This window comes from Polaromonas sp. P1_F8, from assembly GCF_056405635.1.
In genome coordinates this window covers 112,652-223,799 of the sequence record NZ_JBFUBS010000001.1, presented here as the reverse complement: position 1 = coordinate 223,799, position 111,148 = coordinate 112,652, and the positions used below count along the sequence as shown (strand labels likewise).

The window sequence follows — 111,148 nt, the reverse complement described above, 5'->3', positions numbered from 1 at the left end:
CTGGTGGCGTTCCTGATATGGCGCCGCGAAGATCCCGTTCTTTTAAAAGTTGCAGTGACGATAGTTGCCTTCATTCCCGTAGTGGGACCTGTTTTTGCACTCTGGGTTTGCAGCTTTCCTGATCGTATGCACCCGGCACTTCGGGCAAAGTACAAGAACAGAGTCAATGTCTACTCGGTGCCGCAGGTTAAGCCCGTTCTTCATGATGTGCCCAAAAAAACCGGGCGGGCGCCGTCTGATCCTCCGGTCAGTGCCGATCTTCCGACGTGAGGAACGGCAGCAGCGCATGAAATTTTTTCTCGAATCCTCAAGCTGCGTACCTTTGTCGGCGTAACCCAATTCGATACTTTCGTCTTAAGGAGCTGCCATGTGCCGCAACATCAAGACCCTGTTCAACTTCGAGCCGCCGGCCACGGAACTGGAAATCCGTGACGCCTCGCTGCAGTTTGTCAGAAAGCTCAGCGGCTTCAACGTCCCCTCCAAGGCCAATGAAGCCGCGTTCGATCGTGCTGTGGAAGAGGTGGCGGCCTCGGCACGGGTTCTGATCCGCTCACTGGTAACCAACGCCGAGCCACGCAACCGGGAGGTGGAAGCCGAACGGGCACGGGCCAGGTCGGCATTGAGGTTTGGCACGAGTCAGTAACGTCCGCTCGTTCAGACTCTCAACCCTCTACAAACGCCCTCGCCTTGCGCGGCGTTACCATCTGCCATGCCGATTTCGCGCAAACCATCCTGGAGTCAAGTTGTCGACATCCTTTGCTGAGATCCCTTGGGCTGTAGCGGAAGGTCATACTGACGCCTATCCATATCTTGTTCGGTTTCGGCAATTCCCAGAAGACTTTCCTCGCTCAAACTATCCAAAGCGCTTGAATATTTTTTGGTCTATGCACGAGACAGACGATGTAGGTCTTGCCACCAGGCAAGAGCTGGTGCGCCTGCATGTATTTGAAGACCGACTTGTCGGAGCTGTGGAGCAGGACATGTCCTCGGTGCTTGCTGCTGTCGTCACCGGCAGAGGAGAGCGGGAGTTTGTCTTCTTCGTGAAGAGCCCTCAAGAGTTCGTGGGCCGCCTGTCGACCATGCCACAAGAGACCGAGCGCTATCCGATCGAAATTCGCCTCAACGAAGACTCTGATTGGTTGTACTTTCATGACCTCGCTCCCGGTCAGGCGTAGGCTTAACCCTTCTTATCGGCGTCTATCGGTGTGGGTCTACCCCTCCACAAACACCCTCGCCTTACGCGGTGTCACCACCAGCATGTCGCCTTCGCGCAAGCCCATCTCGGCAAATTGCTGCGAAGTCATCTGGGCTTCGATGATCGAATCGCCCGAGACATTGCCCTTTTGCTCGTAGCCTTCCGCAGGAATCAGTTCCAGCCGCGCAATGGGGCCGATCACGATGGCGCGCTCCAGGTGGGCGACGATGCCTTCGCGCCCGGCGCATAACGCTGCACATCCAGGTCGTGCGGGCCAGGTCGGCGCTAAGGTTTGGCACGAGCCAGTATCCGGCTCCCCTCCAAGTCGACCTCACCCAGCTGGAAGCGTCTGACAACATCAAAAGCCGAGCTTGACTTGCTCAGCCACGGCGGACAGCACCGTGGTTGAAATCCCGGCCATGCGCAGGAAGGCAGCCCAGCCCTTGCAGTGTTTCCTCCATAGCAATGTCCAGCGGCGTGTGCGGCTCCGCACCGAGCGCCGCCACCAGGGCGGCGTTGTCCATGCGTATAGGCGTGTTCCAGAGGTAGCGCATCCGGCGCAGCTCGCGCAGGGTCTCAACAAAGGGCGCGGCCAGGGTCACCGCCCACCAGGGAAAGGATTTGATAGACGGCTGAGGGCCACCGCGCCGTGCGACGACACGGCAGATCGCTTCAGCCAGCTGGCGGCCGTCGGCGTCCCACTGGCCGTTCATATGGAAGGTTGCAAATGCAGGCAGAACGTCACGCCGGGCCAGCAAGGCGACCATGGTACGCGCCACATCCGGCAAATAGGCCCATTGGTGACCGACGCCAGACTTGCCGGGGAGCTTCACACTGCGCACCGGAACGCCCGGCCGAACCAGGCCTTGCGAGAACCAGCTGTTCCCGGCACCCGGCCCGAAAAAATCCCCCGCGCGCACGATGATCACCCGGCAGCAGCCCTGGCCACTGTCGCTGGTCGCGTCCTTGAGCCGCTGCTCGAGCTGCACGCGAATCGCACCTTTGGCCGTTTGCGGGTGTTGCGGTGAATCCTCCCGGAGGCTGGGAAATGCGTCTGGCCCGTAGTTGTAGACCGTGCCGGGCAGCACGATGGTCGCGCCCTGCGCCCGGGCGGCCGCGATCGTGTTGTCCAGCATGGGCAGCACCAGCTCGCCCCAGCGACGATAGCCGGACGGATTGACAGCGTGCACTATCACGCCACAGCCTTGTGCTGCCGCCATGACATCACCGGGATTCATCGCATCGCCACGCAGCCAGGTGATGCCGCCACGTTGCTCGCCCGGCCGCGGCTCGCCACGCCTGAGCGCGCGAACCTGCCAGCCTGCCGCCTCCAGTTGTCGCGCGACTTCCCCGCCGATGCCACCGGTTGCGCCCAGCACCAGTGCTGTGTTTGATTTGTCTTGTTTGCTGCTCATGTCATTCCCCAAAAAAGTTGCTATGGGGAAATTCTGGGCCCCGGGGCATCAAAATGGAATTGACTAAAGCAGGGTAACGGCTATACATTTTTGTATGGAAGAAGATGCTGGCTGGGAGCTTTACCGTTCATTTTTAGGGGTGCTGCACGAGGGTTCGCTCTCGGGTGCGGCACGGTCTTTGGGGGTGGCACAGCCTACGGTCGGACGCCATGTTGCCTCACTCGAAAAGTCGCTCGGCCTGGCGCTGTTCACGCGCTCACAAACCGGTTTTGCGCCGACCGAAGCCGCGCTGGGACTGCGGCCCTTCGCCGAAGAAATGGCCAGCGCCGCAGCCGCCCTGCGCCGCGCCGCCGAAAGCCAGGGTGACGGTGTGCGCGGCACGGTGCGGGTCACGGTGAGCGAAGTCATCGGTGTTGAAGTGCTGCCGCCCATCGTCGCGCAACTGCAACGCACGCACCCGGGCCTGACCATCGAACTGGTGCTGACCAACCGCGTGCAGGACCTGCTGCAACGCGAAGCCGACATTGCCGTGCGCATGACACAGCCCAAGCAGGACCTGTTGATCGCTCGCAGCGTGGGCGAAGTGGAACTGGGTCTCTACGCACGCCGCGATTACCTGGACGCGCGCGGCACGCCACAGTCGTCAACGGACCTGGCGCAGCATGCGCTGATCGGGTTTGACGAAGAGACACCCTTCCTGCGTTCGGCGCGCAAAGCCTTGCCCGCATGGAAGCGGGCGGCGTTTTCCACGCGTACCGACAGCGACCTCGCGCAACTGGCACTGATACGTGCCGGCGCCGGCATTGGCGTGTGCCAGTCAGCGCTGGCGGCGCGGGACCCCGCCCTGGTACGGGTTCTGCCTGGCGAGTTGTCCTTCAAACTCGAAACCTGGCTGACCATGCACGAAGACCTGCGCCACAGCCCGCGTTGCCGTGTCACCTTCGACGCATTGGTCCAAGGTTTGCAGCAGCATATTGGTTGAAGCCGGATAAATCAGCTCTACAAAAACAAGCATGAAGTACATATGACGACCAAAGACGATTTGCCCAGGGAGAAACGCTGGAAAGACCTGTATATCCGGTCAAAGAAAGTTGCGCGTGCAGAGCAACTGGGCCTCGATTACCCTCGCACGACTGCAAAGCAACTTGTGCAGAAGGAAGAAACCGCCCGCAGCACTGAACGCCTGAAGGTATTGTTCGTTTGCAGCCGTAACCAATGGCGAAGCCCAACGGCCGAACAACTCTGGCGCAAGCACCCGCAGCTGCTAACCCGTTCGGGTGGGACCAGCCCCAATGCGCGCCATACCGTGTCAGTCGATGACATCCGTTGGGCCGACGTGGTTCTCGTCATGGAAGAAAAACACAAGTCAAGGTTGAAGGCGGAGTTCACGAGGCTTCTTGATGACAAGGCCTTACACGTTCTTGATATTCCTGATGAGTACAAGTTCATGGACAAGGAACTGATAGAGATGCTTGAGCAAAGCGTTCCAAGCATCCTGGGCATCGAGTGACCCGCCATGGATCTACAGAAAATGCCGAACTACCATATCTTGCCTGGACTACCAGGGGTAGGGCCCTGGCCATTGCAGTTCAGTGCTACTGGCCAAGGAATGCATCGGGAAGGTTTGGTGGTCGAGTTCTTTCCAAAGAGCAACGAGTCCTGGATCGGTAATTTTCAGCCTGGCGTCACTACTCTGAATACAGTGGTTGTGGCACAAGATGAAAGAACGGCGTTTTTGATAGTCGGCGGCCAAGCCTACGTGGTTTGTATTGAAACCAGGCAATTGCTCGCCCACCACGACAACGACATTGAGTTTTTTCATCATTTTCCAGACGATGGACAAGTCATTACAGGTAGCAACTGCGACTTCACTGCATATCGCGGTGTGGATCGCCTTTGGCGAACACGTCGAATATCTTGGGATGGATTCCGCAGTATCGAAATTGAAAGCGCCTGCTTGCGAGGCGAGGCTTGGTGCTTTGATGACACATGGCATGTCTTCTCAGTGACCTTGGACTCAGGAAAGACAAGCGGTGGTTCGTACCATGAACTCGAGGATTAACCGATCACTCAAGTCGGATGCCGGTACCGCTCGGCTTGGATGCTACCCCTCCACAAACACCCTCGCCTTGCGCGGCGTCACCACCAGCATGTCGCCTTCGCGCAAGCCCATCTCGGCAAACTGCTGCGAGGTCATCTGGGCTTCGATGATTGAGTCGCCCGAGACATTGCCCTTTTGTTCATAGCCTTCGGCGGGAATCAGTTCCAGCCGCGCGATCGGGCCGATCACGATGGCGCGTTCCAGGTGGGCGACGATGCCTTCGGCGCCCGGTGCATAGCGCTGCACGTCCAGGTCGTGCGGGCGCACATAGGCAAAGGCTTTGGCGTCCTGCGCGCCGGCGTGTTCGGGTGAATTGAGGCGCAGGCCTTCGAGCTGCACTTCGCCTTCGTGGGCGCGGCCGTGGAACAGGTTCACGTCACCGAGGAAGCCGTACACAAACGGGCTGGCCGGGTGATCCCACACCTCTTGCGGTGAGCCAATCTGCTCGACCTTGCCCTGGTTCATCAGCACCACGCGGTCGGCAACCTCCAACGCTTCTTCCTGGTCGTGCGTCACAAAAATACTGGTGACGTGCAGATCGTCATGCAGGCGGCGAAGCCAGCGGCGCAGCTCCTTGCGCACTTTGGCGTCGAGCGCGCCGAAGGGTTCATCGAGCAGCAGCACCTTGGGCTCTACCGCCAGTGCGCGCGCCAGGGCGATGCGCTGGCGCTGCCCGCCAGAAAGCTGCGACGGAAAGCGCTCGGCCAGCCAGTCGAGCTGCACGAGGTTGAGCAGCGAATGCACTTTTTCCTTGATTTGCGCTTCGCTGGGCCGCTGGCCGCGGGGCTTGACGCGCAGGCCGAAGGCCACGTTTTCAAAGACGGTCATGTGGCGGAACAGGGCGTAGTGCTGAAAGACAAAACCGACTTGGCGCTCTCGCACATGCACGTCGGTGGTGTCTTCGCCGCTGAAGAGGATGCTGCCGCGGTCGGCGGTTTCCAGACCGGCAATGATGCGCAGCAGCGTGGTCTTGCCGCAGCCCGAGGGACCAAGCAAGGCGACCAGTTCGCCCGATTGAATGTCCAGGCTGACGTCGCCCAGTGCCTGGAAGTCGCCAAAATGTTTGCTGACGTTGCGGATTTCGATGCTCATGATGTTTTCCTTTAGCGAGCGGCTGCCACGGCGGCCCCGTCAACGGGAGTCCGTGGACGCTCCGGCGGCAAATCAGCCGCGGCTTTCATTTCTGCTTCGTGGCGCCATTCGGCCACCGACTTGATGACCAGCGTGACCAGCGCGAGGATGGCCAGCAGCGATGCCACGGCGAATGCAGCCACCGACTGGTATTCGTTGTACAGAATTTCCACATGCAGCGGCAGCGTGTTGGTCTGCCCACGGATGTGGCCCGACACCACCGACACCGCGCCAAACTCCCCCATGGCCCGTGCGTTGCACAAGATGACGCCATACACCAGGCCCCACTTGATGTTGGGCAAGGTTACATGCCAGAAAGTTTGCCAACCGGTGGCGCCCAGCACGATGGCGGCCTGCTCTTCGTCGTTGCCCTGCGCCTGCATCAGCGGAATCAGCTCCCGCGCGATGAACGGAAACGTCACAAACACGGTGGCCAGCACAATGCCGGGCACGGCAAAAATGATCTTGATGTCATGCGCCAGCAGCCACGGCCCGAACCAGCCCTGCGCGCCGAAGATCAGCACGTAGATCAGACCCGCCACCACGGGCGACACGGAAAACGGCAGGTCTACCAATGTCGTCAACACCGACTTGCCGCGGAATTCATACTTGGCAATCGCCCAGGCCGCAGCCACACCAAACACCAGGTTCAGCGGCACCGCAATCGCGGCGGCAATCAGTGTGAGCTTGATGGCCGACCAGGCGTCGGGTTCCTGCAGCGCGGCAATGTAGGCGCCAAAGCCCTTGCGCAGGCCTTCGGTGAACACGGCGGCCAGCGGCAGGATCAAAAACAGGAACACAAACAGCAACGCCACCGTAATCAACGTGTAGCGCACCCAGCGTGCTTCGGTGGTGCCGGCGGTGACACGGCGTTTTGAAGGCAGTGCACTCATGCTGGTGCTCCCGTATTACGGCGTTGCCAGGTCTGCAGGCCGTTAATGACCAGTAGCAACACAAATGACACCAGCAGCATGACCACCGCCACGGCGGTTGCGCCGGCATAGTCATACTGCTCCAGCTTGCCGATGATGATGAGGGGCGTGATTTCAGAAATCATGGGCATGTTGCCGGCGATGAAGATGACCGATCCGTATTCGCCAATCGCTCGCGCAAAGGCCATGGCAAAACCGGTGAGCAGCGCGGGCGTGATGTGCGGCAGGATGACCTTGGTAAAAATCTGCAGGCGCGTGGCGCCCAGCGAGGTGGCGGCTTCCTCGAGTTCTTTCTCGGCGTCTTCCAGCACCGGCTGCACCGTGCGCACCACAAACGGCAGGCCGATGAAAATCAACGCAATCACCACACCGGCCGGCGTGAAGGCCAGCTTGATACCCATGGGCTCAAGGTACTGGCCTATCCAGCCGTTGCCGGCCAGCAAAGCCGTGAGCGAAATGCCGGCCACGGCTGTGGGCAGCGCAAAAGGCAAGTCCACCAGCGCATCGACGATTTTTTTACCCGGAAATTTGTAGCGCACCAGCACCCAGGCCAGCAGCAGGCCAAACACCAGGTTGACGAGCGCAGCGATCAGCGAAGCCCCAAACGTGAGGCGGTAAGACGCCAGCACACGCGGCGACGTCACCGCCGTGATGAACTGGTCCCAGCTCAGCGTGAACGTTTTGAAAAATAGCGCCGAGATCGGGATCAGCACGATCAGGCTGAGGTACAGCACGGTGTAGCCCAATGTGAGACGGAAACCGGGCAAGACCCGCCTGGCGGCTCTTTTGTTACCCGCAGGGATGCCCGGCGCCACCGCGGAAGGCGGCGCCACAGAAGACAAGGCAGTCATGGTGGTGCGGTCTACTTGACGGTATACAGCTTGTCGAACTGGCCGCCGTCATTGAAGTGCACTTTTTGCGCTTCACCGAGGCTGCCAAAGACGTCTTGCACCGTGAAGAGTTGCAGCGGCTTGAAGGTGCTGGCGTACTTTTTCAGGATGGCCTGCGAGCGTGGGCGCAATGCATGGCGTGCAGCAATCTCCTGGCCTTCGTCTGAATAGAGGTAGTTCAGGTAGGCCTTGGCCAGCTCGGCCGTGCCCTTCTTGGCCACGGTGCGCTCCACCACCGCCACCGGGTTTTCCGCCAGGATGCTGATGGACGGGTAGACCGCGTCCACCTTGCCTTCGCCAAACTCTTTGTTCACCGACAGCACTTCGGACTCAAACGTAATCAGCACGTCGCCAATATTGCGTTGCAGGAACACGGTGGTCGCGTCGCGCCCGCCCTTGCCCAGCACCGGCACGTTTTTGTAGAGCTTGCCGACGAACTCGGCGGCCTGCGCATCGGTGGCGCCCTTCTTCTTCGCGTAACCCCAGGCGGCCAGATAGGCGTAGCGGCCATTGCCGCCGGTTTTCGGGTTCACCAGAATCACCTGGATGCCGGGCTTGACGAGGTCGTCCCAGTCCTTGATGCCCTTGGGGTTGCCGTTGCGCACCAGGAACAGCATGGTCGAGGTGGTGGGCGATGCATTGTCTGGAAACTTCTTCGCCCAGTCTTTGGCCACCACACCGGCGCCGGCCAGGAAGTCCACGTCGGTCGACGTGTTCATGGTGACCACATCGGCATCCAGGCCGTCGGCTACCGAGCGTGCAATGGCGCTGGAGCCACCGTGCGACTGGTCAATCTTGATGTCTTTGCCCGTGGTCTTTTTGTAGTGGGCAATGAAAGCGGCGTTGTATTCCTTGTAAAACTCGCGCGCCACGTCATACGAGCCATTGAGAAGCGTTTGTGCCGAGGCCGTGCCGGAGAATGAAGCGCCCGCGGCCAGTGCCAGCGTTGCAAGCGCGATTTTTATTTTTGAAGAAGTCATGCCGTTTCCAGGGATCCAAAAGAAGAAGACGAAGAATTTGCCGAAGAAGAAAAATCCAGATGCGGTGCCGTCAGCGACGCATCGCCTGCCAGCGACTGCAGCAACGCAATGCCCAGCGGCCATTCGCCGTGGCCCGACTCCACATTGATATGGCCGGCGTCCTGCATGCGCACAAATTCGCTGCCCCAGGCGCGGGCATAGGCACCGGCCAGGCGCACCGGGCAATACGGGTCGTTGCTGCTGGCCACCAGCACGCTGCGGTAAGGCAGCTTCTGGTAGGGCACGGGCGCAAAGTCGCTCAGCACGGCGCGGCGCTCCGGGTCCGCCGGCGCCACCAGCAAGGCGCCATGAATACGCTCTGCCGCCTCCGGCGGCAGATGCGTGGTGGCAATGCAGCCCAGGCTGTGCGCCACGATCACGACCGGCTCGTCCTGCAGCACGATGGTGTTGGCCAGCGACGCGACCCAGGCCTTGCGCGAAGGCGTGATCCAGTCGTCCTGGCGCACGCGCACCGCATTGCTCAGGCGTTCGGCCCACAGGCTTTGCCAGTGGCCGGGGCCCGAGTCACGCCAGCCAGGGACGATGATGAAACGCACTTCGCGTGAACCCGTCTGATTACTTGTTGGGTTGCGGCGTGACGCGCAGGTACGGCTTGATGGCCTTGAAGCCCTTGGGGAAACGCTGGGCAAGTTCAGCCGGGTCTTGCAGGCTGGGCACGATGATCACGTCGTCGCCGTCTTTCCAGTTCACCGGCGTGGCCACCTTGTAGCCGTCGGTCAGCTGCAGCGAGTCAATCACGCGCAGGATCTCGTCGAAATTGCGGCCCGTGCTGGCGGGGTAGGTGAACGTGGTGCGGATGGCCTTTTTCGGGTCGATGATGAACACGCTGCGCACGGTGGCCGTGGGGCCGGTGCTCAGGGCATTCGGGTGAATCATGTCGTACAGGTTGGCCACCTTGCGGTCGGCATCGGCCAGGATGGGGAAATTCACCGTGGTGTTTTGCGTCTCGTTGATGTCGTTGACCCACTTGCCGTGGGATTCCAGCGCATCCACGCTGATGGCGATGGGCTTGACGTTGCGCTTGGCAAATTCACCGCTCAGGGCTGCGGTCTTGCCGAGTTCGGTGGTGCAGACGGGTGTGAAGTCTGCGGGGTGCGAAAACAGCACCACCCATGAATCGCCAGCCCATTCGTGAAAAGAAATCTTGCCGGCGGTGGAGTCCTGGGTGAAATCGGGGGCGGTGTCGCCGAGTCTGAGAGTGGTCATGCTGTGCTCCTTGATTGCTGATCAAAGCATTGTGGGGAGCAAGCGTTAAAACTCAAAAGAATATATCGCTCTTAATTTATCTCAATAAACGAATAACGATTCAAGGAACTGGCATTTTCTGGTGCTACGGTTTTGATAGCTGCTTGCGCCCAGCGTTATTGGGTTACTGGCCATTTTTGTCTCTAATAGCTGCGCCGAAAGCACCCTGGCAGCGTCAAAATACGGCCCCAACACCCTGATTCAAGGAGCTTCAGGGGGCGTTTTCAAGCACAAGAATTGGCTCCAGCCCAATAACATCGGGCGCAAGCAGCTATCGTATTGATAGCAATCTGGCACAGGTCCCGCAGGGGCGCCCGCCCTGCAGCCGGCAGCTCAGGCCGGTGAGCCCGAGAGCTCCGTCTTCAGGTGCGCCAGAAAGGCCTGCGCCGCGCGCGAGAGCGTGCGGCCCGTCGCCGTCTGCACTTCCACATTGCGCAAATCCAGGCCACGGTCACGCAGGCGTATGCAGGCAAACTCGCCGCGCTGAACCTTGTAGCGCACCGATATTTCGCCCGCAATGGTGACGCTTTCCGGGTAATGGCGCAAAAAGTCGTTCAGGCTGGTGATGTAGTTGCTGGTGAGCACCGGCGAAACAGTCAGGCCCTGCAGGCTGCAGGCGATGTCAAACAGCTGGCGCACGGTGGTGTTTGTTTCCGGCAGCACGATCGGATAGGCCAGCAGCTGCTTCAGGTTGATCTGTTTGAACTGGGTCAGCGGATGGTCGTAGCGCATGGCCGCCATCACCGGCGACGGCTGCAGGTGCTCTACCTGAATGCCGCTTTCGGGCGTGCGGCTCATGGTGAGGCCGATGTCGGCATCCCCATGCAGGACGCGGCGCGAGCATTCCGCCGGGGGGTGCGCACCCAGGTGAAACTGGATGCCGGGATGGGTCTTCATGAAGTCGCCGATGGCCTTGGGCAGGAACTCCATCGCAAAACCTTCGGTGCAGGCCAGGCGCACCCGCCCGCGCTGCATGCCTTGCAGCGCCTGGATCTCATGCACCACCCGCTCCGAGTCGTGCGCCGATTTAAGCGCGTGCACGGCCAGCATCTCCCCGGCAGCGCTGGGCACCATGCCCCTGGGATGGCGGTCAAAAAGCGTTGCGCCCAGCAGGTCTTCCAGGTGCGCGATGTGGCGGCTGATGGCCGACCCCGCCACATTCAGGCGCTGGGAGGCTTCGCTGATGGAGCCGCAGCGCACGACCTCCAGGAAGTAGCGCAGCGCGGTGTCCTGCAATTGACGGGCAACCTGGGGAGAAAGGGTCATGGGCGTCGGGTGATGGCGGAGCTGTTGGGCATGGGGCAGCCAGAGCATTGCCGATTTGGCAACGCAATCATACATATTCTCTAATGCATGGAATGGTCTTTCGGTCTGGTTCTTGCGCAGAATGAGCCGTCTCCACTCCCCACGCCATGACGAAGGACTTTTATGAAGCAATTTTTCACCACGATGGTGCGTCAAAGTTTTGTGCTTGCGGCCTTCGGTGCAGGCCTGACTGCAGCCCATGCCGGCAAAGCCAACGACACCCTGGTTTACGCCTCGGACAGCGAGGTTGAGAACGTCAGCCCGTACCACAACAACATGCGTGAAGGCGTGATCCTGGCCAACCTGGCCTGGGACACGCTGGTCTACCGGGACCCCAAAACCGGTGAGTTCAAACCCCAGCTGGCCACCGCCTGGAAATGGGAATCCGCCACCGCGTTGCTGGTCACCTTGCGCCAGGGTGTCACCTTCCACAACGGTGACAAGTTCAGCGCCGACGATGTGGCCTACACCTTCAATGTGGTCACGGCGCCGGAAGCCAAGATCGCCACGCGCCAGAACACGGGCTGGATCAAAAACGTCGAAAAGCTCGGCGACTACCAGGTCCGCATCAATTTGAAGGCGCCGTTTCCGGCCGCGATGGACTACCTGGCCGGGCCCACGCCGATCTACCCCGCCGCTTACATGAAGAAGGTGGGCCTGGAGGGCTACAGCAAGGCGCCCATTGGCACCGGCGCCTACAAGATCACCGCGGTGGTGCCAGGCCAGGGCGTGACCATGGTGAAGAACACGGCCTACTTCAAGGAAAGCCCGGCCGGCCAGCCGAATATCGGCACGGTGAAGTTTGTGGTGATCCGCGACCCGGAAGCGCGCGTGGCCCAGCTGATGACGGGCGCGGTGGACTGGATCTGGCGCGTGCCGTCCGACCAGGCCGAGTCGCTCAAGTCCAGGCCCAACACCACCGTGTTGAGCGGTGAAACCATGCGCGTGGGTTTCATGTCGATCAACAGCAACGGCACCACGCCGGAAGCCCTGCCCTTCAAGGACATTCGCGTACGCCAGGCCGTCAACCACGCCATCAACCGCAAGGGCCTGGCCGACAGCCTGGTGCGCGGCGGCAGCCAGCCGGTGTATTCGCCGTGCTTTCGCACCCAGTTCGGCTGCGAAACCGAAAAAGAGGTGAAGTACACCTACGACCCGGCCAAGGCCAAGGCACTGCTGGCGGCCGCGGGTTACCCCAACGGCTTCGACACCGACCTGTGGGCTTACCGCGAGCGTGAATATGCCGAAGCCATGGTGGGCGACCTGCGCAAGGTGGGCATACGCGCGCGCCTGCATTTTGTGCAGTACCCGGTGCTGCGCACCGAAATCTACTCGGGCCGCGCGCCGCTGACCTTCCAGTCCTGGGGATCGTTCTCCATCAACGATGCGTCCGCGTTTGTCGGCAACTACTTTGAAGGCGGCCCGGACGACACGGCCAAAGACCCGCAGGTGATTGCACTGCTGAAAACTGCCGACAGCACAGTGGACAAAACCGAGCGAAAAAAGAAATATGCGCAGGCCCTGCAGCGCATCAGCGAGCAGGCCTATATGGCACCCATGTTCTCCTACTCCACCAACTACGCCTTCACGCCGGACCTCAAATTCACGGCGCATGCGGACGAGCTGCCGCGCTTCGGCCAGGCCAGCTGGAAGTAGCCACGACGGCCTGGCCGTGCGCCGCATGGCTGGGCTGACCCGCGCAGTCCGCTAACGCAACAACCGGGGCATTCCCATGCTGCAATACATATTCCGCCGCTTTCTGGTGGCCCTGAGCGTCATGCTCACGGTGGCCGTCGTCAGTTTCATGCTGCTGCACCTTTCCGGCGACCTGGCGGCCTCCATCGCCGGCGCCGAGGCCAACGCGGCGGCTGTCGAGGAAGTGCGCGTCCAGTACGGACTGAACCGCCCCATCACCACCCAGTTTTTTGACTGGCTGTGGGGCGCGCTGCACCTGGACTTCGGGCGTTCGTTCTTCTTCCAGAACACCGTGATGGAACTCATCGGCGAGCGCCTGCCCATCACGCTCAAGCTGGGCGCCGTGTCCCTGCTGCTGGCGGTGTCGGTGGCAATTCCGCTGGGCGTGCTGGCCGCCGTCTACCGCGACACCTGGATAGACCGGCTGGCCCTGATGGTGGCGGTGGTCGGCCAGGCCATGCCCAACTTCTGGTTTGCGCTGACGCTGATCCTGCTCTTCGCCGTCGGGCTGCACTGGCTGCCCGTTGCGGGCAACACCACCTGGCAGCATTTTGTGTTGCCGGCCATTGCGCTGGGCTACTACGCCATGCCCTCGCTGATGCGCCTGACGCGCGCGGGCATGCTCGACGTGCTGGGCGCAGACTACATCCGCACCGCGCGCGCCAAGGGCCTGAGCCCGGCGCGCGTGGTGTTCAAGCACGCCTTGCGCAACGCCATCATTCCGGTTGTCGCCCTGGCGGCCGTGGAGCTGGGTTTCATGCTGGGCGGCTCGGTCGTCATTGAGTCGGTCTATTCCATGCAGGGCCTGGGCCAGCTCGCCTGGGACTCCATTTCGCGCAACGACTACCCCGTGGTGCAGGCCGTGGTGCTGATCATCGCCGTGTTCTACATCGGGCTGACCTTCCTGGCCGATGTCTTCAACGCCGCGCTCGACCCCCGCATGCGCACACGCTAGGACATCACCATGAACGCTCCTTCCCCGACCGTTTCCGCCGCGCCGGCGCTGCCGCTGCCGCCCATTCCCGCGTGGCGCCGCAGCCTGCGGCGTGTGCTGGGCCACCGCGGAATGCTGCTGGGCAGCATCCTGCTGGGCCTGGCCGTGGTGGCCGCCCTGTTCGCGCCCTGGCTCAGCCCGCATGACCCGTATGCGCAGGACGTGACCCAGCGCCTGATCCCGCCGTTGTGGCACGACAAGGGCAGCTGGGAGCACATCTTCGGCACCGACAAGCTCGGCCGCGATTACCTGAGCCGCCTTTTGTACGGCGCCCGCGTTTCGCTGGGCATCGGGCTGGTCGCGGCGCTGGTGTCCGGGCTGATCGGCACCACCATGGGCGTGCTGGCGGGCTATTTCGGCGGCCGCGTCGACGCCGTGGTCAGCTACATCATCACCACCCGGCTGGCCATGCCGGTGGTGCTGGTGGCGCTGGCAACGGCTTCCCTCATCGGCGGCTCATTGCAGGTGGTCATCATCCTGCTGGGCCTGTTGCTGTGGGACCGCTTTGCCATCGTCACGCGCTCGGCCACGCAGCAGCTGCGCGATGCCGAATTCATCGCCGCCGCCAAGGCGCTCGGCGCGTCCACGCCCTACATCCTGGTGCGCGAACTGCTGCCCAACCTGATGGGCCCGTTGACCGTGGTGGCCACGCTGGAGATGGCGCACGCGATTTTGCTGGAGTCCACCCTCTCCTTCCTGGGCCTGGGCGTGCAGCCGCCCACGCCGTCATGGGGGCTGATGGTGGCCGAAGGCAAGGCCTACATGTTCTTCCAGCCCTGGGTGATCCTGGTGCCCGGGGTGGTGCTGGCCCTGCTGGTGCTGGCCATCAACCTGGTGGGCGACGGCCTGCGTGACCTGACCGCGCCCGACGGCCGCAACTGAAAGGGAACCCCATGGACATTTTGTTGGACGTGAAAAACCTGCGTGTGGACCTGCCGACACCGGGCGGCATGCTGCACGCCGTGCGCGGCATCGACTTCCAGGTGCGGCGCGGGGAAATGCTGTGCCTGGTCGGCGAATCCGGCTGCGGCAAGTCGATGACGTCGCTCGCGCTGATGGGCCTGCTGCCGCGCAAGGCGGTGCGCACCGCCGACCACATCCACTTTGACGGCGTGGACCTGCAGGGCCTGCCCGAGCGGGAAATGTCCCTGCTGCGCGGCTCGCGCATGGCGATGATTTTCCAGGAGCCGATGACGGCGCTGAACCCGTCGTACACGCTGGGCGACCAGCTGTGCGAGGCGCTGCGCGCGCACCGCAAGGTCAGCATGGCGCAGGCGCGTGAACGCGCGCTGTACCTGCTCGAACGCGCTGGCGTTCCGCAGGCCGCAGACCGTTTGCGGCAGTACCCGCACCAGCTCTCGGGCGGCCTGCGCCAGCGCGTGGTGATTGCCATGGCCCTGATGTGCGAGCCGGACCTGATCATTGCCGACGAGCCCACCACCGCGCTGGACGTCACCATCCAGGCGCAGATCCTGCGGCTGATCCGTGAGCTGCAAAAAGAATTCGGCACCGCGGTGGTCTTCATCACCCACGACCTCGGCGTGGTGGCGCGCATCGCCGACCGCGTGGCCGTGATGTATGCGGGCGAGGTGGTGGAAACCGCGCCGGTGGCCGAACTGTTCGCCCATCCCGCCCATCCCTACACCCGCGGGCTGCTCAACTGCATTCCGGTACGCGGCAAAACCCTGCCCGGCAGCCGCCTGCAGGCGATCCCCGGCGTGGTGCCCAGCCTGGTGGGCAAGGTAGAGGGCTGTGCCTTTGCCAACCGCTGCAGCCAGGTACAGGCGGGCTGCGCCGCCACCCCACCCTATGTGGCGCTGGACGCGGAGCATGCCGTGCGCTGCGTCGCGGCTTCACCCTTGCTGGCGGAGGCCGCATGAACCCCACCACCCCTTTGGCGACGCCCCCGGGCGGCAGTGAAGACATTGCGCTGGAGCTGTGCGCGCTCAGCCGCGTCTTCAAACTCAAGCGCGGGCTGTTCACGGCGCCCGGTGAAATCAGGGCGGTGAATAACGTCTCCCTGCGCATCCGCAAGGGCGAAACCCTGGGCCTGGTCGGGGAGTCCGGCTGCGGCAAAAGCACCCTGGCCAAAATGCTGCTCGGGTTGCTGCCGCCCACCTCCGGCAATGTGCTGGTCAACGGCAAGGAAGTCGACAGCAGCCAGCGCCGCGCCCTGGCACGCCACATCCAGCCCATCTTCCAGGACCCGTATTCGTCGCTGAACCCGCGCCGCACGGTGGGTGACATCGTGCGTGTGCCCCTGGCCCTGCACCGGGTGGGCACCGCCCAGGAGCAGCATCGCAAGGTGCGCGAAATGCTCGATCTGGTCGGCATGCCCGAGCGCACACACAGCCAGTACCCCAACCAGCTTTCGGGCGGGCAGCGCCAGCGCGTGGCGATTGCGCGGGCGCTGGTGCTGCGACCCGACATCCTGATCTGCGACGAACCGACATCGGCGCTTGATGTGTCGGTGCAGGCGCAGATCCTGAACCTGCTGATGGACCTGAAGGCCGAGTTCGGGCTGACCTACTTCTTCATCAGCCATGACCTGGGTGTGGTCGAACACCTGGTGGACCGCGTGGCCGTGATGCACCGCGGCGCCATCGTCGAGCTGGGCACGCGCGAACAGGTCTTTGCCCGGCCCGAGCACCCCTACACCCGCATGCTGCTGGCCTCTGCCCTCACGCCCGAGCCCGGGCTGGGCGTGCCCGACATCGCCGCCGAAGCCATCGCCTGACGTTTTACCCCTCCATTTCAACCGCGCAATTTCCCTTCAATTTCAAGGACCTCTCATGAGCCGTACCCAAGCCGTTGCCCAAACCCTGGCCTGTTTCGACGACGGGCGTTTCCAGCAAACGCTGGACCGCCGCGTTGCCTACAAAACCGAAAGCCAGGACGCTGCCAGCGGCCCCATCCTGCACGCCTATCTGCAGGACGAAATCACGCCCAAGCTCAAGGAGCTGGGCTTTGCCTGCCGCATCGTCGACAACCCAGTGCCGGGCAAAAGCCCTTTCCTGCTGGCCGAACGCATCGAGCCCGGCGCCGCTTTCACCGTGCTGACCTACGGCCACGGCGACGTGGTGCGCGGCTACGATGCCCAGTGGCGTGAAGGCCTGAGCCCCTGGAAGATCGTGGTGGACGGCAACCGCTGGTACGGCCGCGGCACCGCCGACAACAAGGGGCAGCACACCATCAACCTGACCGCGCTCGAGCAGGTGCTGGCCGTGCGCAGCGGGCGCCTGGGCTACAACGTGAAAATCATCCTGGAAATGGGCGAAGAAGACGGCTCACCGGGCCTGAACGAAGTGTGTGCCCTGCACCGCGATGCGCTGGCGGCCGACCTGTTCCTGGCCTCCGACGGCCCGCGTGTGTCGGCGTCCCGCGCCACGCTGTTTCTCGGCTCGCGCGGCGTCTTCAACTTCGACCTGCACCTCAAGCTGCGCGACGGCGGCCACCATTCGGGCAACTGGGGCGGCCTGTTGCGCAACCCCGGCATCCGCCTGGCCCATGCGATTGCCAGCCTGGTGGACGCCCATGGCCGCATCCTGGTGCCCGGCCTGCTGCCCACCGCCATTCCGGCCAGCGTGCGCACCGCGCTGCAGGACATCGAGGTCGGCGGCGGCCCGAACGATCCCGAGATCGATCCCGACTGGGGCGAGCCCGGCCTCTCGCCGGCCGAGCGCGTGATCGGCTGGAACAGCCTGGAGGTGCTGGCCTTTACCACCGGCAACCCGGCCATGCCGGTGCATGCCATTCCGGCCGAGGCGCGCGCGCACTGCCACATGCGTTATGTGGTGGGCAGCGACCCGGCGAATTTTCTGGCGCACATCCGCAAGCACCTGCTGGCCCACGGCTTTGACGATGTGGAAGTGCGCGGCACCGACATGACCATGGCCGCCACCCGCCTCGACCCCGACAATGCCTGGGTGCGCTGGGGCATGGCTTCCATCGAACGCAGCACCGGCCGCCGCCCGGCCCTGTTGCCCAACCTCGGCGGCTCGCTGCCGAACGACGTGTTTTCTGAAACGCTGGGCCTGCCCACGCTGTGGGTGCCGCATTCGTACCCTGCCTGTTCCCAGCACGCCCCGAATGAACACATCCTGGTGGACACCACCCGCGAGTCGCTGCAGATCATGGCCGGCATGTTCTGGGACCTGGCCGAAGAAGGCGCCGGCGTGATGCAGGAATGCGCATGAGCGCCGCAACTACCACCGCGATGACCGCCGTGACGAACGACGTACAAGCGCCAGGCTGCTCCGCCACCGAATGGCTGGCCGGCCAGCGCCCCGCCATGCAGGCGGCCCTGGCCACACTGGTCGACATCGACTCCAGCAGCCACGACAAGCCGGGCACCGACCGCGTGGCCCAGGCCATGGCGGGCTGGCTGCAAACCGCCGGCATCAGCGCCGAACACCGCGGTGATGTCGCCGAGGGCGACGTGCTGCTGGCCCGCCTGCCGGGCGCGCAACCTGCGGCAGCGCCGGTGGTGTTAATGGGCCACCGCGACACCGTGTTCCCCACCGGCACCGTGGCCCAGCGCCCCTGGCGCGTGGACGGCGAGCGCGGCTACGGCCCCGGCGTGTCCGACATGAAGTCCGGGCTGGTGCTGCAATGTTTTGTGATGATGGCGCTGCAGAAGCTGCCGCCGTTGCCCTTCCCGGTGCTGGGCCTCTTCACGGCCGACGAAGAAATCGGCTCGCAAAACGGCCGCATCGCCATCGAAACCCATGCGCGCGGCGCGCGGGCAGTCTTCAACTCAGAGCCCGGCCGCGTCAGCGGCAACCTGGTCACCGAGCGCAAGGGCGGCGCCACCTTTTTGATCGAAGTCACCGGTCGCGCCGCCCACTCGGGCATGAATCACGCCGACGGCGCCAGCGCCATCGGCGCCCTAGCGCAGCTGGTCACTGCCTTGCATGCCTTGACGGATTACAGCTGCGGCATCACCACCAATGTCGGCCTGATCAGTGGCGGCATGTCCACCAACACCGTAGCGCCCGCCGCGCAGGCCAAGCTCGACGTGCGCTTTCGCACCCTGCCCGAACGCCAGGCGGTGTTCGCCAGCATCCACGCCCTGGCCGCCGCGCCCGGCGTGCCGGGTACCACCATCCGCATCACACAAATGTCGGAGTCGCTGCCCCTGGAGCCCGAGGCCAGCAGCGACCTGATGCAGCGCTACAAGGCCAGCGCGGCCCTGGTCGGTTTCGACGTGGCCGGAGAAGCCACGGGCGGTTGCTCCGACGCCGGGTTTACCGCTTCGCTCGGTATTCCCACGCTGTGCGGTGTCGGCCCGGTGGGCGCCAAGGCGCATACCGATAACGAATACTGCTGCCTAGATACGCTGGTGCCGCGTGCGCAGGCACTGGTCAAGACGGTGTTGAGTTTGGCCTGAGCGTACTTCGCCGTAGGAGGCGAGAGGCAACCCACGACTGTCAAGTTTCGCGTCGATGTGACCCGCTTTTTTTTCGCAGTTGCTTGACCCATCAAAATCCTGGGATTGTCAGCCTTGCGCCAAGGCGTCACCAGTGGCTCAGCGCCCGATGAAAAAGTGGATCAAACAAGCACGAAACTCCACACTCACGTCCGTCATTTGGCTCGGGTTCATCTTGATTGCATACCGCGCGCGCAATGGTGCTTCCCGCCTTTCATTGCCGCTAACCACAAGAATAGCCCGTTAAGCACACAAAGCGTACCGGGTACGTATAGATGCAACTGCCGGAAGCATGCCCAGCCTACGATAAGGCAGAGCAGGATGAATATCCAGAAGACATCTCGGCGAAGCGCTGGAAACCGTGCTCGTGTTGCGAGGACAAGCAGATTCGCGACGGTGAATACAACGGACCATAGCAAAAGAGGCAAGGACCATATCTCGCTTTGTCGAAATAGCGTCTCAACCGCGTAAGCCATCGCCACCGAGCCCGGATGCTCCAGTCGTGGATGACGGTTTTCCAGCGGAAGCGTTTTCATGTCCAGTAGCCGCGAAGCCGAAGGCGAGATGATGACGATGCGCCCGCGCAAGTTGGGTCTCGCGCCCTCCAACAACCGATGGAAGCTAATGCGCGGAATGGTCGCAACCGCGAAAGGGTAGTCTATTCCCCAGCCTGCTTCCCCACCGCCGCGAAACGCGGGCTCGCGCGGGCTCAGCCTTGGAGAGGAGCGGCAGGGCTTTGCTACAGCTTCGCAATATGCCATGTAGATAGCTTCGGAGAAGCTTTGATATCCCTGCACCAAAGGTACTGCCGTGACTTGCCCGTTCGCGCTGACGGAGGCGAGTACGTGACCTTTTCGTCGTGCCATCTGCGCCAGTGCGAGATAGAGGCCGGGGGGCGAACTGCCATCGAGCGCCAGCACGAGGCGCGACTGCTCGCTAGCTACCATTTCAATCAAAGCGTCGTCGGGTCGCGCAGGGGGTTCGGTAAACATGACGTCGATCGCCACGACGGCGGCCCCTGCATCAAGCGCCGAAAGCGCTGCTCGCGCATAGTAGCTTCGCTGCAGCGGCCAACCGCCCAAGGCAACGAGGGTTGCATCATCGATATCGACAATTGTGACTGGGGCGACCGGACCCGTCTGCGATGATGGAAACCGCTCCGCATAGACGTCCGCCTCGATTGACTGAAGGCCTTCACAGGAGGCCAAACATGCCGCAGCCAAGCCCGCCGCTAAGACGCAACGGAATGCTTGCAAGGTCTTCTGGAACGATAGCATCTAAGTAAATCCTATCCTCGTATTCCACATGAGGCAGTATTAGTGGAAATTGGCAGGTGTATCTTGGGCGGATTGAAGCAGGCAATGCCACCGTTTCTCGTTAGACATGTGGCAATCTCGCTTGGGCGTTGAACCCAGTCCGGCGCCTTACTCATCGACCTGTTGAACAACTCCGTAGGCGATGGTATCGGGACAGGTGCTACCTCATCGTCGACGTCATTTTGGGAGGTTCCGCGAGGCTCCAGTCCCTGGGATCGCGGAACCGTACAGGATCCCCACATCCCAGCGCCAGGCAATTGCATCATCACTCTGCCGCATGATGATGCGTGGCGCACCGATCTGATCAGTTGGGACGTTGTACAGACTGATGGCAATGTCGCTGGCTGCTGCCGTGCCCGTCTGCTTGTTCACCCCGACCGGCAAGCCCATGTAAATGGTTTCGTAGAGCGGTGCTCCTTTGGCGTCGTACTCACCCAGCAGCTGGCCTGACTCGTCATAGACATAGTAAGCCGCTCCGGTTGGTGCGCAATTCAACAAGGTGATGAAAGATTTTGTGGCGACCTAACGACGGACACCATTTGCTTCTGCGTTCAATTCTCCCGAAAAAGGCGCTGCCTACTCTAAGCGGCCGCGGTGTCGCCTGCTCATGTTCAGTTGTTGTGACGTAGGTAAATTTTTCCCATCGCGTGTGGGTTACCTCTGCTCGGTCCGCGCCCAAAACGCTTGAGTAAAACGTTTGCTGGACTTCCTCTGCGTTAACTAATGAAAACGACTTGTGGCGGCCAGACGACGAGTGCGATTTGATTTGGTTTGCCGGAGCCATTCAACATAAACTGGCAATGGCTACCAATAAATAACGAACGGGCAGGGAGTGTATGACTCAGGCAGAAGCAGCTGTGGCGAAGGAGACGCCAGCGCACGCGCAAAGAACCAATAAGACAAGTTGTATTGCCGCCGTCTCTGTCGCCAATGTGTCTTCTCGTGCCGCACACTACGGTTTGCCTGCCCTACTCCCGTTTGCCCGTTTTCATCGGGGGACCATCTACCCGGCCAATCCGGCTTCCCGGCTTGGGTGATGGCTTTCACTCCCGTAGCCAAACTCGAACGCAAGATGCCCATCGCTACGGCGCGTGAGACAGACTTGAAAAAGCTGGTAGATCAGGGCTATAACTCCGGCCACGCCACGCAAGAAAAAACCCGCGAACGCGTTGAGCTCAAGCGCGACCTGGCCAGCCAGTGCGAAAACCTCTCTACCTTGAAGGCACCTGTTGCAGGTGTAGCGCAGCAACTCGCTATTCGCACTACAGGCGGCGGCGTCACCGAAGCACAGGCTCTGATGATCATCGTGACTGAGGGCACGCAGGTCACGGCCGACTCCGTGAATCACAAGAAGCGAGGTACCGTTTTTCCGGTGACGCTGGCCCTAAAGACTAAACAAATTGATGTGGACGGAAAGATGATTCAGTTGGTACCCGGCATGAACCTCGCCGCTGAGATTAGGACGGGGAGCGACGGGTGATTGAGTTTTACTGAGCCCGATTCAGCGGGCGGGTAGTGAGAGTTTGAGGGAGCGATAGAAATCATCCGAACCGCTTTGAAATTATTAATTTCCACCGAAATTAATAAAAGCCATGGATATTGACAGAATACCGGTGACACAAATACAGGTAAGAAAAGCGGACACACAAGAGTTATGCGCAGAATACTGAGCACAGCCAATTACCCTTTTTTTTGGGGGCCGGCAGAGCATTCTTTGCAGGCTTATTACCGGCGCCTTAATCATCTAGCTTTCATAGTAGCTCCGTTGATGTTTCTGATTAATGAGTTACTGGTGCGTCCCGATTTAATACTTTACAAAAAAGCCTCCAATGCACTGTGGTCGATCATTGCACTTGCATTTAATGCCCAACTTACGCTAGATCAAAACATGACAGTCTTTGTCGTATTCGTTATCTACGCTGCATGCTTGTGGGCTAGCGTGCTTTTGTTGCCAAAGTGGAGTATGAGACCCAGCGAAATTGGCATGAAATCTGGATTACCTCCTAGAGATACCAACTATGAAAATGTTTACTTCTGGATTTCCAATTCGATCGAGAAGTATGCATACATATTCTGGAACTCAGTTCTCATACCCTTTTCATTTTTCTTCGGTTCGTTTCTTATTGGTATGTTTATCAACCTAATTAGGATTTTGTAATGAGTGATTCTCCCGCTATCACGCTCGGTAGTTTACTGACGGCCACACTTGGCGTTGTTGATTCTGGTTCCACCCAAGGAGGTTCACCCAGTCCTACTAACTCCGCTGCGCTTAAGGCAAATATCATTGGCTTTGGCGCAACTATTGCCCCTTTTTTGCCCGGTGGATTCGGCGCAGTTGTGGGAGCTGTCGGTTCTGGAGCGAACGGCGTTGGGCTGGGACTAAATATTGGGGGTCTATTTACGGGAACTCCAGCAGAACGTTTAGGTGCAGGATTAGGAGCTATAGGAGCTGTTGCTGGAATTATTGCTTCAAACCCTTTTGTACCACCTCAAGTTCGCTTGGGTGCTATTTTGGCGCAAGCAGCTTTCACTGGATTGTCAGGTGCAGTTAGTCGAAATCAACAAGGTGTTAACAACGCTATCAACGACGCTATTGACGGGCTGGCAAAAGCAATAGATTGGCTAAGTGATGCTATTGACGATATTGACGATACTGACGATATTGACTCTGACGTTAATCGCGATTTTGAAGCTGCTCGGAGGTTCGTTGTACGCAGAGATCCTCTAATTGTTGATCTCGATGGCGACGGCCTGGAACTGGCAGGCGCCAACGGCGCTACCCTCTTTGACCACAACGCCGACGGCATTAAAACCGGCACCGGCTGGGCCAGACCCGATGACGGGTTTCTGGTGCGCGACCTCAACGGCAACGGCGCGATAGATACCGGCCGGGAGCTCTTTGGTGTAGACACTATCAAGAGCAACAACACACTGGCTACCGATGGCTTCGATGCCTTGCGTGACCTGGACGCCAACGGCGATGGCTTTATCACCAGTGCAGATGCTGCATTTGGCGAACTCAAGATTTGGCAGGACGCCAACCAGGACGGTATTACCCAAAGCGGCGAGCTCAAAACCCTGAGCGAGCTCAACATCACCAGCATTGGTGTCAACGGCAGCAACACGGGCCCACAAGCGGGGCAAGTGATCAACAACAACACAGTGGCCCTGAGTACCACCTTTACACAGAACGGTCAGACACATACTGTTGGTGCGATCGATTTGGAAGTCAACAACTTCTTTACCGAGTTCCCGCCGGAGGTGGTGGACGAGGCCGGTAACCCCGTTCCCATCACCGAGCAGGCCCGGGCATTGCCGCAGATGAATGGCTCTGGAATGGTGCGCAACATGCGAGCCGCAGCCAGCATTGACGGTGATTTTGCGACAGCGTTACAAACCTACGCAGAAACTACCACGCGTACTGGGCAGCGCGGGCAGCTTGATGAGTTGATCAAGAAGTGGTCTGAAACGTCGAGTTTCGCGCCGAGCATGTTGAGCACCGGTGGAGTCAACATCGTCTACACCATGCCTGAAGGCGTGTCGGTAGCGCATTTCGTCACCATGATCGAGGTGCTTGAAAAATTTAATGGTAGCCGTTTCTATGGTGACCAGAACGGCGGGCCAAGGCCCGCAGGCTACGCGATCCAAGCCGTGACGGAGCCCAGCACAGGCAACATCACCTATACCTATATCGTCAGCCCCCCAGCCCAGCAGGTCGCGTTGCTTCAGCAGGCCTACGACGCATTGAAAGAAAGTGTGTACTCCGCACTTGTTGTTCAGACCCGTTTGAAGCCCTACCTCCACAGCATTGAGCTGGCGATTGATGAGACCGGCGTTCATTTCGATACCACCGCTGCGCAGGCCATGGCCAACACCCGGGCTGCGAGTGACACGTACAACACAGCCATCGACCTGGTTGAGCTGCACAAGTACGCCTCCGCCACGGTTAAAGCAGTGGGCTGGGAACCCTATTTCACGCTCCAGAGCATCCTTGAAAACAACACCAACACGCCTGAAATTCAGGCCATGCTTGCGGCGGAGCATGTCGCTGTACTGGGAAGTGGCGATACCAACCACGCGGTGCAGGACAACGCAAACTGGGCGGTGGTTGGCAGTGCCGGCGCCAACGTGATTTCTGGCGGCGGAGGCAACGACGAGTTGTATGGCGGCGCCGGCAATGACACCATCAATAGCGGTGCGGGCGTTAACCTGCTGGATGGGGGCGACGGTGACGACGTGCTGTACGCCGACCAAACCTCTACCTCCAACACCCTGATCGGTGGTGCCGGTAATGACACGCTGAGCGCGTTTTACTACGGCCCGAACAACAACGTGTTTGAAGGCGGAACCGGTGATGACAACATCGTCGGCACGTGCTTTACAGACACCTACAAATTCAACCTGGGCGACGGCCACGACACCATCCAGGAAAATCAGTCAATCAGCCCCACGCCAGTCGACAAATTGATCTTTGGTGCAGGCATACTGGTCAGCGATATCAGCAGCTACCGGGTGGGCAACGACATGGTCTTTGCCCATGTCAATGGCACCGACAAGATTACGGTGACAGGCTGGTTTGCCGACATCGGCTACCAGATCGAGCGGGTCGAGTTTGCTGACGGGACGGTGTGGAACTCGGTGGACTTGACGGTCGCAGGCCTGATCGTCACCGGCACGGCCGGCGACGACATCATGACCGGCACACCCATGGGCGATACCTTGCTTGGCATGGGCGGTAACGACACTATTACCGGCGCAGCCGGCACAAACATCCTCGACGGTGGTGATGGCGACGACGTGCTGTACGGAGAGCAAAACTCCACATCCAACACCCTGATTGGCGGTGCGGGAAATGACACGATGAGTGTCTTTTACTATGGCCCCGGCAACAATGTATTTGAGGGCGGTACGGGCAACGACAACATCACTGGCGGCTGCTTTGTGGATACCTACAAATTCAATCTGGGTGATGGCCACGACACCATCACCGAGAACCAGTCGACGGGCCCCACGCCAATCGACAAGCTGGTCTTTGGCGCCAACATACAGGCTGGCGACATCAGCAGCTACCGGGTGGGTAACGACATGGTCTTTGCCCATGTCAATGGCACCGACAAGATTACGGTCATCGGCTGGTTTGCCAATTCCGGTTACCAGATCGAACGGGTCGAGTTTTCGGATGGAACAATCTGGAATTCGGCTGATCTGACGGTTGCAGGCCTGATCGTCACCGGCACTACCGGCGACGACGTTATGACCGGCACGGTCATGGACGACATTCTTCACGGTGGTGCTGGCAACGACGACATCCGCGGAGGCGCAGGCGTGAACATCCTCGACGGCGGCGACGGCGATGACGTGCTGTACGGCGAGCAAAGCTCCACCTCCAATACCCTGATTGGCGGCGCCGGAAACGACACCTTGAGTGCCTTCTACTACGGCCCGAACAACAACGTGTTTGAGGGCGGAACAGGCGACGACACCATCGTCGGCACGTGCTTTACAGACACCTACAAGTTCAACCTGGGCGACGGGCAGGACACCATCACCGAGAACCAGTCCAACTTCAGGCCGACTGACACGCTGGTGTTCGGCGCGGACATTCTGGTTGCAGACATCAGCTTTGTTCGCGTGGGCAACGACATGGTATTCAGCCATGCCAATGGCACCGACAAGATCACCGTCAAGGGTTGGTTTGCCGACTCGGGTTACCAGATCGAGCGGGTCGAGTTTGCTGACGGCACTGTGTGGCTGGAACCGGCCCTGACCTCGGCCGGGCTGGAAGTTACCGGTACGGCCGGTAACGATGTAATGACCGGAACGGTCATGAACGACATCATTCACGGTGGCGCTGGCAACGACGACATCCGCGGGGGTGCAGGCGTGAACATCCTCGACGGCGGCGACGGCGATGACGTGCTGTACGGCGAGCAAAGCTCCACCTCCAACACCCTGATTGGCGGCGCAGGCAACGACACCTTGAGTGCCTTCTACTACGGCCCGAACAACAACGTGTTTGAGGGTGGAACAGGCAACGACACCATCGTCGGCACGTGCTTTACAGACACCTACAAGTTCAACCTGGGCGACGGGCAGGACACCATCACCGAGAACCAGTCCAACTTCAGGCCGACCGACACGCTGGTGTTTGGCGCGGGCATTCTGGTTAGTGATATCAGCTTGGGTAGGTCAGGCAATGACATGATCTTCCGCCATGCCAACGGCACCGACAAGATTACGGTGACAGGCTGGTTTGCCGATACCGGCTACCAGATCGAGCAGGTCGCGTTCGCCGATGGCACGGTCTGGGATTCTGCCTATATGGCCAGTATGTCCGGCCTGACCCTGACGGGAACCGGCACTTTGCAGGGATCACAGTACGACGATGTACTGACCGGCATGGGCGCACTGGGACACCTGATTGGCGGCGCCGGCAACGACCTGCTGACGGTTCCGCACAACACCGGCACGATTGGCGCGAACACCTATGAAGGTGGAACGGGCGACGACACGCTCATCGGCAGCTATTGTGCAGACACTTATGTGTTCAACCTGGGTGACGGCCACGACACCATCACTGATGACGTGCGCTTTTATCCCAATTCGGGCGGACCGGATTATTTCACTGCACATCCAGACGACGCAGCCTACCGGGATACGCTGGTGTTCGGCGCAGGCATTGCCCAGCAAGACGTAACCGTCTCGCGCACCGGCAATGACGCCGTGTTTACGCTCAATAGCGGCGCTGACAGCATCACCGTCAAGGACTGGTATGACGGCACCATCTTCAGCAAGCTGGAGAAAATTGAGTTTGCCGACGGTAGCAGCTGGTCTTCCACAGATGTGGAGCAAATCCAGACCCATGGCGGTTCGGTGTCGGCAGGCAACGACGCGCCGTGGGCCCTTCAGTCCATATCAGCGCAGCAGGCCCGGGAAGACGCGGCCTGGAGCCTGGCGGTACCCCAAAATGCTTTCCGTGATTTTGATGGTGATGCGCTTGTTTACAGTGCAGCCTTGGCGGACGGCACGGCGCTGCCGAGCTGGCTGAGCTTTAATGCCGCTACCCGTACTTTCACCGGCACGCCTGGAATGGGCGACATCGGGGCCCTGTCCTTGAAAGTCTTTGCAACCGACACCTCGGGTGCATCGACCCATATTGGTTTTGCGCTGAACGTACTGGAGGGCTTGGGACTCAACCTGACGGGGACCGGGACGCTTCAGGGAAGCCGGCACGACGACGTGCTGACATCCGGAGGGTACGGCACGCATCTGATAGGGGGTGCAGGCAACGACACACTGACCGTTCCGCACTACGACGGGACCAATTTCGACAATATTTACGAGGGAGGCACCGGTAACGATACATTGATTGGCAGCTATGCCAAGGACACGTATCTCTTCAACCTCGGTGACGGAAGCGACACCATTACGGATGACGTACGGTTCTACCCCAATGCAGCGGCACCGGATTATTTCGCAGCACACCCGGACGCCCCGAGTTATCGGGATACGCTGGTGTTCGGTGCAAACATCACTGATGACCAGCTCTGGTTCCGGCAAACCGGAAACGACCTCGAGGTGTCAGTCATCGGTACGACAGACAAGATCACGGTGAAAGACTGGTACGCCAGCATGTTCAACCAGATCGAAGTCTTTCAGGTGAGTGATGGGCATGCCTTGCTCAACACCCAGGTGCAAAACCTCGTGCAAGCCATGGCATCGTTCAGCCCGCCGGCAGCAGGTGAGACCACCCTGCCTGCCAGCTACCAGAGCAGTCTGGCGCCGGTGATTGCTGCCAACTGGCAGTAAATAGCGTTGAATCACATTGCTCGCTGAAATCGCCCGACGGCTTCCGCCCGGTTGCCGTCGGCTGCGAGACCCGGTGTACCCACGCACCGGTCCAGACGGTGTTGAGCCTCGCCGCCTGGGTGGGCTGCTGCGACTGGACACCCATCGGAACCTGCATTGGGGCCGGCACAGGTGCTATTATTTTTATAGCTGCTCGCGCCCGTTTCTATTGGCCTACAGCCATATTCCTCATAAGAAAAAGGCTTTCAGGAACCTCTGGCAGCCTCAACATGCCCCCGGCACCGCCCCATCAGCCTGCTTTTTACCGCCGCTTTGACTTTTTTAGCATCAAAACTGCCTCCAGCCCAATAAGGACGAGCGCGAGCAGCTATTAAATCCATAGCGCCTTCATCCGCGCTCGCGGCCGGCTAATCCGCCGGATCAACCCATCAAACCAGCTCTTCACCCCGCATACGTTCCCCCAGAAAGTCCAGAAAGCTCCGCACCGCCGGAATCTGCCCACGCCGTGAAGTGAACACCGCGTGCGCCACACCGGGGCGAAGCGCCCAGCCCGGCAGCACGGGCACCAGCAACTGCGCCTGCTGCTCTACCGCACTCAGGGATTCGGGCAAAAAACTCATGCCGGTGCCCGCCAGCACGGCCAGCTTCAGGGTTTGCAGGTCGTCTGCCACATAACGCGGTTGGTGCTGCAGCACAAACTCTTTTCCGTCGGGGCCCATCAGCGTCCACGACGCCCGGCCATCGACCCACGACATGGCGACGGTGTCGAGCTTGTGCAGGTCTTCCGGTTTTTCCGGCGTGCCCTGGCGCCTCAGCAAATCCGGGCTGGCCAGCAGGCGCCCGGAGCCGGCACCCAGGTTTTTCACGATCAGACTGCCGCTGTCTTCCAGCGTGGGCCGTACGCGCAGGGCAATGTCGATGCCCTCTTCCACCAGGTCAATCACCCGGTTGGTCACGCGCATGTCGACTTTCACGTGGGGGTGAAGCGCCATGTAGCGCGGCACCAGGTAACCCACCGTGCTTTGTGCCAGCGTCACCGGGCAGGTGATGCGCAGGGTGCCGCGCGGCTCGACCTGCATTTGCGCCACGGCTTCGGATGCGGCCAGCGCCTCGTCGCGCATGGCGCTGCAGTGGCGCAGGTAAATCTCGCCGACCTCGGTCAGTGAAAGCTTGCGGGTGGTGCGCTGCAGCAGCCGCGCGCCCAGCCGCGCCTCCAGCTCGGCCACGCGGCGCGACAGGCGCGACTTGGGCAACCCCAGCGCCCGGCCGGCCGCGGCAAAGCCGCCCCGCTCCACCACTTCGGCGAAGTACAGCATGTCATTGAGGTCTTGCATGGAAAAAGTCCTTTCGTCGCCTTTCGCCGCCTTTGCTCGCCTTCCGCCACTTACCGAAGGCACCGGATCGAAGGCATTTTTGTGATTTTGCGGTGTTTATTGTCTCATCAGTAGAACGATAAGTCGCATTATTGCCGACTTATCAAACACTCGACTCATACGCACAATCTATCCCATGGCTGCGGTTCAAGGTGAACACGGCCTGAAAACCGGTTTATCCCACCCGATCAATCACTTCAATTCAAGGAATTCACCATGACCAAGCTTCTTCACATCGACTCCAGCATCCTTGGCGGCAACTCGGTTTCCCGCCAGCTCACAGCCCAGATCGTGGCCTCATGGCGCGCCGCCAACCCCGGCACCGAAGTCAGCTACCTCGACCTGGCAGCCGACACACCTTCCCACCTCTCCGCCGAATCACTCGGTTTCCGCATGCCTGCCGGCACGGCCCTGAGCGACGTGCAAAAGCGCGAAAACGCCGTGTCTGAAGCACTGGTGACGCAATTCCTGGCCGCCGACGTGATCGTCGTGGGCGCACCGCTCTACAACTTCGCAATTCCCAGCCAGCTCAAGGCCTGGATCGACCGCATTGCGCAAGTCGGCCGCACCTTCAAGTACACCGACAAAGGCCCCGTGGGCCTGGCCGGCGGCAAGACGGTGATCGTGGCATCCGCTCGCGGCGGTGTGTATTCAACCAGCGACGCGATGACAGCCCTGGAACACCAGGAGAGCTACCTGAAAGTGGTGTTCGGCTTCTTCGGCATCACCGACGTGCGTTTTGTGCGCGCCGAAGGCCTTGCCATGGGCGAAGCCGCCAAGGCTGCCGCACTGGAAGCCGCGCAGATTGAAATCGTGACCCACACGCAAAAGCCAGCCAACCAGGAAAAAGCCGCGCTGGCTGCCTGAGCCACAGGCGTCCGGCACCCATGCCGGAACGCCGTACGGAAAAAAGCCCGCAACTGCGGGCTTTTTCGTTTTCGCCAACATCATCGGCCTGATGCACACGGCCCGACACGTTGCGCCGTGCAGCGTCATGGAGGAGCGTGTTCAACCCTCACCGCCACGGGGCCGGGGCGCCGCATGGCGTCCAGCCCTGAATCAAGCCGCCCGAGCCGAACCAGGCCGTCTGAAAAAGCGAAGTCCTTGTGATAAATCGCCAGATTGCCCCACGGAGCGTAATAACCGATATCGCCGGTGGAGGGCTTGTGCCCCACCGGCGCACCCTTCGTTGACAGCGCACGCGGCAAATCAGCGACTTTTTCCGTGGCCGCGTAGTCTTTCAACACAAGGTTCAGCGGAAGCAGTGCCGCAAAATCTCTGGCGCTGTCATTGCTGTCAAGTGTTGCCGTCGCAATGACGATGCCATCCACGCTCATCTGAATTTTCATCACGGGGACCTTCCTGCGGGGTGTCGGGTCAGATGGTTGTTGGGAAACTGCCCGGATGTCGCCGCCCGCAGCAGCGAGACTACTCGCGCAAAGCAGTGGAAGCATCAGCGAGGCGCAAAACCTCCGTCTGCGCGTGGCGAAGTGAAAGGCGGTCTCGCGTTCGACGCAGACGCCGCTCACCACATTGATGATCGCGCGAACCGCCATCAGGCGCCGGTCTGCACCAGGTGCTTGCCGAAGAACGCAGTCAGCTTGCCCCACGGAATCATCGTCACCCGGTCATACAGATCCACGTGGCCGGCGCCCGGAACAATAAACAGCTCCTTCGGTTCAGCGGCCCGCTTGTAGGCGTCTTCGCTGAATTCTTTCGAGTGCGCCTGGTCGCCCGTGATAAACAACATGGGGCGAGGCGAGATCGTCTCGATGTCATTGAACGGGTAAAAGTTCATGAACTTGACGTTGCTGGCCAGGGTCGGGTGCGTGGTGGTTCGCGGCGATCCACCCGTGGGCGTGTATTCGCCTCGCGGTGTGCGGTAGAAGTCGTAAAACTCGCGCTGGATGGGGTGCGTGTCCGCCGTCAGTTGATGCACGGTGCCACTGGTGTACTGGATCGCACCGCCTTTGAATTCCACATCGCGCTGCTCGGCGGCGGCGGCAATGATCTGCTTGCGCTGCTCGAGCGTCTGCGAATGATTGAGGGCGTCGCGGTTGGCCGCGCCCATGTCATACATGCTCACTGTGGCGATGGCTTTCATGCGCGGGTCAATCTTCGCCGCACTGATGACAAAACTGCCACTGCCGCAAATCCCGATGGCGCCGATCTGCTGCCTGTCGACAAACGCCTGGCTACCGAGGTAATCCACTGCAGCGCTGAAGTTTTCGGCGTACAGGTCCGGCGCAACGGCATTGCGCGGCTGGCCGTCGCTGCCGCCCCAGAAAGCGAGATCCAGGGACATGGCCACAAAGCCCTGCTCCGCCATCTTGGTGGCGTACAGGTTCGCGCTTTGCTCCTTCACCGCACCCATGGGGTGGCCCACAACAATCGCTGGGTTGCGTTTTTTCCGGTCAAGCGTTTTGGGAATGAAAAGATTCGCCGCGACGTTCATCCGGTACTGATTCCTGAAAGTCACCTTCTGCACGGTCACCTTGTCGCTCTTGTAAAAGTTATCGGCACCACCGGGCCTGCCTGGTATGGCCGGCGTATCCGCCGCAAAGGCAGCGCCTCCAACGGTCGAAAGCATGCCGGCCGCAGCCACGCCTGTTCCAGTCATTCTCAAAAACTCACGGCGACCAGAGGCGTCGCTGGACAGTTCGACCGCTGCGCGGCCGTCGTTCTCTGATGGTGTTTTCATGGTCGATGTTCCTCTTTGGTTGGGTCAGAAGGCACTACGCGTGACGGTTGCCCTTGCTCGACGTGGTCCGTGTTCCGTTCGCAGTTCCTGAAGTTTGCCAAGTACCTTTAACATTGACTAGGTAATGAATTCTTAATGAATTTGTTAGCATAGCTAATCAGTAGCCCACGAAACAGAGACCCGCAATGCCTCGACGCAATCTCAACGACCTCTTGGCCTTCGTCACCGTGGCGCGCCAGGGCAGCTTCACCCGGGCCGCCGCCACGCTGGGTGTGACCCCGTCAGCGCTGAGCCAGGCCATCCGGGGGCTGGAAGAAGGCTTGAAGATCCGGCTGCTCACACGCACCACACGCAGCGTCGCCACAACGTCCGCGGGTGAGCGGCTGATGAAGGCGATCGGTCACCGCTTTGACGAAATCGAGTCTGAACTCGACGCGTTGACCGATTTGCGCGACAAACCTGCAGGCACCGTGCGTATCACGTGTGGCGACCACGTGCTGCAAAGCACCCTGCTGCCCAAGCTCTCACCGCTGCTGCGCGAGTACCCGGACATCAAGCTGGAGTTCGACGTGAACTATGGTTTTCGCGACATCGTGGCCGACCGCTTCGATGCGGGCGTACGCTTGGGAAACACCATCGACAAAGACATGATTGCCGTGCCGATTGGCCCACCGCTGCGTATGGCAGTAGCGGCTTCACCCGGTTATTTTGCGGTCCATTCCATCCCCAAAACACCGCACGACCTCACCGCACATCACTGCATCAACCAGCGCATGCCGACTTCCGGCGGGTTGTACGTCTGGGACTTTGAGCGCCGCGGCCGCCAGGTCAATGTCCGTGTGGATGGCCCGCTGATCTTTAACACGACAACGCCGCAGGTCGACGCGGCACTGGCGGGGTTGGGCATCGCATTGCTGCCGGAAGACGAACTGACGGCGCACATTGAAGCCGGGCGGCTGATGCGCGTTCTGCAGGACTGGTGCCCAAAATTTTCCGGCTACCACCTGTACTATCCCAGCAGACGCCAGCCTTCACCGGCCTTTTCGCTGGTGGTGAAAGCGTTGCGGGTGAGTGGATCCGATAGATAAGATGGTTGGCGCCCTCGTGTGGCGAAGCCGAACAGACTTAAAAGTAATTAACAAACGACGAATAGGTAGTTCGCTTTGCACGGCGGCACTCCTACATTTATAGGCTGACCGGCGCCCCAGGACGCAGATGAGAAAGATGAAGATGACAGCGACTTTGACTCCGAACGACCGTGCCGATGCATCGGCAGCAACGCATACCCAATCCTCCATCGAGATCCGGCCTTTTGACGCCCCGCTGGGCGCCGAGGTGCTGGGCATGGATTTGTCCACACCGCTCACCACAGCTGACTTCTGCCGCATCCACCGCGCACACCTGGACCACCACGTTCTGGTCTTTCGCGACCAGCGCATCACGCCGCAGCAACATGTTGATTTCAGCCGCCGCTTTGGGCCGCTGCAAATTCATGTGTTGAAAAACTTCCAGTTGCAAAACCACCCTGAAATCCTGATCGTCTCCAACATCAAGGAAAACGGCGAACCCATCGGCCTGGGCGACGCCGGCCATTTCTGGCACTCTGACCTGTCATACAAAGACAAGCCCAGCCTGGGCTCATTGCTGCATGCGCAGGAGCTGCCCTCCGAAGGCGGCGACACCCTCTTCGCCAACCAGCACACCGCCTGGGACACCCTGCCCGACGCGTTAAAGACAGCTGTGCAGGGCCTGCGCGCCGAACACACCTACCTCGCCAAATACGAAGAGCTGCGCAGCCGCAACCCATGGCGGCCCAAGCTCACACAAGAGCAGGTTGAAGAGGTCAAGCCGGTTGTTCACCCGGTGGTGCGCACCCACCCCGAAAACGGCCGCAAGGCACTCTTTGTCAGCGAGCATTTCACCACCCGCATCCTGGGCATACCAGAGGACGAAAGCACCTCCCTGCTCAGCGAACTGTTCGAACACACCTCACGCCCCGAACTCATCTACCGCCACCAGTGGCAGCCGCACGACATGGTGTTCTGGGACAACCGCTCAGTCACCCACCTGGCAGCAGGCACCCCCGACCACCTGCGCCGCAAGCTCTACCGCACCACCATCGAAGGCGACGCGCCGTTTTAAGCAGAAGCCTGCGTCCGCTATTCGGGTTTCGGTTTTAGGTATCCCGGTTTTAGGTATTCCTCGACCCCACCCCTTCTGTATGCGCCGAGGAGCGCAGGGCCAGACGGATCAGGGCAAAAACTTGTTTGAGCCGAAGGCGAGTTGTTTTTGACCCCGGCTGGACCGAGCACCGCAGGCTGCCCGTAGCGAAGCGAAGGGACGCAGACAGCAGGGTCGCCTTTTCTTTGCTTACTTTCTTTTGGCGAAGCAAAAGAAAGTGAGTTGCATGCCGGGCACCCCCCGGCCAACCACTCTCAGCAAAAAGCGTAGCCGCCGAACAAGAGCAGCAACGGGAAACGCAAGCTCAGGCGTGCTTCTTAACCCACCCCACATAAGCATCCACCCACCCCTGCAAAAACTTGCGGCTGCCTTCACTGATGCTGCCATCAGCGTCGTACAAACCTTCCTTGTTGTGGACAAAAGCCTCGGGCTGCCCCAGCGTAGGCACATTCAGGTAGGCCAGGATATTGCGCAGGTGCTGCTGGGCAAGCGCGGTGCCAATCGCGCCAACCGATGCCCCAATCACGCCGGCAGGCTTGCCGTCCCAGGCGCTTTGGCCATAAGGGCGTGAGGCATGGTCAATGGCATTTTTCAGCACACCGGGAATCGAGCGGTTGTATTCAGGCGTGAAGAACAGAACGCCCTGCGCCGCCTTGATCTCACCCTTGAGCCGCTTCACCTCTGCCGACGGATTCCCGTCGTCATCCTGGTTGTAGGGCGGCAGGTCGTCAATGCGCACATGGGTAAAGCTGAAGTCCGCAGGAAACAGCTTTTCAAGCGCGCTGGCGAGTTTTTTGTTGAACGAATCCTTGCGGATGCTGCCGACGACGACGGCGATGTTGTATTGAGCCATGGGGTTCTCCAGGAGGGTGGGAATGAAAGGGTTTGATCAGCGAATGCGCGAATTCGCAAACGGCATTCCCGGTTTTAAATCAATTCACCGCCGCGCGCTGTAGGACTTCAGGACAGAAATACCCCAAGGTTCCGCAGCGCTGCCCGCTTCCCGTCAACACGCCAGGCCGCTTCTGCGCAAAACCAGACAGCACCCCAACAGCCGGCTGCCCGGGATGCAGCAACAAAGCAACCCGGACGCCCTGAAAACCCCGAAATCACCCCTGAATCGGCCCGAAATCACTGGCATGGATGCTGCGATGTTGAACCCGTCAACCACTCACTCCTCACGCCATGAACATCACTCGCTTCCTCGGTCTCACAGCTTTGTCGTTTGGCCTCCTGTCCACTCAAGGCCATGCCGCACCCCCACCTGAAAAAACCGAAATCCGCTACCAGGGCTGGGCCGGCCAGGTCACCTGGATTGAGCTGGCCGAAGACCTGGGCTACCTCGCGCCGCTCAAAGCCAAATGGGTGGGCAACACCATCAGCGGCCCGCAAGACATCCAGAGCGTGGTCACCGGTGATGTCGACCTGGGTGGCGCCTTCAACGGCGCGGTCGTGAAGTTGCTGGCCAAGAAAGCGCCAATCAAGGCGGTGCTGGGCTACTACGGGGTGGACGAGAACACCTGGAGCGGCTACTACGTCAAGGAAGACAGCCCGATCAAATCCGCACGCGACCTGATCGGCAAAAAAGTTGCGGTGAACACGCTGGGCGCACACCACGAGTTCATGGTCCGCGAATACCTGGAGCGCGCCAGGCTCAGCGAAGCGGAAGCCAAACAGGTGACGCTGGTGGTGACGCCGCCAGTGACCGGTGAACAGGCGCTGCGCCAGGGCCATGTGGAAGTCACCACCCTGGGCGGTGTGCTGCGCGACAAGGCGCGGGAGCGCGGCGGCATACGCCCGCTGTTCACAGACCGTGACCTGTATGGCAACTTCACGGCAGGCTCCATCGTTCTGCTCAACAAATTCATCGAGCAAAACCCCAACACCAGCCGCCACTTGGTCTCAGCCCTGGCGCGCTCCATTGAATGGGCGCGCAACACGCCGCCGGCCGAGGTTCGGGCGCGCTTCGTCAAGATCATTGACGGCCGCAAGCGTGCCGAAAGCGCCGACACCATCCAGTACTGGAAAAGCACCGGCGTGGCGGGCACGGGGGGCGTGATCAAGGACAAGGAGCTGCAGATCTGGATCGACTGGCTGGTCAAGGACGGCTTGCTCAAACCCGGCCAGGTCAAGCCTACAGACCTGTACACCAACGCTTTCAACCCTTATTTCAATGCTTCCAATAGCGGCGACAAGCTGGCGGTGGCCAAATGAGCGCCGCCAAGATTCGCTTTGAAAACGTCAGCAAGGAGTTCACCGTTCGCGCGGACGACGGTGGCGCGGCCAAACGGTTTGTCGCCGTGCATGACGTGACGCTGGACGTTCGCCCCGGCGAGTTCCTGGTGCTGGTCGGCCCCAGCGGCTGCGGCAAGTCCACCCTGCTCGACCTGCTGGCAGGGCTGGCGCTGCCCACCAGCGGCCGCGTGCTGATTGACGGCCAAGCCATCACCGGCCCCGCACGCGACCGCGGCGTGGTGTTCCAGCAATACGCCCTCTTCCCCTGGTTAAGCGCCTTGGACAACGTGGCCTTCGGGCTGGAGGTTGCGGGCTTGGGCAAACGCGCCCGGCGCGAGAAGGCTGCGCACTACCTGGAGCTGGTGGGCCTGACCGACTTTGCCAACCGCTTTCCGCATGAGCTTTCAGGCGGCATGAAGCAGCGCGTGGCCATTGCACGCAGCCTGGCTTATGAGCCGCAGGTGCTGCTGATGGACGAGCCCTTTGCCGCGCTCGATGCGCAGACGCGCGAAACGCTGCAGGAAGAACTGGTCGAAATCTGGCAGCGTACCGGCAAGACGATTGTGTTCATCACGCACGGCATCGACGAGGCCGTGGTGCTGGGCCAGCGTGTGGCCATCATGACGACCCGGCCCGGCCGCATCAAGCAGATCGTGGACATCCCCGAATCGCTGCGCAGCGGCACCGACGACGTGCGCTCGCTGCCGCTGTTCGGCGAGCTGCGCCACGAGATCTGGTCGCAGCTGCATGACGAGGTGGCATCCGCCCGCCGCGAGCGCCGCGCCCGTATTTCCTCACAACCCATCCTCAAGGAAATTGCCCATGTCTGATATTGCCCTGAACGCAGGCGCCGCACCGCTGGCCCTTCACACGCCGCCGCTCTGGAAGCGCTTGCAGGCGCAAGTTGCCAATGCCACCTGGCGCTCCGGCCTGATCGTGGCGCTGGCCCTGCTGTGGGAATTGGCGCCGCGCCTGGGCCTCACCGACCCAACCTTCCTGCCGCCACTCAGCGAGGTGCTGGCCGCCGGCTGGGCGCTGGCCCTGAACGGTCAGCTGTGGGAGCACGCCTCCATCAGCCTGGCGCGCTCACTTGGCGGCTTGCTGCTGGCCATCCTGTTCGCGATCCCGCTGGGGCTGGCCATCGGCTGGTACCGCCGCCTGGGCAACACGCTCAACCCGCTGATCGAGTTACTGCGCAACACGGCACCGCTGGCATTGCTGCCAGTGTTCTTGCTGCTGCTGGGCATTGGCGAGGTGTCCAAGGTTTCCATCGTGGTGTATTCGTGCGCCTGGCCCCTGTTGCTCAACACCATCTCGGCCGTGCGCCAGGTGGACCCGCTGCTGGTGAAGTCGGCCCGCACCATGGGGGCGACGCCGCGCCAGTTGTTTTTGAAGGTGATCCTGCCGGCTTCCGTGCCCACCATCTTTGTGGGTATTCGCCTGGCTGCGGCCTCCGCGATGCTGGTGCTGATTGCCGCCGAGATGGTGGGCGCCAAAGCCGGGCTGGGCTACCTGATCATCTACGCCCAGTTCAGCTTTTTGATTGCCGACATGTACTTCGGGATCATCGCCATCACCACCATCGGGGTCACGCTGAACTTCGCGCTGCAGGCGCTGGAGCGCCACTTCACGGCGTGGAAGCCTGCTTCCTCGCACAGCTGATTCAAGCCGACTCCCGTATCGACAAATAGACATACAGACACGAAAGACATTCCACATGACTCAACGCAAACTTCGCCTGGGCGCATTCATCATGGCCACAGGCCACCATATCGCGGCCTGGCGGCACCCCGGCTCGCAGGTCGATTCGGGCGTCAACATCGACCACTACATTGAGGTGGCCAAAACCGCCGAGCGCGGCCTGTTCGACCAGGTGTTTGTGGCCGACAGCCCGGGCGTGGCATTCCACGGCACCGACGAAGCCTTTAGCCGGCAGGGCCGCGTGTCTTACTTCGAGCCGGTCACGTTGTGGGCGGCCCTGTCGGCTGTGACGAAACACATCGGTTTCGTGGCAACAGCTTCCACCACCTATGAAGACCCCTTTTTGCTGGCGCGCAAGTTCGCCTCGCTGGACCACATCAGCAAAGGCCGCGCGGCCTGGAACGTGGTGACCACCGGCGCCGACAACGTGTACGGCAATTTTGGGCTCGACAAACACCCTGACCCGGAGGTGCGTTATGAGCAGGCCCACGAGTTCATCGACGTGGTGAAAGGCCTGTGGGACAGCTTCGAGGACGATGCCTTTATCCGCAACCCCGAAACAGGCAGCTACTTTGACCCAGCCAAGCTGCACGAGATCAACCACCACGGCAAATACTTCAAGGTGCAAGGCCCGCTGAATCTGGAGCGGCCGCCGCAAGGCTACCCGGTGATCGTGCAGGCCGGCTCGTCCGAGCCTGGGCGCGAACTCGCGGCCGCCACCGCAGAAGCCATCTTCACAGCCTGGACCAGCCTGGCAGAAGCGCAGGCCTTCTACCGCGACGTGAAAGGCCGCCTGGCCAAATACGGCCGCCGGCCTGAGCAGTTGCTGATCCTGCCCGGCATTTCGCCAGTGATCGGCCGCACGCAAGCCGAAGCTGAAGCCAAGTGGGCCGAGCTGCAAAAGCTGATTCACCCTTCGGTGGGGTTGAACACCATTGCCCAATTCTGGCCCGGCGAAGACCTCACGAAGTGGGACCTGGACGCCCCGCCGCCCTACATTCCCGAACCACCCAAGGGCCAGAACAGCCGCGCCCACGTGGTGCTGGAACTGGCGCGGCGCGACAAGCTCACCGTGCGCCAACTCTATGAATACCTGGCCGGTGCGCGCGGCCACTGGGTGGTGGTGGGCACGCCGCAAACCATCGCGGACAAGATCCAGGAGTGGTTTGAAAACGGCGCCGCTGACGGCTTTAACGTGATGCCGCCCGTGCTGCCTGAATCGCTCAACGATTTTGTGGACCTGGTGATTCCGGAGCTGCAACGGCGCGGTATTTTCCGTACCGAATACGAAGGCAGCACGCTGCGCGAAAACCTCGGGCTGGACCGGCCCGTCAACCAGTTCGCCGTCAAGGCCCAAAAGGTGGCGTGATGGGAAGCCGCGACCTCAACTTCACCGCCCTCTCGAACGCGGCCGGCGCCCGGCAGCACGATGCCGACGTGCTGGTCATAGGCGGCGGCCCGGCAGGAACCTGGGCCGCCATCAGCGCAGCAGCGCGCGGCGCAAAGGTGGTGCTGGCCGACAAGGGCTACTGCGGTACCTCGGGCGCCACGGCGCCTTCGGGCACAGGCGTCTGGTACGTGGAGCCGCAAGGCACGCAGCGCGAAGACGCCAAAGCCAGCCGCTATGACAAAGGCGGGCAGCTGGCCGAACACGCCTGGATGGACCGCGTGCTTGAGCAGACTTACGCCAACATGCAGCAGCTGGCCGAATGGGGCTACCCTTTCCCTATCGGCGAAGACGGTGAGCAGCGCCGTACCTCGCTGCAAGGCCCCGAGTACATGCGCCTGATGCGCAAGCGTGCCAAGGAGGCAGGCGTGCGCATTCTCGACCACAGCCCGGCGCTGGAGCTGCTGGTGGATGAACAAGGCACGGTGTGCGGCGCCACCGGCCAGCAGCGCCAGACGCTGGAGCCCTGGGTGGTGCGCGCCGGCGCTGTCGTCATCGCCACCGGCGGCTGCGCTTTCTTAAGCCGCGCGCTGGGCTGCAATGTTCTGACTGGCGACGGCCACCTGATGGCCGCCGAGGTGGGCGCCGATTTTTCAGGCATGGAGTTTTCCAACGCCTACGGCCTGGGTGCGGCCTTTGCTTCGGTCACCAAGTCGCTGTTCTACCAATGGGCCACCTTCTACTACGAAGACGGCAGCGTGATTGAAGGCGCCGGCTCGGCTTTTGGCCGCAGCCTGATTGCCAAAACATTGCAGACCCAGCGCGTGTTCGGCCGTTTGGATAAAGCCGACGAGCAGGTGAAAGCCTGGATGCGCACCGCCCAGCCCAACTTCTTTTTGCCCTTCGACCGTGCGGGCATAGACCCTTTCACCCAGCGCTTCCCCGTGACCTTGCGGCTGGAAGGCACGGTGCGCGGCACCGGCGGCCTGCGCATCACGGGCCGCGACTGCGCGACTTCCGTGCCCGGCCTGTACGCCGCGGGCGATGCCGCCACGCGCGAGCTGATCTGCGGCGCCTTCACCGGCGGCGGCAGCCACAACGCGGCCTGGGCCTTGTCGTCCGGGTTCTGGGCCGGTGCAGGTGCGGCCGGCTTCGCGCGCTCCAACGGGCACAGCGCCGCGCGCGCGGTGCTGCGTGCCGGCAGCGTAGGCCTGCAGGGTGCGGGCGATGAACACACCGACAGCGAAGCGCTGATCCGCGCTGTGCAGGCCGAAGTGTTTCCTTATGAGCGCAACTGGTTCCGCAGCGGCGGCGTGCTGGAAGATTCGCTGTCGCGGCTCGACGCGCTGTGGATTCGCCTGCGCCAGGCCGCACCGGCCGACAGGCAGCAGGCGGTGCGCACACGCGAAGCCGCCGCGCTGCTGGCCCATTCGCGCTGGATGTACCGCAGCGCCCTCGCCCGCAACGAAACGCGGGGCATGCACCGGCGCCAGGAACATGCCGCGCCTGACCCCACGCAGCGGCACCGCCTCATCAGCAACGGGCTGGACGACATCCAGGTCAACCAGGAAGCGGTCGCATGATCGAGCTCATCAGCGCTTCGCAATGCACCGGCTGCAACATCTGCGTGACGGCCTGCCCCACCAACGTATTCGACGCCGTGCCCGGTGGCCCGCCGGTCATCGCACGCCAGGCAGACTGCCAGACCTGCTTTATGTGCGAGCTGTACTGCCCGGAAGACGCGCTGTTCGTCGCCCCCAGCGCCGATGAATCCGTGCAGGTGAACGAAGAAGCCTTGCGCCATGGCGCGCTGCTCGGCAGCTACCGCAAAGCCGTGGGCTGGGGCGGTGGCCGCAAGTCGACCGCATCCGACGACAAGAGCTACCACCTGCTGCAGAGGGCCTGAGCCTGTCGCCGATAGCGAAGCGCTCATTACAGTCGCTATCTATTTGATAGCTGCTTACACCCGTAGTTCTATCGCAAGGCGGGTTTTTTGCACTGAAAACGACCTTCATTTGTATTGCCCCTTCCCCCGCTGGGGGAAGGCGGGGATGGGGGCCTGGGCGCTTGCACAAATGCGGTGTTCGGCTCAGGCCGAGAGCCCCCATCCCTACCTTCCCCCAGCGGGGGAAGGAGCAAAAGCCACATACAACTGCCTATCAGGCAGCTACGGCTTCAGCAGGCACCACCGGTTGGGGGGCCTTGGGTGCTTGCGCCTGGCCGCCATGCACGCGCGAGCGGCGGCCGTCCACGCTGATCGGCACGTCGCCGGCCAGCGTGACGCGGCGCACGATGCGCTTCTGGTCGCCGTAGTCGTTGATAGCGTAGTGTTGCGTAGCGCGGTTGTCCCAGATCACCACGTCGCCCTGGATCCAGCGCCAGCGCACGGTGTTTTCAAGGCGCGTCACATGGCTTTGCAGCACCGACAGCAAGTGCTGTGAATCGGTGCTGGAATAACCGACCAGCTTTTTCGCGAAGTGGCCGAGCACCAGCGTGCGCTCGCGGGTTTCGGGGTGCACGCGCACCACCGGGTGCTCGGCTTCATGCAATGTGCGGGTGAAAACCTCACGGTAGTGCCTCAGGCCTTCGCTCGACACTTCGTCGTCGCTGCGTGAGGCGGCGTAGTCGTAATCGTTGCCATGAATCACCCAGAGCTTTTCGGCCAGTTCTCGCAGTGCGGGCGGCAGGCCCTGGTAAGCCAGTGCCGTGTTGGCCCACACCGTGTCGCCGCCGGCGGGCGGGATCACCACGCCGCGCAGCACCGAGATCTTGGGCGGGGCCACGGCGAAGGTCACGTCGGTGTGCCAGGAGTTGGCACGCCCGCCATGTTCCGAATCCAGCTCCAGGATAAAGCCCGTGCCCTGGCGCACCGGCACCGTGGGGTGCGGTACCGGCTCGCCCAGGCGCTTGGCAAACGCCTCCTGTGATGCGTCGTCCAGATGCTGCTGGCCGCGAAAGAACAGCACCTTGTGTTTGAGCAGCGCCTGGTTGAGCGCGGTGATAGTTGCGCCTGGCAGGTCGGCAGACAGGCGCAGGCCGCGCACTTCGGCGCCAATGCGGCCTGCGACCGGGTGAATGTCTACGGGCAATGTTGTCATGAAGAAGCTCCTTGAGTCATGAAAGAAGCAGACGTCAACAACGACGCTGCCTGCAGACTTCTACGCATGACCTGTGCCAGTGAAAACCGGTCGTTGGGAGGTGTTTTTTCGCGGTATTGCTGCGATAGCAGCAGCCTGCTAAAAGTGACTGCAGAAAATTGTTGAACGGCTGCTGCGAATGCAGCACGGACTTTTCGGCTACAGCGGCGCGAAGGCGGAATTGCTCTCTTCAGCATCTCCGGCGTGTGCAGACCTTTCGAGCAAGCCATGGCGCTTGAGCAGGGTGCGCAGCACATTGCGCGAAAGACCCAGCAGATGCGCTGTCTGAACCTGGTTGCCATGGCAGAACTCGAACGCTGTCTTCACCAAGGTGGCCTCGACGGCGTCAAACAGTTCAGGCTCGGCCTGGTTCATGCGCTGCAGCAGCACCTCGCGCAAACTGACTGGTGCAGCGCTCTGCGCCAGGTGATTTGAAACCTGTTCTACGGAAGCAGTAGCCGGCAATGCGGAAGGCGCCGCACGGGACGCCATGCGCGCAGAACGGTGAATGCCCTGCAGGTCCGCGACATGCAGCGTTGCCGTCGGCGCCACGATGAGCGCGTAGTGGATGACGTTTTCCAGTTCGCGAATGTTGCCGGGCCAGTCATGGGCCAGCAGGGCCTGCTCTGCCTCTGGCGAAAGGCTTGCATCCTTGATGCCCAGGCGCGCGGCGTAGCTCGCCAGGAAATGTCGCGCCAGCGGCAGGATGTCGCCGGGCCGCTCAAACAGCGGGCGCAGCTCCAGCGTGGCAACACTCAGGCGGTAATAAAGGTCGGCGCGAAAGTGGCTGGCGTTGACCGCGTCGCGCAGGTCGACGTTGGTTGCAGCAATCAGGCGCACGTCCAGCGCAATCGGCTTGCGCGAGCCGATGCGCACCACCTGGCGCTCCTGCAGCACGCGCAGCAACTTGACTTGCAGGCTCAGCGACAAGTCACCAATTTCGTCAAGAAACAGCGTGCCGCCGTCGGCCGCCTCAAACCAGCCCGCGCGGGCGTGCGCAGCGCCGGTGAAAGCGCCGGTTTCATGGCCAAACAGTTCGGCATCGATCAGCGACTCGCTGAAAGCGCCGCAATTGACCGCCACAAAAGGCCCGCTGCGCCCGCTGCCCTGGTGGATGCGGCGCGCCAGCAATTCCTTGCCGGTGCCGGTTTCACCAATGATCAGGACCGTGGCGTCAGTCGGCGCGACCTGGTCGACGCGCTCCAGCAAGGCCAGCGAGCCGGGGTCTTCGAACACCAGCGCCTTGGCGCGAATCGACAAGGCGCCGGCATTGGGAAGGGTCAGCAACCGGCTCATGCTTTTGTGCTCCGCTTGGCTACGCTCAGAACCCGGGCAGCACAGCGCCCTTGAACTCGGCCTGCACATACTTGCGGATTTCTTCCGAGTGATAGGCCTTCACCAGCTTGGCCACCCAGGGCTTGTCTTTGTCCTGCTCACGCACGGCCAGCAAATTGACATACGGCGACTTGGCGGCTTCCTGGGCAATCGCGTCCTTGGGGTTCAACCCGGCGGAGAGCGCGTAGTTGGTGTTGACGGCCGAGGCGTCCAGGTCATCCAGCGAGCGTGGCAACTGGGCAGCGTCGAGCTCCACAAACTTCAGCTTCTTCGGGTTCTCGATCACGTCGAGCGGCGTGGCCTTCAGGCCTGCTTCGGGCTTGAGCTTGATCAGGCCCTTGTCTTGCAGCACCAGCAGCACACGGCCGCCGTTGGTCGGGTCGTTCGGGATGCCAAAGCGCGCGCCTTCTTTCAGCTCGGCCAGGCTTTTGACTTTTTTGGAATAGAGGCCGATCGGGAAGTTGACGGTGTAGCCCACGTTGACGATCTTGTAGCCGCGGTCCTTGACCTGCTGGTCGAGGAAGGGCTTGTGCTGGTAGCTGTTGCCGTCCAGGTCGCCGGCGGCCAGTGCGGCGTTGGGCTGGATATAGTCACTGAACTCGACGATCTGGATCTTCAGGCCGTCTTTTTCGGCGATCTTTTTGACCTGCTCAAAAATCTGCGCGTGCGGGCCGGCGGTGACGCCGATCTTCAGCGGCTTGTCTTGCGCCAGCACGGCGCCGGTAAACGAGGCGGCCAGCGCAAGTGCGACGGCGGACTGGATGAGGGTGCGTTTTTTCATGGTGTTTCCTTTTTTGAAGATGAATGAATCTGTTTTTTTGCCCTGAAGGTCAATTTCAAGGCCATTTTTAAGAGGCAAATCGGGCTCTAACCCAATGGGAACGTGCGCGAGCAGCTATCAAAAGCGTAGCAATCAACATCGCCGCGCATGGCTGTCATGGATGGACGGGGTCATCTGTGGCTCAACCTGCGCACAGCCCAGTCGCCCAGGCTTTGCACCGCCTGCACAAACAAAATGAGCACCAGCACCACGGCCAGCATGACTTCAGGCAAAAAACGCTGGTAGCCGTAGCGGATGCCCAGGTCGCCCAACCCGCCGCCGCCAATGGCGCCGGCCATGGCCGAATAACCCGTAAGGCTCACGAAGGTGATGGTCAGGCCCGCGACGATGCCGGGAAGAGCCTCGGGCAGCAGCACCTTGAAGACGATCTGCCGTGTGGTCGCACCCATGGCCAGCGCGGCTTCGATCAGCCCGTGGTCGACTTCGCGCAGCGAGGTTTCCACCAGCCGCGCAATGAACGGCGCGGCCGCGATGGTGAGCGGCACCACCGCCGCCGCCGTGCCGATGGAAGACCCGGTGATGAAGCGCGTCAGCGGAATGATGGCCACCAGCAAAATGATGAACGGCGTGGAACGCACCGCATTGACAAGGCCGCCGACGACGCGGTTCACGCCAGCGTTCTGCAACACGCCGCCCTCGTCTGTCAGGCGCAAAAACACCCCGAGTGGAATACCGATGAGCGCACCGACCGCGCCCGAAATGCCCACCATGACGATGGTTTCCCATAGCGAGCTGACAAAGAGCTCGAGCAGGGCTTGTGAGAAATTACTGAACACGGCTTAAACCCTCCCGCCCACGGCCAGCTCACCGCCGACCTGGTCTACATGCACACCGGCGCCGCGCAAATGCGCCACCGCCGCGTTGAGCTGCTCGCGTGCGCCGCGCGCAAACACTGCCAGCGAACCGAAGGGCTTACCCTGGATTTCATCAACCTGACCGTGCACGATGGAGAGGTCAATGCCAAAGCGGCGAATCACGTCTGACAGCAAGGGTCGATCCGACTCATCCCCCGCAAAGGCCAGCCTGAGCAGCTGCCCTTCTTCCGGGTGCTCGGCACTCATCAGGGTGCGTATGCGCGCCAGCACGCTGTCGGGCAAATCCTGCGGCACGATCTCGGCGATCAGGCTGCGTGTGGTTTCGTGTTGCGGGCGCGTGAAGACATCGATCACCGTGCCGCTTTCAACAATGCGGCCCGCGTCGATTACCGCCACGCGGTCGGCCACCTGCTTGATCACCTGCATCTGGTGCGTGATCAACACGATGGTGAGGCCGAATTCCTTGTTGATCTGGCGCAGCAGGCCGAGGATGGAGCGCGTGGTTTCCGGGTCCAGCGCCGAAGTAGCTTCATCCGACAGCAACACCTTGGGCCGGTTGGCCAGCGCGCGCGCAATGCCCACACGCTGCTTTTGCCCGCCGCTGATCTGTGCCGGGTAGCGATCCGCCAGGGCGCTCAGGCCGACCAGGTCCAGCAAGGGCTCAACACGTGCCTTGATGTCCGCTGCCGATAGACCCGCAATCTCCAGCGGCAAGGCCACGTTGCCGTACACGGTGCGCGACGACAGCAGGTTGAAGTGCTGAAAGATGATGCCGATATCGCGCCGGGCTACGCGCAGTGCTTCGCCGTTCAGCGAAGTCAGTTCCCGGCCGCCCACCAAAACCTGGCCAGCCGTCGGCCGGTTCAGCAGGTTGACCACGCGCACCAGCGAGCTTTTGCCCGCACCGCTGCGGCCGATGATGCCGTAGACCTCGCCCGGGTTGATGTGAAGGTCGACGCCCCGCAGCGCTTCGACCGGGCCCGTGGAGCCCTTGTAGGTTTGAAAAATGCCTTTGAGCTCGATCATGAAAATTCGCTAAACCTTGTCACCCCTCACGGTTCTTGTGAAAACGTGTGAGGCTCTTTTTTGAACAGGACGCGAATTTAGCCTAGCTTCTCCCAAACTCAAAAGAATATTAAATAGACTAGTTAGATGATTAATCAGCTATAGAACCCGATTTACAGCCTTTTACGCATTTTTCAGCCAAAACTTGATCATTTATACCCGGATGATATAAACTCCTAATTTGACCCGGACAAAATTAACCGTAATGACTTTATGACCTCTACTTTGATCGCTTTGATCGCCACGCCCCGCACCCTGACCGCCTTCGCCGGGTTCCAGCGCATTGCCTGCGGGCCGCGCCGTGAGCTGCTCGCGCAGTTGCGCGCCACGCCCCAGCAGGCCGACATACTGCTTCGCATATTCAACGATGCCAACGGGGAACGCCTGGACCTTGACCTGCGGCCCGACGCCGTGGATGCGCCCGACGACACGCCGCCCGACCTTCCCGCCGCCGAACCCGAAGCACCGGTGACGCGTTCTGTCGGGCGCCCCAGGCTGGGGGTGGTTGCGCGTGAAGTCACCTTGCTGCCGCGGCACTGGGAATGGCTCAGCCGCCAATCAGGCGGTGCTTCGGTTGCGCTGCGCAAGCTGGTGGAAGAAGCGAGCAGGGCCAACGAGGCACGCGACGTGGTACGGGCCTCCCGCGAAGCCGCTTACCGCTTCATGGCGGAAATCGCGGGCGACCTGTCCGGCTTCGAAGAAGCCACCCGCGCACTGTTTGCCGGCGACCGGCTGCGTTTTGACACCCTGGTCGAGCCCTGGCCTGAAGATGTGCGAACCTACCTGGCGGCACTGGCCGCAGCCAGCTGGAGCGCCGCATGAAGCCGCCGGATCTTTCCGCCCTCGATCACCGGCTTGAAACCGAAATGCATGAGGGCGACGTGCGTGCAGCGGGCGAAATCGCGGCGCCACCGATTTCCGTGGCAGATCCGGTCCCGCCCCTGGCAACACAGCCCGCGGCGGCGAAACCCGCTTCGCACACCCGGCCCGCATTGAACGACGGTGTGCCGATGTGGAAGACCTTTGCCGCCTTCCTCGGCCCCATGCTGCTCAGCAACATCCTGCAGTCGCTGTCGGGCACGCTGAACAACGTGTACGTCGGCCAGATGATCGGCGTCGGCGCATTGGCGGCGGTGTCCAGCTTTTTCCCGATCCTGTTTTTCTTCATTGCCTTCACCATCGGCCTGGGCGCAGGCGCCTCCGTGCTGATCGGCCAGGCTTGGGGAGCGCGCGACACTGGCAAAGTCAAATCGATTGCCGGCACGACGCTCAGTGTCGGCCTGATTTTTGGCCTGCTCGTCGCGCTGTTCGGCGGCATCTTTACCGGGCCCTTGCTCAGGGCGCTGGGCACACCGGCCGACATCCTGCCCGACGCCACGCTCTATGCCCGCATCATGATGATTGCGGGGCCAGGCCTCTTCGTCTACCTGCTGGCCACCGCCATGCTGCGCGGCGTGGGCGATACGGTCAACCCGCTCTACACGCTGGGCATTTCGACCCTGGTGGGCCTCGCCGTCACACCGGCGCTGATCCGCGGCTGGTTCGGCCTGCCGCAGCTCGGTGTGGCCAGCGGTGCGGTGGCTTCGGTGCTGTCAATGGTGACGGCCACGGCCTGGCTGGCCTTCAGGCTACGCCGCATCCACAGCCCGCTGGCACCTGATGCGGAATTTGTACGCCACATGCGCATCAACGGCAGCATCCTCAAGACCGTGCTCAAGATCGGCGTACCCACCGGCGTGCAGATGATCGTCATCGCGCTGGCTGAAGTCGCCCTGCTCTCGCTGGTCAACAGCTATGGATCCAACGCCACGGCGGCCTACGGCGCCGTCAACCAGGTGGTGGCGTATGTACAGTTCCCGGCGATTTCGATTGCCATCACCGCTTCCATCCTGGGTGCGCAGGCGATCGGCGCGGGCCGCACCGACAAACTGGGCACCATCGTGCGCACCGGTTTGCTGATGAACCTGGCGCTGACCGGCTCACTCGTGCTGCTGGGCTATTTGTTCTCGCGCCACCTGATGGGCTTTTTCATCACCAGCGAACCGGTGATTGAGGTGGCGCAGACGCTGCTGCACATCATGCTGTGGAGCAGCGTCATCTTCGGCATGGCCTCGGTTCTCTCGGGCATCATGCGCGCCAGCGGGTCGGTGCTGGTGCCCACCGGCATCGCCATCTTCTGCATCGCGCTGGTGGAGGTGCCCGTCGCCTGGCTCATGAGCCACCGCATCGGCATCAACGGCATCTGGGTGGCCTATCCGGTCACCTTCATCGCCATGCTGGGTCTGCAGACGGCTTACTACCGGCTGGTCTGGAAGAAGAAGTCGATCAGGCGCCTGGTCTGAGTCCGTCATTTCCTGATTGATCCACACCATGACACACACGCACCGCAACGCCACCGTCGACATCGCCAGGGGCATCGGAATCATCCTGGTGGTGCTCGGGCACAACAGCCTGGTACTGGAAAACAAGGGCGAGCTTTTCCGGGTGATTTACGCGTTTCACCTGCCGCTGTTCTTTTTCCTCTCCGGCCTGTTCCTGAAAGATTCCGATTCCCTGCGCAAGTTTGCGCTGTCGCGGGCCGACGCGCTTCTCAAGCCCTACTTTGTCGTGCTGGCGCTGGTCGGCATCCTGATGGCGCTTGATTCCGACATGGTTCCCACCGCCGACACAAGCGCCTCTGAGTATTTTTTCGGCGTGTTGTATGCCACCGCACCCACCATTGCGTGGGCACCGCTCTGGTTTTTGCCGCACCTCTTTGTGGCGTCGGTGGTGGCCATGGCCATCCTGCGCGCCACCAGGGCCGTTGAACACCGCGCACGCTGGGTTTTTCTGGCCGCCTCGATGCTGCTGGCCGCGGGCATCCGCTGGATTGGGAGCTTCTGGCAAATCGACACGGCCAGCCTGCATTTCATGGGCCTCGCCCGCTTGCCAGGGCTGCCCTGGAGCCTCGATTTGACCCTCATCAGCTCAGCCTGCCTGCTGTTCGGGTTTCTGCTGCGCGAACAGGTCATGGCCGTGAAATTCAACGCCATCAGGCTGCTTGCCGCGGCCATTGCCTTTGCGGCGCTGCACTACCACTTCAACGAGACCATGGACCTGAACCTGCGCATCTACGGCGAGCCGCTCATTGCGACACTGCAGGCCGCGCTGGGCATTTATATGGTGCTTTGCATCTCTGCACTGCTGGCGCGGTATCCGCGGCTGCAGCGCCCATTGACCTACATCGGCTCCGGCAGCCTGCTCATCCTGGTGTTTCATCCCGTCGCGCAGGGGCGGGCCTTCCTGCTGCTTTCCCGCTTCAGCCACAACGACTACCTCGTTGGAGCGGCAAGCCTGGCTGCGGGTGTCGCATTGCCGCTGCTCCTGCTGGAAATTGCGAAACGCCAGCAATACCTGGCGGCCCTGCTCTTGCCCCGAAAATTCAGTCCGGCAGTCGCGCAAAATACCCGTACCTCGAAACAATTGCCATGAACCACGAGCTCTCGCGCCTGGCGGCCAGCATCCATCTTGATGAACCGGGTCAGGAAGCCCTCCGGCTGGCCTTTGGCCTGGCGTGCGCCGGCCGCGTACAGCATTTGCTGGAAGACCCCAGGGCCGTTGATTGCCTGGCACAGCTTCAGGCTTTCGTCGACGGCAAACTGGAAAGGCCCGCCCTGGCGCAGGCGGCGCAGGAAGTCGCCGCGGTGGCCAACAGCCACAGGGGCTCCAATTCCATTGACGGCGCGGCCCACGCAGCCGTCTCTGCCACCTACGCCGTGGCCAATGCACTGGCTGGCCGGGCCCTGGATGCGGCCGGCTACGCGGCTTATGCCGCCGTCTACGGCTACGGCGGCTACGCGGTCAACGACCCGTCGGCTTTCGAGGGAGAGTTCGCGTGGCAGGTCGAAAAACTCCGGGAATTGGCCCCGACCTTCCCGGTGCGCTGAGGCGGCCGGCTTGGGGGCGCCACATCCGGTGCGCGCACAAGGCCTGCGCGTGTGCCGCTTGCGCGGTATAAACGTCAGGTCGTCTCTATTCCCTTCGCGTCCATGACCACGCTTTTCATCTCCGCTTTCCTGCTCGGGCTATTGTTCAACGCCGCGCCCGGTGCCGTTTTTGCCGAAACGGTGCGCCAGGGCGTACGCGGCGGTTTCCGGCCGGCCCTGGCGGTGCAAATCGGGTCGCTGGCCGGCGACGCGCTGTGGGCCCTGCTCGGGCTGGTCGGCATCGGGCTGCTGCTTCAACTGGAGTGGATTCGCTGGCCCGTCGGCATCGCCGGGGCGCTGTATCTCTTCTGGCTTGCGCGCGACTCATGGCTTTGCGCCAGCCAGGAATTCACTTTAACGGACCCGGCAACGGCCGAACCCCAAAAGGCCATGCGCGCGGGGGTGCTCCTGTCCATCACCAACCCCCAAAACATTGCCTACTGGGCCGCGCTCGGCAGCGCCTTGGGCGCCGTCGGAATCCATGAACCAACGGCTGCCGACTACGGCATCTTTTTTGTGGGCTTCATGGTGTCGTCGGTGGTATGGGCATTCTTCTGCGCGGCAGTGGTTGACCGGATCTTTCGCCGGGCCGGCATGCGGTGGGCCAAGGTGACCTACAAGCTTTGCGCCGCCGCTTTTCTGGCGCTGGCCATTGGCTTGGTGCGTGACCTCATGGTCCAGTCGCCGCCTCTTCCCCATAAAGACAAATCCGTCGTGACCGGTAAACCCTGAACAGGAACTGCCATGCAACTCATAGGAATGCTCGACTCGCCCTACGTTCGCCGCGTAGCCATTTCCCTGCAACTCCTCGGCTTGCGCTTTGAACACCAGTCGATCTCGGTGTTCAGCACTTTCGAGAAATTCCGGCAGATCAACCCGGTCGTCAAAGCGCCGTCCCTTGTTTGTGACGACGGCACGGTGCTGATGGACTCCACCCTGATCATCGACTACGCCGAGGCGCTGGCCGCCCAGCAGGCGCCACCCAAAAGCCTGATGCCGGCGGCCGTTGCCGAGCGCCAGCAGGCGCTGCGCGTGATCGGCCTGGCCATGGCCGCCTGTGAAAAAAACGTGCAGATTATTTACGAGCGCAACCTGCGCCCCGCTGAAAAGCTGCACCAGCCCTGGGTGTCTCGTGTGACGGGCCAGTTGCTGGCGGCCTATAGTGAACTGGAATCAGAACTTCGGCGCAAACCGCTGGCGGCGACCAGCGGCACCATGGGTCAGGACGGTGTGACCGTGGGCATTACCTGGCACTTCACGCAAGCCATGATTCCAGAGGTGGTAAACGCCGCCGACTACCCGGCCCTCTGTGAATTCTCTGCCCGGGCTGAGCAACTGCCTGAGTTCATGGCAGCACCGCACGGGGACAGCATTTATCGCCAGGAATAGACTTCATACGCTTGGCAAGCCTTGATATCAGGGGCGCATGTTTGAGACACATCAACCCAATATAAGGAGTTCCCATGAAGCCACGGATTACGGTCATCACTATCGGCGTTGATGATCTGGAAAGATCGCTTCGCTTCTACCGCGATGGCCTTGGCCTTCAGACAGAAGGCATTATTGGTGCCGAGCTCGAACATGGCGCCGTGGCATTCTTCGACTTGCAGGCGGGCCTGAAGCTTGCCCTCTGGCCGCGCAAAAGCATTTCCCATGATTCGGGTGTTCCGCTGGAGAATGCCAGCGCAACCGAATTCACACTGGGCCATAACGTCTCTTCGAAAGCAGAAGTTGATGCCGTCATGGCGCAGGCCAAAAAAGCGGGTGCCGTGATCACCAAGGAAGCACATGACACCGCCTGGGGTGGCTATGCCGGCTACTTTCAGGATCCAGACCGGCATCTGTGGGAGGCGGTATGGAACCCCCAGTGGTCAGCCGGCGATTGAAGCGTAGCGCGTGCAAGAATATAAAAAATCCATCCCATGACCACACACAAAATCCAGGCACTTCTGTTCGATCTCGGCGGGGTGTTGATCGATGTCGATTTCAACCGCGTGCTTGAGTACTGGCAGCCGATTTCCCGGTTGTCCCTTGAAGAGCTGAAAGCCACCTTCAGTTCTGACCTGCCTTACCAGCAGCATGAACGCGGCGAAATCACGGCGGCGCAATACTTCGCGCACCTGGCCGCGAACCTGGAGTTGCAGGACGACCCCACGCACATCACCAAAGGCTGGAACGCCATTTTCGGCGGCGAAATCACCGAAACCCGCAACCTGGTGCAGGAGGCGCGCACCCATCTTCCCTGCTACGTGTTCTCTAACACCAACGCCACGCACCAGGCAGCATGGACAGCGCTCTATCCCGATCTGGCGCAGTCATTCGAGCGCATTTTTGTGTCGTCTGAAATGGGTTATCGCAAGCCCGAGCGCCGGGCCTTTGAATACGTCGCTGACGCGATCGGCGTTCCCCTGAATGCCATCCTGTTCTTTGACGACCATCCCGACAACGTCGAAGGCGCAAGGGCCGCCGGGCTGCAGGCGGTCCATGTGCGGGGGCCAGCGGATGTCAAGGCTGCGCTTCAGGGAATAGGTTGCGTGAAATAAGGTGTTTTCCCTGGCAAACAACGAGCGTGCTTTTTAATCCGCCCCGTTTGCACCGCAAGCGAATCACGGCACCTAAAATCAGGCGCAGTCCGCGCACCGTCAGAATTCATACAACAGGGGGAGCCGATGGAAAAATCCGAAGTCAAGCAAATGGCGCGGGAATTACTCGACGCCGGGCAGGGAAAAACCGCGACGTTTGCACAGTTGTCCGGCCAGGGCATGAAAGACAAGCAACTCGCAACTGTGATTGCGAGTCACCCGGATCCCGAACTCACCGAAGCCCACAGGGAGAAAGTCTGGGTGTTGATCGTGATCATGCTCATTCAGGCGATTCTTGCCTTCTTTGTGGGCTACGGAATCGGCTACAAACTTGGCCCGAACGCTCCCTGGATCGCAAGCGCATTGATGACGCTGGTACCACTGGCCTTTGCCTGGGCTTTTTATGCCAACAAGGCCGTCGCATACGAAGCCTATGTAATGCTCTCCATATTGGGAGTCGCAAGAACGCTGGACGGCTTCGTCACTGCGCCCACCAGCACCCTGGCCGGGCTGGTCATCAGCGCGGCCTTGTGTGGTTTTGTCCTTTACGTCCAATCCAGAGTTTTCCCGGACCTGGGCTTCCTGTCGCCGAAGAAAGTGGCCGGCAAATTTGTCTTCTCAAGCTAATCTCACCCGCATCCAAAACCTCCAGACCTTGTCATGAAACTTAAACTCATCGCGCCTGCCCTTCTTCTTGTCGTACTTTCCGGATGCGCTAATTACAAGCCCGTCCCGGAGGGCTACACCGGCCCCGTTGCAACCGTCGCTGACAGCGGCTTTGCGGAAGATGGCAGCAAGGCGCAGCTTTTCGTACTTGATGGCGTGGACGGCAACCGCATTGCAAACAGCTTCGGGGCAAGCGCCAGCGCCAGCCACGGACGGGGCTTCGCGTTGACCACGTCAATCGTCGAAAGGCAGGTTCCGGCAAAGCCCATGAAAGTCTCCCTGCGCGCCAGCCACACCACTGCAGCACCCATACAAGCCATCGCGAGCCAGATGGCGGGAACCTTCTTTTCGGTTGAAGGCGTGGTGGATTTCACGCCACAGCCCAACGGAAAGTACGTGGTGAAGGGTGAACTGAAAAAAGAGTCCTCTTCGGTATGGATTGAGGACATCGACACACAAAAGCCGGTCACCGAAAAGGTTGTTAAAAAATGAGCGCCCATTCTGTTCTTATCACCAGAAACCAATTCATGCGCACCCGCCTTCTGTTGCTGGGTAGCTTGTTTCTCGTCTTGTCGCTTGAGGCGCGCAGCGCGGACATGGAACTTGTTCTGAGTCCTGAAGTTCGGGCCAAAATACTGGAACAGCTTCCTGCAGGAAAGGCAGCGCGAACCATTGAACGCTACGCTGCCACGCATGAGATTAACCACAAGGCAAATTTCTCAAAGGTCTACGCCGACGAATACAGCGCGATCTCGATGCAGGATGACGGGCTGGCCGGAATTACAGCCACGACGGCGTTCCGGTCTTCAAGCAAGGGACGCGGGCGAGCGCTGAGTCTATGCGGCCTTGTGACACTGCTGGTTGAATCAGGCTCGAGTGTCGATACATCAACAGCCGTCCCGCTGCCAATTGGCAAGCTCTTTGTGCCTTTTAATATCAAGTCCGATATTGATGTCAGCAACCGGGCAAAGCTGGTTGCGTTCGACGCCAATGTTCCTTCCATCTGCAACCCTTCGCCAGGCGGCGAGTTCTCGTACAAGACTGAAGTTGAATCACAGGTCAAAACGTCCGGCATGTTTGGCCGCACCAACGATTTCCGGCGAACCGAATCAGTCGCTTGCAAAGTAGCTGCAGTTAGCCAGCCTGCAGTGCAGTTGAACTCCTCGTTAAGCGGAGACTATCTGCCGGTTTCATGCGTGATCACACCCCAATCCGGAGCACCGCGTACTGTGGAGTACGCATTTTTGCTTGACGCCCGGTTTTACTTGCCGGTGGAACTAAAGGACGAATGGCAGCTCGCGAAAATGCGTTATACCGAGTTCGTTTACGCCAGTCCCTGAAGACTTCGTGGCTCAATTGAGTCTGCTCGCCCAGACTCTCCCGGTTCTCTACTCGTCACAACAGTAGACTCGCCGGCCCTGGGCCGCTAGGATGTCTGCATGGTCACAGAACCCGAGCCCGCTCCAGGCCCCACCCCGGAGCTTTCCGAAGAAAAGGTCAATGAGGCACACGACGCCTGGTGCCGGACCTACGTGCACGTTTGGGCCGACCTTTCAAAAGGCGTTTACGACAAGGACGCCGTGGACAAAGCGGCCGACGAACACTGGCAGCGCAGCCCGAAATCCAGCCCGGTGATGGTAGCCACGACGGAGTTCACCAAGACGACCAAGGCGGCGCCCCCGCCCGCTGCCGCGCCCTAACCGACCTGCAACTGGTGTTCATAACACCACATCCAGCTTTCGCCAGGCTCAAACGACTGGATCACCGCGTGCCCGGTCGCCGCATGGTGTTTGCTGGCATGTTGGTTCTTGGAGTCGTCGCAGCAGCCGATATGGCCGCAGTGCACACAGAGTCGCAGATGCATCCAGGTATCGCCCATCTTGAGGCACTCTTCGCAGCCTCTTGAGTTGGGTGAGTGCATCTCGGCAGGAACGTGGGTGCAGGGTTTGATACGCATACAAGGCTCCAGTCAAGCAGCAACCGCCGTGCGCTCCATCGCCGCCAGGTGCTGATGGATCATGGCCACCACCGCGGCGCCCTCTCCTATCGCGCCGCCTACACGCTTGACCGAGCCGCTGCGCACATCGCCAATGGCAAAAAGGCCCGGAATATTCGTTTCCAGCGGAGCGGGTTTGTAGTCGGAGTGCTTGCAGGTAACAGCCTCCCCGGTGCGGACAAAGCCGTGTGCATCAATGGCTGCGCCGCAACTTGTCAGCCAGCTGGTTTCGGGATCAGCGCCGACAAACAGGAACACGTTGCGCACATCCGCCGCGTGTTCGGTGCCGCTCTTGCGGTTGCGCCAGGTCACACCGGAAAGGCCTGTTCCGCCATTGCCGTCGCCATCATCATCGCCGTGCAGCTTCACCACCTCGGTGTGCGGCAGCAGCTCGATGTTGGGCGCGGCTTCAATGCGGTCTATGAGGTAGCGCGACATGCTGGCGGCCAGGCTGGGGCCGCGCACCAGCATGTTGACCTTGGCCGCATGCTGCGACAAAAACACCGCCGCCTGCCCGGCCGAATTGCCGCCGCCCACCAGCACGACGTCGGTCTGGCTGCACATTTTGGCTTCCAGCGCAGAAGCCCAATACCAGACACCGCGGCCTTCAAATTCTTCAAGGCGCGGCACTTCGGGCCGGCGATAGCGGGCACCGCTGGCCACCACCATGGTCTTGGCGCGCAACTTGCGGCCGTCGGTCAGCTTCACCTGCAGCTCGCCCTTGATGGCCTTGTGGGCACAGTCCAGCGACTGGGCCTGCGCGGGGATCAGCATTTCCACACCAAACTTTTGCGCCTGCACGTACGCACGGCCGGCCAGCGCCTGGCCCGAAATGCCGGTAGGAAAACCCAGGTAATTTTCAATGCGCGCACTGGCGCCGGCCTGCCCGCCGTAAGCACGGCAGTCAAGCACCAGCACATGCAGGCCTTCCGATGCGGCGTATACCGCCGTGGCCAGCCCGGCGGGTCCGGCGCCGACCACGATCACGTCAAACAGCTCGTCGTGTTCTTCCGTGTCGACCATGCCGATGCAGCGCGCCAGCTGGTTCTCGTCGGGGTTCACCAACACCGAGCCATCCGGGCACACCGCCAGCACATCACCCGCGGCCACACCGTATTGCTCCATCAGTGCGGCGGCGCCTGCGTCCTGGGCGATATCCACCACATGGTTGGGCTCGCCGTTGCGGTTCAAAAAGCTTTGCAGGCGCACCACACCGGCCGAGTTGGGCTGGCCGATCAGCACCGGGCCGCTGGCGCCGGCTTCTATCAAGGCCACGCGCCGCAAAATCAGCGCGCGCACCAGCCGTTCGCCCAGGTCGGCTTCGGCAATGATGAGCGCGCGCAACTGGCCGGGCGGCACCAGCAGGGTTTCGACATCTTCTTCGGCATGGCCATCCACCAGCGCGTTCTGGCCAGACAGCTGGCCAACCTCGGCCAGAAACTGGCCCGGCCCCTGGTTGACGATGGGCACCACATGGCCCAGGCCGTCGCGCTGGGTGATGGTGACCGAACCCTTGAGCAGCACAAACATGCCGGGGCCGGGCTCGCCGGCGGCAAACAGCCTCTCGCCTTTCTTGAACTGCAACACCTTGCCGAAGCGCTGGATGCGTGCAATTTCAGCGGCGCTGAGCACCGGAAACATCTGGTGGTGCCGGCTGGTGTCGGCAGCCAGCGGGGATTGGGCTGGGGTGTGGGTTGCGTTGTCGGCCATCAAAATACTCCGTTAAGCCTGTTGCCCGCAGCTTGTGCGCGCGGGCTTTGGCATCAGTCAGACGATGCCATTAAACGACGAATTGCATGTCGAATCCTCCTGCAGCAGTCGGGATTTCGGCGCAAGAGAACAAATCCGGCCATCTTGGGCTAGCAGGCCTGTACGCTCATGGCTGCACCCCCGCTTATCAACGAACACCATGCCCCTTCCCCCAGACTCCGGCCTTCCGCCCGACGCAGCGCCAGCCAGGCAGCTGCGCTGGGGCCGCTGGGTATGGCTGGCCCTGTGGAGCGGCCTTGTCACGGCGGCGTACGGGGTTTACAGCGGCGCCCTGCAGATACCCACGCACATCAATCCGTGGGCGCCACTGGAAGTGACGGCGCCGCCCAACATGCTGACCTTTTACAAACTGTCACGCGCCCGCAACGACCCGGCGCGCTGCCTGGCCGCGCTGGCAAGCACCGGCATGCAGTACGACGAATTGCCCGACCGCAGCACGGGCGACGGCTGCGGTTTCAGCAATGCGGTGCGGCTGCGCACGGCGCCCGTGCGCATAGGCGCGGCCCTGCCGCTCAGTTGCCCCATGGCGCTGTCGTTCTTCATGTGGGAAAGAAATGCGCTGCAGCCGGCCGCGCAGCTGCATTTTGGCCAGCGCGTGGCCGGCATTGACCACCTGGGCAGTTATGCCTGCCGCAACATCAACAGCGGCGAAGGCGCGCCGCCCAATGCACCGGCCCGTTCCCGCAGCCGCCATGCCACTGCCAATGCGCTGGACATTTCCGCCTTCACGCTGGCCAGCGGCAAGCGTGTCACGGTGCTGAAACACTGGCCCGACGAAGACGACGCTGCGCCGCCCGGGCCCGAGGCACTGTTGCTGCGCGACGCCCACAAAGGGGCCTGCAAATACTTCAAGGGTGTGCTGGGCCCCGACTACAACGCTGCGCACAAGGACCATTTCCACCTGGAGACCGGCGGCTACACCATGTGCAAGTGAGTTGCCTCAAAGAATTTCCAAGAAAAAAAGGCCTGCAGACCAATAAGGTCGGGCGCAAGCAGCTATGTTTTTAATAGCACTTGGCCGCACGCAAACCGCAACTCACCAGCCGTGCAAGCGGCTCCAGGTTGCCAGTTCACCGTTCTCAGCCAGCGCGTGATATTCCGGATACTGCGCGCCGGTGGCACAGGCATGGTTGGGCAAGATGCGCAGCTGTGTGCCGATGGGAAAGCGCGCGGCAATGTCGGTATCGGGCGCGCCTTCGTGCGAGAGGATGCCGTGCTCCTGGTTGGCGCCGCTGAGGACATACCCCGGCAGCACCGTGCCATCCGTGCGGCACACCTGGCCGTAGCCAAAGTCATGCTGCTGCTTTTGCGTGCCGCGGTCGCGGCTCATGGCCATCCAGCCGGCGTCCACAATCGCCCAGCCTTTTTCGGGCTGGTGGCCGATCACCGTGGTCAGCACGCTGAGTGCGATGTCGTCTTCCCCGCACACGCCGATGTTGTGCATCACCAGGTCAAAAAACACATACACACCGGCGCGCATTTCCGTGACGCCCTTGAGCTGCGCAGCTGACAGCGCCGTCGGTGTGGAGCCCACGCTGACAACAGCGCACGGAAAGCCCGCAGAGCGCACGCGTTCGGCAGCTTCCACACAGGCGGCGCGCTCCTGCTCGGCCATCGCCACCAGCGCTTCGGGGGTGTTGAGGTCGTAGCTCGAACCCGCGTGTGTCATCACGCCGCCCAGCTGCATGCCGCCTTCGTGCAACGTGCGGGCAACGTCCAGCAAGGCGGCCTCGCCGGGCTTGATGCCGGAGCGGTGGCCGTCGCTGTCGATTTCTATCCAGACTTCAAACTTCTCACCGTGCTCATGGCCGAAGGCGGCAATGGCAGCGGCCGACGCCACGCTGTCGGTGATGATTTTCAGATCACAGCCCTGGCGCCGCAAGGCCAGCGCCTGCGGCAGCTTGGTGGCCACCATACCGACCGCGTAGAGGATGTCGGTGAAGCCGTCGGCATAAAACTGCGCGGCTTCCTTGAGTGTGGAGACGGTAATGCCCTGCGCACCCGCGGCCACCTGGGCTTGCGCGACCGGTGTGCACTTGCTGGTTTTGACGTGGGGCCGGAAACGCACGCCCAGTGCATTCATGCGCTGCTGCATGCGCGCGATGTTGCGCTGCATGCGCGGCAGGTCAATCAACGCGGCGGGCGTGTCGAGTGTGGCCAGGGGGTTGGGCTGGTTGGCGGTCAAGGGAATCTCCAGAACGTAAGGGCGTCAAACTATTACCAGGGCCAGGCAATGCTTTGGCCCTTGCCGGCAAGGCGCGCGCGCTGCTCCAGCAAGCGGGCGACCGTGAGGTCTTGCAGGGCGATGCCGGTCATGTCGAACACGGTGATGTCGCCGGCGCCGCGCACAAAGGCCGCCTTGCCCGACAGCACATCGCCGATTTCAGTGCAGGCGGTTTCGGGCGCCCATTGCAGCTCGCCTATGCTGCGCGATTGGGCGGCGTCGTCCACAAACACGCGCGCCCTGGCGAGCAAGCCTTCGGGCAGCTCGCGTTTGCCTTTGGTGTCGCTGCCCACGGCATTGATGTGGGTGCCGGGCTGGAGAGCGGCCAACTCGAACAGCGGGCCCTTGCCGGTGGTGGCCGTGATCACCACATCGCTTTGGGCCACGGCGGCATTCACGTCTGCCGCATGCGAAATGGCGCAGGGTCCACCCGCAAACACCGCTTCAAACGCCGCTTTGGGCTGGCCATTGGCCGTGGCGTAAAACACCTGGCGCAGCCTAGGCAACTGGCGAAGGGCAAAGCGCAACTGCGCCTGCGCCTGCACGCCAGTGCCAAAGACACACACCGTGCGGCTGTCCTGCCGCGCCAGCTGCAGGCCCAGGCCGCCGGCGGCGCCGGTGCGCTCGGTGGTAACGGCGTTGCCGTCGATCAGGCAGGTCGGCCGGCCTGTGGCGGGGTCTAACAGCATGATGGTGGCCTGGTGGGCGTCGGCGCCCCGCGCGGGATTGCCGGGCCAGAAACCGGCCGCCTTGAAGCCCAGCAGCGACTGCGCTCCCACGTCGCCCGACTTGATGCCAAACACGCCACCGGTGGCCAGCCTTTCACGCACCAGGGAGAACACGCGGCCCTCCCCCTGGCTGTGGAGCACGAAGGCCTCGCGCGTGGCCGCAAGGACATCGGCGGGCATCAGCAGGGACTCGACCGCGTGTTTGTCCAGCAGCAGGAGTTGGGCGTCAGCCGGCCTGCTTGCCTTTGACGGCAGGGAACTGGCAGGATGGGGCATGGGTGGCTGCGCGAGGTGTGTCGTCATCTGGAAATATTATCTATTGTCAGACAATTTGTCAAATCAAAGAATCACCTCCCAACCAGCTATCGCAGGAGACCCCATGCCCGCCAACCCGCACGCCCCTTGTGACGAAGGCATCATCCGCGCCCAGGGCGGCGACTGCGGCAAAACGGCCCACCCCAAGCTTGCGCTGGCGGCCACGGTGCTGGGCTCTTCCATGGCCTTCATCGACGGCTCGGTTGTCAACATCGCCCTGCCCGCCATCCAGCGCGACCTGGCCGGTGACTCGGCCAGCGGGCTGGCCGCCATGCAGTGGGTCATCAATGCCTACCTGCTGGCGCTAGGCTCACTGGTGCTGGTGGGCGGCTCGCTGGGCGACCGGTTTGGCCGCCGCAAGATCTTCATCCTCGGCATCGCCATATTTACGGCCGCCTCGGTGGCCTGCGGCTTTGCACCTGGGCCGTTGGCGTTGATTGCCGCGCGCGCCATTCAGGGCGTGGGCGCGGCGCTGCTGGTGCCGGCCAGCCTGGCCATTATTGGCAACGTGTTTGAGGGTGAAGCGCGCGGCAAGGCGATTGGCACCTGGGCCGCATGGGCCGCCATTACCGGCGCGGCAGGGCCGGTGCTGGGCGGCTGGCTGGTCGACGCCGTGTCGTGGCGGTCCATCTTCTTTTTGAACCTGCCCATGGCCGTGGCCACCGTGTGGCTGGCGCTGTACGCCGTACCCGACAGCCGCGACCCCGAGGCACCGCAGCAACTCGACTGGCTGGGCGTGCTGCTGGTGGCCGGCGGCCTGGGCGCGCTGACTTACGGCCTCACGCTGGCGCCCGAGCGCGGCTGGCAGGCCATCAGCGTGCTGGGCCCGTTTGCGGCGGGCGTGGTTCTGCTGGTGGCGTTTGTCTACGCGCAGGCGCGCACGCGTGCGCCCATGATGCCGCTGGGCCTTTTCAAGTCGCGCGACTTTGTTGGCACCAATTTGTTGACCCTGCTGCTGTACTTTGCGCTCAGCGGCGCATTGTTCTTTTTGCCCTTTGTGCTGATTGGCGCCTTCAAATATTCCACCACCGCCGCGGGCGCCACGCTGCTGCCGCTGTCGCTGCTGCTTGGCTTCTTGTCACCGGCCACGGCCAAGTTCACAGAGCGCTTCGGTGCGCGGCGCATGCTGATGGCCGGGCCGGCCGTGGCGGCTGCGGGCTTTGCACTGCTGGCCCTGCCCGGCGTGGGTTGGTCTTATTGGGCGGGTTTCTTTCCGGCCATGGTGATGCTGGGCCTGGGCATGACGATTGCCGTGGCGCCGCTTACCACCACGGTAATGAACGCCGTGCCTTCTACCCACGCAGGCATTGCCTCCGGCATCAACAACGCCGTGGCGCGCGTGGCCGGCCTGCTGGCGGTGGCCGTGCTGGGCGTGGTGTTTGCCGCCAGCCTGGGCGGGCCGCTGCAGGCCGCCTCACCTGAGGTGCTGGTGGCCGCGTTTCGCTGGGTGGTGCTGGGCTGCGTGTTGTGCGCACTGGGCGCATCGGCCTGCGCGCTGCTGTTTCTGGCGCCTGCGCAGCAACCAGGGCCAAATTCTTGAGCAAATAGTGGCTGCAGCCCAATAGGAATCTGCGCGAGCAGCTATATTTTTTATAGCAATCCACTGGGTCAGGTAGATGCGGAAGGCAATGCGGCTAACACCCACCACCCAAATACAGCCTTGAAGAAGGCCCGAGGCTTAAACTTGGGGCTTCAGACGGCAGCGCACCGCCTCACCGCACGCGCCCTGCGCGCGGCCCTCCCCCTCTTCTCTCCTCCACACTTTCCCCATGCCCTTTAGCTCCCTTGGTTTCACGCCCTCGCTTTTGCCGCTGCTGCTGCGCGCCCTGGAGGAAAAAGGCTACACCGCGCCCACTCCCATCCAGTCCGCCGCCATTCCGGCCATTCTTGAAGGGCGCGACGTGCTCGGCTCGGCCCAGACCGGCTCAGGCAAGACGGCAGCTTTTTCGCTGCCGCTGCTGCAGCAGCTGGCCACTTCACAAGCCGCCTCGACCGGTCAGCACCGGCCCGTGCGCGCACTGATCCTTGTGCCCACACGCGAGCTGGCAGCGCAGGTCGGTGAGGCCATTGTCAGTTTTGCCAAATACCTGCCGAAACGAATTAAGGTCGCCATTGTGTTTGGCGGCGTTTCCATCAACCCGCAGATGATGAATTTGCGCGGCGGCGCCGACATCGTGGTCGCCACGCCGGGCCGCCTGCTTGACCTGATTGACCACAACGCATTGACGCTGGGCACTACCGGCACCCTGGTGCTCGACGAAGCCGACCGCCTGCTGGACCTGGGCTTTGGCGAAGAGCTGAACCGCATCCTCGCCCTGCTGCCGGCCAAACGCCAGACATTGTTTTTCTCAGCCACCTTCCCGCCCGCCATTGAAGCGCTGGCCGCCAGCCTGCTGCACAACCCGCAGCGCATTGAGGTGGCGGCCGTGGTGCAGGCCGTGCCCGACATCACCCAACGCGCCATCGAAGTCGACGCCCCCCGCCGCACCCAGCTGCTGCGCCACCTGGTGCAAACCGAAAAGTGGGAACGCGTGCTCGTCTTCGTTGCCACCAAACACGCCGCCGAAATCGTGGCCGACAAGCTGCGCAAAGTCGACATCGAAGCCGAACCCTTCCACGGCGAACTCAGCCAGGGCAAACGCACCCAGGTACTGCAAGACTTCAAGATCAAGGCCGTGCAGGTCGTGGTGGCCACAGATGTCGCCGCACGCGGCATCGACATTGCGCAAATGCCCGTGGTCGTGAACTACGACTTGCCGCGCTCAGTGACCGACTACACCCACCGCATAGGCCGCACCGGCCGGGCTGGTGAATCAGGTGTTGCCGTGAGTTTTGTGAGTGCGGCGACTGAGGCGCATTTCAAGCTGATCGAAAAGCGCCTGGGCATCAAGGTGGCGCGGGAGCAGGTGGCGGGGTTTGAGCCGGTGGAAGTGCTGCCAACGAACCCGGTTGACCCTGCGGGGACCGGCGGCATCAAAGGGAAGCGGCCTAGCAAGAAGGACAAATTGCGGGCGGCGGCAGCCGAAAGTAAAGACCGGCGTTAGAACGTCGGACGGTTAATCCGTAGGTCCGTGGTTCGAGCCCAGATCGAGGAGCCAAAGTAAACCTTATAGGCAGTAGAAAGCCCGCTATTAATTTTATAGCGGGCTTTTTTATTGCCCTGATGGAATAATCGCTATGTAAGCGCCCGATCAAACGCCAGAGCCCTGCCTCATAGAACTGCGTTGGGCTGTTTGGTCGCGGCTGATCTCCAGCAACTTGGGACGCTCAACACCCTTTTTCCAAAAAAAAACTACAAATTTACCGCTGTTTTGTGGGTCACAATGGTCATTACAGAGGCGAATAGTGCCTAGCTACACGAAAGGATTCCAGTGATCACAACAATAAGAGGAACAACAAAGAAGCCGATATCCAGTCAGCGCCTCGCTGCATTCTTCAGCGCGAACCCTGACCTTGAAGGTGCGTTGTACTTAGGTTATCCGGTTATTGGTACCCCTGAAGGGGCGTACCCGATTGACGCATTGTGGGTGAGCCCTCAAAAAGGCATAGTCCTTTTCAATTTGGTGGAAGGGAAGGATGTCGAGGGCTACGAGGAACTGCAGGACGACAGCGCTAATAAGCTTGAAGCGAAGCTGAGGAACCACCGGACTTTGATGAAGGGTCGAACTCTGTTGGTGTCCGTCACAACCATTACATTCGCTCCGATTGCGGCGGCAGCAAATCTGACGAACGACGACTATATATTGGCCAATGAGGGATCCTTGCGTGATTGCCTTGATGCGATAGAGACTGAAGCGCAAGCTTATGAAGAGGCCGTTGCCGTTATTCAATCAATCTCCACCATCAGAAAAGGCAAGAAAAAGCGCAGCATTGAAAAGGTGGACTCTCGCGGTGCAAAGCTGAAGTCACTAGAGGACTCAATCGCAAATCTAGACAACCTTCAGGGGCGCGCCGTAATTGAGACCGTTGAAGGAGTACAACGGATTAGAGGCTTAGCAGGTTCTGGAAAAACAATTGTTCTTGCTTTGAAGGCCGCATACCTGCACGCGCAGCATCCCGAATGGAAGATCGCAGTTACTTTTCACACGCGAGCCTTGAAGGCGCAGTTTCGACGCCTCATAAACACTTTTTATATTGAACAAACAAATGAAGAGCCGGATTGGGAGAACTTAGAAATTCTTCATTCGTGGGGTGCACCGGGTTCCAGCGAGCGAAACGGAATTTATTACTCTTTCTGCAAGCAAGCTGAAGTGGAGTACTTTGATCTGCAAGGTGCAAGAAACCGGTTTCCCTCGGGACGCGAGTTCGAAAGAGTATGCGAGACCGCACTGAAGGATTCCGACGGCCGCCAAATTGAACCCTTATACGACGCGATCTTGGTTGATGAAGCTCAGGATCTGTCACCTGCTTTTTTGATGATCTGCTACCAATTGCTGAGTGAGAAAAAGCGCCTTGTGTATGCATATGACGAGCTGCAAAATCTTGGCAATAGTTCACTCCCCCCCCCGGAGGAAATATTCGGCTCGAAGTCAGACGGCACCCCAAGGGTGAGCTTTGGTGCGAAAGAAGATGGAAAACCGCAGCAAGACATCATCCTGGAAAAATGCTACAGAAATTCTCGTCCGCTGCTGGCGACGGCCCATGCTCTAGGGTTTGGAATTTACAGGACACCGCCCGAAGGAGAGACTTCTGGACTCATACAGATGTTCGATCAAGGTAGCCTCTGGCTGGACGTAGGGTACGAAGTAGTGGATGGCCAACTCGAAGATGGTGAAAACGTGGCGCTTGCACGTCCCGCCTCTAGTAGCCCACTTTTTTTAGAAGACCACTCGCCTATTGACGATCTAATTCAGTTTCACAGCTTTGCAAATTCCGATGCCCAAAATGAGTGGCTCGCTGCAAGTATCCAGGCCAATCTTGAAACGGATGAGCTTCAACCCGATGACATTATTGTGATCAATCCGGACCCGCTAACTACCAAGTCGGTGGTTGGTCCGGTCCGCAAACTGCTTTTTCAGAAATCAATAAAAACGCATTTGGCCGGGGTAGACACTTCACCTGATATCTTTTTTGCTGAAAGTGGCGACTCCGTTGCCTTCACCGGGATCTTTAGGGCGAAGGGAAACGAAGCGGGTATGGTTTACATCATTAACGCGCAAGATTGTTTTTCTTCCGGAGGTAGTCTCGCCAGGGTTCGTAGCCAGCTCTTTACGGCTATCACTCGTAGTAAGGGGTGGGTTCGAGTCTTGGGATTTGGTCCACGGATGAAAAAGTTGGAGGAGGAGTTTGAGCGCGTTAAGGCGCACGAGTTTGAACTCAAATTTCGGTACCCCACTTCCGAAGAGCGCACTCATCTCAACATTATTAACAGGGAAAAGGACGACAAATTAATTAGAGATGGCCAGCAAAATTTAGGAAAACTTCTTAATGACTTTAAGTCGGGCCGAGTTTTCGTAGAGGATCTCCCCGGAGAGCAGATCGACATGCTGAGGGAGTTGCTGAAGGAGAAGAAAAAGTGACGATTCCTGCCGCTCGAATATATGAGCAGGTGAAGACCATTACCGCTGACTTGATAGGCCTTAGCCTGTGCAACGAACAAAAGTTTCCCAGTTTAACGACTGGAGCTGGTGGTATGTCGGAAGTTTCTTTCAGTGGCGCCGATAAGCTGAGCATTGTGCTGAAAAACACTCCCTACCAGGACATATATCGAGAACTTGACCGAACTCAGACCTACAACATAAAGATGCTGGATGGCGCCCTGATTCAGTTGATGTATCGTTTTGCTAACGACAAGCTAGTTTCACATCGACTTGCATATTTTCCGTCTCCCAATTTGTTGGAGTTTCAGAATCATTCAGATATCTACGAAACAGATGAAATCTATGCGGAAGTGGTCATGAAAAATCTGGTGGCTTTTCCTCTGCGCTTTGACTACGACTCCTCCGACGCTGTTTTTAAGGAGTTGCATCACCCACGATCTCACTTAACACTTGGGCAATATAAGAACTGCAGGATCCCAGTGTCCGCTCCGGTGACACCGTTTAGATTTATGGACTTTGTCTTGCGAAGTTTCTACAACACAGCACACCGAACGTTCTGTGTTCAGATGACTAACTTTGATGACAGGTTTGAAGGAACAATCACGCCAATAGAGATGGCCGTGCTACATATCAGTACAGCTCCAGCGCCTGCTGGAGCGTTAGCCGCAGCGCCAGGCGCAAATCATTGATATTTTAAGAGGCGGGTACGGCTACTAGCCCTACAACTTATTCAACCTCGCAGCCGCCCGCACCAGCGCCTTCAACGCCTTCTCATCAATCTTGTCGCCCTCATGAAAATCAAGCGCGCGGCGGGTGTTGCCTTCGAGGCTGGAGTTAAGGAGGCCTGACGGATCGTCTAGCTTGGCGCCTTTGACGAAGGTCATCTTGGCACAGAGCTCCGTAGCACGAGTCTAGAATTGATCGCTGCAACCACCTCGTCATATCGTTAGCGACCCATGCATTGGATACTACAGCGGAATCTCATCAACCCAGCAGATCTCAGTCGCTTCGAGCAAGCACTGCAGGCCCGCGGCACGGCCTATAGCCTGGTTAGCTTGATTCCATTTTTTCACGAACTCGCCTCCGAACCAAGCGACCTTCCTGGAGAAGGGATTTTTGTATATGGCAGCACAGGACTTGGCAACGTAGCGAAAGCGCGCGGATGGAAGCCTGGTTACTTCGACGCGAACCTGGACTATGAACTCATGCTGGACATGTACGGTTCCCGAGCCCTAAACTCGTCGGCTATTTGCGCTTCACTAGCCGAGCTGCCGCGCACTTGGGAGCGATTTTTCATTCGGCCAACGTTGGATAGCAAGTCTTTCGCAGGCACAGTCATGACGTGGCAGGAGCTAGAAGAATTTCGCGACGGTGTGACGCGAGTTTCCAATGATCCTGACGTAACGCTCCTTCCAGGCGACCGCGTGGTGATGGCGCCGTTGACCGAGATCGAGGCTGAGTTCCGCCTCTTTGCTATCGATGGAGTAATCGTGACTGGGTCACGCTACAAAGTCGGCGAACACCTCTCGGTCTCCAGCGAAGTACCGCCTGCCGTCAGGGAATTCGCACAAGCTTGCGTAGATGATTGGATGCCCAACAAGGCTTTCACTATTGATATTGCGATCACTGGCGGGGAGATGAAAATCATTGAGTTGAACTCGGCGAACTCTGCGGGCGTGTACGCTTGTGATGTCGGCGTTCTCGTTGACGCCGTTTGCAGTCGTCTTTGAATTGCGGCGAGGGGCCTGAGGCAATGCGCTTTGATGCCCCTTACATCTGAGATTTCAGGGGACGAATTGCGACGACTCTTAAAAGTGATATCCGGGTCAATCTATTAAGTTGGCGAAGTCTTAAGCATCTGGCCCCAGCGCGTCACGCTCCCTCTTGGCCCGCAAAACACGAAATCGCCAGCGTACAAGACCCACCGCGTAGCTGATGTAGTAACCCGCAAGCAGCCCAAAGACAGCGAGCGTGAGCGGACTGCGTGCGAAGTCGCCCATTCCGTGCTGCACTGTGGGCTCTGCAACATAGACCTCGAACAGGCGATAGGCGATGCGCCCGACGAACAGCAGTGAAAGCGCAATGCCCAGATGCGCGTTGGGCGTATAGAACAGCCCTTAGGGTGTTGGCTCGAAGCGCGTCTTGCTTAGGCCGAAAACACCAAGCAATGCGCCTAGGCCCAGCCCACCGGCCAACCACCAAAGCCGTTCGAGATGTTCATGCGCGGCGAAGCCAAGCAACGCAAGCAGCACGGGAAAGATGAACAAAGTGACCCAGGGGCGGATCCTCGACAGGCGCTGGCGCCCGACCATGCGGCGAAAGCGCGCATAGACGCGCCACACGATCAATGGAAGAAGCACAAGCAATGTGATTGTGGAGGCACTTGGCGCTTGCATGTGTTGACCTTCAGGTAGCGAACAATAGGCACAGGCAGCAGAAATTGCCTGACACGGTGCTACCGGGACTATCGATGAAGAAACGATGCCTGCAGAAACCGCATCCCCGCCAATATCTGCTGAACCCGCTCACCTGACAGCGTCCCGATATGCGCACCCAAGCGTGTTTTGTACACGGAAGACACCTGCGACACAACCACCACGCTTTGCTTCTCGAGACTGCCCTCCCCAGGCTCCAGCAAGACATTGCCCGGCTCCGTGGCGCGGTTCAGGTTGGAAGTCAGCGCGCAAACAATGACTGTGCTGATGCGGGAGCGGTTGAACACGTCCTCCTGCACAACGACATGGGGATGCGGGGAGCCCGGGATGGAGCCGCGTGAGGGATCGGCTTCAATCCAGAACACTTCGCCCTGCTTGATGGTGTCGGGGAAAGGGCCTTGTGGGGCTTCTGGGTCTCTGTCCATAAGCCGTAGTTTCTCATCCCGCGCAGTCGAGGCCCGCGCCTATGCTGCCACGCAGCTTAAAGCGCACGCATGATTTGTTGCACGGTGCTCACAATTGCCGGCGTAGCCACAAGCATGCAAAGTAGAAGCGGCCCCGCAAGCCCTGCGAGCAGGCAAGCGCGCATCCTCGGGCCGATGAGCAAGCCGATCACACTGGTGAAAGCTGCCAGCACGAGGATAGAGAACGAAAGCAGCCATAAACGGAGAAGGAAATCGCTTCGGGGTGAATGAGTGAAGTTTTTACTGTCCATCCTGACCGGCGTGTCAGGAACGAAGCTCCTTGCGTACCACTCACCCGCGCCCCACCCTGCAAACGCGAGCACCAGCAATGCGAACCCCACGATCACCCACCATGAACAACGTCTCATACAGGTTCCTGTGGTTTCATGAGAAAACGCATACCCACGAAAAATTCCTCCCGTGGGGCGAGACGTCCCTAGGGACGGGCGTCTTTGGGCACGTCGGGCTTGGGCACTTCCTTCACCCGCACATAATATTCACGAAGATGAAGACTCTCCGAGTTGTCTTCGCCGCCTGCGTACACCCACAGCATGTCCGGGCCTATGAAGTTATAGACAATGATGGTGTCCCTGCCGGTCACTACCGCAACGGTTTTGATTGCGACCGAATCCGAAGCAACGGCCAGGACACGGTAGGGATGCGTTTCACGAAAACCTGTCAGTGGCCTCTTTCGGCCTTCCTGCGTTTTCGTCTCCAGGTTCGGCAGCTCGGAAGTCATGGCCTCTGCCGTAAAGGTCAGGGTCATATGACCCATGAGCTGCGAAAGAAACAGGGCCGTCTTGCTATCCAGCTTTGCGCGCTCGTTATTGAAGCGCATGCTGATGTCGGAGTCAGACTTCCACTGGCCGACAAGATTCGGATCCGCATTCGCTGACGTGGCGAACACCGCCATCAGCAGGAGCGCAACAAGTCTGCGCATGCTTATTCGACGTCAGCGAAATCGTCGTCACCCTCATTGCGCGCACGGGGCACCTTGACGCCGCCCTTGGCCACCACTTCCACATAGAACTGCGGCGCGCCGTCTTTCAAGATCTCGTCAATCGACTTGATGAGGTCTGCCACCGGCACCTCCGAAGCAGCCGCATCACTCGCGCCAGACTTGCAGTCAAAGTCCCAAAAATCCACGCCCTTGGGCAAGGCTTTGGCGCGTTCGCGCTTGAGGTATTTGCGGATGTCGTGTTTGGCGGCATCGAGCAGGCGGTCGCGATTTTTGCCTTCGATGTTGAGCTGGTAGGTTTTTTTCATGAGTACTTCTGATCTAAAAAGTGACGCGCTGCGGCCACGGTGTACTACCGATTATCGGGCCGTGGCCGGGCAAGCCGAAAAGTCATAGGCAAAAGCGGCGTCACCAGCAACAATCTGCGCGGCATGGCGTTTGCATGGGTACCCATGTCAGCTTGTTCAACCCCACGTCCCTCACCTGGCAGGGGCACAAGGAGATTCCGATGATCTATGGTTTAACGTACTTGGGTGTGATCCACACCGCCATCAGCCTGGTGGCCGTTGCGGCTGCCGTGATGGCCTTCTTTCGCGACAAGGAAATCATCGCCGCGTCCACACTGGGCAAGGTCTATATCTGGACCACGGTGCTCACCTGCCTCACCGGCTTTGGCATCTTTCAGCACGGCGGCTTTGGCAAGCCGCATGCGCTGGGCATCATCACCTTGCTGGTGCTGGGCATTGCCTGGGTGGCGGGCACCACCAAGGTGCTGGGCCGTGCCTCGCCGTATGTTGAGACGCTGGGCTATTCGATCACCTTTTTGTTCCACATGATTCCGGCCATCACCGAGACATCGACACGCCTGCCATTGGGTGCGCCACTGCTGCCCAACGCCGATGCGCCTGAGCTCAAGGCCGCCACGGGCGTGCTTTTGCTGCTTTACCTCATTGGGGCGGCGCTGCAGGTGCGGCGCATACGCGCGCGCCATGCGGCGCCTGACGTCGCGGCTGTGCCGGGGTCTACTGCTGCCAGTTAAGGGGCGACAAATTCAGCCGGGCCAGACGACCAGCAAATAACGGCAGGCGCTGCGCCCCAGGGTCTTAAAGGCCACGGGGCGGTCAACGCCGAAGTCGAGGCAGTCGCCGGGTTCGAGCTTGAAAATTTCGTCGCCGTATTCCACGCGCAAGCCGCCTTCGACGAGCCAGAGGCGCTGCCGGTAGGGCTGGCCGCTCCACCGCGGGTAAGCCACCCTGGCCGACCGCGGCAGCTCGACTTCCACCATCTCGACGCCGTGGTCGGGCCCGCGCTCTGCCACCTGGCGCCGCAGGTAGCCGGCTTGCGGGTCGCGCCACACTGCCTGTTCCGCCTTCTTTCGCAGCCGGCGGCCGGCCTCTTCTTCCTTGTCTTCGGTGAGCAGCTGCGCCAGCGGCACACCCAGGCCGGCTGCGAGGCGGCCAAGGATCATGGCGGTCGGGCTGCTTTCGACGCGCTCCACCTTTGAGATCATGGCTTTGCTGACGCCCGACACCTCGGCCAGTTGCGCCAGGCTCAGGCCCTGGGCCTGGCGCAGGGCCAGCAGCCGCGACGCGATCAGGGCGTCAATCGTCATGGGGTGTCTTTCAGAAAAAGCATTCGTCTATCATAAGGGACAAATAATCTCTTATAGTAGACAAATCTCTCTCGCCCGAAAGGAATCCCCATGCATCTCGTCGAATGCACCGAAGAACGCCATGCCAGTGCAATCCTGGCCATCTTCAACGAGGCGATCGTCAACTCGACGGCGCTGTACGACTACAAACCACGCGCACCTGAAAGCATGGTGACCTGGTTTGCCACCAAGCGCGCCAACGGCTTTCCTGTGGTCGGGATGGAAGACGACAGCGGCAAGCTGCTGGGTTTTGCGAGCTACGGCACCTTCCGCGCGTTTCCGGCGTACAAATACACGGTGGAGCATTCGGTCTACGTGGAGAAAGACAGCCGCGGCCTGGGCCTGGGGCGCAAGCTGCTGGAGGCGATTGTGGCCAGGGCTGAAGCGCAAGGCATGCACGTTCTGGTCGGCGCGATTGATCTGGACAACACCACCAGCATCGAACTGCACAAGCGCCTGGGCTTTGAACACAGCGGCACGATCAAACAGGCGGCTTTCAAGTTTGGCCGCTGGCTGGACCTGGCATTTTTGCAGAAGACGCTGGTGACGCCGCGTCAGCCTGTTGACGGTTAAGTCTGTTGGCTGGTCAACACCTTGTCGATAGCCTCATGCAGATGTTGCAGCCCAAACGACACATCACAGAACACGCCGTTGACATAAAACGCCGGCGTTGAGCGCACGCCCAGGTGGCGGCCGCTTTGCATGTGCTCCTGCACGCGCTGCAGGTAGACGTGGTCGTTCATTTCGTTCTGGTAGCGGGCCATGTCCAGGCCGGCCTGGGCGGCGTAGTCGAGCAGGTGCTTGTCTTTGAGGTGGTGCTGGTTCGTGAACAGCAACTCGTACATGGGCCAGAACTTGTGTTGTGCGCCGGCGGCTTCCGCCGCTTCGGCGGCCAGTTCGGCATGGGGGTGCACTTCGCGCAGCGGAAAGTGCCGGAAGACAAAACGCAGCTGGCGCCCGAAGTGCGGCAGCATCACCTTCAGGGCGCCGTAGGCCTGAAAGCAGGACGGGCATTCGAAGTCGCCGTATTCCACGACGGTGACCGGGGCCGACGCCGGGCCATGGATATGGTCGATGGCGTCGTCGGGTTCGAGAAACGGGTCGGGTTGGGACGAATCGGCCATGAGAATCACCTTTTAGCTGTGCGTTCAGACGTTGAAAAAGTCTTCAGCACAGTATGCGCCCGGGTGTGCGCAGTGATCAAGGAGCCGTACGGCCCCATCGGCGTCGATGGGGAGCCGTGGATGGCCGTGAATAGCCAGGTAGAGGCCAGCGACGCCGGCCTCGTGGTTCAGCTTCAGGCCTGGTTGGCGGCGTTTTCGAGGGCTTCGTCGAGTGCCTTGCACGAGGGCGAGCACACGGCCTGGGACTTGCCCAGCACTTTACGGGTGCCCATCAGGGAGCGGGCGCGGTGCTTGCCGCACATGAAACACGACATCGTGGCAGCGCCAAATGACGTGGTGGCAGCAAACGGTGAGCCCGACACCTTGGACTTGTAGCGCAGGCCGTCAGCGAGTACGGCGGTTTTGGCGTCAGCTCTTGCCATGGTTGGGGTCTTCCTTCAGTTGGGGGTTGATGGGTTTCATGGCCTTTTCGATGGCCTCTTTGGCCTTCAGCTCGGCAGCGAGCGAGGCGTCCAGCGCAGACCGGCACAGGCCCGCGTACTGGTAATTGACGTTTTCATACAGCTCTGCCGCAGCCGGGTGCGTGTCGAGCAGCGCGCCCAGCGCCATGCCGGGTTCCACATCGCCCAGTTCGTTGACCAGGTGCAGCACCACGGAGCGGTACTGCTCGGCACCCACCGGCACCGCGCTGTGCTCAAGCCGTTCCAGCAGCTCGGCCAGTACGTGGGTGACCGTGAGGTCGGTTTTGTGGGGATGGGGTTGGGTGGCGTTCATGCAGTGAATTTGGGGCTTCCTTCCCCTAAATCAAGCACTTTGCGGACCAGGTAACCGCCCTTCGGCGGTTGCTGGCCCCCTTTCGGGCTAGCCTGGATCAGCCCTGCGCGCTATATTTTTTATAGCTGCTCGCGCTTGTCTGCTGTGGGTTGGAGGCCTATTTTACCTCTAAACGGCAGGCCCGGAAGCTTTCCCCCGGCGTCCAGGGGCCATTTGGCGTGCCTGCAGGTGTTACCAAACGTCTTTTGAACGCTGTTTAAAGCATGAAAAATAGCTGAAGGCCAATGCTGCCGGGCGCAAGCAGCTCCTGATTTGATAGCGCTAGAAATGCCGCGCTGAGCGTCTACGGTACTTTTCACCCTCCATCGGGCAACCCTTTTGCCGCCAGATGGGCCACCAGCAGCCTGGCCGCCGCCGACAAACCCGCCTCATCCCGAAAGCAGATGGCAAAGCGGCGCTGGGCCCAGGGGTCGGCGAGCGGCATCACACGCAGGCCATAGGTGGCGGCATAAGGCTCGGCCACCTCGCGCGGCACCACGCTGATGGCCAGGTTGGCGCGGACCACGCGCAAGGCGGCCTCGAAGTTGGACACGATGACGCGGTGAACCACGACCTTGCCCTTGAGCGCCGCAGCCCGCAGGAGCAGCACCTGCACAGCGCTGTGCGCGGGAAGGCTGACATGCTCGAAGTCGAGCGTCTGCTCAAAGTGCAGGGTTTTCTCGCCTGCCAGCGGGTGCGACGGGTGGGTCACGATGGCCAGGTGATCGGTGCGGTAGCTGCGCGACTGCAGGCCGCTCAGGTCGGCAGCGTCCCAGCAAATGCCGACCGAGGCCACGCCCTCCTTGATGCCGCGGATCACATCGGGGCTGACGCGTTCTTCCATGTCGACCTGGATGTCATGGTGCGCCGGCTCCTGCAAAAACGCCGCCACATCGTCGGCCAGGGACTCGGCCATGACAGAAGCCGTGGCCAGGATGCGCACCTGGCCACGCACGCCCTGGGCATAAGCGGCCATGTCGCGCTCGATGCGCTCGGCGCTGGCCAGCATGGTGCGCGCGTGTTCCAGCAGGCTTTCGCCGGCGGGCGTTGGTTCGACGCCGCGGCGGCGGCGCACCAGCAGCGGCGTGCCGACGGTGTCTTCGAGCTGGGCCAGCCGCTTGCTGATGGCCGAGCCGACGATGTTGGCCTGCTCGGCCGCGCGGGCAATGCTGCGCGCATCACATACCGCCGCAAACAGCCGCAGCGTGGTCATGTCGAGGTCTCTCATGGGCGGCTCCTGGCTCCGGCTTGGACTAGCGCAAAGGGAGGATTTGATATTCCCATCCGGAACGTCAGCCCTTCCAAAATTGACAAATTAAACCATTCAGGAAATTCTAAACTGCAGCTGCGCCCTGAGAATGAACAGACGACAACGGAGACCACAGTGAACATGCCTTCAAGGCCTGCCCTCCCCCGGCAGGCAACGATTCGTGAAGTGGGCCTGCGTGACGGCCTGCAAAGCATTGCCACCGTGATGCCGACCGCACACAAGCTGCAATGGATCCGGTCGGCCTACGACGCCGGCCAGCGCGAGATCGAGGTCGGTTCATTTGTACCGGCGCGCCTGCTGCCGCAGCTGGCCGACACCGCCGGGCTGGTGGCCTTTGCCAAAACACTGCCCGGCCTGGTCACCTCCGTGCTGGTGCCCAACCTCAAGGGCGCTGAACGCGCCATCGAATCCGGTGCCGACCTGATGCTGCTGCCGATTTCGGCCAGCCACGCCCACAGCCTGGCCAATCTGCGCAAGACGCCCGATGAGGTGGTCGAGGAAATCGCCCGCATCCGCGAACTGCGTGATGCGTCGGGCTCGCCCATCGTGATCGAAGTCGGCATGAGTACGGCGTTTGGCTGCACGCTGCAGGGCCGGGTCGAGCCGACCGAAGTGCTGCGGCTGCTGCGCGCCGTGCTGAACGCCGGCGCCGACCGCGTCGGCCTGGCAGACACCGTGGGTTATGCCGACCCGGAAATGGTTCGTCTGCTGTTTGAGCAGGCTTTTGAGGTGGCCGGTGAGCGGCTTGACTGCGGCCACTTTCATGACACCCGCGGACTGGGCATGGCCAATGTGTATGCCGCGCTGCAGACCGGTGTGACGCGCTTTGACGCCTGCCTGGCCGGCATAGGCGGCTGCCCGCATGCGCCCGGCGCCAGCGGCAACGTGGCCACCGAAGACCTGGCCTATATGCTGGCCAGCATGGGCATTGAAACCGGCATTGACTTTGACAAGCTGATCGCGCTGCGCACCCGCGTGGCGGGCTGGCTGGAAGGCGAAACCCTGCACGGCACGCTGTGGCGCGCGGGCCTGCCCAAAACCATGCGCCTATCTGCTGGCTCCACCGCCGCTGCGGCCTGAATTATTTTTTCTTCCGGAACACTGCATGCAACCCATCCCCGAATCCACCACCCCACAGCCGCTGGCCGGCCTGCGCGTGGTGGAGTTCACCCACATGGTCATGGGCCCCACCTGCGGCATGGTGCTGGCCGACATGGGCGCCGAAGTCATCAAGGTCGAGCCCATCGACGGCGACCGGACCCGCCGCCTGCTGGGCGCCGGCTCGGGCTTCTTCCCGCTCTTCAACCGCAACAAGAAAAGCATCGGCATTGACCTGCACGACCCGGTGGGCGCCGAAGTGGCGCGCAAGCTCTGCGCCAGCGCCGACGTGGTGGCCGAAAACTTCAAGCCCGGCACCATGGCCAAGTACGGCCTGGACTACACCGCGCTCAGCGCCGTCAACCCGCGCATCATTTACGTCAGCCACAAGGGTTTTTTGCCCGGGCCCTATGACCACCGCACCGCGCTGGATGAAGTGGTGCAGATGATGGGCGGCCTGGCCTACATGACGGGCCGGCCCGGCGACCCGCTGCGCGCCGGCACCAGCGTGAACGACATCATGGGCGGCCTCTTCGGCGCCATCGGCGCGCTGGGCGCGCTGATCCAGCGCGGTATTAGCGGCAAGGGTATGGAAGTGCAGTCGGCACTGTATGAAAACAATGTCTTCCTGATGGGCCAGCACATGCTGCAGTACGCCATGACCGGTAAACACCCGGCCCCCATGCCCGTGCGCGACAACCCCTGGGCGGTGTACGACGTGTTCACCGTAAAAGACGGAGAACAGATATTCCTGGCGGCCGTCAGCGACGCGCAGTGGCAAACGTTTTGCACCGTGCTGGGTTTTCCCGACCTGAAGGCCGACCCCGCGCTGGCCACCAACAACCAGCGTGTGGCGGTGCGCCCCGCCCTGATCAAGGACCTGGCAGCGCGGCTGGCCCCGCGCGCTGCGGCAGAGCTTTCAGCCGTGATGGAAAAAGCCGGCCTGCCGTTTGCGCCTATCCGCAGACCCGAAGACCTGTTCGATGACGAACACCTGCTGGCCACCGGCGGCCTGGCCGATGTGCGCCTGCCCGATGGCCCCAAGGCCGGCCAGATGGTAAAAACCACGCTGTTCCCCATCACCATGCAAGGGGAGCGGCTGGGGGTTCGCCTGCACCCGCCCACGCTGGGTGAGCACACCCGCGAGCTGCTGGCAGGCCTGGGCTACAGCGCGGGTGAAATGGATGACCTGCACCGGCAAGCTGCAGTCAGTTGAGGCAGTGAGTTGACCCTGCCAGCCGATTTGCGCGACTCACGACAATGAAGGAGACAAAATGACCCCCAAGATGAAGATGATCCGCAGTACCGATACCTCAGCCTTGAGCAACCAACCCGCGACCCGGCGCCAGGCCCTCTGGGGACTGGGCGCCCTTTTTGCCGGCGGCGCTTTCCTGGCCATGCCGCGCAGATTGCTGGCCCAGACTACCGACAAGGTGGTGCGCTTCATCCTGCCGGTGGGCGCCGGCTCGGGCGTGGACACCATCGTGCGAGCGGCCAGTGTTGCGCTGGGCAAGGCGCTGGGCAACCCGGTGGTGATTGAAAACCAGCCCGGCGCAGGCGGCATTGTCGGCACGTCCGCGCTTGTGAAGGCTGCCCCCGACGGCATGACGCTGAGCGTGGTGTCCAACAACCACGTGATCTACCCCAGCGTCTACAAGTCGCTGCCGTTCGACCCGGTGGCCGACATCACGCCCATCACCGTCATTGGCACCACGCCGATGGTGCTGGTGGTGAACCCCGCCAAACTGCCGGCCACCAACGTGAAAGAGCTGGTCGCCCTGCTCAAGGCCAAACCCGACGCCTACAACTATGCGTCGTCGGGCAACGGCACCATCCTGCACCTGGCTGCGCAGATGTTTCTGGACGAAGCACAGGTCAAGGCCAAACACATTCCCTACAAGGGCGTGGGCCCCATGGTTGCCGACATGATCGGCGGGCAGGTGGACATGGGCGTGCTGGCGCTCCCTGCCGTGCAGGCGCACCTGAAGAGCGGCGCCTTGCGCGCCATCGGTGTGGGCGGCAGCGCCCGTTCACCCGCGGCGCCCGACATTCCGACCATTGCGGAACAAGGCCTGCCCAACTACAACATGGAAGGCTGGTTCGCGGTGATAGGCCCCGCGAAGCTGCCGGCGGCCGACGTCAAACGCATCCACGACGCGGTGGTTGCCGCCTATGCCACGCCCGAAGTGAAGGAAGCCATGCTCAAGCAGGGCAACACCATCAACCCCGGCAGCCCGGAAGCCGCCGCGCAGTACTTTCGCAGCGAACTGGTGAAGTACGCGCAGCTGGTGAAAAAGGCGGGCGTCGAACTGCAGTAAGGCACACGCGCAGGCGGCCGCCCTGCTGTTCATCACCACGGGACGGCCCTGGATTTGCTATGGTTTTAATAGCTGCTTGCGCCCGCCAATAAAGCGCCAGGCGGCAATTTGGCAATCAACCCGCCCTGGCAAGCCTACAGCTTGGCAATGGACACCTCGGTCGACTTGACCAGTGCCACCACTTCGCTGCCGACGGCCAGTTCGAGCTGGTCGACCGAGCGCGTGGTGATGACCGAGGTGACGATGCCCCAGGGCGTTTCGACGTCGAGTTCAGACACCACGTCGCCGCGGATGATTTCCTTGATTTTTCCGCGGAACTGGTTGCGGACGTTGATGGCTTGGATGGACATACAGGTTCTCCTGGAACTTGGGTAAAAAACGTTGAACTGAAAATCGATGAATTCAATGGCCTGAATTCAGCACCGGCGGGCGGCTCAGCTCAGACGCTACATCGCACCCGCGAAAAATGCACCGGCTCGAAGCCCGTGGTGGCCGGCATCCGGAAGCTTTCCGCCAGCAGGGTCAGCACCGCATCATCCAGGCGCACGGTGATCTCGGGCCCCACTTCATAGCGCTTGTCGGCCGACTGCGGCACCTGCGAATCGGTGGCGTATACGCCGGGCAGGATGTGGCGGGCCGCCAGCGCCTGCAGCACCGGGCGCAGGGCGTAGTCCAGCGCCAGCATGTGGTGCGGGCTGCCGCCGGTGGCCAGCGGCAGCACGGTTTTTTCCTTCAGTGCCATTTGCGGCAGCAAATCAAGCAGCACCTTGAGCAGGCCGCTGTAAGCCGCCTTGTAGACCGGCGTGGCCACCACGATCGCACGCGCGCGGGCAATCTGGTCAATCGCCTTGACGATCGCCGGATGCCCCCACTCAGCCAGCAGCAAGGCCTGGGCCGGCAGCTCACGGATGTTGAGCCGGTCGACCACCAGGCCGCCCCGCAGGGCCAGCCTGTCGCTGACGGAATCGAGCAGCGCCGCCGAGCGGGATTGCTCCGAAGGGCTGCCGGCGATCAGCAATACGGATTGTTGCGAGGACATTATTTGTGGAACTCTTTGATTTGCATTGATTACCAAGCGGCGTGTGCCCGCTCTCTGATTCCAGTGCCGGCGCGGAACCGGCTCAGCCGGGCCGCAGCGGGCGCCCCCTGGGGGGAGGCGGCCGCAGGCCGCTTCGGGGGGAAGCCTACTTTCTCGTATAGATCTGATCGAACGAGCCGCCGTCAGCGAAATGCTCTTTGTCCGCCTTGGCCCAGCCGCCGAAGGCCTGGTCGATGGTGAACAGGTTCAGCTTGGGAAACTGCTTGGCGTACTTGGCAATGGCTTTCTGCGAAACCGCCGGGCGGTAGAAGTTCTTGCCGGCAATGTCCTGGCCTTCTTCGGAATAAAGGTACTTCAGGTATTCCTCGGCCACGGCGCGGCTGCCCTTCTTGTCGACGTTTTTGTCGACCACGGCCACGGCGGGCTCGGCCAGGATGCTCAGCGATGGCGCGACCACGTCGAACTTGGCGCCGAATTCTTTTTCGAGCAAATACGCTTCGTTTTCCCAGGCGATCAGCACGTCGCCCTGGGCACGCTGGGCAAAGGTGATGGTGGAGCCGCGGGCGCCGGTGTCCAGCACCGAGACATTGCCGTACAGCTTGGCGACAAACTCCTTGGCCTTGGCGTCGCTGCCGTATTTGCGCTTGGCAAATTCCCAGGCGGCCAGGTAGTTCCAGCGGGCGCCGCCCGAGGTTTTGGGGTTGGGCGTGATCACGGTGATGCCAGGCTTGATCAGGTCATCCCAGTCCTTGATGCCTTTGGGGTTGCCCTGGCGCACGGCCAACACGATGGTGGAGGTATAGGGCGACGAGTTGTGCGGCAGCTTTTTTTGCCAGTCGGCCGACAGCCAGCCGCCGTTTTTGACCAGCGCGTCGGTGTCGCCGGCCAGGGCCAGGGTGGCCACGTCGGCGTCCAGGCCATCAATGATGGAGCGGGCCTGCTTGCCGGAGCCGCCGTGCGACTGCTTGATCGTCACATCCTGGCCGGTCTTGGCTTTCCAGTATTTGCTGAAGGCCGCGTTGTATTCGACGTAAAGCTCACGGGTTGGGTCATACGAGACGTTGAGCAGCGTGACGGGCGCTTGCTGGGCCTGGGCGGTCAGCAGTGACCCTGCCAGCGTCAAACCCAAACCGGCCGCCACGGCAGTGCGGGCGGAAACATTGATAAAGTTGCGGCGTGAAGTCATGGTTGCTCTCTTTTCCAAAAAATTGCGTGTAAATGCGAACAAAATGGATTCTGGAAGCAGACCTTAGAAACTGGAACGAATAAAAAATCAGTTCTTTATTCCACAAACATCCTTAGACACCTTAGCCCTACGAAAGAACTACCCCATGGCACGCCTCGTCAAATGCATCAAACTCGGTAAAGAAGCCGAAGGCCTGGACTTTCCGCCCTACCCTGGCCCGCTGGGCAAACGCCTTTGGGAAGAAGTCAGCAAGGAAGCCTGGGCGGAGTGGATGAAGCAGCAAACCATGCTGGTCAATGAAAACCGCCTGAACCTGGCCGATGCCCGCGCCCGCCAATACCTGGCACGGCAGATGGAAAAACACTTCTTCGGCGACGGCGCCGACGCCGTCCAGGGCTACGTTCCCCCGACCACGCCCACACCCTGATTCCAGCCTGAACCCGGCGAATGCCCGAACGCATCGAGTGGCTGGACGACGGCACAGCCGGCGGCAGCCCCTTCAGTCCGCGCTTTGGCGACCGCTACCGCAGCGAACTGGGCGGGCTGGATCAGGCTAAAGAAGTCTTCCTCAAGGGCTGCGGCCTGCCTGGAGCCTGGGCCGGCCAGCCGCAATGGACTGTTCTTGAAACCGGCTTCGGCCTGGGCCTGAACTTCCTTGTGACCTGGGCCGCCTGGAAGGCCGACCCACAGCGCCCTGGCCTGCTGCATTTCGTCTCGACCGAAGCCTTTCCAGCCAGCGCCGAAGACGTATTGCGCAGCGCCCGAACCCACCCTGAACTACTTCCTTTCGCCGAACAGCTGCAGGCACAGCTATGGGGGCTGCTGCCGGGCTTTCACCGCCTGGTGTTTGAGGGCGGCCGGGTCTTGCTGACGCTGTGCATTGGCGACGCCAAGGCCATGCTGCGCGAACAATCGTTTGAGGCAGATTCGGTCTACCTGGACGGCTTCAGCCCGCAGCGCAACCCGGACATCTGGGACGTGCATACCTTCAAGGCGGTCGCCCGCTGCTGCCGGCGCGGCACGCGTATAGCCACCTGGACGATTGCGCGCAGCGTGCGCGACGCCTTGGCGCAATGCGGATTTGTGGTCAACAAGGTACCGGGCATTCCGCCCAAGCGCGACAACCTGCAGGGTGAGTTCAATCCGGCGTGGGAGCCGAAAAAAACACATCCCTCGCCCGCACGCCGGCCACCTGCCCGCTGCGTGGTGATTGGCGCTGGCCTGGCCGGCGCGGCCGTGGCGGCCAGCCTGGCGCGCCGCGGCTGGCAGGTCGTGGTGCTCGACGCGGCCGAAGAGCCCGCCGCCGGGGCGTCCGGCCTGCCCGCCGGCTTGCTGGCGCCGCATGTCTCGCCCGACGACAACCCGCTCTCGCGCCTATCGCGCCATGGCATTCGCGCCACGCTGCAGCAGGCCGAGGCCATGCTGCAGGCCGGCGACTGGGGCCGCACCGGCGTACTGGAGCATGCGGTGGAGCACCCGCGCAAACAACCCGAGGCCTGGCAAGCGGACTGGGCCGACGCCGCTGGGGACTGGACAGGGCCAGCCGACGCTGCCCAGCTCAGGCAATGCGGCCTGCCGCCGGATACGCCCGCGTTGTGGCATGCGCGGGCGGGCTGGATCCGGCCGGCCGCGCTGGTCGACGCCTGGCTGGCCGGGCCGGGTGTGCAATCGCACGGCCGATCAATAGTGAGCCGCCTGAACCAGGCCTCGGGCCAGTGGCAGGTTCTGGATGCGCAGGGCCGGGAGTTGGCCCGCGCCGAACTCGTGGTGCTGGCGGCTGGTTATGCCAGCCTGGAACTGGCAGCCGGCGCTACAACGAACAAGGCTGGTGACCTGGCGCTGCAGGCCATCCGGGGCCAGGTGAGCTGGGGCCTGCACGAGCCCGGCGCGGCCAGCGCACTGCCGCCCTTTCCCGTGAACGGCCATGGCAGCCTGGTGCCTGCGGTGCCCATGTCCGGCAAGGCCGGCGGCGTGGCCTGGGTCATGGGCTCCAGCTTTGAACGCGACAACACCCAGGCCGAAACACGGCCCGAGGACGACCAGCACAATCTCAGCCGGCTGCAAACCCTGCTGCCGCAAACCGCCCGTGCACTGGCCGCACAGTTTGAGCCAGGAAAGGTTCAGTCCTGGGCGGGTGTGCGCTGCGCCACGCCCAGCCGCTTGCCCGCACTGGGTCCGCTGGAAGAAAGCCCGGGCCTGTGGGTGTGCAGCGGCATGGGGTCGCGCGGGCTGACGTTTGCCGCGCTTTGCGGGGAATTGCTGGCGGCGAAGCTGCACGCCGAACCTTTGCCGATTGAACAGCGGCTGGCGGAGGCGCTGATGCCGCAGCATGCGGCGCCCGCACCGATCGTCAATACCTGAGATTCTTAAGCAAAACAGGGCTGAAACCAAGGGGGAACGGGCGCAAGCAGCTATCAAATAGATAGCATTCAAGGCGTAATGAGCGCCTTCACTCCACGCTGCGCAGCAGGCGTTTGAGCTTTCCGGGGTGCAGCGGTTTGCGCAGGCTGCCGCGCGCGCCGCCGAACCATCCGCGCACGGTGTCCAGCGGGGAGAGACGGTTGCCGGTCAAAATCAGGTAGGCGATGGCAGGGCGCGATGCCTCCACCCGCTTGACCATTTCCCAGGACTCAATGTCAGGGAGCTCCATGTCGAGAATCACCAGCTTGTAAAGATGCGTGTCAATCAGCTTGAGCGCTTCGGTGCCGGTGGTCGCCTCGTCTATCTTCACGAAACCGGCCATGGCCAGCCTGGCACGCAGGTAAAGACGCGCGTCGCGGTCAGCATCCACCACCAACACCTGAGGGCGCTCCGGCAGGGGCTCCGGGGCTTCCAGCGGCGCCGGCGCGGTAGGCGCCTGCGAATCAAAGTCGAGATCGAGGTCCAGCAGCGCGGTGGATTCGGACAGCAGGTCGAGATCCAGGCCCTTCTCACCATGTGCTTTGCCCGGCTGCAGGGCCTGCGCGGCCTGCCGCCGTTCAGCGGCCAGCAATTCGTCCATGCCGTCAATCACGGCGGTCCACTGCAGCGGGCGCGGGATCACCAGACGCGCCCTGGCCGGCGGGTTGTCGCCGATCCAGATCAGGGTGAAGTCGTCATTCGCGGGGTTGGCCAGCTCCAGCGCAGCTTCCCAGCTGTCGCCGTCAATCAACGCCATCAAGGCCTCTTCGGGCGCGTCGGGCGTCCAGGGGGTGTAGGCGATGGATCGTGTTTCGGAAATGCGAAACACTGCGTTCAGGGCATGACGCTCAACGTCATCAAACCCGAACACTCTTACAAAAACCCGCTTGACAGCCTCACCACCCGTATTCGTCATTGCGCCCGATTATGGGGGGATCACCGGGGAGGCTTCAAGGAATTCAGCGCCTGCGTTGTCAAAACGTCACTTCATGGCCGCGGCAGGCCGGCGGGCCTTGACATACGCATCGCTTGGCAAATAGGCCTTGCCGTCGGCATAGCGCCATTGCACCATGGTGCCCTTGTGGCCGCGCAGATCCAGCCTGCCCACGTAGGCGCCCATGGTGGACTGGTGGTCAATGGCGCGGAATTCGGCGGGGCCGAAAGGCGTGGAAAACTTCAGTCCGCGCAGCGCCACCACCAGCTTTTCGTTGTCGGTGGAATTGGCCCTGCGGATGGCGGCAAAAATCGCCTGCATGGTGGCGTAGCCCACCGCCGAGCCGACTTTGGGGTATTCGTTGAAGCGGCGATAGTAGTTGGCGGCGAAGCTGGCATGCTCGCGGGAGTCGATCTGGTCCCACGGGTAACCGGTGACGATCCAGCCTTTCGGCGTATCGTCTTTCAGCGCCTCCAGATACTCGGGTTCCCCCGAAAGCATCGACACCACCGGTATGCGGGGAAAAATGCCACGCTGGTTGCCCTCGCGAACCAGCCTGGTCAGGTCGGCCCCGAAAGTCGCGTTGAAAATCGCCTCGGGTTTTGCCTGCATGGCCGCCTGCAGCGTTGGGCCGGCTTCTATCTTGCCCAGCGCCGGCCACTGGTAACTCACAAACTCGACGTCAGGGCGCCTGGCTTTCAGCAACTCCTTGAACACGGTGACTGCGCTCTGGCCGTATTCGTAATTGGGGGCAATCGTGGCCCAGCGCTTGGCCGGCAGCTTTGCCGCCTCTTCGACCAGCATGGCTGCCTGCATATACGTACTGGGGCGCAGACGGAAGGTGTAGCGGTTGCCCTGTTCCCAGACGATGGCGTCGGCCAGCGATTCGCTGGCGATGAACACCCGCCGGCTGGCCTGGGCATGACCGGCCAGCGCCAGACCGACACTGGAGTAAAACCCGCCCGCCAGCACATCCACCCTTTCCTTTGAGGTCAGCTCGACGGCCTGGCGCAGGGCTTCTTCGGGTTTGCCGGCGTCATCGCGCGAGATGACTTCGATCTTGCGCCCCAGCAGGCCGCCGGCCACATTGATTTCCTCGACCGCAAGCTGCCAGCCTTGCCGGTAAGGCTGGGCGAACTGGGGAATGGCGGAGTAGCTGTTGATTTCGCCGATCTTGATGGGAGGTTTCGGGCTGCCCTGGGCGAGCGTCACCGCCGTGGCGCAGGCCAGAAACACCCCGCCCATCAGGGCGGACTTCATCAAATTCACGGGTTTTCTCCAAAAATGGGCAATTCGGTTCGTGCGGCAAGCCCAAAACCGGGCAGCTCATCCGAAAGAGCAGGGACTGTACCAGCGCTTTGTGACGGGTCGGCTGGTGAATGGTCAGCCTCAATGCAAGCCTTATGCCGCTGACCCGAAAAAACCGCCCGAAACCCGCATATTTATTGGCGAATAAGCTTATCTGCATAACGGCAGAACAAATGTGTAGTTTGTTTTTATAAGCCGCGCATTTACATTTTCCCGCTATGCATGAATTTGCCTTTGTATTTGCCGGTTTTGCCGTCGGCCTGGTTGTGGGCCTGACAGGGGTGGGCGGCGGCTCGCTGATGACGCCACTGCTGATCTTCTTTTTCGGCATCAAACCGCACTTGGCCATCGGCACCGACCTGCTGTTTGCGGCCTTTACCAAGATGGGCGGGACCGTCAGCCTGGCCCGCGCCCGTGTGGTCGACTGGAAAATCGTCGGCCAAACAGCAGCCGGCAGCATTCCGGCTGCCTTGGCCACCTTGTATATGTTGCAGCGCATGGGCCCTGCCAACCCGGCTACGCAAGCCATCATGACCACCACGCTGGGCCTGGCGCTGCTGCTGACGGCCGGCGCCACGGCTTACAAGGTGCTGCGCGGCAAGGCCGCCCCGACCACCATCGCGCCAGAACTCATTGGCCAGGCCACGCGTGCGCGCCACTGGTCGCTGCCACTGCTGTTTGGCGCAGTCATCGGCACGCTGGTCACTTTGACGTCAGTCGGCGCGGGCGCCATCGGTGTCATCGTGCTGATGCTGCTCTACCCCACCCTGCCGCTGCCGCGCATCGTGGCGGCCGACATTGCCCATGCCGTGCCGCTGACTTTGGTGGCGGGCCTCGGCCATGCCTCCATCGGTTCGGTAGACTGGCCGCTACTAATCAAGCTGCTGGCCGGCTCCTTGCCCGGCATCTGGCTGGGCTCGCACCTGGTGCACAAAACGCCCGACCGCGTGATCCGTTCGCTGTTGTCCGTGCTGCTGGCCTATGCCGGCGTGAAACTGATTTCGATCTGACCCGCTCCTTATAAAAATCCCACGACGTTTGAATCCCGACAGCCATGTACCAATACACAGAATTTGACCGAGAGTTTGTCAAGGCCCGCGCCGCCCAATACCGTGACCAGCTGACCCGCTGGCAGGCAGGCCAGTTGCCTGAAGACGAATTTCGCCCCTTGCGCCTGCAAAACGGCTGGTATGTGCAGCGTTACGCGCCCATGCTGCGCGTGGCCGTGCCTTATGGCGAGCTGTCGAGCGCGCAGATGCGCGTGCTGGCCAAAATCGCCCGCGAATACGACCAGCCCAACGCCGCGCTGTTCAGTGAAGCCCAGGCCAAGCAGGACAAGCTCGGCCCCGTCAATCTGAAAAACGGCCTGTCGGTCAGCTCCAAACTGACGACCGGCTATGCCCACTTCACGACGCGCCAGAACGTGCAATACAACTGGATTCCGCTCGACAAGTCGGCCGAGGTGATGGACCTGCTGGCCAGCGTCGCCATGCACGGCATCCAGACCAGCGGCAACTGCATCCGCAACATCACCAGCGACGAGCGTGCCGGCATCGCCGTCGACGAAATCGCCGACCCGCGTCCCTTCGGCGAAATCCTGCGCCAGTGGAGCACGCTGCACCCCGAGTTCGCCTTCCTGCCGCGCAAGTTCAAGATCGCCATCAGCGGCGCCCGTGAAGACCGCGCCGCCACCGCCTGGCACGACGTCGGCCTGCACCTGATCCGCAACGCCGAAGGCGAACTGGGCTTCAAGGTGCTGGTGGGCGGCGGCATGGGCCGCACACCCGTGATCGGCACCGTGATCCGCGAGTTCCTGCCCTGGAACCAGATCATGAATTACCTGGAAGCCGTGGTGCGTGTGTACAACCGCTATGGCCGCCGCGACAACATCTACAAGGCCCGTATCAAGATTCTGGTGAAGGCCGAAGGCCAGCGCTACATCGACGATGTCGAGGCCGAATACAAGCAGATCCTGGAACACGATGGCGCGCCGCACACCATCACGCAGGAAGAACTCGACCGCGTGACAGCCTGCTTTGTGCCGCCTGCGCTCAATTGCGACCGCAAGAGCGCCGATACAAAAATTGCCAACATCCTGCGCGCCGCCGCCGAAGACGACGTGGAGTTCGGCCGCTGGCTGCAGCGCAATGTGGCCCCCCACCAGAACCCCGACCTGCGCGCCGTGACGCTGTCGTTCAAGCGCCTGGGCCAGGCGCCCGGCGACGCGACGGCCGACCAGCTCGACATCGCCGCCGATCTGGCCGACCAGTTCAGCGCCGGTGAAGTGCGCGTCACGCACGACCAGAACCTGCTGCTGCCGTGGGTGCGCTGCGACGAGCTGCCCGAGCTCTGGCGCGCCGCCCGCAAGGCGGGCTTTGCCAAGCCCAATATCCACCTGCTGACCGACATGATCGCCTGCCCCGGCGGTGATTTCTGCTCGCTGGCCAATGCGCGCTCCATCCCGATTGCCGAAGCCATCACCGAGCGCTACCAGGACATGGACGAGCTGCACGACCTGGGCGAGATCGACCTGCACATCAGCGGCTGCATCAACTCCTGCGGCCACCACCACAGCGGCCATATCGGCATCCTGGGCGTAGACAAGGACGGCCTTGAGTGGTACCAGGTGTCGTTGGGCGGCTCCGATGGTTCCACGCTGAGCGGCGCCTCGGTGCCTGGCAAGGTGGTGGGCCCTTCGTTCACCGGCGCCGAAGTGCCGGAAGTCATTGAAGCAGTGCTCGACACCTATCGCCAGCTGCGCGAAGACGGCGAAACGTTCATTGCGACTTTCCGCCGCGTCGGCATCGAACCCTACAAGGCCGCCGCCAAGAATGCGCGCTTTGCCCCCAACACCGTCGCGCACTGAACACTGGAAAGGAAATCACGATGAAATTACTGCCTTTCAGCGAACAAAGCGGCGCCGAACAACCCGGTACCCTGGTCCTTGCGAACGATGCCGATCCATTCGAGATCACACTCGACGGCATCGCGCGCATTGACCTGCACTTCCCGAAGTTCACCGATGGCCGCGCCTACAGCCAGGCCTTCCTGCTGCGCCGCCGCCGCGAGTTCAAGGGTGAAATCCGCGCCACCGGCGACGTACTGGTGGACCAGCTGGCCCAGATGGAGCGCAGCGGCTTTGACACTGCCGTGCTGCGTGCTGACCAGGACATGGCCGTTGCCCAACGTGTGTTGAGCAGCTACCCAGGCTACAAAGCAGGCAAATATCAGGGCGATGCGGTAGACGTGCGACCCCACTTCAAGGAAGCAAAGGAAGGGGCTACGGCCTGAACACCATGAGCCTCGACCTTGCAAAGATCAACGCAGAACTCGGCCACAACGCGCAGGGCCTGGTGGGCTGGGCCGTGGGACTGGGCCGGCCCGCCATCATCACCACCAATTTCCGCCCCTTCGAGGCGGTGATACTGCACATGGTGACGCGCGCCAATCCGCGCGTTCCCGTGGTCTGGATGGACAACGGCTACAACACCGAGGCCACCTACCGCTTCGCCGACGAAGTGACCAGGCTGCTCAAGCTGGACCTGCATATTTACCTGCCGCGCCGCTCCCGTGCGCACCGCGAGGCCGTGGAAGGCGCGACCCCGGCGCTGGACGATCCACGCCATGCCGCATTCACTGAAGAAGTGAAACTCGAGCCATTTGCCCGCGCCCTGCGCGAAACCGCGCCCCAGGTCTGGTTCACGGCCTTGCGCGCCACCGACACCGCGGTACGCGCCCAGATGGATCCGGTCAGCGTCAACCCCGACGGCCTGATCAAGGTCGCGCCGCTCCTGCACTGGTCGTCCAAGGACCTTTACCAGTACTGTGAGATCAACGGCCTGCCCAACAATTTTGACTATGTGGACCCCACCAAGGGCGAAGACAACCGCGAATGCGGCCTGCACCTTGCGCACTGACTGACCTATGAACGCCCGCACACCATCCCACCTGCTGCCAGCCGACCCGGCGATCTCCATCGCGCGGCTGTCCAACTCCCATCTCGATGCGCTGGAAGAGGAAACCATCTTCATCCTGCGCGAAGTAGCCGCCGCCTTTGAGCGCCCGGCCCTGCTGTTTTCGGGCGGCAAGGATTCGCTGGTGATGCTCAAGTGCGCGGAAAAGGCCTTCGGCGTGGGCCGCATCCCCTACCCGCTCCTGATGATCGACACCGGCCACAACTTCCACGAAGTGACCGACTTCCGTGACTTCCGCGCAAAAGAACTGGGCGCCGAGCTGATCGTGCGCAATGTCGAAGACTCGATGAAACGCGGCACGGTGCGCCTGGCCCACCCAGGCGAATCGCGCAATGTGCACCAGTCGGTCACGCTGCTTGAGGCGATTGACGAATTCCGCTTTGACGCCCTGATTGGCGGCGCGCGCCGCGACGAGGAAAAAGCCCGCGCCAAGGAGCGCATCTTTTCGCACCGCGACAGCTTCGGCCAGTGGCAACCCAAGGCCCAGCGCCCTGAGCTCTGGACGCTGTTCAACACCCGGCTGCAGCCCGGCGAGCACTTCCGGGTGTTCCCGATCTCCAACTGGACCGAACTCGACGTGTGGCAGTACATCGAACGGGAGCAAATCGCACTGCCTTCGCTCTACTACGCGCACCAGCGCAAGGTGGTCGAACGCAAGGGCCTGCTGGTACCGGTGACGGACCTCACCCCGGCACGCGACGGGGAGCAGATCGTTGAAAAGACCGTGCGTTTCCGCACCGTCGGCGACATCACCTGCACCTGCCCGGTCGACAGCCCGGCCGCCACGGCCGCCGAGATCGTGATCGAAACGCTGGCCGCCGACGTGAGCGAGCGCGGCGCAACGCGCATGGACGACAAGACCTCCGACGCTTCGATGGAAAAGCGCAAGAAAGACGGGTATTTTTAGTTCTCCCCCGGACAGGCTTCGCCTGCTCCCCCCAGGGGGCGGCGCCTGCGGACCGGCACAGCCGGACCCGCGGCCCCCACTGATAAAGACCTTGCCACCATTTTTGAGACTGAGATGACCACAAGTACCCACACTACTGATTTGATAGCTGACGGCGCACAGCCAGAAACGGTTGCAGGCCAAAACGACCTGAAACCTGCGTTGAAATTCATCACCTGCGGTTCGGTCGACGACGGCAAAAGCACTCTGATCGGCCGCCTGCTGGTGGACAGCAAGGCCGTGCTGCAGGACCACCTGGCCGGCGTGCAGCGCCAGGGTGAAACCGACCTGGCATTGCTGACGGACGGCCTTTCAGCCGAGCGCGAGCAGGGCATCACCATTGACGTGGCCTACCGCTATTTCGCCACTGAAAGCCGCAAATTCATCATCGGCGATGCCCCTGGGCATGAGCAATACACCCGCAACATGGTGACGGCCGCCTCCAGTGCCGACGCCGCCGTCGTGCTGGTGGATGCGACCAAGCTCGACTGGAAAAACCCCGCGCTGGAGCTGCTGCAGCAAACCCGCCGCCATTCGCTGCTGGTCAACCTGCTGCGCGTGCCGTCCATCGTGTTCGCCGTGAACAAGCTCGACGCCGTGGAAGACCCAACGCTGGCTTTCAGGAACATTCAAGCAGCGCTGGCAACATTCGCCCGGGCCGCGAAAATCCCGGTGAAAGCGACCGTTCCCGTGTCTGCCCTCAAGGGCTTTAACGTGGTGGACGCCCAGCCCGGCTGGTGCGGTTATGAAGGCTTGTCATTGCTGCAGTTGCTGGAACACCTGCCCGTCACGCCGGCCGAGACCACCGAAGCCTTTGCCTTCCCGGTGCAATGGGTTGAAAAGTTTTCGTCTTCATCCGATACCTCCCAGGGCCGGCGTGTCTTCTGGGGCCGCGTTGCCTCGGGTGGCGTACAGCCGGGCCAGAGCGTGACCATACTCCCCAGCGGCAAGACGGCCGTGGTGGCGCAGGTGCTGGACCATGCCCGCCAGCCCAAGGCCATCCTGGCCGGTCACAGCGCGGGCATCGTGCTGGACCGGGAAGTTGACGTGTCACGCGGCGACTGGCTGCTGGCCACGGATACCTTTGAACCCTCACGGGAGATCTCGGCCACCGTGGCCTGGATGGACGATGAGCCGCTGGTCGCCGGGCGCATCTACTGGGCGCTGCATGGCCACCGCTGGGTCAAGGCCAAGGTCAAACGCATCGTCCACAAGCTTGATGTCAACACCCTCGCCGAGGAAGACGCCAGCGAGCTGCCGCCCAATGCCATCGGCCATATCGAGCTGAGCCTGCAGGAACCGCTGGCCACCCTTCCCTATGCCCGTTCGCGCATGCTGGGCTCGCTGGTCCTGGTGGACACCGCCTCGAACAAGACTTCAGGTGCCGTGCTGATCCTTTGACCAGGATCAAGCCCCGCTATCCTCACTGACTTAACCCTGCTCACGGAATCCTCTTAAAATTGAGGGTTTCCACCGATTAGCCCCAAATAACATGACTCACATCGTCTCCGAATCGTGCATCCGCTGCAAATACACCGACTGTGTGGATGTCTGCCCCGTGGATTGCTTCCGGGAAGGCCCCAACATGCTGGTGATCGATCCGGACGAATGCATCGACTGCGCCGTCTGCATCCCCGAATGCCCGGTCAATGCCATCTACGCCGAGGAGGACGTGCCGGCCGACCAGGTTTCGTTCATCCAGCTCAATGTGGAATTGAGCCGTGCCGCGGGCTGGAAAAGCATCACCAAGCGCAAGGATGCGCTGCCCGATGCCGAGGAATGGAAAGACAAGACGGGCAAGCTGTCCGAATTGGTCCGCTAAGCCGGTTCATCCGGCCTGAAGCCACCGGCACCTCGCCCTCCCCGGGCCGCCACGCGCTTTGCAAAGCGCCCCAGGAACCATGGAACCTCAACTGAACCAAGAAGTGATCAATACCGCAGCGCAGCACGACGGTCCCATCGAAACCGATGCGGTGATTGTGGGCGCCGGGCCTGTCGGCCTGTTCCAGGTGTTTGAGTTGGGGCTGCTTGAGATCAAGGCCCATGTGATCGACTCGCTGGCCTACCCGGGCGGCCAGTGCATTGAGCTCTACCCCGACAAGCCGATTTACGACATTCCGGCCGTGCCCGTCTGCACCGGCAAGGAACTGACCGACAACCTGCTCAAACAGATCGAGCCCTTCGGCGCGACCTTTCATTTCGGCCAGGAAGTCAGCGTGGTTGAAAAGCAGCAGGACGGCCGCTTCTTCGTCGAGACCTCCAAAGGCACGCGCTTTCTGACCAAAACGATTTTTATCGCGGCCGGTGTGGGTGCCTTCCAGCCCAAGCTGCTGCGCGTCGAAGGCCTGGAGAAGTTCGACGACAGCCAGCTGTTCTACCGCGTGAAAAGCCCGGCCGACTTTGCCGGAAAAAACCTGGTGATTGTGGGCGGCGGTGATTCGGCGCTTGACTGGACGCTGAACTTTGTCGCCGAAGGCCCGAACAAGGCCGAGAGCGTGATCCTGATTCACCGCCGCGACGGCTTCCAGGCGGCGCCTGCCAGCGTGGCCAAAATGCGCGAGCTTTGCGACGCCTACGAAATGCAGTTCATCGTGGGACAGATCACTGGCTACGAGGAAAAAAACGGCAAGCTGACCGGCGCCAAGGTCACCGGCTCCGATGGCGTTACGCGCGTGGTGCCGTTGGACGTGCTGCTGGTGTTCTTCGGCCTGTCACCCAAGCTAGGGCCTATTGCCAACTGGGGCCTGGACATAGAGCGCAAACAGCTCAAGGTGGATACCGAGAAGTTTTCCACCAATGTTCCAGGTATCTTTGCCGTGGGCGACATCAACACCTATCCCGGCAAGAAGAAGCTGATTCTGAGCGGCTTCCATGAGTGCGCGCTGGCAGCCTTTGGCGCGGCTCCCTTGATCTTCCCGGACAAGAAGATCCACCTGCAATACACCACAACCAGCCCGAAACTGCACAAGGTGCTGGGTGTTGAATCGCCGGTGTTTGACGACTAAGCCGAGCTGGCTCGCTTCCACCTGAAAGCCCGCCGCGTGCGGGCTTTTTGTTGCCTGTACGGCTTACGCAATAGGCCCGCCCGGAATCGCCCTACAATTTGGCTGGCGTCTACACAGGCGCTTTCGCTGGGGGTGTTGCTGCAATTCGTCATGCGAATTCCGGTGGCTGAGAAAGTCCCTTTGAACCTGATTTGAGGTAATCCTCGCGCAGGGAAGCATGTTCCGGATGCCCGCTGTTCTTGCGGGCTTCAAGCAGGCCGACCTGACATCGATGATCGGAACTGCTGATGACCACGACTTCTACTCCTGCTGCCGCCGGCAACACCGCGCTGGCGCCGTTGCCCTCCAGCGACCGCCTGTTCGGCTGGAGCGACCATGCCGCACTGTGGCTCAGCCTCGGGGTGGGCCTGCTGGTCATGCAGATCGGTGCTTACCTGGTGCCGGCTGTGGGCACCCAGACCGCATTGCTGGTAATCGTCTGCGGCTCGGTACTTGGCGCCGGATTGCTGGCCTGGACGGCCAGGATCGGCTGCGACAGCGGGCTGTCGAGCGCCGGGCTGATGCATGCCACCTATGGCAGCAGTTTTGCGCGCCTGCCGGTGCTGCTCAACATCGTGCAGCTCATCGGCTGGACCACCTTCGAACTGGTGGTGATGCGTGACGGGACAGTGGCCATCGCCCGCCAGTCCGGCAACTTTGCAGGCGCCTTCTGGCCGCTTCTGGCCACACTGCTGTGGGGCGCGGTGCTGCTGGCGCTGCTGTCGGGCTCCATGGTCAAGCTGGTGCGCAAATTCATAGGCCGCTATGGCCTGCCGCTGGTCATCGCCTCATTGCTGTGGCTGAGCTGGCAGTTTCTGTCCAAGGCCAATGCCCAGGGCCTGAGCGCGCTGTGGATGCGGCCAGGTGAAGGCGGCATGAGCACGCTGTCCGCACTCGACCTGGTGATCGCAATGCCGGTGTCGTGGTTACCCCTCGTAGCCGATTTCGCGCGCCATGGACGCGATGGCAAAGCCGCGCTGCGCGGCACCTGGCTGGGCTATGCGATCGCCAATATCTGGTGCTATGCGTTGGGCGTGCTGGTCGCGATTACAGCGCCCAGCACCGACCTCGTCGCCGCGCTGCTGCTGGCGCAAGGCGGCCTGATCGCGCTGGGGCTGATCCTGATCGACGAGGTCGACAACGCGTATGGCGATCTCTATTCGGGCTCGGTGGCCGGCCACAGCCTGAAACCTGCCTGGAGCGTGCGGCGCTGGGGCGTGGGGCTGGCACTGCTGTGCACCGCGCTGGCGCTGGTGTTGCCCATGCACAGCCTGGAGCCTTTTTTGCTGATGCTCAGTTCGGTGTTTGTACCTTTGTATGGCGTGATCCTGGCACGGCTGGCCGGCACGGCCGATATCGCTTCGCTGGTAGCCGAACGCAAGGTGAACCCCAGCGCCGTCGCGATCTGGGTGCTGGGCATTGCGTGTTATCACCTGTGCGCGAAGCTCGCGCCGGACTGGGGTGCGGCTTTGCCAACCCTGGTGCTGACCTTTGTACTGGCACGCCTGACGCGCAGCGGCCGCTCCGGTATCACCGCAGCGGCTTGAGCCGCATCGCGATGGGCGCGTGGCCGTGGTTCAGCGGCCCGCCGCCAGCGCCCGTTCGCACTCTGGCACCAGCCTCCAGCGCCGCACGCACATAGGCGCGTGCGCGCTGCACAGCCTCCAACAGAGGGTGCCCCAACGCCAGGTGAGCGGCAATCGCGGACGACAGCGTGCAACCGGTGCCGTGGGTATTGGGGCTGGGAATGCGCGGCCCGCGCATCCAGTGCAGTTCGCCACTTTGGGTGGCCAGTAAATCGCTGACCACATCGCCGGGCAAATGCCCGCCCTTGAGCAGCACGGCGCGGGCGCCTTGGGCCAGCAGCTCCTGTGCAGCAACCTGCATGTCCTGCTCGGTGCCCAGCGACCGGCCGACCAACAGCGAAGCCTCGTCGAGATTTGGGGTGACCACCATGGCACGCGGAAACAGCTCACGCACCAGTACCGCAATGGCCGGGTTGTCGATCAGCACGGCGCCGCTGGTGGCGACCATGACAGGGTCCAGCACCACGCTCTGCAGCGCATGCCGATCAATTGCCTCCGCCACGGTCCGCACGATGTCGGGTGCGTGCAGCATGCCTATCTTCACCGCATGCGCGCCTATGTCTTCGATCACGGCATCGATCTGGTCGCGCAGCATCTGCGGCGGCACGCCATGGATGGCGCGAACGCCGCGCGTATTCTGGGCCGTCAGCGCAGTGATGGCCGTCATGCCGTAGCAGCCCAGCGCGGCAAAGGTCTTGAGGTCAGCCTGGATGCCGGCCCCGCCGCCGCTGTCGGAACCTGCAATGCTCAGCACGCGCGGGTATTCGTGGTCGAAAGTGGTTTCATTCATGAGTGCAGTCATTCGTTTTCCGTGATCCACAGTGCATCACACCAGAACCTGAGCGTCGCGGCTTCGGTGCAGGCCCCAATACCTGCAAATGAAAGAACGGGGGCCATTTGTTGCTTGGGGCGAAGGTATTCGCATGGCGCTGCGAAGGCTAGCGTCGGTAAAGACAGCGCAACGAATGCCGGATCAATTATCGCGGAACGCCGTACCGCGACAACCGCCATCCAGAAGCCCTGCAGCTCAAAAAAAAGCCCGCAGTCTGATGGACAGCGGGCTTCGGGGGTGGCCTTGTTGGGCCTTGTTCTTGGCTCCTCAACCTGGGCTCGAACCAGGGACCTACGGATTAACAGTCCGGCGCTCTACCAACTGAGCTATTGAGGAATACAGCCTTAGATTATAGCGTCAATTTTCGAGCTTTTTAGGCCCGCGACATTCTGTCAATGCCTTGGCTCCTGCCGAATGGCGAGCAGACACCGCTTCGTGGGCAAAAAACACGGCGGCCTATTGGCCCTCAACCCTTGTTTGATATGCGCAAGCAGCTATCAAATCAATAGCATCTCTATGAATCACTGATCTCGGCAACGCGTTGGCCATGTCGCGGTAGCCTGCTCGGCTACCATTTGCGCATGTCCTTCACGGCCCGCTGTTTTAATGGCTTTATGACTGTCCATTTTTAAACCATGGGTAAACTCCCGCGCCCCGTGCCCTGGCTTGCCGCCGGCGAAAACTTTCCCTCGCTGGATACCGCGTGGGGGCTTCATGACCCGGCACCCGGTTTGCTGGCGGCTGGTGCCGCGCTGGATGTGCCGACCCTGGTCCATGCGTATTCGCAGGGCATTTTCCCCTGGTACAGCGTCGGCCAGCCCGTGCTCTGGTGGAGCCCTGACCCTCGCATGGTGCTGCAGACTCGCCACTTCAAGCTGCACCGGTCGCTGCGTAAGGCGGTAGTTCGTTTTCAGGAACAGCCTCGCTGCGAAATCAGGTTCGACAGCGCCTTTGAGCGCGTCATCGACGCCTGCGCCAGCAAGCCGCGTTCCGGCCAACCCGGTACCTGGATAGTCCCCGACATGGTGCAGGCCTATACCACTCTTCATGTGGCGGGCCATGCGCACAGCGTAGAGACCTGGATCGACGGCGAGCTGGCAGGCGGCTTGTATTGTGTGAATCTGGGCCGCATGGTATTTGGCGAATCGATGTTTGCGCACCAGACCGATGCATCCAAAATCGCACTGGCGGCACTGGTGGCTTTTTGCCGTGAACATCACATCACCATGATAGATTGCCAGCAAAATACCCATCACCTGGCGTCCCTGGGCGCAGGAGAAATCAGCCGGGCGGAATTTGTTGCCCACCTCGGACAAAGTGTGGGTAAAACGGGGCCCGACTGGCGCTTTGAGCCCGTATACTGGAATCAGATACTGACGACGGGAACGAAGGGAACCCTGGACCTACCGTGACACATCTCAAAGACCTGCCACTGCAAACCTTGCAGTTCTACGCAACGGCGCCCTACCCGTGCAGCTATCTGCCGGGCAAACAGGCCCGCTCGCAGGTTGCCACACCCAGCCACCTCATCCACAACGACGCTTATTCGGACCTTGTGACCAACGGCTTCCGGCGCAGCGGCATGTTCACCTACCGCCCCTACTGTGATGGGTGCCAGGCCTGCGTCCCGCTACGGGTGCCTGTTGGCAGCTTCAGCCCGAACAGCAGCCAGCGCCGCGCCTGGAAGCGGCACCAGGCGCTGCAGGCCCGCATCCTCAAGCTCTGCTTCATGCCGGAGCACTACCAGCTCTACCTGCGCTACCAGAACGGCCGTCACGCGGGCGGCGGCATGGACCATGACAGCATTGACCAATACACCCAGTTCCTCTTGCAAAGCCGTGTGAATTCACGCCTGGTGGAGTTTCGCGAAAGCCTGCCTGACGGCGAGCCGGGCGCTCTGAAGATGGTGTCCATCCTTGACGTGCTGGAGGACGGCATTTCCGCGGTCTATACGTTTTATGAGCCGGATGGCCGCGCAAGCTACGGCAACTACAGCGTGCTGTGGCAGATCGAGCAGGCCCGGCGCCTCGATTTGCCCTACGTGTACCTGGGCTACTGGATCGCGGAAAGCCCAAAAATGAATTACAAGGCCGGATTCAGACCCAATGAAGTGCTGGTCGACGGGCAGTGGGTGCTTTCCGCAGAGCCTGCGGCAGAAAATACAGGCAGGCCATCCGACAAGGCATAGGCATCGGTCCCATCAGGCGCATCACCCAGCGCATCAGGATTTCACAGGGTAAAATTTGCAGCAGAAAGCCTGCACATGAAAAAGCCCGACTCAGCCCTTCCCGCGACACCGACCGTTCAGGTCATTGAAAGGATGTTCACGCTGCTCGAAATCCTGGCGAACCGCGAAGAAGCGCTTTCGCTCAAGGAAATCAGCGAGAAGTCGGGGCTCCATCCCTCCACTGCGCATCGCATCCTGAACGATCTGGCCACGGGCCGTTTTGTGGATCGCCCCGCAGCGGGCAGCTACCGGCTGGGCATGCGACTGCTGGAACTGGGCAACCTTGTCAAAGCCCGTCTGGACGTCCGCGACGCTGCGCTGCTGCCCATGCGCGAGCTGCACAAGCTCACACAGCAACCGGTCAACCTGAGCATGCGCCAGGGCGATGAAATCGTGTACGTGGAGCGCGCCTACAGCGAACGCTCCGGCATGCAGGTGGTACGGGCCATCGGGGGCCGTGCGCCGCTGCATCTAACGTCTGTGGGCAAACTGTTCCTCGCGTTTGACGACCCGCAGCGCCTGCGGACCTACGCGACGCGCACCGGCCTGCCGGGGCAGACACGCAACAGCATCACGCAGCTGCCAATTCTGGAACGCGAGCTTTCCAAAGCGCGCCAATACGGCATCGCACGCGACAACGAAGAACTGGAGTTGGGAGTGCGCTGCATGGCCGCGGGCATTTACGATGACCAGAACCAGCTGGTAGCGGGCTTGTCGATCTCGGCCCCGGCCGACCGGCTGGACGAACACTGGCTGCCCAAGTTGCAGGCGACTGCGAATGAGATTTCAGCCGCGCTGGGCTACAAACCCAAGTAAAAAAAGGCTGCAGCCCAATCAGGTCGGGCGCAAGCAGCTATCAATACAATAGCAGACCGCGCAACTCGGGAATGCTCAGCCGTTCACCTGCTTGATGGAGGTGCTGACATTCACCTTGGGTTCGGCCACCGGATTCGACTCCACCCAGCGGCGTACACGCTCGGCATCACCCAGGCGGCTCAGCTTGCCGGCGGAATCCAGAAACACCATGATCAGTTTGCGGCCTGCGATTTTGGTCTGCATGACCAGGCACTGGCCAGCTTCAGAGATATAGCCGGTTTTTTGCAGGCCGATATCCCAGTCGGGGTTCTTCACCAGGCGATTGGTATTGTTGTACTGCAGCGTGCGGGTGCCGACTGCAACTTGATAACCCGTCGATGTGGAGAGCTCGCGCAGCATCGGGTCGCCATGTGCTGCGTTGACCAACGTCGCCAGATCCTGCGCACTGGACTGGTTGCGGCTGGAAAGGCCGGTGGGCTCCACATAGCTGGTGTCCGTCATGCCCAGCATTTTTGCCTTGGCGTTCATCAGGCTGACAAACGTGCCCATGCCACCGGGGTAGGTACGGCCCAGGGCGTGCGCAGCGCGGTTCTCGCTGGACATCAGGGCCAGGTGGAGCAGTTCACCACGCGTGAGCGTGGTGCCGACCTTCAGGCGTGAACTGCTTCCCTTTTCGGTGTCCACGTCGTCCTGCGTGATCGTGATGAGCTCATCCATGGGCAGCTTGGCGCCGCTGACGATGACGCCGGTCATCAATTTGGTGAGGGATGCGATCGGCAACACAGCATGATCGTTCTTGCTGAACAGCACTTCACGTGTGTCCTGGTCGATCACCAGCGCAACGCTGGACTTCAGTTCAAGGGGATCTTGCGAGCCGTGCAAACCGGCAATCTGACCGAAGGATGGTTTGGCCGGAATGGACACGCGGATGATGCTTCTGCGTTTTGTACCTGCAACAAAACGTACGCTCTTGCGTGTGGAAATAACTTTTTGGGAAGCCGACGCCTTGGACGAGGCGTGCTGCTTTTTGACAATGGTTTTTTTGGCGGTTGCCGCATTCGCGGCTGGCACTGCAAAGGCGGCGATCAGGGCCATGAATCCAACGATTTTTAATGCGCGATTGAAAATCTGATGAGACATGATGGTCTTGCCTGCGTGGATTGCAATGAATGGGATGGCTGGAGTGTATACAAATAGAAAAAGTCACGCAATATCAAAAACTTGCGCGACTTTCCTAAAAATACAATCACTTTGTGACGTTTTTAACGCCTGAAGCCCCATCTGCACCCAGATTCAACGCTAAGTCATTGAATACAAAGGATTTTATTTTCCGAATTGTTACATCATCCCTGTGCCGCCACGCGGTCAGCTTTACTTTGGAGTTTGTTCAACGCGCTCAAATAGGCTTTTGCCGATGCCACCACAATGTCGGGATCGGCGCCCACGCCATTGACCACCCGCCCGCTGTTTTGCAAACGCACCGTGACTTCTCCCTGGCTTTCTGTTGATCCGCTGATGGCGTTCACAGAGTAAAGCACCATCTCCGCACCGCTTTTGACGTGTGACTCGATGGCTTTGAGGGAGGCATCAACAGGGCCGTTGCCGTCGGATTCGCCTTTGACTTCCTTGCCGGCCACAGTGAACACGACGCTGGCCTGAGGGCGTTCGCCGGTTTCGCTGTGTTGCGACAGGGACACAAAGCCGTACTGCTCGTTGTCATGCGAAGCGCTTTCATCGCTCGCCAGCGCCAGGATGTCTTCGTCAAAGATCTCGCTCTTGCGGTCCGCGAGTTCCTTGAATTTGGCGAAGGCGTTGTTGATGTCCGCTTCGCTTTCCATGGCGACACCGAGCTCCAGCAGACGCTGCTTGAAGGCGTTGCGCCCGCTCAGCTTGCCCAGCACGATCTTGTTGGCGCTCCAGCCCACGTCTTCGGCGCGCATGATTTCATAGGTGTCGCGCGCCTTGAGCACGCCGTCCTGGTGGATGCCCGAGGCATGCGCGAAGGCATTGGCGCCGACCACGGCCTTGTTCGGCTGCACCACAAATCCCGTGGTCTGGCTCACCATGCGGCTGGCCGCCAGGATGTGCTGCGTGTCGATTCCAAGTTCGAGGCCGAAGTAATCCTTGCGGGTTTTCACGGCCATCACCACTTCTTCGAGCGAGCAGTTGCCGGCACGCTCGCCCAGGCCGTTGATGGTGCATTCCACCTGCCGCGCGCCGCCAATCTTCACACCGGCCAGAGAGTTGGCCACGGCCATGCCCAGGTCGTTGTGGCAGTGCACGGACCAGACAGCCTTGTCGCTGTTGGGGATACGCTCGCGCAGGTTCCTGATGAAGTTGCCGTAGAGCTCGGGGATGGCGTAGCCTACGGTGTCGGGCACGTTGATGGTGGTTGCGCCTTCCTTGATCACGGCCTCCAGCACGCGGCACAGGAAGTCCGGGTCCGAACGATAGCCATCTTCGGGACTGAACTCGATATCACCCATCAGGTTTTTGGCAAAACGCACGGAGAGCTTGGCCTGCTCGAATACCTGATCGGGTGTCATGCGCAGTTTCTTTTCCATGTGCAGGGCGCTGGTTGCAAGGAACAGATGCAGACGCCCCGATGCCGCAGGTTTCAAGGCCTCGGCAGCGCGGGAAATATCCCTGTCGTTGGCACGCGCCAGCGAGCAGATGGTGGAGTCCCTCACCACCTCCGCAATAGCCTTCACGCATTCGAAATCGCCATTGGAGCTGGCGGCAAACCCGGCTTCGATCACATCGACCTTCAGGCGCTCCAGCTGGCGGGCAATCCGCAGCTTTTCGTCCTTGGTCATGGAAGCGCCGGGCGATTGCTCGCCGTCGCGCAAGGTAGTGTCGAAAATAATGAGTTTGTCAGTCATGGCGGGATTCCTGATGCGTTGGGCGCTCTGTTTTTTGAAAGGTCTTGAACCGGGTTAACCGCTAATGGTAGCCTCGCCGGCGGGCTGGCCGGCCTTGCTGCGCTGCAGGCCGGAAACAATGGCCTTGAGCGACGCCGAGACAATATTGCCGTCCATGCCGACGCCGAAAAGCGTCTGGTCGTTGATGCGCAGCTCCAGGTAGGCCACGGCCTGCGCGCTCGCCCCAGCCCCGATGGCGTGTTCGTGGTAATCCAGCACGCGGACCGTGTGGCCTGTCGCCGCGGCCAGGCCGGCCACGAAGGCATCTATGGGCCCGGTGCCTGTGCCCTCAACGGCGTGACGTCTGCCGCCAAGCTGAACCTCGGCCTTGATGTGGAAGGACTCGCCGCCGGCTTTTCCGGTTTCCTCAATCGCCAGACGCTGCGGTGCGGCAACGGTCTGTACGCCGTATTCCTTCTCAAACAGCGCGAAGATATCTTTGCCTGTCAATTCCTTGCCGGTCGCGTCCATCACCGATTGCACTACCTGGCTGAACTCGATCTGCAGGCGGCGCGGAAGCTCCAGGCCGAACTCGCTTTCCAGCAGGTAGGCGATGCCACCCTTGCCCGACTGGCTGTTGACGCGGATCACGGCTTCATAGCTGCGGCCCAGGTCCTTGGGATCGATGGGCAAATAAGGCATGTCCCACACGTCGCCTTCTTTGCGCGCAGCGAAAGCCTTCTTGATGGCGTCCTGGTGCGAGCCGGAGAACGAGGTGTAAACCAGATCGCCGGCATACGGATGACGGGGATGCACGGGCAGCTGGTTGCAATGCTCCACCGTGCGGCGGATTTCGTCGATTTCAGAGAAGTCCAGCCCGGGCGATACGCCTTGCGTGTAGAGATTGAGCGCGATGTTTACCAGGTCCACATTGCCGGTGCGCTCGCCATTTCCGAAGAGGCAGCCTTCAATGCGGTCAGCACCCGCCATCAAGGCCAGCTCGCCGGCCGCAGTGCCCGTGCCGCGGTCGTTGTGGGGATGAACCGAGATCACGATGGCGTCGCGCCTGGCCAGGTGGCGGTGCATCCACTCCATCATGTCGGCAAAAATATTCGGCGTGGAATGCTCCACCGTGGACGGCAGGTTGATGATGCATTTTCGCTCGGGCGTCGGCTGCCAGACCTCGGTCACGGCATCGACCACGCGCTTGGAAAACGCCAGCTCAGTGCCCGACCACATCTCGGGTGAGTACTGGAACGTCCATTGCGTTTCAGGCTGCGCCGCAGCCAGTTGCTGGAAGAGCCGCGCATTGTCGGTCGCGAGCTGGACAATCTCGTCCTCATTCATGCCCAGCACCACGCGGCGCATAACCGGCGCGGTGGCGTTGTAGAGGTGGACGATGGCTTTTTTGGCGCCCTTGAGCGACTCGAAAGTACGGCGGATCAACGGCTCGCGCGCCTGGGTCAGCACCTGGATGGTGACGTCGTCGGGAATCAAATTACCGTCGATGAGCTGTCGGAGAAAGTCGAATTCAATCTGGGATGCGGATGGAAAGCCCACCTCGATTTCCTTGAAGCCGATTTTCACCAGGGTGTGGAACATCCTGAGCTTGCGGGAAATATCCATTGGCTCGATCAACGCCTGGTTGCCATCCCGCAGGTCCACGCTGCACCAGATGGGCGCTTGCGTCAGCACGGCGTCGGGCCAAGTGCGGTCGGCCAGTCGAACTGGCGCGAAGGATTGGTATTTGCTGGAAGGTGTTTTCAACATGGTCATTTCGTCAACCCCAAAGATTACAAAAAAACCAGCAACCCAAAGAAAAACGGCCCGTTGCTGGTGCAAACGGGCCGTTGAATCAGGTGTACGCGTACGCTACCGTCTCCGCCCGTTGGCAGATAGCAGTAGTGCTAGCGAAATATGTTTCATCCGGTCAATGTACCACAATTATTTGTGAAGGCCGCGTTCGTCGGGTTCGTCGGTGGACGTCGAGATCACGCTGGTCTGCTGGCCCTTGGCCTTACGCCAGCCGTACAGCACGTAACCTGACAGGCCATAAAGCACGAACAGGCCGAACATCACGGTAGGTGGATGGATATTGATAACGGCGATTCCAAGCGCGATCAACACAATGGCCGCGAAAGGCACGCTGCGCTTCATTTGCACGTCCTTGAAGCTGTAGAACGGCACATTCGTGACCATCGTGAGGCCCGCATAGAGCGTGAGGCCGAAGGTCACCCAGCGCACTTCCAGCCCACTGACTCCCGCATCGGTCATCAGCCAGATAAAGCCGGCCACCAACGCCGCCGCAGCGGGCGACGGCAGACCCTGGAAGAAACGTTTGTCAACCACGGCCGTGTTCACATTGAAGCGAGCCAGACGCAACGCCGCGCAGGCGCAGTAAACAAAGGCGCCTATCCAGCCCCAGCGCCCCAGGCTGGTCAAGGCCCAGACGTAGGCGATCAACGCCGGTGCGGCGCCGAAAGACACCATGTCCGAGAGCGAATCCATCTGCTCGCCGAAAGCGCTTTGCGTGTTGGTCATCCGGGCGACGCGGCCGTCCAGGCTGTCGAGAATCATGGCGCAAAACACACCGATGGCAGCTTGGTCGAAGCGCCCGTTCATGGCCATGACGATGGCGTAAAAGCCGCCAAACAGGGCGGCCAGCGTGAATAAATTGGGCAATATGTAAATGCCCTTGCGTCGCTTGCGTATCACCACCGCTTCGGTAGGGAACGCCGAATCTTCACCATCATGCATAAAAACACTCCTGAGGCACAACTGGTGCGCGCAAACAGCTATCAAATTCATAGCATCTGTAGATGCCATCCAGAAGCCGGGCCTCCTTGAAGGAACAAGCCGTCGACTCAAGCCGCCAAGGATACCAAGATCGGCCCCGGCAGAAACCTTCACCTCATCCCATCCAGTCTGCCCTGGTCAGAAAAAAAGCCGCGCAGGACCTTTGCGCGGCTTTTTGCAGGACAAAGCCCTGACGGGCTTGGATCAGTTGCGGGTCTGGTCGACCAGCTTGTTTTTCGCGATCCAAGGCATCATGGCGCGCAGCTTTTCGCCCACGATTTCGATCTGGTGCTCGGAATTCAGGCGGCGGCGGCTCAGCAGGGTTGGCGCGCCAGCCTGGTTTTCCAACAGGAAGCTCTTGGCGTATTCACCTGTCTGGATGTCTTTCAGGCACTTGCGCATCGCGTCTTTCGTAGCCGAGGTCACGATGTTCGGGCCTGTCACGTATTCGCCATATTCTGCGTTATTCGAGATCGAGTAGTTCATGTTGGCGATACCGCCTTCATAAATCAGGTCAACGATCAGCTTGAGCTCGTGCAGGCATTCAAAGTACGCCATTTCAGGCGCGTAACCAGCTTCCACCAGCGTTTCGAACCCGGCCTTGATCAACTCGACTGTGCCGCCGCACAGCACGGCCTGCTCGCCGAACAGGTCGGTTTCAGTTTCTTCGCGGAAGTTGGTTTCAATAATGCCGGCTTTGCCACCGCCATTGGCCATGGCATAGCTCAGGGCCAGGTCGCGGGCCTTGCCGGACTTGTCCTGGTGCACGGCGACCAGGTGAGGCACGCCGCCACCCTGGGCGTAGGTGTTGCGCACCGTGTGGCCGGGTGCCTTGGGGGCGACCATCCAGACGTCGAGGTCGGCACGAGGAATCACGGCGCCATAGTGCACGTTGAAACCGTGGGCAAACACCAGGGAAGCGCCCTGCTTGATGTGGGGAGCCACGTCGTTTTTGTAGACCGCGCCGATCTGTTCATCGGGCAGCAGGATCATGACCACGTCAGCGGCCTTGACCGCGTCCGCGACTTCAGCGACCTTCAGGCCGGCCTTTTCGACCTTGGGCCACGAAGCGCCGCCCTTGCGCAGGCCGACGATCACTTTCACGCCGCTGTCGTTCAGGTTTTGCGCGTGCGCGTGGCCCTGGCTGCCGTAGCCGATGATGGCGACTGTTTTGCCCTTGATCAGGCTCAAATCACAATCTTTGTCGTAAAAAACTTTCATGTTTCTCTCCAGAATAGGTATTGGCGAAAATGCCCTTCGACAGGCTCAGGGCGAACGGTAAACGCATATCGCCACTCAAAATCCGTTCGCGTTGAGCCTGTCGAAACGCGCGCACGGACGACTTAAATCAAACCCGCAAAATCCGCTCGCCGCGGCCAATACCGCTGGAGCCGGTTCGCACCGTCTCAAGGATCGCACTGCGGTCTATGGCTTCCAGAAATGCATCGTTCTTGGACTGGTCGCCAGTCAGCTCGATGGTGTAGCTTTTCTCCGTCACGTCGATGATTCGCCCGCGGAATATATCAGCCATGCGCTTCATCTCTTCGCGCTCCTTGCCGACTGCGCGCACCTTGACCATCATGAGTTCACGCTCGGTGTAGGAGCCTTCGGTCAGGTCGACAACCTTGACCACTTCGATAAGGCGATTCAGGTGCTTGGTAATTTGTTCGATGACGTCGTCGGAACCGGTGGTCTGTATCGTCATGCGCGACAGGCTCGGGTCCTCCGTCGGGGCGACGGTCAGGCTTTCGATGTTGTAGCCGCGCGCCGAGAACAGGCCGACCACGCGGGAAAGAGCGCCCGGCTCGTTTTCCAGCAAAACTGCAATGATGTGTTTCATAAGAAGATTCCTCTTTTCGCTGCCCTCCCCTGCGCACGGTAATGCGCAGGCTCGGCAGACAATAGATTCGTCAGGTGACGGTGAATGAATGGGTGTGGTTGGCGTGGGGCTTAGAGGTCTTCCGACCCCAGCAGCATTTCGGTAATGCCCTTGCCGGCCTGCACCATCGGGAACACGTTTTCGGTCGGGTCCGTGCGGAAGTCCATGAACACCGTACGGTCCTTGAGCTTGCGGGCTTCGCGAAGCGCCGGCTCCACGTCCTGCGGTTTTTCGATCAGCATGCCGACGTGACCATAGGCTTCGGCCAGCTTCACGAAATTGGGCAGCGCATCCATGTAGCTGCTGCTGTAGCGGCCTTCGTAGTCAATTTCCTGCCATTGCCGAACCATGCCCAGGTAACGGTTGTTCAACGAAACGATCTTGATCGGTGTGTTGTATTGCAGGCAGGTGGAAAGCTCCTGGATGCACATCTGCACCGAGCCCTCACCCGTGATGCAGAACACTTCCGAATCGGGCTTGGCCAGCTTGATGCCCATGGCATAGGGAATGCCGACGCCCATGGTGCCCAGGCCGCCCGAATTGATCCAGCGGCGTGGCTCGTCGAATTTGTAGTACTGCGCGGCCCACATCTGGTGCTGGCCCACGTCCGACGTGATGTAGGTGTCGGCGTCCTTGGTCAGCTTCCAGAGCGTTTCGACAACGTGCTGGGGCTTGATGACGTCGCCCTTGCCCATGCTGTATTTCATGCAATCGCGCTTGCGCCAGCCTTCAATCGTGTCCCACCAGCCGCCCAGCGCGTTCGCGTCGGGCTTGAGACCGGATTCCTTGATCATGCTGATCAGTTCGGTCAGCACGTCCTTCACGTCGCCAACGATGGGAATGTCGACCTTCACGCGCTTCGAAATGCTGGAAGGGTCGATATCGATGTGGATGATCTTGCGTTCGTTCTGCGCGAAGTGCTTGGGGTTGCCGATCACGCGGTCATCAAACCGGGCACCGACGGCCAGCAACACGTCGCAATGCTGCATCGCGTTGTTGGCTTCAATGGTGCCGTGCATGCCCAGCATGCCGAGGAATTTTTTGTCGCTGGCCGGGTAGGCGCCCAGGCCCATCAACGTGTTGGTACAAGGGTAGCCCAGCATGTCGACCAGCGTGCGCAGTTCTTGCGAGGCATTGCTGAGCAATACGCCGCCGCCGGTGTAGATATAGGGCCGTTTGGCCGCCAGCAGCAATTGCAGGGCCTTGCGGATCTGCCCGCCATGGCCTTTGCGCACCGGGTTGTAAGAGCGCATCTCAACGGTTTGCGGATAGCCGTTGTAAGGCACCTTGTTGAAGGACACGTCCTTGGGGATATCAACGACCACAGGGCCGGGCCGGCCGCTGCGGGCGATATGAAACGCCTTTTTCAGGGTTTCGGCCATGTGCCGCGCATCCTTGACCAGGAAGTTGTGCTTCACGATGGGCCGGGTGATGCCGACGGTGTCGCATTCCTGGAAGGCATCCAGCCCGATGGCGTGGGTAGGAACCTGTCCCGTGATGATGACCATCGGGATGCTGTCCATGTACGCTGTCGCGATACCGGTCACGGCGTTGGTCACGCCCGGGCCGGAAGTGACCAGCGCCACGCCCACCTCGCCTGTGGCGCGAGCATAGCCGTCGGCTGCGTGCACAGCGGCCTGCTCATGGCGCACCAGGATGTGCTGGATCGAATCCTGTTTGTAGACGGCGTCGTAAATATGCAGGACTGCACCGCCCGGATAACCCCACATGTATTTGACGCCTTCAGCCTGAAGGGACTTCATGAGGATTTCCGCGCCGCGGAGTTCTTGAGAATTTGTTTGTGCAGACGCAGCTGCCGCGGAAGCGATTTCCGCTTTGGAGATTTCCATGATGAACCTTTGTGAATTTCTCTAACGAAATACCTTGGGTGCCTCTTTGCCCACTCTTGTGAAGCAGCATCGAGACTTGAGGCCAAAACCATAAGCGGAAACATAAACCGCCGAGTCATGACCCGTTTGCCTTTTGAATTGCAGGCCGTATTATGGCATTTCGCGTTGCGCAATGGCTGCACGCGGTGAAAAATCGCATCCGGTACCGGCCGGGATGCGATAATTTTCCAGCTGTATCCTTGGATGCATGCCTTATTGGCATCGGCCCTGCGAGTACCCGCAGACCACCCTGTGCAGCGCTGGACGAACCGGAACCCCACACCGTTGGCAACTGAACAAGAACTCTCGGATTTCCTGAAAAGCGTTGAAAAACGGGCTTTCAAGCGCAGCATCTACCACGTGCGGGATGAAGAAGCGGCCCTTGATATCGTTCAGGACAGCATGATGAAGCTGGCCCAGCACTACGGCGACAAGCCTGCGGCCGAGCTACCCATGCTGTTCCAGCGCATCCTGGCCAACACCACGCTGGACTGGTTCCGCCGCCGCAAGACCCGGAACGCGCTTTTCTCCAACATGAGCGACTTTGAATCGCAGGGAGAAGACGGAGATTTCGATCTTCTGGAAACTTTAGAGAGCCTTACCAACTCAGAGGGTACAGAGAGCGCCCAGGATGCTACTGAGCGGGCGCAAATATTGCATGAGATCGAACTGCAGGTAAAGGAATTGCCGGGCCGTCAACGGGAAGCCTTTCTGATGCGTTACTGGGAGGAAATGGATGTCGCTGAAACAGCAGCCGCCATGGGCTGTTCGGAGGGCAGTGTCAAAACACATTGTTCCCGCGCAGTTCACGCCCTCAGCAAAGCCCTGAGTGCCAAAGGTATAAAACTATGACTAACTCACTACAAAAAAGAGCCGAAATCCTGCAGGACCGCTTTGGCCTGAAGACCGTGTCCTACCTGTCCGCAGGAGCTGCAGACCTGCCTTACGACATTTCCGAGCGCCTGCGCGCCGCACGCGTTCAAGCTGTTTCAAAACGTAAAGTTACCAAAGCACAAACCGCCACCAGCGTTGTCGGCGTTGGCACAAGTGCCGCCCTGTCATGGGGATCTGATGACGGCCTGAGCTGGTGGGCACGGATTGGTTCGGTCCTTCCACTTGTTGCACTGGTTGTAGGCCTGCTGGCCATCAATTCGATCCAGAACGACAACCGCGCCCAGGAACTGGCCGAAGTCGATGTAGCGTTGCTTACTGACGAACTCCCGCCCGCTGCTTTTGCCGATCCGGGTTTTGTCCAGTACCTCAAAACCACACGCCAAGTCCCTACGGCCCAATGATCCCGCGCGCAATCTCCCGACGCGCCTCGTCTGTCGATGGCAGCTCAATGCGGTTGAGACTGCAATGGCTGTCGTTCGGGCTTGTGACGGCTACCCTGCTGGCTTGGCCCATTCTGGGTCTTGCACAGGCGCCTAAACCCGTAGGCCCTGCCAGCGCAGCTGTGAAGCCGCCGGCCATCCCTGCCAAGCCCGTCGTGGCCAAGCCGACCTGGGCCGAACTCACGCCCATGCAACAGCAGGCGCTCAAACCGCTGGCTTCAAGCTGGGATACCGTCAGTGAGGCGCAAAAGCGCAAATGGCTGGAAATCTCCAAAAATTACCCTTCACTCACACCGGAAGAGCAGGCCAACCTGCACAGCCGCATGAATGAATGGGTCACCTTGAGCCCCCAGCAGCGCGCGCAAGCCCGGTTGAACTTCGGCAAGACCAAGGAACTCTCCAAGCAGCTCACGCCTGAAGAGAAAAAAGCCAAATGGGAGACTTACCAGGCCCTCAGCCCCGAAGAAAAGCAGAAATTAGCCGCCAAAGCCAGTCCCAAGCCTACCGGGGCGGCAACAGCGGTGAAACCGGTGGCGCCACAGAAGCTGGCGCCCGTGACGCCGCATCCGGTCAAGGCAGCCAGCAAACCTGGCCCTAAAATCACTGCTTTGCAACCTGCCTCAGCTGCTACGCCCGCCGCGCCGTCCGCAAGCGGTGCCGCAACAAGCGCTACGCCCCAACGCTAAGCGCTACCCGCAGCGGCCGGGCTTGACCCATGCCTGCCGCCGTTCACTGTGGCCAACCTTTATCGCGACATCTTTGACAGTCACAGACACCCTCCCCATTCCGTCCATTCCCCGCCGCATGGCCTGCTGGATGTACGAAGGCATGCTGATGTTCGGCGTGGTTTTTCTGGCCGGTTACCTCTTCAGCACATTGAGCCAGACCCGAAATGCCCTGGACAATCGCCATG

General features: G+C 61.2%; 109 protein-coding genes, 1 tRNA gene and 3 pseudogenes (1 of these 113 only partly in view). 63 read left to right on the top strand and 50 right to left on the bottom strand.

Annotated elements, in window-relative coordinates:
* Positions 1–367: 367 nt before the first annotated feature.
* Both AC1D1J_RS01110 and AC1D1J_RS01105 read left to right on the top strand, forming a co-directional pair.
* On the top strand, positions 368–643 hold the full coding sequence (locus AC1D1J_RS01110) for a DUF2277 domain-containing protein (protein ID WP_477693655.1): 276 nt from the start codon (positions 368–370) through the stop codon (positions 641–643).
* A 100-nt stretch (positions 644–743) separates the two neighbouring features.
* Complete coding sequence (locus tag AC1D1J_RS01105; protein WP_477693654.1) at positions 744–1,175, top strand: DUF695 domain-containing protein; 432 nt, start codon at positions 744–746, stop codon at positions 1,173–1,175.
* A 36-nt stretch (positions 1,176–1,211) separates the two neighbouring features.
* Here the strand turns inward: AC1D1J_RS01105 and AC1D1J_RS01100 are convergent.
* Together AC1D1J_RS01100 and AC1D1J_RS01095 are read right to left on the bottom strand one after the other, a co-directional pair.
* Positions 1,212–1,468 (bottom strand): annotated as a pseudogene (locus AC1D1J_RS01100) (TOBE-like domain-containing protein); the annotation flags it as partial.
* Positions 1,469–1,575: 107 nt separating this feature from the next.
* Positions 1,576–2,610: an SDR family oxidoreductase gene (locus tag AC1D1J_RS01095; RefSeq protein ID WP_477686414.1), complete on the bottom strand. Its 1,035-nt coding sequence runs from the start codon at positions 2,608–2,610 to the stop codon at positions 1,576–1,578.
* Positions 2,611–2,704: 94 nt separating this feature from the next.
* On the opposite strand from AC1D1J_RS01095, the gene AC1D1J_RS01090 reads away from it, so the two are divergent.
* Positions 2,705–3,592, top strand: coding sequence for a LysR family transcriptional regulator (locus AC1D1J_RS01090; RefSeq protein WP_477693653.1), 888 nt, complete (start codon positions 2,705–2,707; stop codon positions 3,590–3,592).
* 42 nt (positions 3,593–3,634) lie between these two features.
* A complete protein-coding gene (locus AC1D1J_RS01085; protein WP_477686416.1) occupies positions 3,635–4,120 on the top strand; it encodes a low molecular weight protein tyrosine phosphatase family protein in 486 nt (161 codons plus the stop codon).
* A 48-nt stretch (positions 4,121–4,168) separates the two neighbouring features.
* On the opposite strand, the gene AC1D1J_RS01080 is transcribed toward AC1D1J_RS01085, so the two are convergent.
* From AC1D1J_RS01080 to AC1D1J_RS01045, 8 genes are all read right to left on the bottom strand, one after another.
* Positions 4,169–4,606 carry a hypothetical protein gene (locus tag AC1D1J_RS01080; RefSeq protein WP_477693652.1) on the bottom strand — a complete coding sequence of 146 codons (438 nt, stop codon included), beginning with the start codon at positions 4,604–4,606 and terminating at the stop codon, positions 4,169–4,171.
* Positions 4,607–4,714: 108 nt separating this feature from the next.
* Entirely contained in the window at positions 4,715–5,803 is a 1,089-nt protein-coding gene (locus AC1D1J_RS01075) for a sulfate/molybdate ABC transporter ATP-binding protein (protein ID WP_477648612.1), read from the bottom strand.
* A gap of 11 nt (positions 5,804–5,814) precedes the next feature.
* On the bottom strand, positions 5,815–6,735 hold the full coding sequence (gene cysW, locus AC1D1J_RS01070; RefSeq protein WP_477693651.1) for a sulfate ABC transporter permease subunit CysW: 921 nt from the start codon (positions 6,733–6,735) through the stop codon (positions 5,815–5,817).
* Positions 6,732–7,625 (bottom strand): sulfate ABC transporter permease subunit CysT, encoded by an 894-nt coding sequence (gene cysT, locus AC1D1J_RS01065; RefSeq protein WP_477693650.1) that lies wholly within the window; start codon positions 7,623–7,625, stop codon positions 6,732–6,734. The genes cysW and cysT overlap by 4 nt, the downstream gene beginning before the upstream one ends.
* Positions 7,626–7,636: 11 nt before the next feature.
* Positions 7,637–8,644, bottom strand: coding sequence for a sulfate ABC transporter substrate-binding protein (locus AC1D1J_RS01060; protein ID WP_477686421.1), 1,008 nt, complete (start codon positions 8,642–8,644; stop codon positions 7,637–7,639).
* Positions 8,641–9,240 carry an RBBP9/YdeN family alpha/beta hydrolase gene (locus tag AC1D1J_RS01055; RefSeq protein WP_477686422.1) on the bottom strand — a complete coding sequence of 200 codons (600 nt, stop codon included), beginning with the start codon at positions 9,238–9,240 and terminating at the stop codon, positions 8,641–8,643. The genes AC1D1J_RS01060 and AC1D1J_RS01055 overlap by 4 nt, the downstream gene beginning before the upstream one ends.
* A gap of 19 nt (positions 9,241–9,259) precedes the next feature.
* Entirely contained in the window at positions 9,260–9,910 is a 651-nt protein-coding gene (locus AC1D1J_RS01050; protein ID WP_477650913.1) for a peroxiredoxin, read from the bottom strand.
* A 372-nt stretch (positions 9,911–10,282) separates the two neighbouring features.
* A complete protein-coding gene (locus AC1D1J_RS01045; protein ID WP_477686423.1) occupies positions 10,283–11,215 on the bottom strand; it encodes a LysR family transcriptional regulator in 933 nt (310 codons plus the stop codon).
* 183 nt (positions 11,216–11,398) lie between these two features.
* On the opposite strand from AC1D1J_RS01045, the gene AC1D1J_RS01040 reads away from it, so the two are divergent.
* The 7 genes from AC1D1J_RS01040 to AC1D1J_RS01010 all read left to right on the top strand — a co-directional run bounded on the left by AC1D1J_RS01040 (position 11,399) and on the right by AC1D1J_RS01010 (position 19,332).
* The gene (locus tag AC1D1J_RS01040; protein WP_477650927.1) at positions 11,399–12,910 is read left to right on the top strand and encodes an ABC transporter substrate-binding protein; all 1,512 of its coding nucleotides are present in this window, start codon (positions 11,399–11,401) and stop codon (positions 12,908–12,910) included.
* 76 nt (positions 12,911–12,986) lie between these two features.
* Positions 12,987–13,904, top strand: coding sequence for an ABC transporter permease (locus AC1D1J_RS01035; protein ID WP_457282713.1), 918 nt, complete (start codon positions 12,987–12,989; stop codon positions 13,902–13,904).
* Positions 13,905–13,913: 9 nt separating this feature from the next.
* Complete coding sequence (locus tag AC1D1J_RS01030) at positions 13,914–14,825, top strand: ABC transporter permease (protein WP_477693649.1); 912 nt, start codon at positions 13,914–13,916, stop codon at positions 14,823–14,825.
* Positions 14,826–14,836: 11 nt separating this feature from the next.
* The gene (locus tag AC1D1J_RS01025) at positions 14,837–15,823 is read left to right on the top strand and encodes an ABC transporter ATP-binding protein (protein WP_477693648.1); all 987 of its coding nucleotides are present in this window, start codon (positions 14,837–14,839) and stop codon (positions 15,821–15,823) included.
* A complete protein-coding gene (locus tag AC1D1J_RS01020; RefSeq protein ID WP_477693647.1) occupies positions 15,820–16,680 on the top strand; it encodes an ATP-binding cassette domain-containing protein in 861 nt (286 codons plus the stop codon). Before AC1D1J_RS01025 ends, AC1D1J_RS01020 begins: the two co-directional genes overlap by 4 nt.
* Before the next feature lie 55 nt (positions 16,681–16,735).
* Positions 16,736–18,139: a M20 family metallopeptidase gene (locus tag AC1D1J_RS01015; RefSeq protein ID WP_477693646.1), complete on the top strand. Its 1,404-nt coding sequence runs from the start codon at positions 16,736–16,738 to the stop codon at positions 18,137–18,139.
* Entirely contained in the window at positions 18,136–19,332 is a 1,197-nt protein-coding gene (locus AC1D1J_RS01010) for a M20 family metallopeptidase (RefSeq protein ID WP_477693645.1), read from the top strand. Before AC1D1J_RS01015 ends, AC1D1J_RS01010 begins: the two co-directional genes overlap by 4 nt.
* Positions 19,333–19,541: 209 nt before the next feature.
* On the opposite strand, the gene AC1D1J_RS01005 is transcribed toward AC1D1J_RS01010, so the two are convergent.
* Complete coding sequence (locus tag AC1D1J_RS01005; protein ID WP_477693644.1) at positions 19,542–20,648, bottom strand: CHASE2 domain-containing protein; 1,107 nt, start codon at positions 20,646–20,648, stop codon at positions 19,542–19,544.
* 216 nt (positions 20,649–20,864) lie between these two features.
* The gene (locus AC1D1J_RS01000) at positions 20,865–21,185 is read right to left on the bottom strand and encodes a hypothetical protein (RefSeq protein ID WP_477693643.1); all 321 of its coding nucleotides are present in this window, start codon (positions 21,183–21,185) and stop codon (positions 20,865–20,867) included.
* 538 nt (positions 21,186–21,723) lie between these two features.
* Here AC1D1J_RS01000 and AC1D1J_RS00995 point away from each other — a divergent pair.
* Entirely contained in the window at positions 21,724–22,167 is a 444-nt protein-coding gene (locus AC1D1J_RS00995; RefSeq protein WP_477693642.1) for a hypothetical protein, read from the top strand.
* 1,370 nt (positions 22,168–23,537) lie between these two features.
* The gene (locus AC1D1J_RS00990) at positions 23,538–28,496 is read left to right on the top strand and encodes a calcium-binding protein (RefSeq protein WP_477693641.1); all 4,959 of its coding nucleotides are present in this window, start codon (positions 23,538–23,540) and stop codon (positions 28,494–28,496) included.
* A 428-nt stretch (positions 28,497–28,924) separates the two neighbouring features.
* Here the strand turns inward: AC1D1J_RS00990 and AC1D1J_RS00985 are convergent, their stop codons facing one another.
* On the bottom strand, positions 28,925–29,830 hold the full coding sequence (locus tag AC1D1J_RS00985) for a LysR substrate-binding domain-containing protein (RefSeq protein ID WP_477693640.1): 906 nt from the start codon (positions 29,828–29,830) through the stop codon (positions 28,925–28,927).
* Between the two features lie 255 nt (positions 29,831–30,085).
* On the opposite strand from AC1D1J_RS00985, the gene AC1D1J_RS00980 reads away from it, so the two are divergent.
* Positions 30,086–30,736, top strand: coding sequence for an FMN-dependent NADH-azoreductase (locus AC1D1J_RS00980; protein WP_457278534.1), 651 nt, complete (start codon positions 30,086–30,088; stop codon positions 30,734–30,736).
* A gap of 125 nt (positions 30,737–30,861) precedes the next feature.
* On the opposite strand, the gene AC1D1J_RS00975 is transcribed toward AC1D1J_RS00980, so the two are convergent.
* Positions 30,862–31,218 carry a cyclophilin-like fold protein gene (locus tag AC1D1J_RS00975; protein ID WP_457278535.1) on the bottom strand — a complete coding sequence of 119 codons (357 nt, stop codon included), beginning with the start codon at positions 31,216–31,218 and terminating at the stop codon, positions 30,862–30,864.
* Positions 31,219–31,424: 206 nt separating this feature from the next.
* Positions 31,425–32,570 (bottom strand): alpha/beta hydrolase, encoded by a 1,146-nt coding sequence (locus tag AC1D1J_RS00970; RefSeq protein WP_477670784.1) that lies wholly within the window; start codon positions 32,568–32,570, stop codon positions 31,425–31,427.
* 185 nt (positions 32,571–32,755) lie between these two features.
* Between AC1D1J_RS00970 and AC1D1J_RS00965 the strand changes: the two genes are divergently transcribed.
* Complete coding sequence (locus AC1D1J_RS00965; protein WP_477686435.1) at positions 32,756–33,658, top strand: LysR family transcriptional regulator; 903 nt, start codon at positions 32,756–32,758, stop codon at positions 33,656–33,658.
* A 142-nt stretch (positions 33,659–33,800) separates the two neighbouring features.
* Positions 33,801–34,712: a TauD/TfdA dioxygenase family protein gene (locus tag AC1D1J_RS00960; protein WP_477693639.1), complete on the top strand. Its 912-nt coding sequence runs from the start codon at positions 33,801–33,803 to the stop codon at positions 34,710–34,712.
* A 343-nt stretch (positions 34,713–35,055) separates the two neighbouring features.
* Here the strand turns inward: AC1D1J_RS00960 and AC1D1J_RS00955 are convergent, their stop codons facing one another.
* Complete coding sequence (locus AC1D1J_RS00955; RefSeq protein ID WP_477693638.1) at positions 35,056–35,604, bottom strand: NADPH-dependent FMN reductase; 549 nt, start codon at positions 35,602–35,604, stop codon at positions 35,056–35,058.
* A gap of 332 nt (positions 35,605–35,936) precedes the next feature.
* On the opposite strand from AC1D1J_RS00955, the gene AC1D1J_RS00950 reads away from it, so the two are divergent.
* The 6 genes from AC1D1J_RS00950 to AC1D1J_RS00925 are packed head-to-tail and all read left to right on the top strand — an operon-like array spanning position 35,937 to position 41,980.
* Complete coding sequence (locus tag AC1D1J_RS00950) at positions 35,937–36,965, top strand: ABC transporter substrate-binding protein (protein WP_477693637.1); 1,029 nt, start codon at positions 35,937–35,939, stop codon at positions 36,963–36,965.
* A complete protein-coding gene (locus tag AC1D1J_RS00945; RefSeq protein WP_477693636.1) occupies positions 36,962–37,816 on the top strand; it encodes an ABC transporter ATP-binding protein in 855 nt (284 codons plus the stop codon). Before AC1D1J_RS00950 ends, AC1D1J_RS00945 begins: the two co-directional genes overlap by 4 nt.
* Positions 37,809–38,648 carry an ABC transporter permease gene (locus tag AC1D1J_RS00940; RefSeq protein ID WP_477693635.1) on the top strand — a complete coding sequence of 280 codons (840 nt, stop codon included), beginning with the start codon at positions 37,809–37,811 and terminating at the stop codon, positions 38,646–38,648. The genes AC1D1J_RS00945 and AC1D1J_RS00940 overlap by 8 nt, the downstream gene beginning before the upstream one ends.
* Positions 38,649–38,703: 55 nt before the next feature.
* On the top strand, positions 38,704–40,056 hold the full coding sequence (locus tag AC1D1J_RS00935; protein WP_477693634.1) for an LLM class flavin-dependent oxidoreductase: 1,353 nt from the start codon (positions 38,704–38,706) through the stop codon (positions 40,054–40,056).
* Entirely contained in the window at positions 40,056–41,657 is a 1,602-nt protein-coding gene (locus tag AC1D1J_RS00930) for an FAD-dependent oxidoreductase (RefSeq protein ID WP_477693633.1), read from the top strand. The genes AC1D1J_RS00935 and AC1D1J_RS00930 overlap by 1 nt, the downstream gene beginning before the upstream one ends.
* Positions 41,654–41,980: a 4Fe-4S dicluster domain-containing protein gene (locus AC1D1J_RS00925; protein ID WP_477693632.1), complete on the top strand. Its 327-nt coding sequence runs from the start codon at positions 41,654–41,656 to the stop codon at positions 41,978–41,980. The genes AC1D1J_RS00930 and AC1D1J_RS00925 overlap by 4 nt, the downstream gene beginning before the upstream one ends.
* 253 nt (positions 41,981–42,233) lie before the next feature.
* Here the strand turns inward: AC1D1J_RS00925 and AC1D1J_RS00920 are convergent, their stop codons facing one another.
* The 5 genes from AC1D1J_RS00920 to AC1D1J_RS00900 form a co-directional block, all read right to left on the bottom strand.
* On the bottom strand, positions 42,234–43,172 hold the full coding sequence (locus tag AC1D1J_RS00920; RefSeq protein ID WP_477693631.1) for a TauD/TfdA dioxygenase family protein: 939 nt from the start codon (positions 43,170–43,172) through the stop codon (positions 42,234–42,236).
* Positions 43,173–43,370: 198 nt separating this feature from the next.
* Entirely contained in the window at positions 43,371–44,507 is a 1,137-nt protein-coding gene (locus tag AC1D1J_RS00915; protein WP_477693630.1) for a sigma-54 interaction domain-containing protein, read from the bottom strand.
* A gap of 25 nt (positions 44,508–44,532) precedes the next feature.
* The gene (locus AC1D1J_RS00910) at positions 44,533–45,327 is read right to left on the bottom strand and encodes a MetQ/NlpA family ABC transporter substrate-binding protein (protein ID WP_477693629.1); all 795 of its coding nucleotides are present in this window, start codon (positions 45,325–45,327) and stop codon (positions 44,533–44,535) included.
* Positions 45,328–45,497: 170 nt separating this feature from the next.
* Entirely contained in the window at positions 45,498–46,163 is a 666-nt protein-coding gene (locus tag AC1D1J_RS00905) for a methionine ABC transporter permease (protein ID WP_457278549.1), read from the bottom strand.
* 3 nt (positions 46,164–46,166) lie between these two features.
* Positions 46,167–47,228, bottom strand: a complete 1,062-nt coding sequence (locus AC1D1J_RS00900) for a methionine ABC transporter ATP-binding protein (protein WP_477693628.1) — start codon at positions 47,226–47,228, stop codon at positions 46,167–46,169.
* A 252-nt stretch (positions 47,229–47,480) separates the two neighbouring features.
* On the opposite strand from AC1D1J_RS00900, the gene AC1D1J_RS00895 reads away from it, so the two are divergent.
* The 12 genes from AC1D1J_RS00895 to AC1D1J_RS00840 all read left to right on the top strand — a co-directional run bounded on the left by AC1D1J_RS00895 (position 47,481) and on the right by AC1D1J_RS00840 (position 56,180).
* The gene (locus AC1D1J_RS00895) at positions 47,481–48,089 is read left to right on the top strand and encodes a DUF2239 family protein (RefSeq protein ID WP_477693627.1); all 609 of its coding nucleotides are present in this window, start codon (positions 47,481–47,483) and stop codon (positions 48,087–48,089) included.
* Between the two features lie 188 nt (positions 48,090–48,277).
* Positions 48,278–49,609 carry an MATE family efflux transporter gene (locus AC1D1J_RS00890; protein ID WP_477694454.1) on the top strand — a complete coding sequence of 444 codons (1,332 nt, stop codon included), beginning with the start codon at positions 48,278–48,280 and terminating at the stop codon, positions 49,607–49,609.
* A 28-nt stretch (positions 49,610–49,637) separates the two neighbouring features.
* On the top strand, positions 49,638–50,738 hold the full coding sequence (locus AC1D1J_RS00885; RefSeq protein WP_477686446.1) for an acyltransferase family protein: 1,101 nt from the start codon (positions 49,638–49,640) through the stop codon (positions 50,736–50,738).
* Positions 50,735–51,193 (top strand): putative immunity protein, encoded by a 459-nt coding sequence (locus AC1D1J_RS00880; protein ID WP_477686447.1) that lies wholly within the window; start codon positions 50,735–50,737, stop codon positions 51,191–51,193. The genes AC1D1J_RS00885 and AC1D1J_RS00880 overlap by 4 nt, the downstream gene beginning before the upstream one ends.
* Before the next feature lie 102 nt (positions 51,194–51,295).
* Complete coding sequence (locus AC1D1J_RS00875) at positions 51,296–51,964, top strand: LysE family transporter (protein ID WP_477693626.1); 669 nt, start codon at positions 51,296–51,298, stop codon at positions 51,962–51,964.
* Between the two features lie 12 nt (positions 51,965–51,976).
* The gene (locus AC1D1J_RS00870) at positions 51,977–52,621 is read left to right on the top strand and encodes a glutathione S-transferase (RefSeq protein WP_477693625.1); all 645 of its coding nucleotides are present in this window, start codon (positions 51,977–51,979) and stop codon (positions 52,619–52,621) included.
* A gap of 74 nt (positions 52,622–52,695) precedes the next feature.
* Positions 52,696–53,118, top strand: a complete 423-nt coding sequence (locus AC1D1J_RS00865) for a VOC family protein (protein WP_477693624.1) — start codon at positions 52,696–52,698, stop codon at positions 53,116–53,118.
* Positions 53,119–53,154: 36 nt separating this feature from the next.
* Entirely contained in the window at positions 53,155–53,775 is a 621-nt protein-coding gene (locus AC1D1J_RS00860) for an HAD-IA family hydrolase (protein WP_477686451.1), read from the top strand.
* A gap of 126 nt (positions 53,776–53,901) precedes the next feature.
* Positions 53,902–54,441 carry a hypothetical protein gene (locus AC1D1J_RS00855; RefSeq protein ID WP_477693623.1) on the top strand — a complete coding sequence of 180 codons (540 nt, stop codon included), beginning with the start codon at positions 53,902–53,904 and terminating at the stop codon, positions 54,439–54,441.
* 33 nt (positions 54,442–54,474) lie between these two features.
* Positions 54,475–54,972, top strand: a complete 498-nt coding sequence (locus AC1D1J_RS00850) for a hypothetical protein (protein WP_477686453.1) — start codon at positions 54,475–54,477, stop codon at positions 54,970–54,972.
* Positions 54,973–55,007: 35 nt separating this feature from the next.
* The gene (locus AC1D1J_RS00845; protein ID WP_477693622.1) at positions 55,008–55,820 is read left to right on the top strand and encodes a hypothetical protein; all 813 of its coding nucleotides are present in this window, start codon (positions 55,008–55,010) and stop codon (positions 55,818–55,820) included.
* A 99-nt stretch (positions 55,821–55,919) separates the two neighbouring features.
* The gene (locus AC1D1J_RS00840; protein WP_477693621.1) at positions 55,920–56,180 is read left to right on the top strand and encodes a hypothetical protein; all 261 of its coding nucleotides are present in this window, start codon (positions 55,920–55,922) and stop codon (positions 56,178–56,180) included.
* On the opposite strand, the gene AC1D1J_RS00835 is transcribed toward AC1D1J_RS00840, so the two are convergent.
* On the bottom strand, positions 56,177–56,437 hold the full coding sequence (locus tag AC1D1J_RS00835) for a UBP-type zinc finger domain-containing protein (protein ID WP_477693620.1): 261 nt from the start codon (positions 56,435–56,437) through the stop codon (positions 56,177–56,179). The two genes, AC1D1J_RS00840 and AC1D1J_RS00835, sit on opposite strands and share 4 nt — an antisense overlap.
* Positions 56,438–56,449: 12 nt before the next feature.
* Positions 56,450–58,186: an FAD-dependent oxidoreductase gene (locus tag AC1D1J_RS00830; RefSeq protein WP_477693619.1), complete on the bottom strand. Its 1,737-nt coding sequence runs from the start codon at positions 58,184–58,186 to the stop codon at positions 56,450–56,452.
* A 199-nt stretch (positions 58,187–58,385) separates the two neighbouring features.
* Here AC1D1J_RS00830 and AC1D1J_RS00825 point away from each other — a divergent pair, with 199 nt between their 5' ends.
* Entirely contained in the window at positions 58,386–59,180 is a 795-nt protein-coding gene (locus AC1D1J_RS00825) for an extensin-like domain-containing protein (RefSeq protein WP_477693618.1), read from the top strand.
* A 102-nt stretch (positions 59,181–59,282) separates the two neighbouring features.
* Here the strand turns inward: AC1D1J_RS00825 and AC1D1J_RS00820 are convergent, their stop codons facing one another.
* Both AC1D1J_RS00820 and AC1D1J_RS00815 read right to left on the bottom strand, forming a co-directional pair.
* Entirely contained in the window at positions 59,283–60,431 is a 1,149-nt protein-coding gene (locus AC1D1J_RS00820) for a DSD1 family PLP-dependent enzyme (RefSeq protein WP_477693617.1), read from the bottom strand.
* A 32-nt stretch (positions 60,432–60,463) separates the two neighbouring features.
* On the bottom strand, positions 60,464–61,474 hold the full coding sequence (locus AC1D1J_RS00815) for an ornithine cyclodeaminase family protein (protein WP_477694453.1): 1,011 nt from the start codon (positions 61,472–61,474) through the stop codon (positions 60,464–60,466).
* 103 nt (positions 61,475–61,577) lie between these two features.
* Between AC1D1J_RS00815 and AC1D1J_RS00810 the strand changes: the two genes are divergently transcribed.
* The 4 genes from AC1D1J_RS00810 (at position 61,578) to AC1D1J_RS00795 (ending at position 67,742) form a co-directional block, all read left to right on the top strand.
* Positions 61,578–63,053 carry an MFS transporter gene (locus tag AC1D1J_RS00810; protein WP_477693616.1) on the top strand — a complete coding sequence of 492 codons (1,476 nt, stop codon included), beginning with the start codon at positions 61,578–61,580 and terminating at the stop codon, positions 63,051–63,053.
* A gap of 229 nt (positions 63,054–63,282) precedes the next feature.
* The gene (locus AC1D1J_RS00805) at positions 63,283–64,557 is read left to right on the top strand and encodes a DEAD/DEAH box helicase (protein WP_477693615.1); all 1,275 of its coding nucleotides are present in this window, start codon (positions 63,283–63,285) and stop codon (positions 64,555–64,557) included.
* Positions 64,558–64,884: 327 nt separating this feature from the next.
* Complete coding sequence (locus AC1D1J_RS00800) at positions 64,885–67,032, top strand: DEAD/DEAH box helicase (protein WP_477693614.1); 2,148 nt, start codon at positions 64,885–64,887, stop codon at positions 67,030–67,032.
* The gene (locus tag AC1D1J_RS00795; RefSeq protein WP_477693613.1) at positions 67,029–67,742 is read left to right on the top strand and encodes a DUF2290 domain-containing protein; all 714 of its coding nucleotides are present in this window, start codon (positions 67,029–67,031) and stop codon (positions 67,740–67,742) included. Before AC1D1J_RS00800 ends, AC1D1J_RS00795 begins: the two co-directional genes overlap by 4 nt.
* 30 nt (positions 67,743–67,772) lie before the next feature.
* On the opposite strand, the pseudogene AC1D1J_RS00790 reads toward AC1D1J_RS00795, so the two are convergent.
* Positions 67,773–67,940: pseudogene (locus tag AC1D1J_RS00790) on the bottom strand (DUF1801 domain-containing protein); the annotation flags it as partial.
* Positions 67,941–68,009: 69 nt separating this feature from the next.
* On the opposite strand from AC1D1J_RS00790, the gene AC1D1J_RS00785 reads away from it, so the two are divergent.
* Positions 68,010–68,783, top strand: a complete 774-nt coding sequence (locus tag AC1D1J_RS00785; RefSeq protein WP_477693612.1) for an ATP-grasp domain-containing protein — start codon at positions 68,010–68,012, stop codon at positions 68,781–68,783.
* Positions 68,784–68,903: 120 nt separating this feature from the next.
* Here AC1D1J_RS00785 and AC1D1J_RS00780 read toward each other — a convergent pair.
* The 5 genes and pseudogenes from AC1D1J_RS00780 to AC1D1J_RS00760 form a co-directional block, all read right to left on the bottom strand.
* A pseudogene (locus AC1D1J_RS00780) lies at positions 68,904–69,449 on the bottom strand (CcdC protein domain-containing protein).
* A 68-nt stretch (positions 69,450–69,517) separates the two neighbouring features.
* A complete protein-coding gene (locus tag AC1D1J_RS00775) occupies positions 69,518–69,913 on the bottom strand; it encodes a type II toxin-antitoxin system PemK/MazF family toxin (RefSeq protein ID WP_477693611.1) in 396 nt (131 codons plus the stop codon).
* Positions 69,914–69,969: 56 nt separating this feature from the next.
* Positions 69,970–70,320, bottom strand: a complete 351-nt coding sequence (locus tag AC1D1J_RS00770) for a hypothetical protein (RefSeq protein WP_477693610.1) — start codon at positions 70,318–70,320, stop codon at positions 69,970–69,972.
* Between the two features lie 68 nt (positions 70,321–70,388).
* On the bottom strand, positions 70,389–70,892 hold the full coding sequence (locus AC1D1J_RS00765; RefSeq protein WP_477693609.1) for a hypothetical protein: 504 nt from the start codon (positions 70,890–70,892) through the stop codon (positions 70,389–70,391).
* Positions 70,893–70,894: 2 nt separating this feature from the next.
* Complete coding sequence (locus tag AC1D1J_RS00760) at positions 70,895–71,218, bottom strand: DUF6172 family protein (protein WP_477693608.1); 324 nt, start codon at positions 71,216–71,218, stop codon at positions 70,895–70,897.
* Between the two features lie 200 nt (positions 71,219–71,418).
* Between AC1D1J_RS00760 and AC1D1J_RS00755 the strand changes: the two genes are divergently transcribed.
* On the top strand, positions 71,419–71,949 hold the full coding sequence (locus AC1D1J_RS00755; protein ID WP_477694452.1) for a hypothetical protein: 531 nt from the start codon (positions 71,419–71,421) through the stop codon (positions 71,947–71,949).
* A gap of 12 nt (positions 71,950–71,961) precedes the next feature.
* Here AC1D1J_RS00755 and AC1D1J_RS00750 read toward each other — a convergent pair whose 3' ends face one another.
* The gene (locus AC1D1J_RS00750; RefSeq protein WP_477693607.1) at positions 71,962–72,522 is read right to left on the bottom strand and encodes a helix-turn-helix domain-containing protein; all 561 of its coding nucleotides are present in this window, start codon (positions 72,520–72,522) and stop codon (positions 71,962–71,964) included.
* Between the two features lie 90 nt (positions 72,523–72,612).
* Here AC1D1J_RS00750 and AC1D1J_RS00745 point away from each other — a divergent pair, with 90 nt between their 5' ends.
* Positions 72,613–73,134, top strand: coding sequence for an N-acetyltransferase family protein (locus AC1D1J_RS00745; RefSeq protein ID WP_477686471.1), 522 nt, complete (start codon positions 72,613–72,615; stop codon positions 73,132–73,134).
* On the opposite strand, the gene AC1D1J_RS00740 is transcribed toward AC1D1J_RS00745, so the two are convergent.
* The 4 genes from AC1D1J_RS00740 to AC1D1J_RS00725 all read right to left on the bottom strand — a co-directional run bounded on the left by AC1D1J_RS00740 (position 73,131) and on the right by AC1D1J_RS00725 (position 75,726).
* Positions 73,131–73,685, bottom strand: coding sequence for a DsbA family protein (locus AC1D1J_RS00740; protein ID WP_457278576.1), 555 nt, complete (start codon positions 73,683–73,685; stop codon positions 73,131–73,133). The genes AC1D1J_RS00745 and AC1D1J_RS00740 overlap by 4 nt on opposite strands.
* 173 nt (positions 73,686–73,858) lie before the next feature.
* Positions 73,859–74,107 carry a hypothetical protein gene (locus tag AC1D1J_RS00735; RefSeq protein WP_436154840.1) on the bottom strand — a complete coding sequence of 83 codons (249 nt, stop codon included), beginning with the start codon at positions 74,105–74,107 and terminating at the stop codon, positions 73,859–73,861.
* Positions 74,094–74,459, bottom strand: a complete 366-nt coding sequence (locus tag AC1D1J_RS00730; RefSeq protein WP_457278577.1) for a hypothetical protein — start codon at positions 74,457–74,459, stop codon at positions 74,094–74,096. The genes AC1D1J_RS00735 and AC1D1J_RS00730 overlap by 14 nt, the downstream gene beginning before the upstream one ends.
* Positions 74,460–74,814: 355 nt before the next feature.
* Entirely contained in the window at positions 74,815–75,726 is a 912-nt protein-coding gene (locus AC1D1J_RS00725) for a LysR family transcriptional regulator (protein WP_477693606.1), read from the bottom strand.
* Positions 75,727–75,888: 162 nt separating this feature from the next.
* Between AC1D1J_RS00725 and AC1D1J_RS00720 the strand changes: the two genes are divergently transcribed.
* The 3 genes from AC1D1J_RS00720 (at position 75,889) to AC1D1J_RS00710 (ending at position 79,184) form a co-directional block, all read left to right on the top strand.
* A complete protein-coding gene (locus AC1D1J_RS00720) occupies positions 75,889–76,848 on the top strand; it encodes a hydroxymethylglutaryl-CoA lyase (protein WP_477694451.1) in 960 nt (319 codons plus the stop codon).
* 25 nt (positions 76,849–76,873) lie between these two features.
* A complete protein-coding gene (locus tag AC1D1J_RS00715; protein ID WP_477693605.1) occupies positions 76,874–78,082 on the top strand; it encodes a CaiB/BaiF CoA transferase family protein in 1,209 nt (402 codons plus the stop codon).
* Between the two features lie 76 nt (positions 78,083–78,158).
* Positions 78,159–79,184, top strand: coding sequence for a Bug family tripartite tricarboxylate transporter substrate binding protein (locus tag AC1D1J_RS00710; RefSeq protein ID WP_477694450.1), 1,026 nt, complete (start codon positions 78,159–78,161; stop codon positions 79,182–79,184).
* A gap of 134 nt (positions 79,185–79,318) precedes the next feature.
* Here the strand turns inward: AC1D1J_RS00710 and AC1D1J_RS00705 are convergent, their stop codons facing one another.
* The 3 genes from AC1D1J_RS00705 to AC1D1J_RS00695 all read right to left on the bottom strand — a co-directional run bounded on the left by AC1D1J_RS00705 (position 79,319) and on the right by AC1D1J_RS00695 (position 81,409).
* Complete coding sequence (locus AC1D1J_RS00705) at positions 79,319–79,534, bottom strand: TOBE domain-containing protein (protein WP_457278582.1); 216 nt, start codon at positions 79,532–79,534, stop codon at positions 79,319–79,321.
* 89 nt (positions 79,535–79,623) lie between these two features.
* Entirely contained in the window at positions 79,624–80,223 is a 600-nt protein-coding gene (gene ssuE, locus AC1D1J_RS00700) for an NADPH-dependent FMN reductase (protein ID WP_477693604.1), read from the bottom strand.
* Between the two features lie 145 nt (positions 80,224–80,368).
* On the bottom strand, positions 80,369–81,409 hold the full coding sequence (locus tag AC1D1J_RS00695) for a sulfate ABC transporter substrate-binding protein (RefSeq protein ID WP_477693603.1): 1,041 nt from the start codon (positions 81,407–81,409) through the stop codon (positions 80,369–80,371).
* 145 nt (positions 81,410–81,554) lie between these two features.
* Here AC1D1J_RS00695 and AC1D1J_RS00690 point away from each other — a divergent pair, with 145 nt between their 5' ends.
* Both AC1D1J_RS00690 and mnmC read left to right on the top strand, forming a co-directional pair.
* Entirely contained in the window at positions 81,555–81,836 is a 282-nt protein-coding gene (locus tag AC1D1J_RS00690; protein WP_477670829.1) for an oxidative damage protection protein, read from the top strand.
* A 20-nt stretch (positions 81,837–81,856) separates the two neighbouring features.
* Positions 81,857–83,770, top strand: a complete 1,914-nt coding sequence (mnmC, locus tag AC1D1J_RS00685) for a bifunctional tRNA (5-methylaminomethyl-2-thiouridine)(34)-methyltransferase MnmC2/FAD-dependent 5-carboxymethylaminomethyl-2-thiouridine(34) oxidoreductase MnmC1 (RefSeq protein WP_477693602.1) — start codon at positions 81,857–81,859, stop codon at positions 83,768–83,770.
* 88 nt (positions 83,771–83,858) lie between these two features.
* Here mnmC and AC1D1J_RS00680 read toward each other — a convergent pair whose 3' ends face one another.
* Positions 83,859–84,638: a response regulator transcription factor gene (locus tag AC1D1J_RS00680; protein WP_477686477.1), complete on the bottom strand. Its 780-nt coding sequence runs from the start codon at positions 84,636–84,638 to the stop codon at positions 83,859–83,861.
* A gap of 153 nt (positions 84,639–84,791) precedes the next feature.
* Entirely contained in the window at positions 84,792–86,003 is a 1,212-nt protein-coding gene (locus AC1D1J_RS00675) for an ABC transporter substrate-binding protein (RefSeq protein WP_477686623.1), read from the bottom strand.
* 266 nt (positions 86,004–86,269) lie between these two features.
* Here AC1D1J_RS00675 and AC1D1J_RS00670 point away from each other — a divergent pair, with 266 nt between their 5' ends.
* The 9 genes from AC1D1J_RS00670 to AC1D1J_RS00630 all read left to right on the top strand — a co-directional run bounded on the left by AC1D1J_RS00670 (position 86,270) and on the right by AC1D1J_RS00630 (position 95,562).
* Positions 86,270–87,061, top strand: a complete 792-nt coding sequence (locus tag AC1D1J_RS00670) for a sulfite exporter TauE/SafE family protein (RefSeq protein ID WP_477667269.1) — start codon at positions 86,270–86,272, stop codon at positions 87,059–87,061.
* Between the two features lie 44 nt (positions 87,062–87,105).
* On the top strand, positions 87,106–88,917 hold the full coding sequence (locus AC1D1J_RS00665) for a nitrite/sulfite reductase (RefSeq protein WP_477686479.1): 1,812 nt from the start codon (positions 87,106–87,108) through the stop codon (positions 88,915–88,917).
* Positions 88,918–88,937: 20 nt separating this feature from the next.
* Positions 88,938–89,342: a DUF934 domain-containing protein gene (locus AC1D1J_RS00660; protein WP_477693601.1), complete on the top strand. Its 405-nt coding sequence runs from the start codon at positions 88,938–88,940 to the stop codon at positions 89,340–89,342.
* Positions 89,343–89,347: 5 nt separating this feature from the next.
* Positions 89,348–89,968 (top strand): phosphoadenosine phosphosulfate reductase domain-containing protein, encoded by a 621-nt coding sequence (locus AC1D1J_RS00655; protein WP_477693600.1) that lies wholly within the window; start codon positions 89,348–89,350, stop codon positions 89,966–89,968.
* 7 nt (positions 89,969–89,975) lie between these two features.
* Positions 89,976–90,932, top strand: coding sequence for a sulfate adenylyltransferase subunit CysD (cysD, locus tag AC1D1J_RS00650; RefSeq protein ID WP_457278592.1), 957 nt, complete (start codon positions 89,976–89,978; stop codon positions 90,930–90,932).
* Positions 90,933–91,046: 114 nt separating this feature from the next.
* Entirely contained in the window at positions 91,047–92,372 is a 1,326-nt protein-coding gene (locus AC1D1J_RS00645; protein ID WP_477693599.1) for a sulfate adenylyltransferase subunit 1, read from the top strand.
* Between the two features lie 91 nt (positions 92,373–92,463).
* Entirely contained in the window at positions 92,464–92,793 is a 330-nt protein-coding gene (fdxA, locus tag AC1D1J_RS00640; RefSeq protein WP_477693598.1) for a ferredoxin FdxA, read from the top strand.
* A gap of 79 nt (positions 92,794–92,872) precedes the next feature.
* Positions 92,873–93,976: an NAD(P)/FAD-dependent oxidoreductase gene (locus AC1D1J_RS00635; protein WP_477686484.1), complete on the top strand. Its 1,104-nt coding sequence runs from the start codon at positions 92,873–92,875 to the stop codon at positions 93,974–93,976.
* A 287-nt stretch (positions 93,977–94,263) separates the two neighbouring features.
* Positions 94,264–95,562, top strand: a complete 1,299-nt coding sequence (locus AC1D1J_RS00630; RefSeq protein ID WP_477693597.1) for a purine-cytosine permease family protein — start codon at positions 94,264–94,266, stop codon at positions 95,560–95,562.
* Here AC1D1J_RS00630 and thiD read toward each other — a convergent pair.
* Positions 95,546–96,391 carry a bifunctional hydroxymethylpyrimidine kinase/phosphomethylpyrimidine kinase gene (gene thiD, locus AC1D1J_RS00625; RefSeq protein WP_477693596.1) on the bottom strand — a complete coding sequence of 282 codons (846 nt, stop codon included), beginning with the start codon at positions 96,389–96,391 and terminating at the stop codon, positions 95,546–95,548. The two genes, AC1D1J_RS00630 and thiD, sit on opposite strands and share 17 nt — an antisense overlap.
* A 302-nt stretch (positions 96,392–96,693) precedes the next feature.
* Positions 96,694–96,769: transfer RNA gene (locus AC1D1J_RS00620), tRNA-Asn, on the bottom strand.
* 299 nt (positions 96,770–97,068) lie between these two features.
* Between AC1D1J_RS00620 and aat the strand changes: the two genes are divergently transcribed.
* The 3 genes from aat to AC1D1J_RS00605 all read left to right on the top strand — a co-directional run bounded on the left by aat (position 97,069) and on the right by AC1D1J_RS00605 (position 99,476).
* Positions 97,069–97,845 (top strand): leucyl/phenylalanyl-tRNA--protein transferase, encoded by a 777-nt coding sequence (gene aat, locus AC1D1J_RS00615; RefSeq protein WP_477693595.1) that lies wholly within the window; start codon positions 97,069–97,071, stop codon positions 97,843–97,845.
* A complete protein-coding gene (locus tag AC1D1J_RS00610) occupies positions 97,842–98,621 on the top strand; it encodes an arginyltransferase (RefSeq protein ID WP_477686488.1) in 780 nt (259 codons plus the stop codon). Before aat ends, AC1D1J_RS00610 begins: the two co-directional genes overlap by 4 nt.
* 75 nt (positions 98,622–98,696) lie before the next feature.
* Positions 98,697–99,476 (top strand): IclR family transcriptional regulator, encoded by a 780-nt coding sequence (locus AC1D1J_RS00605; RefSeq protein WP_457278601.1) that lies wholly within the window; start codon positions 98,697–98,699, stop codon positions 99,474–99,476.
* Positions 99,477–99,551: 75 nt separating this feature from the next.
* On the opposite strand, the gene pbpG is transcribed toward AC1D1J_RS00605, so the two are convergent.
* The 7 genes from pbpG to AC1D1J_RS00570 form a co-directional block, all read right to left on the bottom strand.
* The gene (gene pbpG / locus AC1D1J_RS00600) at positions 99,552–100,616 is read right to left on the bottom strand and encodes a D-alanyl-D-alanine endopeptidase (protein ID WP_457278602.1); all 1,065 of its coding nucleotides are present in this window, start codon (positions 100,614–100,616) and stop codon (positions 99,552–99,554) included.
* A gap of 203 nt (positions 100,617–100,819) precedes the next feature.
* Positions 100,820–102,358 carry a 2-isopropylmalate synthase gene (locus tag AC1D1J_RS00595; RefSeq protein ID WP_477686490.1) on the bottom strand — a complete coding sequence of 513 codons (1,539 nt, stop codon included), beginning with the start codon at positions 102,356–102,358 and terminating at the stop codon, positions 100,820–100,822.
* Between the two features lie 54 nt (positions 102,359–102,412).
* Complete coding sequence (leuA, locus tag AC1D1J_RS00590; RefSeq protein WP_477693594.1) at positions 102,413–104,107, bottom strand: 2-isopropylmalate synthase; 1,695 nt, start codon at positions 104,105–104,107, stop codon at positions 102,413–102,415.
* A 174-nt stretch (positions 104,108–104,281) separates the two neighbouring features.
* Positions 104,282–105,094, bottom strand: coding sequence for a CDP-diacylglycerol--serine O-phosphatidyltransferase (pssA, locus tag AC1D1J_RS00585; protein WP_477686492.1), 813 nt, complete (start codon positions 105,092–105,094; stop codon positions 104,282–104,284).
* Between the two features lie 243 nt (positions 105,095–105,337).
* A complete protein-coding gene (ilvC, locus tag AC1D1J_RS00580; protein WP_477670845.1) occupies positions 105,338–106,354 on the bottom strand; it encodes a ketol-acid reductoisomerase in 1,017 nt (338 codons plus the stop codon).
* Positions 106,355–106,481: 127 nt separating this feature from the next.
* Positions 106,482–106,973, bottom strand: coding sequence for an acetolactate synthase small subunit (gene ilvN, locus AC1D1J_RS00575; RefSeq protein WP_011483239.1), 492 nt, complete (start codon positions 106,971–106,973; stop codon positions 106,482–106,484).
* A 110-nt stretch (positions 106,974–107,083) separates the two neighbouring features.
* Positions 107,084–108,862 (bottom strand): acetolactate synthase 3 catalytic subunit, encoded by a 1,779-nt coding sequence (locus AC1D1J_RS00570; RefSeq protein ID WP_477693593.1) that lies wholly within the window; start codon positions 108,860–108,862, stop codon positions 107,084–107,086.
* A gap of 324 nt (positions 108,863–109,186) precedes the next feature.
* Between AC1D1J_RS00570 and AC1D1J_RS00565 the strand changes: the two genes are divergently transcribed.
* From AC1D1J_RS00565 to AC1D1J_RS00550, 4 genes are all read left to right on the top strand, one after another.
* Entirely contained in the window at positions 109,187–109,753 is a 567-nt protein-coding gene (locus tag AC1D1J_RS00565) for an RNA polymerase sigma factor (RefSeq protein WP_457279761.1), read from the top strand.
* Positions 109,750–110,196 (top strand): DUF3619 family protein, encoded by a 447-nt coding sequence (locus tag AC1D1J_RS00560; RefSeq protein WP_477693592.1) that lies wholly within the window; start codon positions 109,750–109,752, stop codon positions 110,194–110,196. Before AC1D1J_RS00565 ends, AC1D1J_RS00560 begins: the two co-directional genes overlap by 4 nt.
* Before the next feature lie 47 nt (positions 110,197–110,243).
* Positions 110,244–110,921 carry a DUF3106 domain-containing protein gene (locus AC1D1J_RS00555; RefSeq protein WP_477693591.1) on the top strand — a complete coding sequence of 226 codons (678 nt, stop codon included), beginning with the start codon at positions 110,244–110,246 and terminating at the stop codon, positions 110,919–110,921.
* Positions 110,922–110,994: 73 nt separating this feature from the next.
* Positions 110,995–111,148, top strand: the start of a protein-coding gene (locus tag AC1D1J_RS00550; protein WP_477693590.1) for an RDD family protein. The gene runs 404 nt beyond the window's last position; only the first 154 of its 558 coding nucleotides appear in the window; it begins with the start codon at positions 110,995–110,997; its stop codon lies beyond the right edge, outside the window.

Bases quoted from the DNA above. Each gene is read 5' to 3' on its own strand.
- AC1D1J_RS01110 (WP_477693655.1), top strand. From the start codon at position 368: ATGTGCCGCAACATCAAGACCCTGTTCAACTTCGAGCCGCCGGCCACG.
- AC1D1J_RS01095 (WP_477686414.1), bottom strand. From the start codon at position 2,610: ATGAGCAGCAAACAAGACAAATCAAACACAGCACTGGTGCTGGGCGCA.
- AC1D1J_RS01090 (WP_477693653.1), top strand. From the start codon at position 2,705: ATGGAAGAAGATGCTGGCTGGGAGCTTTACCGTTCATTTTTAGGGGTG.
- AC1D1J_RS01085 (WP_477686416.1), top strand. From the start codon at position 3,635: ATGACGACCAAAGACGATTTGCCCAGGGAGAAACGCTGGAAAGACCTG.
- AC1D1J_RS01080 (WP_477693652.1), bottom strand. From the start codon at position 4,606: ATGCCATGTGTCATCAAAGCACCAAGCCTCGCCTCGCAAGCAGGCGCT.
- AC1D1J_RS01075 (WP_477648612.1), bottom strand. From the start codon at position 5,803: ATGAGCATCGAAATCCGCAACGTCAGCAAACATTTTGGCGACTTCCAG.
- cysW (WP_477693651.1), bottom strand. From the start codon at position 6,735: ATGAGTGCACTGCCTTCAAAACGCCGTGTCACCGCCGGCACCACCGAA.
- cysT (WP_477693650.1), bottom strand. From the start codon at position 7,625: ATGACTGCCTTGTCTTCTGTGGCGCCGCCTTCCGCGGTGGCGCCGGGC.
- AC1D1J_RS01060 (WP_477686421.1), bottom strand. From the start codon at position 8,644: ATGACTTCTTCAAAAATAAAAATCGCGCTTGCAACGCTGGCACTGGCC.
- AC1D1J_RS01050 (WP_477650913.1), bottom strand. From the start codon at position 9,910: ATGACCACTCTCAGACTCGGCGACACCGCCCCCGATTTCACCCAGGAC.
- AC1D1J_RS01045 (WP_477686423.1), bottom strand. From the start codon at position 11,215: ATGACCCTTTCTCCCCAGGTTGCCCGTCAATTGCAGGACACCGCGCTG.
- AC1D1J_RS01040 (WP_477650927.1), top strand. From the start codon at position 11,399: ATGGTGCGTCAAAGTTTTGTGCTTGCGGCCTTCGGTGCAGGCCTGACT.
- AC1D1J_RS01035 (WP_457282713.1), top strand. From the start codon at position 12,987: ATGCTGCAATACATATTCCGCCGCTTTCTGGTGGCCCTGAGCGTCATG.
- AC1D1J_RS01030 (WP_477693649.1), top strand. From the start codon at position 13,914: ATGAACGCTCCTTCCCCGACCGTTTCCGCCGCGCCGGCGCTGCCGCTG.
- AC1D1J_RS01025 (WP_477693648.1), top strand. From the start codon at position 14,837: ATGGACATTTTGTTGGACGTGAAAAACCTGCGTGTGGACCTGCCGACA.
- AC1D1J_RS01020 (WP_477693647.1), top strand. From the start codon at position 15,820: ATGAACCCCACCACCCCTTTGGCGACGCCCCCGGGCGGCAGTGAAGAC.
- AC1D1J_RS01015 (WP_477693646.1), top strand. From the start codon at position 16,736: ATGAGCCGTACCCAAGCCGTTGCCCAAACCCTGGCCTGTTTCGACGAC.
- AC1D1J_RS01010 (WP_477693645.1), top strand. From the start codon at position 18,136: ATGAGCGCCGCAACTACCACCGCGATGACCGCCGTGACGAACGACGTA.
- AC1D1J_RS01005 (WP_477693644.1), bottom strand. From the start codon at position 20,648: ATGCTATCGTTCCAGAAGACCTTGCAAGCATTCCGTTGCGTCTTAGCG.
- AC1D1J_RS00995 (WP_477693642.1), top strand. From the start codon at position 21,724: ATGGCTTTCACTCCCGTAGCCAAACTCGAACGCAAGATGCCCATCGCT.
- AC1D1J_RS00985 (WP_477693640.1), bottom strand. From the start codon at position 29,830: ATGCAAGACCTCAATGACATGCTGTACTTCGCCGAAGTGGTGGAGCGG.
- AC1D1J_RS00980 (WP_457278534.1), top strand. From the start codon at position 30,086: ATGACCAAGCTTCTTCACATCGACTCCAGCATCCTTGGCGGCAACTCG.
- AC1D1J_RS00975 (WP_457278535.1), bottom strand. From the start codon at position 31,218: ATGAAAATTCAGATGAGCGTGGATGGCATCGTCATTGCGACGGCAACA.
- AC1D1J_RS00970 (WP_477670784.1), bottom strand. From the start codon at position 32,570: ATGAAAACACCATCAGAGAACGACGGCCGCGCAGCGGTCGAACTGTCC.
- AC1D1J_RS00965 (WP_477686435.1), top strand. From the start codon at position 32,756: ATGCCTCGACGCAATCTCAACGACCTCTTGGCCTTCGTCACCGTGGCG.
- AC1D1J_RS00960 (WP_477693639.1), top strand. From the start codon at position 33,801: ATGACAGCGACTTTGACTCCGAACGACCGTGCCGATGCATCGGCAGCA.
- AC1D1J_RS00955 (WP_477693638.1), bottom strand. From the start codon at position 35,604: ATGGCTCAATACAACATCGCCGTCGTCGTCGGCAGCATCCGCAAGGAT.
- AC1D1J_RS00950 (WP_477693637.1), top strand. From the start codon at position 35,937: ATGAACATCACTCGCTTCCTCGGTCTCACAGCTTTGTCGTTTGGCCTC.
- AC1D1J_RS00945 (WP_477693636.1), top strand. From the start codon at position 36,962: ATGAGCGCCGCCAAGATTCGCTTTGAAAACGTCAGCAAGGAGTTCACC.
- AC1D1J_RS00940 (WP_477693635.1), top strand. From the start codon at position 37,809: ATGTCTGATATTGCCCTGAACGCAGGCGCCGCACCGCTGGCCCTTCAC.
- AC1D1J_RS00935 (WP_477693634.1), top strand. From the start codon at position 38,704: ATGACTCAACGCAAACTTCGCCTGGGCGCATTCATCATGGCCACAGGC.
- AC1D1J_RS00930 (WP_477693633.1), top strand. From the start codon at position 40,056: ATGGGAAGCCGCGACCTCAACTTCACCGCCCTCTCGAACGCGGCCGGC.
- AC1D1J_RS00925 (WP_477693632.1), top strand. From the start codon at position 41,654: ATGATCGAGCTCATCAGCGCTTCGCAATGCACCGGCTGCAACATCTGC.
- AC1D1J_RS00920 (WP_477693631.1), bottom strand. From the start codon at position 43,172: ATGACAACATTGCCCGTAGACATTCACCCGGTCGCAGGCCGCATTGGC.
- AC1D1J_RS00915 (WP_477693630.1), bottom strand. From the start codon at position 44,507: ATGAGCCGGTTGCTGACCCTTCCCAATGCCGGCGCCTTGTCGATTCGC.
- AC1D1J_RS00910 (WP_477693629.1), bottom strand. From the start codon at position 45,327: ATGAAAAAACGCACCCTCATCCAGTCCGCCGTCGCACTTGCGCTGGCC.
- AC1D1J_RS00900 (WP_477693628.1), bottom strand. From the start codon at position 47,228: ATGATCGAGCTCAAAGGCATTTTTCAAACCTACAAGGGCTCCACGGGC.
- AC1D1J_RS00895 (WP_477693627.1), top strand. From the start codon at position 47,481: ATGACCTCTACTTTGATCGCTTTGATCGCCACGCCCCGCACCCTGACC.
- AC1D1J_RS00890 (WP_477694454.1), top strand. From the start codon at position 48,278: ATGTGGAAGACCTTTGCCGCCTTCCTCGGCCCCATGCTGCTCAGCAAC.
- AC1D1J_RS00885 (WP_477686446.1), top strand. From the start codon at position 49,638: ATGACACACACGCACCGCAACGCCACCGTCGACATCGCCAGGGGCATC.
- AC1D1J_RS00880 (WP_477686447.1), top strand. From the start codon at position 50,735: ATGAACCACGAGCTCTCGCGCCTGGCGGCCAGCATCCATCTTGATGAA.
- AC1D1J_RS00875 (WP_477693626.1), top strand. From the start codon at position 51,296: ATGACCACGCTTTTCATCTCCGCTTTCCTGCTCGGGCTATTGTTCAAC.
- AC1D1J_RS00870 (WP_477693625.1), top strand. From the start codon at position 51,977: ATGCAACTCATAGGAATGCTCGACTCGCCCTACGTTCGCCGCGTAGCC.
- AC1D1J_RS00865 (WP_477693624.1), top strand. From the start codon at position 52,696: ATGAAGCCACGGATTACGGTCATCACTATCGGCGTTGATGATCTGGAA.
- AC1D1J_RS00860 (WP_477686451.1), top strand. From the start codon at position 53,155: ATGACCACACACAAAATCCAGGCACTTCTGTTCGATCTCGGCGGGGTG.
- AC1D1J_RS00855 (WP_477693623.1), top strand. From the start codon at position 53,902: ATGGAAAAATCCGAAGTCAAGCAAATGGCGCGGGAATTACTCGACGCC.
- AC1D1J_RS00850 (WP_477686453.1), top strand. From the start codon at position 54,475: ATGAAACTTAAACTCATCGCGCCTGCCCTTCTTCTTGTCGTACTTTCC.
- AC1D1J_RS00845 (WP_477693622.1), top strand. From the start codon at position 55,008: ATGCGCACCCGCCTTCTGTTGCTGGGTAGCTTGTTTCTCGTCTTGTCG.
- AC1D1J_RS00840 (WP_477693621.1), top strand. From the start codon at position 55,920: ATGGTCACAGAACCCGAGCCCGCTCCAGGCCCCACCCCGGAGCTTTCC.
- AC1D1J_RS00835 (WP_477693620.1), bottom strand. From the start codon at position 56,437: ATGCGTATCAAACCCTGCACCCACGTTCCTGCCGAGATGCACTCACCC.
- AC1D1J_RS00830 (WP_477693619.1), bottom strand. From the start codon at position 58,186: ATGGCCGACAACGCAACCCACACCCCAGCCCAATCCCCGCTGGCTGCC.
- AC1D1J_RS00825 (WP_477693618.1), top strand. From the start codon at position 58,386: ATGCCCCTTCCCCCAGACTCCGGCCTTCCGCCCGACGCAGCGCCAGCC.
- AC1D1J_RS00815 (WP_477694453.1), bottom strand. From the start codon at position 61,474: ATGCCCCATCCTGCCAGTTCCCTGCCGTCAAAGGCAAGCAGGCCGGCT.
- AC1D1J_RS00810 (WP_477693616.1), top strand. From the start codon at position 61,578: ATGCCCGCCAACCCGCACGCCCCTTGTGACGAAGGCATCATCCGCGCC.
- AC1D1J_RS00805 (WP_477693615.1), top strand. From the start codon at position 63,283: ATGCCCTTTAGCTCCCTTGGTTTCACGCCCTCGCTTTTGCCGCTGCTG.
- AC1D1J_RS00785 (WP_477693612.1), top strand. From the start codon at position 68,010: ATGCATTGGATACTACAGCGGAATCTCATCAACCCAGCAGATCTCAGT.
- AC1D1J_RS00775 (WP_477693611.1), bottom strand. From the start codon at position 69,913: ATGGACAGAGACCCAGAAGCCCCACAAGGCCCTTTCCCCGACACCATC.
- AC1D1J_RS00770 (WP_477693610.1), bottom strand. From the start codon at position 70,320: ATGAGACGTTGTTCATGGTGGGTGATCGTGGGGTTCGCATTGCTGGTG.
- AC1D1J_RS00765 (WP_477693609.1), bottom strand. From the start codon at position 70,892: ATGCGCAGACTTGTTGCGCTCCTGCTGATGGCGGTGTTCGCCACGTCA.
- AC1D1J_RS00760 (WP_477693608.1), bottom strand. From the start codon at position 71,218: ATGAAAAAAACCTACCAGCTCAACATCGAAGGCAAAAATCGCGACCGC.
- AC1D1J_RS00755 (WP_477694452.1), top strand. From the start codon at position 71,419: ATGATCTATGGTTTAACGTACTTGGGTGTGATCCACACCGCCATCAGC.
- AC1D1J_RS00750 (WP_477693607.1), bottom strand. From the start codon at position 72,522: ATGACGATTGACGCCCTGATCGCGTCGCGGCTGCTGGCCCTGCGCCAG.
- AC1D1J_RS00745 (WP_477686471.1), top strand. From the start codon at position 72,613: ATGCATCTCGTCGAATGCACCGAAGAACGCCATGCCAGTGCAATCCTG.
- AC1D1J_RS00740 (WP_457278576.1), bottom strand. From the start codon at position 73,685: ATGGCCGATTCGTCCCAACCCGACCCGTTTCTCGAACCCGACGACGCC.
- AC1D1J_RS00735 (WP_436154840.1), bottom strand. From the start codon at position 74,107: ATGGCAAGAGCTGACGCCAAAACCGCCGTACTCGCTGACGGCCTGCGC.
- AC1D1J_RS00730 (WP_457278577.1), bottom strand. From the start codon at position 74,459: ATGAACGCCACCCAACCCCATCCCCACAAAACCGACCTCACGGTCACC.
- AC1D1J_RS00725 (WP_477693606.1), bottom strand. From the start codon at position 75,726: ATGAGAGACCTCGACATGACCACGCTGCGGCTGTTTGCGGCGGTATGT.
- AC1D1J_RS00720 (WP_477694451.1), top strand. From the start codon at position 75,889: ATGCCTTCAAGGCCTGCCCTCCCCCGGCAGGCAACGATTCGTGAAGTG.
- AC1D1J_RS00715 (WP_477693605.1), top strand. From the start codon at position 76,874: ATGCAACCCATCCCCGAATCCACCACCCCACAGCCGCTGGCCGGCCTG.
- AC1D1J_RS00710 (WP_477694450.1), top strand. From the start codon at position 78,159: ATGATCCGCAGTACCGATACCTCAGCCTTGAGCAACCAACCCGCGACC.
- AC1D1J_RS00705 (WP_457278582.1), bottom strand. From the start codon at position 79,534: ATGTCCATCCAAGCCATCAACGTCCGCAACCAGTTCCGCGGAAAAATC.
- ssuE (WP_477693604.1), bottom strand. From the start codon at position 80,223: ATGTCCTCGCAACAATCCGTATTGCTGATCGCCGGCAGCCCTTCGGAG.
- AC1D1J_RS00695 (WP_477693603.1), bottom strand. From the start codon at position 81,409: ATGACTTCACGCCGCAACTTTATCAATGTTTCCGCCCGCACTGCCGTG.
- AC1D1J_RS00690 (WP_477670829.1), top strand. From the start codon at position 81,555: ATGGCACGCCTCGTCAAATGCATCAAACTCGGTAAAGAAGCCGAAGGC.
- mnmC (WP_477693602.1), top strand. From the start codon at position 81,857: ATGCCCGAACGCATCGAGTGGCTGGACGACGGCACAGCCGGCGGCAGC.
- AC1D1J_RS00675 (WP_477686623.1), bottom strand. From the start codon at position 86,003: ATGAAGTCCGCCCTGATGGGCGGGGTGTTTCTGGCCTGCGCCACGGCG.
- AC1D1J_RS00670 (WP_477667269.1), top strand. From the start codon at position 86,270: ATGCATGAATTTGCCTTTGTATTTGCCGGTTTTGCCGTCGGCCTGGTT.
- AC1D1J_RS00665 (WP_477686479.1), top strand. From the start codon at position 87,106: ATGTACCAATACACAGAATTTGACCGAGAGTTTGTCAAGGCCCGCGCC.
- AC1D1J_RS00660 (WP_477693601.1), top strand. From the start codon at position 88,938: ATGAAATTACTGCCTTTCAGCGAACAAAGCGGCGCCGAACAACCCGGT.
- AC1D1J_RS00655 (WP_477693600.1), top strand. From the start codon at position 89,348: ATGAGCCTCGACCTTGCAAAGATCAACGCAGAACTCGGCCACAACGCG.
- cysD (WP_457278592.1), top strand. From the start codon at position 89,976: ATGAACGCCCGCACACCATCCCACCTGCTGCCAGCCGACCCGGCGATC.
- AC1D1J_RS00645 (WP_477693599.1), top strand. From the start codon at position 91,047: ATGACCACAAGTACCCACACTACTGATTTGATAGCTGACGGCGCACAG.
- fdxA (WP_477693598.1), top strand. From the start codon at position 92,464: ATGACTCACATCGTCTCCGAATCGTGCATCCGCTGCAAATACACCGAC.
- AC1D1J_RS00635 (WP_477686484.1), top strand. From the start codon at position 92,873: ATGGAACCTCAACTGAACCAAGAAGTGATCAATACCGCAGCGCAGCAC.
- AC1D1J_RS00630 (WP_477693597.1), top strand. From the start codon at position 94,264: ATGACCACGACTTCTACTCCTGCTGCCGCCGGCAACACCGCGCTGGCG.
- thiD (WP_477693596.1), bottom strand. From the start codon at position 96,391: ATGAATGAAACCACTTTCGACCACGAATACCCGCGCGTGCTGAGCATT.
- aat (WP_477693595.1), top strand. From the start codon at position 97,069: ATGGGTAAACTCCCGCGCCCCGTGCCCTGGCTTGCCGCCGGCGAAAAC.
- AC1D1J_RS00605 (WP_457278601.1), top strand. From the start codon at position 98,697: ATGAAAAAGCCCGACTCAGCCCTTCCCGCGACACCGACCGTTCAGGTC.
- pbpG (WP_457278602.1), bottom strand. From the start codon at position 100,616: ATGTCTCATCAGATTTTCAATCGCGCATTAAAAATCGTTGGATTCATG.
- AC1D1J_RS00595 (WP_477686490.1), bottom strand. From the start codon at position 102,358: ATGACTGACAAACTCATTATTTTCGACACTACCTTGCGCGACGGCGAG.
- leuA (WP_477693594.1), bottom strand. From the start codon at position 104,107: ATGTTGAAAACACCTTCCAGCAAATACCAATCCTTCGCGCCAGTTCGA.
- pssA (WP_477686492.1), bottom strand. From the start codon at position 105,094: ATGCATGATGGTGAAGATTCGGCGTTCCCTACCGAAGCGGTGGTGATA.
- ilvC (WP_477670845.1), bottom strand. From the start codon at position 106,354: ATGAAAGTTTTTTACGACAAAGATTGTGATTTGAGCCTGATCAAGGGC.
- ilvN (WP_011483239.1), bottom strand. From the start codon at position 106,973: ATGAAACACATCATTGCAGTTTTGCTGGAAAACGAGCCGGGCGCTCTT.
- AC1D1J_RS00570 (WP_477693593.1), bottom strand. From the start codon at position 108,862: ATGGAAATCTCCAAAGCGGAAATCGCTTCCGCGGCAGCTGCGTCTGCA.
- AC1D1J_RS00560 (WP_477693592.1), top strand. From the start codon at position 109,750: ATGACTAACTCACTACAAAAAAGAGCCGAAATCCTGCAGGACCGCTTT.
- AC1D1J_RS00555 (WP_477693591.1), top strand. From the start codon at position 110,244: ATGCGGTTGAGACTGCAATGGCTGTCGTTCGGGCTTGTGACGGCTACC.